The organism is Hoyosella altamirensis (genome assembly GCF_014191505.1).
Taxonomy (GTDB): Bacteria; Actinomycetota; Actinomycetes; order Mycobacteriales; family Mycobacteriaceae; genus Hoyosella; species Hoyosella altamirensis.
Window position 1 is genome coordinate 57,672 of the sequence record NZ_JACHWS010000003.1, and the last position, 115,343, is coordinate 173,014.

The following is a 115,343-nucleotide window of genomic DNA, read 5'->3' on the forward strand; positions in this document are numbered from 1 at the left end:
CTCACGGCGGCGCGGCGTCGGGTTGAGTCGCTGCCGGGCAGCATTTCTCGCGATTCGCGCGGAATGGCGGTGCTCGACCGGATCTACGCCCGATTGGGCGACACTCTGGAACGGCTTCCACAAGCAGAGCGAACTAGCCCACGTGTGGATGAGGTTCACTGGATGATCGAAGAACTTCGGGTCAGCTTGTTCGCGCAAACTGTCGGAACGGCGTACGCCATCTCTGAGCAGCGGGTAGCAAACGCAATCGACGCTCTCGCGGCCCGGTAATTCCGATTAATAGCCGAGACTGTACCAGGTACGGGGCGGCAGCGGCTGCGGGTTCAAACTGACGGCGCTCCCGAATGAGCTACTCGACTGTTGCGTGTAGATCGCCATGCCTGAGGGCGGCAGCGGCTGCGGATTAAGTGCGGTTGCCGCACCGGCCGCTCCTAGCATTAAGGCTGCCCCTGCAATAACGACGGTCAGGACGGCTTGTGTACGGCTCATGGCTGCTCCTATTAGAGGAAGGTGATGCACCTATACTCCGCAAATATCGTGCCGAAAAGCAGCCACCCCAGGGGTGAAGTCTTGCCACCTTGCCGCAGGGGTCAACCCTGCGGCGTTTTTTGTTTCTCGCGGTGCTCTCGAAGGTCTTCTATTTCTTTCTCGAAGTCATCAGCGGAGCTGAATGACCGATAAACCGAGGCGAAGCGCAGATAGGCCACTTCGTCGAGGTCGCGCAGCGGCCCGAGGATTGCCAGCCCGATTTCATGACTGGGTACCTCGGCTGCTCCTGACGCACGGACGGTGTCTTCGACCTGCTGTGCAAGCTTGTTCAGAGCATCATCGTCCACCTGTCGGCCCTGGCATGCGGAGCGCACCCCACGAACGACCTTCTCCCGACTAAATGGTTCGGTGACACCGCTGCGCTTCAGTACCGCCAGCACGGCAGTCTCGACCGTCGTGAACCGACGGCCACATTCAGTGCAGGATCGCCGGCGGCGAATTGCTTGTCCCTCGTCTGCTTCCCGCGAGTCGACTACGCGCGAACTCGCGGATTTGCAGAATGGACAACGCATATCTTCTCCTCGCTCACACCCAGCTTCGCGGTTTACGAACTGGGTACCGCTCGGGGTCGGTGGCCGAAACGCTTCCCCTATCCTCCCCGCCGGAGGGTCGAGCCGCCAACCACCCACTTCTTTAGCACTGTAGGACAGATAGATAAATTCGGGCCTCGCTGCCCGCTCCGAGTGCTTTCCTTTCCGAAAGTATGCGCTCGGGCGCGTCGCCGCAAGTGCGGTCAAATCGGGCAGGCGCAGCAGCGCATCATCACCGTCGTGCTCGGGCAGTGCACTCATTGTGCGGGCTCCGCCGCACATTCCCCGCTGCACGGAACGATGGGGGCAAGGAGAGATTGTCCAGGCGACACCATGGAGTTCCTCAGGCCGTTGAGATCGCGGATGCTCGCTACCGATACCTCCATTGGCATTGCGGGGGCCACGCGTCGAGCGACGTCACTCAGGGACTCGCCTTGATTCACTGTCACGACGCCGACACTCCCGGGTACAGCGTCTGGAAGACCACCGGTGGAAGGAGAGAAAACCAGGCCCCACAACGGAACCGCACACATTGCGGCGACTACGGCCGCGAACATGAGCCTCAGCACGAGCGTGTCTTCGCGTGATTGCGGACGTGACCGCCCGCGTCTCGCTGGCGCACAGCCAGGACGGCCATGCACCTCACGGTAACGCGGCCCGGGACGGCTCGGGCGCCGCCACGTCTCCCGCTGCGTTCTGCGGCGGCGGGGCACAGATCCTTCGCGACGGCTGCCCCAGTCCACTGTCTGGTCGCGATCGAGTTGGAGGTTCGAAGCTCTCACCCCGCTACGCGCGCGGCTGACGCTGGAAAACCCCGACCGCATGCATGGGGCCGGAGAACTGTAGCGGGCGCTGAGGTTTCCCGTGTTGTCAGCGGGAGCAAACCGGACGCTCATAACAACCTCCACTCGATTCGGGCCCACCCACGCGGACCACAGGTTGTGCTCTCGACGATGCCCGGTTAATCGAACATGCGTTTGGCTCGATCGCACGTTCGATTGATATCACGCGACTCTGACAAGTTTTGCTCGAACTACCGAAACAGTCGAACAGGTGTTTGGAAAATCGTTGAGTGTTGACTAAGGTCAACACCAGTCACACGTGGCACTGTCAGCGGTGGACTGACGGCCAGGAGGAGTCATCAACATGAGCGCTCGCCGGAGCACACGGACACCAGAGCCTGAGGCGGAGAACGCACTTCAGCCGTTGACCGCGCGGCAGCGCGAGGTCCTCACTGTCATACGTGCATCCGTGATGGAGCGTGGTTATCCCCCAAGTGTGCGCGAGATCGGGGAAGCGGTCGGGCTGACCTCAACCTCGTCGGTGACGCATCAACTCCGGGCGCTCGAGCGCAAAGGCTACCTGCGGCGAGATCCGCATCGTCCCCGTGCCGTAGATGTGCGAGGGTCCGACGACGACAGTTCCTCGAGCAGCAGCACTCAGGCGTTCGGAAGCGGCGGACGCGCCTCGCACGAGGTTGGCAGCTTTGGCGGCCACACAGTAACCCCGGTGTACGTCCCTGTGGTGGGACGAATCGCTGCAGGCGGGCCGATTCTGGCAGAGCAGCAGATTGATGATGTGTTTCCCCTCCCCTCCGAACTGGTGGGCCAGGGTTCCCATTTTCTGCTGAAGGTCGTCGGCGAGTCCATGATCGAAGCGGCTATCTGCGATGGTGACTGGGTGGTTGTGCGTCAGCAGGAAGACGCGGTGAACGGCGACATTGTCGCGGCCATGATCGACGGCGAAGCGACGGTCAAGACTTTCAAACGAACGAAAGATCACGTATGGCTGCTGCCGCAGAACCCGATCTTCGAGCCGATAGCGGGCGATGATGCAACGGTGCTCGGCAAGGTCGTGTCCGTGATCCGAAAGCTCTGAGTACGAGCTACTTTCGCCTCCACCAAAGAACTGTCGCACCAGCAATCAGCACGGAGACAAACAGCCCCACCCCCACTGCCGCGACGCGCGCACCGAAACTGTCCAGCGCGTCGTCGTCTGGCGGTGGCTCTGCCACGGTGCCTGCACCCGCTGGGTCTGAGGGCGGCGGCACCGCCACGTCATCAGCGGGTTCCGGCGCAGCGGCACGCTGCGCAACTTGCGACCACACATAGTCCTCAACGCCACGAAGGATCTGGATCGGCGGCAGTGGTTCATTCGCAGCCGGCGGACGTTCGGGATCGCCGGTAATGGGAAAGCCTAACTCCGACGCGGTGAGCAGATCCCCGTCAGCGGTAAAGGCGATCGCCTCCCCTTGTGGTTCATTCGGGATCGGCAGGACGACAGGGTCTCGAGTGAGTGCCTCGAGCAGGTCGCCGTCTTCGTCCGCGTAAAAGTAGATGTCGGTGTACGTTCGCACGGCTGCGATCGTGCCTTCGGCATTCACCGCGCCGCCAGTGGCAAGGACTGAGCCGAATTGTCCGATTGGGCCACCCGGGGTTTCTGTCATCGGAAACGTCAGTTCCCCCGCCTTCACGAGGTCAATTGGCCCAGGTGAGGGGAGGTCGTCAACAGATGTGCCACCTTCTGGTACGTACACCTCTCCGACACCGACGCCTTTCGTCACGATGATCGCCATCCCCGCGCGGTCAAGCAGGATGGTTTCTGCGTCACGGGCACGGTCGGGGTACCGCAAGCGATGGAGCACCGCGCTGCCATCGTTGCGGTTCATGCTGATCAGGGCGATTGTTTCGCGCGCCGCACGGTTGTCTCCGACATCCGCTATCCACAGGTTGTCGCCTCGCACGGTCAAGTCTTCGGGGTCAAACGGATTCAGCTCGTTGCGCAGCCATCTCGTCACCGTACAGTCGCCAGCGAGCACGTTCGCGAGCTCGGCCACGGCAACGCTGCTACCCCCGTCCGGGATGGCGTACACCACCCCGTCAGCCACGATGAGGCCCGAGAGCTCCTCGAGTTCACGATCGACGGGCACGCAAAGCGGTTCCGCACCCGGCGGGCTGTCGGTTTCCTGCGCCCCCGCCGGTGAGGCGAGGAGACTCCCCACGATCGCAGCAGCAATACCGGCGCCCACAATGCGTGAGCGCCGGTAGCTGGGCCGGTCGGGATCATGGCGCATCCGCTAGAGTGCGAACTCCTGCAGGCTCGCCGCGAGTGAGTACGGTACGTGCGCTCGAATCCGGGTGCCTTCAGCCTCGTGCGTTTCGCCGGTCACCGTTCCTTCTGTGTGGATTCGGGCGACGAGCTCTCCACGTGCGTATGGCACTTCGACGAGCACCTCTACATCTTTGCGAGCGAGCCTGTCAGCGAGCTGCTCCCGCAACGCGGTTAGCCCTGCACCAGAATGCGCAGAGACGAATACCGCCTCAGGCAGTGCCCGTCGTAGCTGCGCAAGCGCCATCGGGTCCGCGGCATCTGTCTTGTTAATCACCAGCAGCTCAGGAGGAGGGGGCGTGCCCTGCTCTTCGACAACCTCATTGATCACTTCGCGTACGGCCTTGATCTGCCCGAGCGGGAACTCATCAGAGCCATCGACGACGTGCATCAGTACGTCGGCGTCCGTCACTTCCTCAAGTGTCGACCTGAAGGCTTCGACGAGCTGGGTAGGAAGGTGCCGCACAAAACCGACGGTGTCAGTCAGCACATACTCTCGCCCGTCCTCCAGCGATGCGCGCCTGGTAGTCGGATCGAGTGTCGCGAACAGCGCGTTCTGAACCAGAACTCCCGCGCCGGTCAATGCGTTGAGCAGGCTCGATTTGCCGGCGTTCGTGTATCCGACAATCGCTACCGACGGAACTTGGTTGCGCTGACGACGCGCGCGTTTGGTATCCCGTGCACTCTTCATCGCCCTGATCTCTCGCTTGAGCTTCGCCATGCGCTCTCGGATCCGGCGACGGTCGGTTTCGATCTTCGTTTCACCCGGTCCGCGCAAACCTACGCCGCCGTTACTGCCGGCGCGCCCGCCAGCCTGCCGCGAAAGCGCCTCGCCCCAGCCGCGCAGCCTCGGCAGCATGTATTCCATCTGCGCAAGCGTCACCTGAGCTTTGCCTTCACGTGAAGTCGCGTGCTGAGCGAAGATATCGAGAATCAGAGCCGTACGGTCGATCACCTTGACCTTGACGATCTTCTCCAGCGCCGTGAGCTGCGCAGGGGTGAGCTCACCATCGCAGATCACGGTATCGGCGCCGGTCGAGAGCACGATCTCCCTGAGTTCCGCGGCTTTGCCCGAGCCCAGGTAGGTCGCCGCGTCCGGCTTGTCACGTCGCTGGATGACGCCGTCGAGAACGGCGGAACCCGCTGTTTCCGCGAGTGCTGCCAGTTCCCGAAGACTTGCTTCAGCCTGGGCCGATGTGCCTTGCGTCCATACTCCAGCGAGCACGACTTTTTCGAGCCGTAGCTGCCGATATTCGACTTCTGTGATGTCGGTGAGCTCGGTGGACAGACCCGCAACGCGCCGCAGCGACGAGCGGTCTTCGAGTTGGAGCTCACCAACGGAGACGCCGGTGCGGGCGTCGTTCGTTTGTCCCCCAGATTCCGCGAGCGGATCACCGTTGAGTTCGATCGCGCCGTCGTCCGGCGTGAAACCGTTATGTCCTAATGAATTCGTTGATTGCCGCAAACGCGCGGTCACCTTCCCCAGGTTCTGATGCGACTTTTTCAGTCCTTGTCACCTATGATACGGGGGTTCGTGACAATGGGCGATCGAGTTTCGCTCTAGGTTGCCTGTGCGGCGACGGCACCGACTTCTTTCTTCTCAGCTATCCCCATGGCATCCCACCACTGACCTGCGATTTCTCCTGTTGCGACAAGAACCGAGGGTCCCCTCAGAAACGATGACACGGCAGTTATCGTGACTGTTACTTCGCCGCCCGGGATCCGCACCACGACACTTCCGGTGGATTCTCCGGCCGCAGCGAGCGCAGCAGCCGCAGCAGCCACGGTGCCGGTTCCGCATGAGCGTGTTTCACCAACACCACGCTCATTTACCCGCATTTCGACAACTCCGTTCCGCAATGCGGTCAGGATTTCAATATTGACTCCGCGTGGAAAGAACGATTTGTCGAACACCGGGTCCGAGATATCCAGCTGCTCGAGCGATTCTGTGGTCAATGTGTCGTCGACACAGGCGAGATGTGGATTTCCCACGTCGATTCCCAGTCCCGTGAAGGTACGTCCGCTGAGGGTCGCTTCGGTCTGCCCGAGCGACGTAACGGGACCCATCTCGACTGTCACTTCACCCAGGTAGGCGCCCGCTTGATGCACAATGACGGGGCGCGCGCCCGCGCGGCTGCCAACCGTGAATTCTGTCCTTGTTTCGAGGCCTGAAGTGCGGAGATAGTGCGCAAAGACGCGCACACCATTCCCGCACATTTCAGCGATCGACCCGTCAGCGTTTCTGTAGTCCATGAACCAGTCATCCGGCGCCACCCCAGCGGGGAGTTGACTCAGCACGCGCTTCTCAGCAAGGTCACCCGCACGGGCGACCCTGAGGACGCCGTCCGCTCCCAGACCCCGCTGACGGTCGCAGAGCGCGGCTGTGCGACCGACTGTCAGGTCAAGACGAACATCAGTGTCGCGCAAGATGATGAAATCGTTCTCGGTTCCGTGTCCCTTACTGAAGGGAACTGCGTCCGCGAAATCACGCATCGTCATACCGCATAGGGTACTGATTCGCCTCTTGATGGCATAGGACGAGGTTCACGCCCGCTAGTCCTTGGGGCCACCAGCAACGTAGATGACCTGACCGGACACGAAGCCTGCGCCTTCACTCACGAGGAAGGAAGCAGTGTGCGCGATGTCATCGGGCACACCAACGCGGCCGACCGGGATTTCCTTCGCGGAGAGTTTCTTGAACTCGTCGAAGTCCATTCCCACCCGCGCCGCGGTCGCCGCTGTCATTTCTGTCGCGATGAAACCTGGGGCAATGGCGTTCGCGGTCACACCGAACTTGCCGAGTTCAATCGCGAGAGTTTTCGTGAATCCCTGCATTCCTGCTTTCGCCGCGGAATAGTTCGCCTGGCCACGGTTACCGAGTGCTGACGTACTCGACAGGTTAACCACCCGGCCGAAACCCGCGTCGACCATGTGCTTCTGTGCGGCCTTGGTCATAAGGAACGCGCCGCGCAGGTGGACACTCATCACAGCGTCCCAGTCGCTCACGGTCATTTTGAAAAGGAGATTGTCGCGAAGGATCCCCGCATTGTTGACGAGGACTGTCGGCGAACCCAATTCGGCGGCGATCCGCTCCACGGCCTGTTGCACCGCTACTTCGTCGGATACGTCAGCGCCGACGGCGATCGCGCGGCCGCCACCGCTCGTGATCGCTGTGACCGTCGATTCACATGATTTTTCATCCAGGTCAACCACCGCCACCGCGAGACCATCTTTCGCCAGTCGCTGAGCGACGGCAGAACCGATGCCGCGCGCCGCGCCTGTGACAATTGCTACCCGTGCTTCCGCAGCGGCCATGTATCACTCCTCCTCGTTGAAACGATCCGGTTAGAAACCTAGTGCACCCACAGGATTTTCCACCGAGCCGGGCGCGCCCGAAACTCAGGGGACGGAGCTTGCGGGGCAGGTGAGGGCACAATGGCCCTATGACGAATCAGGGCGACTCCGGTTCCCCCCTGGGTGACCCGTGGAAGCGGCAGCTCGATGCGCTGGGCGGCTTCATCAGGATGCAGCGCCAGCTCGCGCATCTGTCGCTGCGTGAAATGGCGGAGCTGACGAGCGTATCCAACGCCTACCTCAGTCAGGTCGAACGCGGCATGCACCAGCCATCCCTGAAAGTTCTGCAGTCAATAGCACAAGCGCTGAAGATTCCTGCGAGAGAACTACTCAATCAGGCGGGTCTTTCCCCAACAGAGGGTGCCGCGACAGATCCGGGACCTGAGCAGGACGCCCCTTGCTATCCCGACACTGAATCTGCGATAAAGGCGGATCGCCGCCTCAGTCAGGCACAACGGCAAGCGCTGCTCGGTGTATACCGCAGCTTCCTCGACGAGGACTAGCCAACGAACGAGTGGACCGAACCTCACGTGAGGTTCGGTCCACTGTTCTGGCGAACTCTAGTCAGGCGCTCTTCTTGCTTGCGACGGTGGCGATTTTCGCCTCGGCGGCCCGGGTCGCAGCGGGGACGAACGCCGCGGACGATTCGACGATTCGAGTTGCGAATTCGAGCTGGCCGGCGATTACCTTCTGTGCGAACACGTTTGTGTTTTCGGCGATTTCGGCTACCGAAGGCAACTGCTTCGTGAACTCACTGACCGCAGGGATCTCGCGGAAACCGGCTGACTTACCGAATTCACTGAGCTGGGTGGTGAGCTTCTGAGCCGACTGAGCCCAGCTGTCTACGGCTTTGACGGAGAGGTCCTGAGCCTGGCGCACAGACTCCAGCGCCTGGTCCTGCATCTTCTTGCTGAATTCGAGTACGTCGTTGATCACGGTTGCCTCCGGGTGAGCGTGCTGCGTGACGGGATCTCCGCCACGAGCGTTAACTATACTTAACGCTCGTGTGCTTTGCCAAACGGACGGCTATCGTCAGACCAGTCGCTCCCCCGTCTTCGCGGAGAACGTATGGACCTCGTCCGGACGGATCCGTAACCGGATCCGCTCTCCCTTCGCGGGGGGCATCCGGGGATCTACCCGGGCGATCACTTCGCCATCTTCAGGCTGGCTTCCGTCCGTCTCGACGAGCGTGCCGTAGCAAAAAGCCTCAGAACCCAGCTCTTCCACAAGGTTCACCGACACTTCAAACGCACCGGTTCCCGCTTCAGCGGGCTCGAAAGATTCGGGCCGGAACCCGACGGTCACTGAATCGCTTCCTTCGGCGGTGACCGCCGCACGCACCTGCGGTGTCAGAGGGAGCAGTTCTGAACCAAGGCGGACGCCCTCGCTCGTCAGCGGGAGCGTTTTCAGGTTCATCGCCGGTGAACCGATGAACCCCGCGACAAAAGCGTTCCGCGGGGTCTCGTACAGCGCCCGCGGGGTGTCACATTGCTGCAGTACACCGTCCTTCAAGACGGCGACCCGGTCTCCCATCGTCATCGCTTCCACTTGATCATGGGTGACATATACGGTGGTGACACCAAGCCTGCGCTGCAACGCGGCTATTTGGGTTCGCGTCGAAACACGAAGCTTCGCATCCAGATTCGACAGCGGCTCGTCCATCAGGAAGACCTTGGGTTCGCGGACGATTGCGCGCCCCATGGCGACTCGCTGCCGCTGCCCGCCTGACAGTGCCTTTGGCTTTCGCTCCAGGAACTGTTCAAGGTCCAGGAGCTTTGCGGCCTCAGCTACCCGGCGGCGAATCTCCGCCTTCGGCGCCTTCGCGATCTTCAAGGCAAATCCCATATTGTCGGCGACCGACATGTGCGGGTAAAGCGCATAATTCTGGAACACCATCGCGATATCCCGTTCCTTCGGAGCGAGATGCGTGACGTCCCGATCTCCGATGAGGATTGAGCCTGACGACGCTTCCTCGAGACCCGCAAGCATCCGCAGCGTGGTCGATTTACCACAGCCCGATGGGCCGACAAGAACAAGGAACTCCCCGTCTGCGATGTCGAGGTTGAGCTCATTGACCGACGGTGTCTCCGCGCCGGGGTAAAAACAGGTTGTCTGGTTGTAGGTAACTGCAGCCATGGCTGGGTCCTTACTCGAATCAGAGGGTGTCGCTCACGGCGGTGAGTCCGCCGTCGAGGTACTGAACAGGGATGGGGTCAGTGAGTTCCCCGATGAAGGCATCGTTCTCGGTGTCGCGGAATCCGATGAGCGACCATTGATCGTCATTCCGGACAAGCCGCGCCGCGTACAGACTCGGGTGCGGGAACGGTCGCGCGCGTCCGATATCGAAGGGGCCCGTGATGCTGTCAGCGGCGACGGCCCAGATCGAGCCTCCCGGCCGTGGATCCCGAAGCCGCGGAGCGAGTTCTGGTGGGTTGCAGCAAAAGATCAGCAGGGGCTGTCCGTCGATGACGGCGACCTGCGGCACCTCCATCTGGCCAAACCCGTCGGGTTTGCTGAGCGGCGGCTGCGGCTCCCAGTTCAGCAGATCCGCGCTGCGTGCGTGCCCGATCACGCCGCGTTCCTCGGGCTCACCCTCGTTCGCCCGTGCGGTGATGAGCATGTGCCATCCGTCGCCGTCTGGATCTGCGAACACCCACGGGTCACGCCACGCCTCATCAAACCACGTTGTGCCGTCGTACTTTTCGTACCACCGCGGATCTGCCTCGAGTAGCGGAACGTCACCGTAACGAGTCCACGTGATCAAGTCGTCCGACGTCGCAAGACCTATCCGCTGCACGAGACCGCTCTCCGCCCGGCTGACGCCCGTGTAATACATGTGCCATTTGCCGCCCGGGGCCTGCATGACCGAGCCGGTCCATGTCGCCATGTCGTCCCAGGCAGGAGAGTCCGCGGCGACCAGCGCATCTGGCTTCAAGGTCCACTGACGAAGATCAGGCGACACAGCGTGACCAACGCTCGCACGCAGGTGCCGGCGATCCGGGTCGATGAGTGCGCGCGAAGCGCGGAGGAAGAATGCATGGTGCTGGGCACCGTCGTGGGCATACCAGCTGTCCCACACCCAATGGTCAGGAAGACGGAGCATGATCAGCCTTTCATTCCGGTCGAGGCAATCGAGTTGACGAATGCACGCTGGAAACAGAGGAACAGCAGCAGGACTGGCAGCGTGATGATCGAGGTGTAGGCCATGATCTCGCCCCATGCGGTGTCGAGCTGGAAGAAGTACTGCATACCGACCATGACGGGTCGAAGTTCTTCTTGCTGCGCGACCATCAGTGGCCATAGGTAGGCGTTCCAGGCACCTGGCGAACTGACGAAGGTCAAGATCGCCGCGGTCGCGAAGACCGGGCCAGACAGCGGCACAATGAGCTTCCAGTAAATCTGGAACCAGCTGGCGCCGTCTACGCGCGCTGCTTCGTCCAGTTCCCGCGGGATTGATTTGAAGTATTGCGCGAACAGGAAGATGAAGAACGCGTTCGCGACGAACGGAAGAATCTGGACGTGGTAGGTATTCAGCCATCCTTGACTGTAGGTCGGCATCAGCCCGTTGAACTCCACTGAAGGCAGCTGTGCAACCCAGTAGACGAGCGGAATCGCTACAGTCTCGAACGGGACGATCAGGGTCGCAATAATGATCGCGAATATGATTTTCTGACCCCGCCATTTCATCCGTGAGAGCGCAAACCCGCACATGCTGTTCACGATCAGTCCCAGCCCGACAATCGCGGTCGTGATGAAGACAGAGTTGAACAGGAATCGCAGCACGGGCACTCGGTCGAAGACACCGACGAAGTTGGCGAACGACAACTCCCCTATGGGCAGGAATGCACGTGGAGAACGCAGGTCGGCGAATATCGCGGAGTCGGTCTTGAATGCGGAGACAAACATGAACACGATCGGGAACAAGAAGAACAGCGCAAGCACAACCATGGGTATGTAACGCGGCCAGGTTCTGCGGATCGGACGTTTGTCGTCGGTGTCAGGCTTGATTGCGGTAGCCATGATCAGTCCTCATCTCGGGTCATGTAACGCTGGATCAGCGAAACCGCGAGAACCAGCAAGAAGAAGATCAGTGAAATCGCAGCGCCGTAGCCCATTTCCTGCTCGCGATAGCCTTTGCGCACCGCATAAAAAACGAGGGTGCTCGTGGAGTCGAGCGGACCGCCTTGCGTCATCACATCGATCTGAACGAAAAGAGCGAACGCTGCGATTGTGATCGTCACGAGGACGAACACCATTGTCGGCTTCAGTCCGGGCATGGTCACGTAGCGAAAACGTTGCCACCTGTTTGTGCCATCGAGTTCAGCTGCCTCATAGAGGTACTGAGGAATTGTCTGAAGCCCCGCGAGCCAGATGACCATGTGAAAACCGACACCCTGCCAGACAGAGAGGACCATGATCGCCGGCATCGCCGTCGCGGGGTTGCTGAGCCACGCGGTCCCTTCAACCGCCCCCGCGGTGATAGTGCTGATCATCGAGTTGATCAGCCCGTCCTCCTGGTACATGAAGCGCCACAAGATCGACACCACTACCATGGACGTCACGACTGGGATGAAGTAGATCGTCCGGAAGATGTTGCGGCCCTTAATCTTCTGATTTACAAGGAGGGCAAGAATCAATCCGAGCCCAGCCTGCACGGGCACAACTACCGCCGCGAAATAGAACGTGTTGAACAAGGATGCACGGAAGACGTCATCCTCGAACAGTGCTCGAACGAAGTTGTCCAGTCCGAGAAACCGAGGCGGATTCGGCGAGATCAGCCGCATGTTCGTGAAGGCCATCGCGAAAGCGAGAATGACCGGGATGATCAGGAACAGCGACAGCAAAAACATCGCCGGGGCGGCGAGCCCCATCGCCGAACGCTGGTCCTCACCTCGGACTCGCCAGGGGCGTCGCGGCGCTGGACTGCCGTTGGCAGAAGTCGCAGGAGTGCCTGAAGCAGGCGGGATGTGTGTAGTAGCCATGTCAGAATCCGTAACCGTCGTTGGACCTGATGTTGGTGTCGATGTCGCGGACCGCCCGGTTTAAGACGGCTTCCACATCGGCGCCATGCATGATGTCCTTCAGAGTCTTCTCAAAAACACTCGAAATCACTTGGTACGCAGGTGTTTGCGGCCGAACCATCGCGAACTCACGCGAGAGATCAACGGCCGGCCTCAACTGTCCGTCCTCACTGAACTGAGGTGTCAGCTCCGTCGCTGCCTGCGTCGCGGGGATCACGCCCAACTCTTCGCTGAACCGCGCTAAGTATTGCGGCTGGAGGGTGAACTCGAGATACTCGAACGCGCCCGCAGGGTCCTCGCATGAGGTTGACACGCCCCACTGCCAGCTCGCACCACCGATCACTGGCCCAGCGCCGAAGTCCGGCGGCGGAAGCTGGAGCATGTCGTCGCCCCACTCTTCGTACGCCTTCAGCGCTTCCCAGCTTCCTTGCCAGCTCAGAGCGACCGAACCGTCGAAAAACTCAGGCCGCGCTGGGTTTCCCTCCCGACTGACGAGTCCACGCGTGAACAGGCTCTGAAACCACTCACCGAAAGCAACTGCCTCCGGGCCGTTCAGTGCACCTTCGGCGGTGAGGTAGGTGTCGCGATCAATCTGATCCCCACCGAAGCTCTGCAGAAACGGAGAGTAGGCGTAAGACCACCATTCGCCATCAGCGATGCCGGTTCCCAGATCGAGCGGATACCGGAACTCGCCACCTGCCGCGATAGTTTCGAGGGCCGCGTCGAACTCTTCTCCGGACCAGGGCTCCTCGATGCTGGGAATGCGGATTCCGTACCGTTCAAGGACCGACTGCCGCGCATGGATGCCGAGGGCGACATCGTAATAGCCGACCGAATATGTCTCGTCCTGGTATTCACCGAGCGTGGACGGGAGCATCTGATCCAGTGTCTCCTGGCTTATTTCAAGCGGGCGCAACAATTCGGCCCAAGCCCAGTTCGGCACGATCGGCCCGTCGATGTCGACGATGCACGGAAGATCTCCGGTCAGTGCTGCTGCGGTGATTGCGTCTCCGTATACCAGCTGCGGGAACGCTTCCTGCCGGACAAAATACTGATCCTGAGACGCGTTGAAGGCATCGATCACCTCGCTGATTGTCGCGAGTTCCTCAGGATTTCCGGCAGCGTGATTCCACATCACAATTTCTGTCCGGCTGTCGGGGATGTTCGCTGACGAACAACCTGCGAGCAGCAGAGCTGCTGTCGTGAGCGCGGCTGTGAAGGCTTGTCGTGGTCGTGATCTGACCGTCGAGTGGCGTCGCCGGTAACGCTGACGCATCGCGGTTCCTTCCCCACCCTGAGGTCCCCAGGGTGATGTGTCGTCGTGTTGTGTCCGCGAAGCGCTAGCTGTGCGGCGGAGCGATGGAATGGCGCCGGACTAGTGGGCACGGCATCAAATGAGCTTGTGGCTCAATCGGTTTCGTTGAGGAGAGGGTCGCAAGCAGCGTCTCTACGGCCCACACTCCCATGTGGTAGTGCGGCAGCGCGGCGGTGGTGAGACCGGGTGAAAGCGCGTCAGATATCAACTGTTGATCGTCGTAGCCGGCGACGGAGAGATCTTCGGGGATCTTCAGGCCCCGTTCGGCTGCCGCGCGGTACGCGCCCATCGCCATCCGGTCGTTGTAGCAGAAGACGGCGGTGGGCGGGTCTGTCGAGTCGAGTAGTCGAAGCACAGCTCTATAGCCACCATGCGCGTTTGGCTCATCTTCTTCGATGAGCGCCGGATCCTCAGGACGTGCGTTCTCGCGGAGCGACTCTCGATACGCCTGTAAACGCAGGCCTTTAGCAATCGGTTCGTCCCGGTCGGTGATATGCCCAATGCGGTGATGACCAGCGGCGATCAGCTCCCCCATGACTGCGGTTGCCCCACCCGCCTCATCGGGAACCACATAGGACACGGCATCGTTCTGAGGCTTCGCGTCGAGGACGACGCGGGGGGTGCTGGCCAGTTCGGCCGGTACCTCCACCACCTGGTGGTACATGGTGGCGACTATCGCGCCGTCGATCTGACGCTGGACGAGCGCTTGCGCAGCCAGGTGCTGCTCGGCCGCACTCTGCCCAGTGTTGATCATCAGAAGCAGATAGCCCGCTTTATGCGCGGCATCGTGCGCACCCTGGATCATCTGTCCCGCGAATGGCGTGGTCGCGATCTCGTCACTGATGAAACCGATCATCTGGGTGCGCTGGGTGCGAAGGCCCCGGGCCACCGTGTTGGGCCGGTAGCCCAGCTCGTTCGCAGCAGCCCGGATCCGTTCTCGGGTTTCCGGTGCTACGCGTGCCCCCTCGACGTCATTGAGCACAAAAGAAACAGTGGCCGCCGAGACACCAGCGCGTTCTGCAACGTCCTTGATGCGAGGCTTCGCGGCCATCCAAACTCCTTGGTTAATCGTTTTGGCAAACCGATTAACCAAGTATGTGATGGGGCTCACGAAAAGTCAATAGAGCATGAGAAGCCAGTTTTATTTCGCCCGCCTAGCAGCGACAAGCATGGTCCCGGGGTCGTGGCTGTCGCTTGGAGGTGGGCAAACGGCATACGACCTTGACTACTTAGCCGCGAATTGCTCGCAGGGCCGTTCCGAGCATGTCTGCATCTGCACCATCGATCCACTGGATGCGATGATCGCGCTTGAACCAGGATCGTTGCCGCCGCACATATCGTCTGGTGCCCTGCAGGGTGAGATCTTGGGCCTGCTGCAGGCTGTACTCACCATCGAGTGCCGCAAGCGTCTGGGCGTAGCCGATGGCCCGGGAGGCCGTGACGCCGTCTCTCAGACCCGCGCCGATGAGGCCTTTCACTTCCTCTACCAGCCCTCCGCGGAACATTGCCTCGGTCCGCCGGGCGATTCGCTCATCGAGTTCTTCAGTGTCGCGATCCACCCCGAGAATGATTGTTCCCCATTGTGGTTCACCAATTTGAGGGGCCGACGCTGCGAAAGGCCGGCCAGTGATTTCAATAACCTCGAGTGCCCGCACAGTGCGCCGGGGATCTGTGGGAAGAATCGTTGTCGCCGCCTCCGGATCGATTCGCGCAAGCTCGGCGTGCAGCGTGCGTACGCCTACTTCCTCAAGGCGTGCTTCCCATTTCGCGCGCACAGCTGGATCCGTCGCTGGAAACTGCCAGTCATCGATGAGCGCCTGGATGTACATCATCGAGCCACCCACGATTATTGGCGTGATGTCACGGCTGACCAGAAGTTCGACGTCGTTCGCAGCAGCAGCTTTGTAGTTCGCGACCGTCGCGAGTTCCGTGACATGGAGCGTATCGATCTGATGGTGCGGGATGCCTCTGCGTTCTGCCACTGTCAGCTTTGCGGTGCCGATATCCATACCGCAGTACTGCTGCATGGCGTCGATGTTCACGACCTCGCCGCCAACGCGCTCGGCAAGGTCAAGTCCCAGTGCTGACTTTCCCGAAGCGGTGGGACCGATGATCGCGACAGGCCGGATCATGGCAGCCACATCCCAACGTGGTAGCCGACGCCATAGGGCGCCGAGTCAAAACGGTGCATCACCCTCCCCGGCTTCGTCCCGGTGAACAACGCCGCAAGAACCTGCCATGCTGCTCGGGCTGAAACTCCAAGATCACAACAAAGTCGCACGTCAAGAGTCGCGAGTGTGCCGGTCGCGCCAGAGTCGAGAGCCTCCGAAAGGGTGCGTTCAAAATCTTCTGCCCTGGGATCAAAGGCACCTGGGGCGCGATCAGTGAGCGTTGTTGCGCCATCAGCCACGATCAGTGCGCCGACCCGCTCGGGTACCGCGTCGATTTGCCGGCGAAGCTGCTCACCCCGGGAGAGCGCGGATTCGGCCGGGGTGTCTGGCTGGAGGTACTCCATATCGCACCGCAGCGCGGGAGCACTCTGCCCTCTCACCCAGCCGGCAATCAGTGCAGGCAGCGGCATGTCAGCGTCGATGGCCCTATCGGATTCAGGGCCAAGTGACACCGTCACATCAACCCCGAAACCGCGAAACGTTCCCGACTCGTTCGACGCGTTCCTCAACGCCGAAGTGTCGGTGCCCACTGCGATCCATCGGTCACAAGTTTCCGCGAGCGCAGCAGCGACATCAAGCACCGCACGCCGTAGATCCGCCGTTTCTGACGCGGCCTCGTTCGCCAGTTCGGGGACCAGCAACGGCGGGCCTGGAATGAATGCGGCAGCGGTAAACACAACTGCAAACGGTACCCGCGACGATCACGTCCCCGCCGGTCGCATAGGTGTCTGAACGGCCACAATGCCGCCGCATTCGAACACTCCCGCAGGTTTTCATAGCTATATCGGCGTTCTCGCGGTTGAATGGAGCGTGTGCCGAGATTCAGGTGCGGCACCCGCACGCAGCTTGGGCAGGTTCGCCTGTGCGAGCACGGCAGCCGTGACGCGCGGCAGAGATGAGGAACGATGACCGACAGCACGCCACCACAGCCCGCCAGCCCGGCTTCCGCCCCGAAGTCCGTAAGCCCCCCTCACCCTGGGACCGCAGCGGCCGCCCATCATGTGCCGCCCGTCCACCCCGTCGCCCATCCCTCCAGTGATCCGCACAAGTTCGGTCGTATCGACGACGACGGCACCGTCTGGCTGATCACAGCTGACGGCGACCGCGAGATCGGTTCATGGCACGCCGGGGACCGTGAGGAAGGCCTCGCCCACTTTTCGCGGAGATTCGACGATCTCGTCACAGAAGTTGAACTCCTCGAAGCACGTCTTCACACCGGCGCTGGGGAACCGAGGAAGACCCGCGAAGCGGCTCAGCATCTTGCGGAAGCCCTTACGACGGCAGCAGTCATAGGGGACGTCGCTGCATTGTCTGAGCGGATCCAGGCTGTCATCAGCGGAGCGGACGACGTCGCGGCACAGGCTCGCCAAGCGAAAGAAGCCGAACGCGCGAGGCAGATTGAACGCAAGGAAGCTTTGTGCGCGGAAGCCGAGGAGATCGCCGCCAACTCTACCCAGTGGAAGGCCGCGGGTGACCGGCTCCGCCACATCTTCGACGAGTGGAAGACCATTCGCGGAGTGGACCGAAAAACCGATGACGGCCTTTGGAAACGCTTCTCCAAGGCCCGTGACGCCTTCAACCGCCGCAGGGGTTCGCATTTCGCTGAACTCGATCGGGAACGCGCCGCGGCGAAGTCACGCAAAGAGGCTCTCGTCGCACGGGCTGAGGAACTCGCCAGTTCGACGGATTGGGGCCCCACCGCTGGAGCCTTCCGCGACTTGATGGCGGAATGGAAAGCGAGCGGGCGGGCGCCGAAGGACACCGACGATGCGCTCTGGAAGCGCTTCAAGGGCGCACAGGACACGTTCTTCGCCGCGCGAAACGCCGCTGCGTCGGAGCGTGATGCGGAGTACCTCGAAAACGCCGCTGCGAAGGAGAAGCTGCTCAACGAAGCTGAGAGCCTCGACCCGTCTAAGGATCTCGAAGCTGCGCGCGCCGAGCTTCGAGGCTTTCAGGAGCGATGGGAAGCGATCGGACGGGTTCCGCGCGAACGCGTCCAGGAACTAGAGGGACGTTTCCGCGCGATAGAGACCCGCATTCGTGACGCAGTCGACTCGCAGTGGCGGCGCAGTGATCCAGAAGCCGAAGCGCGCGCCGCGCAGTTCCGTGAACGAGTACATCAGTTTGAGGAGCAAGCCGCCAAAGCAGACGCCGCGGGCCGCCCTAAGGATGCGGAAAAAGCGCGAGCGCAGGCACGGCAGTGGGCTGAGTGGGCGGCAGCTGCCGAGGGTGCGCTGTCCTCACGGTGACAACGGCAAGCCAGTTTAACGCGACCGGCTGTCCGGAATCGGGCTATGGCTGAGAGCGATTGTCAGCCAGGTGAGGAAAAGCAGGATCATCGCGATCAGTCCGACCACGAGGCCAGCGCCGGGGCCTCCACCCGCTTCGAGCGGAGCCAGCGTCTGGCGTGACCAGATCGCCAGCACGCCGAGGAATGAACCAACGAAACATCCGCCTGCTGCGATGAGGGAGAAAACCCAGCGCCGCGTCACTAGTGCCAGAACCGCGAACCCCACTCCGAACACGGCTGCGAACCATCCAAACAGCTGCGACGTGATCTTGATTGATTCATCGTTGGCTGCTTCGGAGCTGACGAGGACGTCCCATCCATTCGCTGTTCCGGCGTGTGGGAGGGTGAACGACAGCAGAAGCGCCAGGACCAGGGCTGCAGCGAAAACCGCGCCCTTGCCTGGGTCAATCTCACCTGCAACGCGACGTTCCGCGGCCGCAAACTCGCGACGGAACGCGTCTGTCGGATCCGGGATACGGGGCTCGTTCGACGACATATTTCAGCAGCATCCTGACGTGTGAGGTACGGGGGCGGGCGCACCGAGCCGGGGCATTCCCAGTCCGACACCGGAAGAGACAGTACCCAGGTCGCCCGAGTCAACCGGAGCGGTTTTCGGCGTGATGCCCTTCTCGACCGCGTCGCCTGCGCGCGTGCGGCGGTGTGTGAGCACCTGACCATCTGCGATGAGGTGGTGCGGCGCCGCCGACGTTATCACTGTGGTCACGACATCACCCGGGCGGATGTTTCCATCGAGGTCTCCGTGCGGCTGAAAGTGGACGAGTCTGCCGTCGCGTGCGCGCCCGCTCATTCGGTGGGTGGCGGCATCCTTGCGGCCCTCGCCGACCGCCACGAGCAGTTCAGCTTTCGTGCCAACGAGGCTTTCGTTTTCCTGCAGGCTGATTTTTTCCTGGAGTGCGATCAGGCGCTCATACCGCTCCTGCACGACCTTCTTGGGAATCTGCTCTTCCATCTCGGCCGCAGGAGTCCCTGGGCGCTTCGAGTACTGGAACGTGAAGGCGCTAGAGAAGCGTGCTTTACGCACAACATCCAGAGTGTGCTCGAAATCTTCTTCTGTTTCACCGGGGAAACCGACGATGATGTCGGTTGTGATAGCCGCGTGCGGCATAGCCGCGCGTACCCGGTCAATGATGCCGAGGAACCGTTCCTTGCGATACGAGCGGCGCATCGAACGCAGAATCCGATCGGATCCTGACTGCAGCGGCATGTGGAGTTGGGGACACACGTTCGGCGTCTCGGCCATCGCGGCAATCACGTCATCGGTGAATTCCGCTGGATGCGGTGACGTGAACCGGACCCGCTCAAGACCCTCGATGCCCCCGCAGGCGCGCAATAGCTGAGCGAACGCCCCGCGATCGCGCGGGATCGAAGGGTCAGCGAACGACCTTCCGTAGGAATTGACGTTCTGGCCAAGCAGCGTCACTTCCAGGACGCCCTCTGATACGAGAGCCTGAACCTCAGCAAGGACATCGCCGGGCCGCCGGTCTACTTCCTTGCCGCGCAGCGCAGGGACGATGCAGAACGTGCACGTGTTGTTGCAGCCCACCGAGATCGACACCCAGCCCGCGTAGGCAGAGTCCCGCTTCGCCGGGAGCGCGGAGGGGAACACCTCGAGAGCATCGAGGATCTCAACCTCAGCCTGTTCGTTGTGACGCGCCCGTTCGAGCAGCGCCGGCAGCGAACCGAGATTGTGTGTGCCGAAAACAACATCAACCCAGGGCGCCTTCTTGACGACGACGTCGCGATCTTTCTGCGCCAGGCACCCCCCGACCGCTATCTGCATGTCTGGGTTGGCGTCTTTGAAGGGACGAAGATGCCCGAGGTTGCCGTACAGCTTGTTGTCGGCGTTCTCGCGCACCGCGCAGGTATTGAAGACCACGAGGTCAGCCGCATCTTCTGCGTGCGCCTTGACGTAACCCGCGTCTTCCAGGAGGCCCGCAAGCCGTTCGGAGTCGTGCACGTTCATCTGACAGCCGTAGGTGCGGATCTGGAAGGTTTTCGAACCATGGTGGGTACTGCTCACGGCTCCCGAGTCTACCGGTGACGCGGGGCCACTACTTCCGCGGAGATTCATCAGCGAGGACTCCGAGGAGTTCCCCGACGAGTCGTTCGTGCTCCAGTTCGTGACGAAGTGGCTTGTCAGGGTTGATGACGTAGTTGTTGCGCCGCCCTACCCGGGTTCGCGTGACATATCCCTCACTGATGAGGTCCGAGAGGATGCTTTGCGTCGCCCTCTCAGTAATCCCGACGGCTTGAGCGATGTCGCGCATGCGCATCCCGGAGTCACGAGCGATGCAGACGAGGACATGCGCGTGGTTGGTCAGGAACGTCCAATGTCGTGACTCGTCCGCCATCCGTACCTCCCCGTTGCTCTGCTCTGAAACTAACGCATTCGGGAGCCGAGATGACAAATCATGACTTGCGATCTATATTACCGGAAGTTGTATTCAGGTATTAGAAGACAGGGAATGATTGTGCCGATCGACGTGCTCTCTGCCAACCTCGCGTCTCCAGCGCTCGGCTTTTTCGCCCTTGGCGTCATAGCGACACGCATGAAGTCCGACCTCTCCTTCCCCGAGCAGGCAGCCAAGGCACTGTCGATCTACCTATTGATCGCGATTGGTTTCAAAGGCGGTGTGAAACTCCGCGCTGAGGGGTTCACCAGCGAACTCATGCTCGGCGTGACCGCTGGACTTTTCCTCGCCATCACGCTTCCCCTCATCGCATACGCCATATTGAGGTGGTTCACACCGGTTTCCACGATCGACGCTGCAGCAGTTGCGGCCCACTATGGCTCCGTCAGTGTCGTCACCTTCGTCGCCGCGACTGCCTTCCTCAGCGCAATGGGCGAATCGAGCGAGGGTTTCATGATCACCCTGCTCGCGATCATGGAAGTCCCCGCCATTCTGATCGGGATCTACCTCGCACGCCGCGGCGGCGCCAGTACGGGCAACCACCGGTTCATCGATAGCCTCACGCACGGACCCGTCATCCTCCTTATCGGCGCAGCAGCTGTCGGGTGTGCCACGGGAGAGGCCGGAATGGCTCAGCTCGAGGGGTTCCTAGTGACGCCTTTCCTCGGCGTGCTCGCACTGTTTCTCCTGGACATGGGAATTGTTGCCGCGCGCCGGATCGGGGAACTGAAAAAAGCGGGATTGCGGCTACTCGCCTTCGGGATGATCATGCCGCTGATCGGCGGCTCGCTCGGAGTCCTCACCGGGACCGCAATCGGACTCACGGTAGGCGGCGTGACACTCCTTGGCGTCCTGGCGGCGAGCGCCTCTTACGTCGCGGCCCCGGCAGCGATACGCGAGGCTGTACCCGACGCCAACCCCGCACTCTCACTCGGACTCGCGCTCGGAGTCACCTTCCCCTTCAATCTCATTGTCGGTATCCCCCTGATTTACACCGCTGCACAGCTTCTTGCGTGACGAACTGCGTAACAGTTCGCGTCACCGGGTTGTTACGCAATCCGGACACCAGCGCGGGCTGAAAGTCGGCTAGCTGCGATAAGTTTATGACTTGAGACACACCTCGGTTCAGAACGTCTTTGCTGACTGACTGCCAAGGTGTGTGGGCCGAATCGGAGAGGAAAGACCTATGAGCAATCCGCACCGTAGAGGCGGACGTTTCGGGGGCAGGGCAGCGGCAGCAATTCTCGCTGCCGGAGCGCTCACGATGGCGGGCTGTGCAGCAGACGGAACCGGAGACCTCACACTGGCCACTGGCTCCACCGGCGGTACCTACTATCCGCTCGGTGGCGAGATCGCAAGCGTGTGGAGCAGCGAACTCGACGACGTCAGTGTCACAGCCACCGTCGGCGGCGCCTCCGTCGAAAACCTAAGGGCGCTTGATCAGGGCGAAGTCGAGCTCATCATGTCCGTCAACGCGACTGCTGCAGAGGCGCTTGACGGGGTCGGCGATTTCGCCGACCAGCCGCTGTCCAGCCCGGAGAACATTCGTGCGCTCGGAAACATCTACCCCGAGATTCTCCAGATCGTGACAACAGAAGCCAGTGGCATTACGTCGATCGAAGATTTGCGCGACCGCCGAGTCGAGATGGGCCCAGCGGGAAGCGCTACCTACACGATGGCGGAATCGGTCCTTCGTGCCTACGGGATTGACCCCGCCACCGATCTGGCAGCAACGCTGGACAGCAGCTTTGGTGACGCCGCAACGAACGTCGGTGATGGCGTCGTCGACGCTGCATTCGGAATCCTCGCCGCGCCCACTGGCAGCATCGAGCAACTGGCAACCACCCACGATGTCGTGATGCTGGATATCAGCGGACCTGAGTTGGAGGCCGTCCTCGCGGAAAACGAACTGCTCAGCGCCCATGAGATCCCAGCAGGCACATATTCCGGTGTCGACGAACCAAACGCCACGATCACCTCGTGGGCAACGTTGTACACCACAGCTGATCTTGACGAAGAAACCGCATACGAACTTGTCCGAGTGATGTACGAGCATGGCGACCGGGTCCAGCACTCAGCCGCTCGCGACATGGTTCTCGAAACCGCGGTCGATGGCCTCGGCCCGGTGGAACTGCACCCCGGCGCGCTGCGCTACTACGAGGAACAGGGCGTCGAAATTCCGTGACGCTGCTATCCCTGTCACACTTCACGAGCCAGCGGGGCGCCCGGTCTTTCCGGGCGCCCCGCTTGGCGCGAGTGACGCAGACTCCCGCGGTGATTTCGCTGCTTCTGGCGATCAGCACCACCGGGGTCGTAACCGCATGCACATCGGGACCGGACCAATTGCAGTTTCAGGTGGTGAGCGCCGCAGACGGGTCCGTACTTTTCACACACCCGATGGAGCCTGGCGGCATCATCACGATGGACCACGTGCATTCTGTCCATAAACGTCCGGTCCGCGAGCTCTTCTCCGTCAATACCGAGGGAGCACTCACGATGGAAGAAATGATCTTCGACCGGATGGGCGCTAACCTGCCTTTCGGGCCCGAGACGATTAACGGGGTCACCACGACGTTCCTCGAGGAAGATGGTCATTACCGGGTACTGCACCACAGCCGTCCCCTTGGCACGGTGCAGATGCTCGTCGGCGGGCCCAGCGTGGACCACACCCTCACCATGCCGGACGGGTCCACTGTCCGGATGCTCGAACTGACCCGCCCGCGCGCACGTGTTGAACTGCGCACGAGCCAGTCAGAATAGATACCTGATCTGACGAGAGGCGAGGCAATGGCAACCACACCGGCGGGCGGCGCCACCGCTTCACCAGCGAGTGTGAAAGACCTCGAAAAGGACCTTCTCGAGCTCGAAGAACACAGCTTTGTGGAAAAGCGCGAAGCCACCCGCGTGGACAGGCGAGCCGTATGGCGCTGGCTCGTATTCTTCATCGCGCTTGGCTTCGCGCTTTTCCACATCATCACATCACCGGTATTCGAAGGCTCACTGCCCTCTCGCCAGCAAGGACCTTTCCACCTCTCGCTCGCTCTCTGCCTGATCTTCCTGCTGTATCCGGTCAAACCACGGAATTCCAGGAGGCAGCGGTACTTCGGGTGGTTCCTTACAGCATCCGGTTTGATTGCGCTCGCTGCGATTGCAGCGCAGGGCATCGCCGGGTGGCATGTGGTGCTGCCCGCGCTGGGAGTGCTGTTGCTCGTGCAGGCGGCGCGCTATGTGCCGCTGCGAGCGTGGGGGATTCCCTTCGCGGATCTGATCCTCGCCGGGCTCAGTGTCTTCACTGGCTACTACGTTTTCACCAACTACGAAACGATTATCCGGACCGCCGGAATTTTGAACCCCACAAACATAGCTGTCGGCACGGTAGCCCTACTGCTCATCCTCGTCGCAGCGCAACGGGTCCTGGGGAGCGCTCTCGTCATCCTTGCGACGCTGATGCTGGCCTACGCCTACTACGGCCCGATGTTGCCGGGCTTCCTGCGCCACCCTGGATACAGCGTCGACCGTATCGTGAATACGTCCTTCTTCACCGATGAGGCAGTGTTCGGAACTCCCATCCGGGTGTCCGCTACCGTCATCTTCCTGTTCCTCATCTTCGCGGCGATGCTGCAGCGCACAGGGATGGAGCGCTTTTTCACCGACGGTGCGTTAGGTGCAACAGGGTGGTCGACTGGTGGCACAGCGAAGGTTGGTGTCGCGACCAGCGCTTTCTCGGGGACGATCACTGGCTCGTCGGTGGCGAACACCGTCAGCAACGGCGCCTTCACAATCCCGATGATGAAGAAGTCCGGTTACAAGCCCAACTATGCGGGTGCGGTTGAAGCGGCCTCGTCGACTGGTGGCCAGATCGCGCCGCCCATCATGGGTGCGGGCGCCTTCATCATGATGGAAATCACGCGGATCCCCTACTCGGAGATTCTGAAAGCGGCGATCATTCCTGCGGTTTTGTTCTTTACCGCTCAGTTTGTGGTGATCCACTTTGACTCGAAACGCCTCGGTATCGGTGGAATACCTAAAGCTCTGCTGCCCAGTGTCCGGCAGTTGATGGCCGCGAAAGGGTACTTGCTGATCCCGATCGTGGCGATCTTCATGCTTCTCTCGATGGGATTCAGTCCTGGTTTCGCAGCTATGGCGTCGATCGGCATTGCAATTGGCATCAACATTCTGATCCAGGTCTTCGCACCTGCCGTCGTCGCGGTTGCTCCCGCGCATGGGGAGATGAATCCGCCGCCCCCGCCGACATCCAGCCGGCTAGCTGGCAGCGCGCAACTCCTCGGGTTCTTCGGTCTCGCGGTGGGTGTCGCGTGGCTCGGGTTCCAGGCGGTTGCCGCAATCGCGCCAGACATGTCGCGTTTGAACAGAATGACGGTTGTCGCATTGTCTTTGGGCGTGCTCGTCGCGCTGACGGTTCAGATCACGGCGAGGCGGAAAGGTTACGAGATCGATCCGGACCTGAACGCACCGCTGAAGACCGTCGCCCTCCGGACCGGTCAAGTTCTTGTGCCTTTCTTCGTCACGTTCCTGGCGTTGTGGCTTGTGAAGACGCTTGTCGAGGCGATGCTTCCTGGCGTTGGGCGGGCCTGGACGATCGTCATACTCGCGTTTGCGTATGCAGCGGTGACCACACCGCTTGTTGCGCTGTTCGCGAGATGGCGCAACGAATCAGAGGACAAACTTTCGCTCGCGACGTTCGCTGAGGGGCTTGTCAGCGCGACGCGGATCGCGCTGCCCATTGTGGTCGCGTGCGCGACCGCAGGGATTCTCGCGGGAATGATCACGTTGACTGGGCTTGGCCATAAGCTTGCTGATGGGCTCATCAGTCTCGGTGGCGGGCATCTCATTCCGGTTCTCGCGCTGTCGATGCTTGCGTGTTTAATTCTCGGCATCGGTTTGCCGACGACAGCGAACTATGTCGTCACTGCGACGCTCGCAGCACCTGCAATCATCGTTCTTCTGCAGGGTGACCTGTCTGAGCCCACGATGGCGATCATCTTGTCCGCGCATTTGTTCGTCTATTACTTCGGTGTGATGGCGGACATCACGCCGCCTGTGTGTCTAGCAGCGTACGCAGCGTGTGGTGTTTCCGGCGGTGACCCGATTCGCACTGGCGGCAATGCTGTTCGTATCGCTGTTTCTGGTTTCGTGGTGCCCTTCATGTTTGTGATAAGCCCCGAGTTGCTTCTGCAGAATGTGACGTGGATTCAGGGCATCCAGGCCGCGGCGACGTCTCTTGCTGGTGTGTTCTTCCTCGGAATCGCAGTGGTGGGGTTCTTCCGAACGAAGATCAGCTGGGCTGAGCGCATCGCTCTGGCTGTTTCAGGCGTACTGCTGTTGCATTTCAGCTGGACCGCTGACCTGGCTGGGCTCGCAATTGGTCTCACAATCACCGTAATTCACTATCGGCGAGGGAAGGCGCGGGAAGCAGCGCCTGCAAACAGAGAGCTGAGTGATGTCCCGACTTCAGAAGTCTGACGAAGTCGCTTCCGGGTCGGGAAGTTCGATATCGGCCCCGGAACGTTCGGCGATGACCTGCTTGACCACGCTGTAGGCGAGCCCCGGCGCATAGCCGCGGCGTGACAGCATGCCGATGAGTTTCCGCGTTGCGCGCTCCTGCTCCGCGCGATCGGACCAATTGATCGTGTTTGCGCGCTCGAGACGCTGGGCGGCGAGAGCGTATGCGCGGGAGCGTTCAGCATCGTCCGTGATCGTAGATAAGGCCTGATCGACATGCGCGTCGTCGACGCCTTTGCGGCGCAGCTCGACGGCGAGCGCTCGTCGGCCGCGCCCGGCGTGGGTGTGGCGGGAACGTACCCACGTTTCCGCGAACTCCGCATCATCAATAAGACTGACAGCGGTGAGTCGATCGAGGACCGATTCGCTGATGTGTTCGGGAATTCCTTTGCGCGCGAGCTTTTCACGCAGCTCGACGCGAGTGTGTGACCGCGCGCCGAGCCATCGTAGGCACAAGCTTCGAGCGTGTGCCTGCCATTCCTCCGGGGAACGCTGCTTCTCAGCGCTCTCCGGAGTTTCCTCTTGGTTTCCACCGCTGCTCATTGGGCAAAACTCGACTGGCTAGAACTCGACGGGGGTGGATTCTGCTTCCTCGCTGACTACCGCACCGATACCCAGCTTTTCGAGGATCTTCTTTTCGACCTCGTTGGCGATATCCGGATTCTCGATGAGGTATCGGCGTGCATTTTCTTTGCCCTGTCCAAGCTGGTCGCCATCGTAGGTGAACCACGAGCCTGACTTCCGGATAAAGCCCTGATCGACGCCCATGTCGATGAGCGATCCTTCACGGCTGATGCCCTTGCCGTAAAGGATGTCGAACTCTGCCTGCTTAAACGGCGGTGAGACCTTGTTCTTCACAACTTTGACCCTGGTGCGGTTACCGACAGCGTCGCCACCGTCCTTGAGTGTTTCGATCCGGCGCACATCGAGTCGAACGGAAGCGTAGAACTTGAGCGCCTTACCGCCGGTGGTGGTTTCGGGAGAGTTGTGAACCATCACTCCATCAACGAAATAGTTGTGGTTGCCCTCAACTTCGATGTCGAACCGGTTCATTGACCGTGTTTTCGGCTTGATGTGGACGTCGAGGACCTGGGCCGGCACGAGCCGCTGGGTCACTTCAACGAACTCGGGCGCGAGGGTGTTCTGTCCCCGGAATCGCGGCAGCAGCTTATAGTCCATGCTCGGAGCTATATACGGCGCAACGATCTCCTGGAACTGCGCGCTCGCCTGAGTGGAGAAGGTCAGAACAGCAACCTCCCTTGCGCCCGCGGTGCGCAAGCGAACATCGAGCCCATAGGTGTCGCGCAGATAGTCGCGTACCCGGCAACGAGAGCCTTCGCTCATCGCCTCGACGCAGATTTCGATCCGGCCGCTTCCTCCACGTGTGCGCCGCTGCTTCCCCTCCGAGCGGACACTAAATGATCCGTCGTCCATGTACCACACCGCCAACGCCAGGGGCGTAAGAGCCTTGAGGTACTCCTCTGAAAAGAACTTCTTTCCATCGCCCAGATACACGGCCCGATGCAGTTCGGCGAGTTCAGGAAGTGGCGCTAAGTCGACGAACTTCGCTCCCGTTGAGCCCACTCGAGTTGAGTGCCCAATGTTGCCGAGCAGTTCTGTTTTCCAGTCAAGGTACTCATGCTGTTTCTCGCCATGTCCCATTCGGAATCTGACGCCATTTCTGCCACGCCGGTTCGGTGAAAGACTGCCATCTCCCATGAGGGCGCCAAGAACCACCTGGAACTGCTGTTCACTTAAGCGGTGCGGTTCAGTCACCATCACGCAGTCACCGGTAATCACATCGCCGGCTTCCGACCAGCCACCGGGAGTGCGGATGAGGTGGTTGGGGGTAGCAGCGAACTGCGAGCGTCCATTGCCTCCGGACTTCTCGACCGTGAACTGCAGGAATTGCTCGGCAGGGCCGTTGTTGAACCAGTTCACTACGCGGCGAGGCACAATACTGTCGCTATCCGGGTCGTAAGAGAGAACCTCGACGTCCATCTTATTGTTGACGATCTTGCCGATCTTCTCGGTCGACCCGTCAGCAAGCACGACCCTCGTGTTGTATGCGAAGCACCCGAACATGACTCCGATCTTCTCGCGCAACTGATTGATGAAGATCGCGGTAGTACCAGAACTGCTGAGGGCTGACGTCATCTTCCGCAGAGCCTGGCTCATCAGACGAGCCTGTAGGCCAACGTGGCTATCGCCCATTTCACCTTCGATCTCCGCACGCGGCACAAGAGCCGCCACCGAGTCGATAACGATGATGTCGAGCGCGCCGGAACGTGTCAGCATGTCCGCGATCTCAAGCGCCTGCTCCCCCGTGTCGGGCTGCGAAACGAGTAAGGCATCAGTGTCGACACCCAGTGCTTTCGCGTACTCCGGATCAAGCGCGTGCTCGGCGTCGATGAATGCTGCTATGCCCCCGGCTCGCTGCGCGTTGGCGACAGCATGGAGCGCCACCGTGGTCTTGCCAGAAGATTCCGGGCCGTAGATCTCAATGACTCGGCCTCTTGGCAACCCTCCAATACCCAGCGCCACGTCCAGCGCGACTGATCCCGTAGGTATTGTTGAGATAGGTGGCCTGACCTCATCACCAAGGCGCATGACCGAACCTTTACCGAAGTTCTTGTCGATCTGCGCGAGCGCGAGTTCAAGTGCCTTTTCCCGATCGTATGCCGGTGCCATCGTTGCTGCTCTCCTCTTCCCGCGCTGACTCCGCAGACTCAGCGCCACGTTCCGTTCCCGGAGTTACCGCTACAGTACGACCGAGCACTGACAATTTTTGTCTCCCGCGCCCGCATTGTGGATAACACGTACTAAGCACGCATCCTGTGGACAGTCAGCACGCTTACACGAACATGACTATACCGAACACCTGTTCGAATAGGTACACAACACGCCCGGATTCGTCCTCACCAGCGGTCGCGCGGGATGTCGAAATCGTCACACAACGCCCACCACACATCGCGCAGGCTTTTGCCTTGGTGAAGCGCTACCGACGCCGTCACACCGCCCATGGCGATAAGAACGTGGTCGCGCAACACAGAATCACCAAGCACTGGACCGAACTCGGCTCGAACACGATCGTGAAACTCCGTGAGACGCACTCCACCACCGTAGCGCTCTTCCGCGCACCCTCATTGCCCACGCCGAGTAGCCACCACATGGTGAATTAGGACGAGAACTGGCCTGAACAATCTCTAGTTTGGGCTGCATGACCACCTCGCACGAACCACCCCGGGAAATGCCAGCACCCTTCCGCATCAACGTTCGGCAGGACCAGATCGACGATCTCAATGATCGCCTCGCGCGCACACGCTGGCCTGATGACCTGCCCGGCGCTGGCTGGAAGTACGGTGTACCTGGGTGGTATCTCAAGGAACTCGCGGACTACTGGCGCAGCTCGTACGACTGGCGGACGCACGAAGCTCAACTGAACGAACACCCCCAGTACCTCGCAGAGATCGATGGCCAGCAGATCCATTTCATGCACATCAGATCTCCCGAATCCGATGCGCTGCCGCTGCTGCTGATACACGGATGGCCGAGCTCGATCGTCGACTTCTCAGCCATGATCAGTCCGCTGACCAGCCCGCGTACACACGCCGCCGCTCCCTCGGACGCGTTTCACCTGGTCATTCCGTCGCTGCCGGGGTTCGGATTCTCCGGTCCGACCCGAAACAAGGGCGAGGCAACGACCAGCAACTACGCCACGGTTCTCAAGAAGTTGATGAAGCAGCTGGGGTATGACCGCTACGGCGCGCATGGCGGTGACCTCGGCTCGCTTGTAGCCCCTGAGTTGGGCCGGATAGATACCCGACACGTAGTCGGCGTGCACATGAACGGGCCACTCACGGTGCCGGCTTGGGACGCTGACCCTGCGATGTTCCCTGAGGAGGAACAAGAACCACTGGCACAACTCATGTCGTGGGCAGAAGGTGAGGGCTCCGGGTACGCAGCCATTCAGGGTGACCGCCCACAGAACATCGCTTACGGACTTGTCGATTCCCCGGCCGCGCAACTGGCGTGGATCACCGAACATTTCAAGAATCTGACCGACCCTGCTAAGGAACTGCCCGAGGATGCCGTGGACAAGGATCAGTTGCTCACCAATGTCAGCATCTACTGGTTCACCGCCACTGCCGGCTCGTCCGCGCGGATCTACAAGGAGTCAACAGATTGGGGCGAGTCGAAAGAGAGTTCTGGCGTGCCCACCGGAGCCGCCATCTTCCCGGGAGACGTGACACTCCGCAGCATTCTTGAGCGCGAGAACAACGTGGTGCACTGGTCGCGATTTGAGCGTGGCGGACATTTTGCGGCGATGGAGGTTCCTGACCTGCTGACGGAAGACATCCAGACATTCTTCCGGCCGCTCCGCTGATGAGCCCGCTCAGCTAGGCAGCCCGGTCAGCCAACAGGCGATGGCACACGCCAACGACATCGGTGACGCCCTCGACCGAGGCGGCAGCCTTGCGTGCCGCTTTTGCGTATGACGGATCGGAACTGACCTGTTTGATCGCGTGAGCCAGTTCTCGAGGATCTGGCACGCCGTCCCGGCCGGGCCACACCGCAACCCCCGCACCTATGCGAATGACACGGTTCGCGAGCTCGCGCTGGTCTCCGCCCCCTGGGACCAGAACGAGTGGGCGGCCCGCCAGCAAACCGCGCGCGATGATGCCATGCCCAGCGCCACACACCAGCACTTCAGCCTGCGTGAGCAGGATATCTTGCCGTCCCACGCCCGCTGATACCCAGCGGGGCAGGTCAGGCGGCGCACCTCCGAGCATCGCAGCGGCAACGCGAAATTCAGGCACCTCTTCAGGGGTTTCTGCATTTCGCAGGCCTGCGACTACGCCTTCCAGGACGCCCGCCGCTCCACCCTGTGACGCCGTAGACGGCGACACCATAATCACCGGCTTGTCCCCTGCGGGCAAGGGAAGCTCCTCGGTAGCTGGTTCCCAGATCAACGGCCCAACAACGAATGCATTGTCTGGCCAGTCCGGTCTGGGCAATTCGAGAGAGGGCAGCGTTGCCAGCACCCTGCCCAGCGGTCCAGGGTCGCGTGCTGGCAACCCAATAGATGCTCGCACCTGCGCGCGCTGGCGCCGGCCCCTGCGCAAATCCCGATTCACGAACGCCCGCAGAGTGATATCCCGAACCCGTCCCGTCAGCCCGCGACCTGGCTCCAGCCCACTCCCGATTGGCGGCAGGCCGCGCGATGGCAGATAGAGCGGATGGGGCGAGAGCTCCACCCACGGGATCCCAAGGCGCTCGGCAGCAAAAGCTCCAGCTACGGTAATCACGTCCGACACAACGAGGTCCGGCATCAGCCGGTTCAGATCGGGCAGCATCGCGGTGGACATCGCCGCGGCTCGCTCATTAATTCTGCGGCCCGCATCGTCGTCCTTGACTCCTGTCGGCAAGGTCAGCCCTGCAAGCTCCACTGCTTCGAGCCCTGCATTCTCTGCATGCTCGAGCCAGCGCCGCCCGGTGATCAGGACTGCGTGATCACCTGCCTTTTCGAAGGCACGGCACAAAGCCATCGCGGGGAACGCGTGACCAGGATCTGGTCCTGCGATGACGGCGATCCGCATAGTGCCTTCCGGGTAGATCTGCGAGGTGCTACGAAGCTCAGTAGCGGCCGATGACGTCGTTCTGCTTGTCGCCGTTGGAGAATGCCTTGTACAAGAAGTACACGATTGCCGCGACAACCGCGATCGTGGCAATAGTAGAGAGCGTCGAGAAGAACGCACCTATGAGCCAGCCGAGAATCGCGAGTCCAACCCAGATGACCACGATCGCGCCGATAATTTTGAGAACCATTTCTCCTCCGGTGTGTCAGCCTCACAATCTGCGTTTGCGAGGTCCTGGTTCTAGCCTTCCACCGGTAGTCACCTCATGTCAGCCCTGAAGCGCGAAGATCAGGGGAAGTTCGGGGAGCACCCCGAGTCGCTGGGCGCACCGCGAGTGGAGACGCGTACTGCTGGGAGAGACCGCGAAGTTCCTGCAAAGCTGAGGTCAGGCCGGCGACGCGGTCCGTGACTGACAGCAAATCGTCGCGTTGCTGATCGAGACCTGAGAGCACACCCTCACGCGACATCCCCAGGGCGGCGTCCGTCATGCGAGCGGCAGTGGCTGTGAGGTCTTCGACTTCTGCCACGCCACGGTTTATGTGCGCGGTCAGGTTCCGGATGGGTTCCGCGAGGTCCGCGGCAGCGCCGGTCCTATCACCCGTCGCGTGCAAGCGTGTTCTCGCATACTCCATGCCCACGGTGTCGCGCGCGGCGGTCTCCAGAGCATCGCCAGCAGCCATTGTCGCGCGCAGAATTTCATCTGCCTCGCCACTCGGTATCGCATTCGAGCGGTTCAGCACCAGAACCAAGCGGTACAGACTCTGTTCAGCGGCGCTCATCCGTGTCATCGCCGAGTGAACAGCCGAGGCATGGTGCGGCTCGAATCTCCGAGCTGGCCGACGTGGCGGCAAGGGGCGCGCACGGTACTCGCGGAACTTTTGCCACGCGACCACCGCCGGAACTGCGGCAAGGACGGTCACACCCCCGCCGGCCACAATGGTCCATTCGGGGGCGGAGCTAAGCGCCAATGTGCCAGTCCCCGCGGCGGAGAACACCGTCAGCCCTCCGAACCGCGCCGTTCGGCGGCGAGCGCGACGCGTCTTGCGGAGCAATTTCTCGCGCGGGTCAGTCCACTTGCGGGCCGCGTCCGTGACGCGGCCCTGCAGTTCGGACCACACTCTGCGAGCGTCCCCACCCATGGCCATCGGGGAAAGCCTTGTCGCGCGTCAGCTCGCGGGGTTCTGCTCGGACTCGCCCTGAGGCTGAGCTGGCTTCTGCGCAGGAGCGACCTGTGGCTGCTCGGGCTGCTGCGCGCCCGTACCGATCTGTCCGCCCTTCATCGACGCGCGGATCTGCTCGAGTCGGCTGTGGCCTGCCATCTGGACGGTTGCCTGCTGGACCTCCATCATGCGGCCCTGCACCGAGTTCTTGGCCAGCTCGGAGGAACCGAGAGCGTTCGCGTAGCGACGTTCGATCTTGTCCCGTACCGCGTCCAGGCTGGGGGTATTTGTCGGTGCGGCAAGTTCCGTCATCGACCGCAGCGAGTTGCTGACTTGCTCCTGCATCTTGGCCTGTTCGAGCTGGCTGAGGAGCTTAGTCCGCTCGGCGATCTTCTGCTGGAGCATCATTGCGTTCTGCTCGACAGCACGCTTCGCCTGCTTCGCTGCCTCCATCGACTGATCATGGAGGGCCTTAAGGTCCTCGATGTTTGCCTCAGCCGTGACGAGTTGCGCAGCGAATGCCTCAGCAGCATTCTCATACTCCTGCGCCTTCCCGGCATCACCCTGTCCGATAGCCTTTTCGGACATCTGCAGCGCCTGACGGGTACTCGCCTGCAGCTTCTCGACCTCGGCGATCTGTCGGTTCAGCCGCATCTCGAGCTGGCGCTGGTTGCCGATAACGGCCGCAGCCTGCTGCGAGAGCGCTTGATGCTGCCGCTGTGCCTCTTCAATCGCTTGCTGAATCTGGATCTTGGGATCGGCGTTTTCGTCGATGGAGGCATTCATCTTGGCTTTCATGTAGTTCCACCATTTGACAAAAGGATTCGCCATCTCCCCTACCTCCGTGTCGCTTTGTCGTCGCGGTTCTCGCAACTCTATGTCGGCCCAATATCAGCCGCAGTGTCAGCACTGCTGGCCAGATAAAGTACCCTGCCGCTCAATTGCCTTGTGGCATGTCAACGCAGACCCGAAGGTCTTCCTCTGAATCTATCCGCTAATTGGGCACGGCGCATCAGGGATCGCCCTGAAGGGTGATACGGAAAACAAGCTTATGTTCAGGCCGCAACGAGCGCACCGGCGGGTGCCTTCTCGGGCGTCTGCGTGTCCGCCATGCCCTCCGTACCTGCTTCTTGCGGGATGACCATGCGCGATCGGCTTCTGTCACCGCCGTCAGCAGCGCTGCTCCCACTGGCGCGCCCCTGGGACGCACCGACGGGATCACCTGACCGCGTAGCCACCCCATCGGCGAGTAGCGAACTCACGTCGAACAGCACATCAGCGAGTTCAACGTCGAGCGCGTCACAGATCGACGCTAGGAGTTCGCTCGACGCCTCTTTTCTTCCGCGCTCCACTTCCGAGAGATAACCAAGGCTCACTCGCGCCAGGCTCGATACCTCGCGCAGCGTCCGGCTCTGAGACACACGGACGCGCCGCAAGCTGTCGCCTAGTGCCTCACGTAGCAGCAGCGCCATGTCGCTCCTCCATCCAGTCCTTGCACACACAGCCTGGAGCACTCACGCCAGACTGCGCGCTTCTTGCCATACAACGTCCCGGAATCGCTGATGGTTCCCAGCGAGCACTTCCGGATCATTCGCGGCGCTTGGTACTGACTCTAGACGCGTTCCTCACTCAGTTCGATAAGGACCTCACCAAACGCCCGTGCAACTGCCATGAGCCGTACATTCCAGCGATCCCCCTGCAGGGCAAGTTTCTTCGAGCGTGATACCCCAGGTCCACTAACCCCTACATACACTGTTCCCGGCAGCACACCCTCCTGAGGGTCCGGGCCAGCCACGCCTGTGAGCGACAATCCCCAGGTGGCGTCCAGTTTCTTACGGATGTTTCCTGCCATTAGTTCGGCAGTACCTGCTGATACAGCGCCTTCCGCATCAAGTATTTCCTGTGGCACGTCGGCAAGGATGTGCTTCGCGTCGGTCGAGTATACGACCACCCCACCACGCAGCGCGTCGCTTACCCCTGGGATTCCGGCGAGCGCAGCACTAGCCAGACCTGCGGTCAGTGATTCAGCGCACGCAATTGTCTCGTGCCTTCGCAGCAGCGCAGCTACCAGCAGATCGGCGCCAGTGCTCTCGGCGAGGATGTCGTACGCGATCATCGATGTGCATGCTTTCTGCTGTGCCGCCGGAGTTGAAGGGCCTGTACGACGTAATCCAGGCCGGTAACCACGGTGATGATGACAGCGAGCCCCATGAGCGTCATGCTGATCGGCGATACCCAGTCGGGCAAGGGGAACAGATAGAAGCCGATCGCAATCGTCTGCACGAGCGTCTTGAGCTTGCCGCCCCGGCTCGCGGGGATCACGCCGTGGCGAATTACCCAAAAGCGCAGCACGGTAATCCCGAGTTCACGGAAGAGAATGATCCCAGTAATCCACCAGCTGAGATCTCCGAGAATGGACAAACCGACAAGCGCACCGCCCATCAGCGCCTTGTCGGCAATCGGGTCTGCAATCTTGCCGAAGTCGGTGACCAAGCCATACTTTCGGGCCACTTGCCCGTCAATCCGGTCGGTCACGGCAGCAATGACGAAGAGCAGCGCCGCCGTCACGCGCCAGACTGTCGATTGGCCGCTGTCGATCAGTAACGCTACGAGGAAGAGCGGAACTATCAAGATGCGGATCATTGTCAGAACGTTGGCGGCATTCAGCACCGGCACAGCACCGTGCTCCGCAGGTGGATGCGGCAGGCTGTGTGTGCCGCCGCCCACGCGCGAATTACCCGGCTGTGCGGAAGATCCTGAATCGTCACTGATTGCCACATGCTCAGCGTATCTGGCAGCTTTCCCGCTAGTCTTGCCGACATGGAAAATCACGGTCGCAGGGAGCCTGAGGTGTCTCGATATCCGGAGTTCATCGTGCGCCGCGCCCGTACCGCAGACGTACCCAAGATCAAGCGCCTTATCGACATTTACGCACCCAAGATTCTCCTGGAAAAGAACCTGGTCACCCTCTACGAATCAGTGCAGGAGTTTTGGGTCGCCGAACGTGAAGACGCCATCATTTCTTGTGGGGCGCTGCACGTACTCTGGTCCGACCTCGGGGAAGTGCGCACCGTCGCGGTCGATCCGGCGCACAAAGGTTGCGGTTCCGGGCGTGCCGTCGTGTCCCAGCTCATCGAGACCGCCCGCGACCTCGGCCTGCAGCGTGTCTTTGTACTGACGTTTGAAGTGAAGTTCTTCTCCCAACTGGGCTTCACCGAGATCGATGGAACCCCGGTCACGTCCGAAGTATTCACAGAAATGCGCAGGTCTTACGACACAGGTGTCGCCGAGTTTCTCGACCTCAGTTACGTCAAGCCCAATACGCTAGGCAACACGCGCATGTTGCGGGAACTCTGAGCGGAGGCGAAACCTATATGCGGATGTTTGCAGTGGAATACACCTACTCGAGAGAGGACGCGGATGCCCGGCTGGCCGCTCGTCCTGACCACCGCTCATGGCTGTCAGGGCTCGTTTCAACAGGTGTCGTTGTGTCCGCTGGGGCTTTCGCAGACGGCACGGGCGCGCTCATCCTCGTCGCCGCCGACAAGATCGGTGACGTTGATGCGCTGCGCAAACTGCTCGCCGATGATCCTTTCGCGACCGGTGGTTTCATCCATGGCGTTCAGATCCGCGAGTGGTCCCCTGTGCTGGGCGCACTGTCCGACTGAACCTCCCGGAGGCGCCGTTCCAGGAAGGCCCGCACGGCTGAGTTCTTGACGGCACGAAGCGCTTCTTCATAACTGCGTACCGCGTCAGTGTTCCGCCCCGCGCGACGGCAAAGATCGGCCCGCGCCGCGTGGAATATGTGTGACCGCGCCAGTCGCGTGTCTGCGGCGAGCGTGTCGAGCTCCTCAAGACCAGCGGTGTAGCCATCTCGAAACCCCAGGGCGATGGCGCGGTTCAGCCGTACCACGGGGGAATCCTGGTGATAGAGCAGCTGATCGTACGCCGCGACGATTGTCGCCCAGTCGGTCTGACTGAACGACGGAGCCATCGTGTGCGCACAAGCGATCACCGCTTGAAGGAGGTAGGGGCCGTGGCCGCGAACTGCAGCAGATCTGAGGTGCGCTAGCCCCGCCTGGGCCTTCATTTTGTCCCAGGAGTCCCGATCCTGATCCTCAATCGGAATGACACTCCCCGCAGAATCCATCCGGGCGGCCCGGCGGCTGTCCTGGAGAAGCAATAGGGCGAGCAGCGCTTCGGCTTCGCTGTCCTCCGGCGTCACGGCATGAACGAGCCGCGCGAGCCGAATACTCTCACGGCACAGGTCAGCCCGGATTACGGCGTCGCCCGCTGCAGGTGCGTAACCCTCGGTGAATGTCAGGTAAATGCATGACAGGACGGAGGGCAGTCGCTCGGCAAAGAGCTCACGTGGCGGAACCCTCAATGGGATTCCAGCATTCCGGATCTTTGCTTTCGCCCGGCTGAGACGCTGTGCGACTGTCGCCTCTGCATCGAGGACGAGCCGTGCGATTTCTTCCGCTGACAGGCCGAAAACGAGGCGGAGTGTCAGCGCTATCCTGGCTGGTCGTGCAAGGGCCGGATGACAGCACGTGAAGAGCAACTGGAGTTCGTGGTCTTCCGCGGACTCCGGCCCGGCCCCAGCCGCCTCAGCCGCAGCGGTCAGCTGCGCCAATTGTTCCCGTTGTGGCCGCTTCGACTCGCGTCGCACCCGATCGATAGCCCGATTCCGCGCGGCAGTCGTGATCCAGGCGCCGGGGCGCTCGGGGATACCCTCATCAGCCCAGGACCGCAAGGCATCCACGAACGCCTCCTGCACCGCGTCTTCAGCAAGGTCAAGACTGTGCGTAATCGCCGCGACAGTCGCGAGTGCCCGGCCGCTCTCTGCCCGAAACACCGACTCGATCAGACTCTGCACCACACCTGCCTCAGAATGAGACGACCTTTCGCATCTCAATTCCGCCCCGCGGACCCGTTGGTACGCGGGCCGCGAGGGCGCGGGCCTCTTCCTCGTCGCACTTGAAAAGGTAGATCCCATTCACGACTTCGGCTGACTCGATGTAGGGACCGTCACTGAGCAGCAATTTCCCGTCCCGCACGCGGATCGTGGTCGCGGCGGACGACGGGTAAAGTGCACCGCCGCCGCGGAGCCATTCACGTGCTGCGCTGCCGAACTTCTCGTGTTCGGCGACGCCACTGTCCCACGCGCTGGTGCCGGGATCTGGTGTATCGCTCGCGGGTTCTCTGATGAGTGCGACCCAGTTTTCGCTGTAGCTGTTGTCCGAGAGCGTCCATTCCGCCATCGGCCACATCTCGATCGCTCCATCCATCGCAGCAGGGATTCGGCGCGCGATTTCGATTGCATCATCGAGATTTTCGGCAGCCAAGACGTAGAGGCCACCCACCACTTCGGCGGATTCGGTGAACGGGCCGTCCGTGATCATGCCGCCTGGCTTCCTGTGCATCCCCTCGTTCACGGAATGCAGCGCGACCCCCCAGACCACGGAGTCTCCGGCCCACCGATCAAACTCCTCGTATCCAGCTACCGCAGCCTCGAATTCGGGCGTACCGGGAACCTCGTTCTCGTTCTCGGCACCGATAAGCAGGGCAAAGTAATGCATGATGATCTCCCTCGTCGGTCTTCCTGTCACTATGGCGACGAACGAACGGACCGCGTTTTCGACAACTTTGCCATACGACTTCACGGGAGATCAGCTGAGTTCGCGGACCTTCTCGTGCCGAGTTTTGATGAGGCTCGCGATGGTCACGATGGCAAGCACCGACACGATGAAAATCATCGATACGCCTGTGGTCACTTCCGGGACATGGACGGGCTCACCGCTGTTGATGAACGGGAGTTCGTTCTCGTGGAGAGCATGCAGAACGAGCTTGACGCCGATGAAACCTAGGATGATCGACAGACCGTGGGAAAGGTAAACCAGACGTTCAAGCAAGCCACCGATGAGGAAGTACAACTGGCGCAGGCCGAGTAGCGCAAAGGCGTTTGCGGTGAACACGATGTACGGCTCGCGCGTGAGGCCGTAGATAGCGGGGATCGAATCGAGTGCGAAAAGCAGATCCGTGAAGCCGATGACGACCAGCGCGAGCGCCAGCGGTGTGAAGAGCCGTTTACCATCAACTTTGGTGACCAGCTTGTCGCCGTCGTACTCCTCCGTTGTCGGGAGGAACCGCCGCGAGAATCGGATGATCTTCGAGTCTCGTTGTTCAGTGACCTCTTCCTCGTGGCCAGCATCCTTCATCAGCTTGTATGCAGTGAACAGCAGAAACGCGCCGAAGATGTAGAACACCCAGCTGAAGTTGTTGATCGCCGCGGCACCGACAGCGATAAAACCGGCACGCATAACTAGTGCCATCGCAATACCGATGAGCAGTACCTTCTGCTGATATTCGCGCGGAATCGAGAACGTCGCCATGATGATCACGAAGACAAACAGGTTGTCCACCGACAGCGCCTTTTCGGTGATGTAGCCCGCGAAGTATTCGCCACCGTACTGGGTACCCCATATTCCCATCACGATGAACCCGAAGATCACAGCTAGCGTGATGTAGAACGCCGACCAGAACCCCGACTCCCGCAGCGACGGAGCGTGCGGTGTCTTCACGTGAGCGTAGAAGTCGAAGACAAAGAACCCGATGATGGCAACGATGGTTGCTGCCCATACCCACAATGGAACATTCACTTCCGAAACCTCCGGTTCACACGACTGAACTCCGGAGGTCTCTCCCGCCAGCTGCCGTAGCGCTTGACGGAATTCCGCCAGCTAGGCAACTAACCGATGGCGCCGGACCTTGCGGTCGTGATGACGACACCAACGCGTGAGGGATACTCCCCTTCGGTGGGTCCATTGAACCATCCCCGGCGAGATTGTGCTCGCCGGGGATGAACATTTACCCCTGTGATGTTTCTCCTACGTCCCCGCCACCGTTCAGGGCTGCCAGTACGGAGTCGAGCTCGTCCGGCTTGATGAGAACCTCGCGGGCCTTCGAACCTTCACTCGGACCGACGATCCCCCGTGTTTCCATCAGGTCCATCAGGCGCCCAGCCTTGGCAAAGCCGACCCGAAGCTTGCGCTGGAGCATCGAGGTGGACCCGAACTGACTGCTGACAACAAGTTCGACTGCCTGCAATAGATGGTCGAGGTCATCACCAATGTCGGAATCGATATCCTTCTTGTCCCCAGGTTTCGCGGTGGTGACACCCTCCTGGTACTCGGGTTCCGCCTGCGTCTTCGAGAAGTCGACTATCCCGTGAATTTCCTCGTCGGTGACGAACGCCCCCTGTAAGCGAACAGGCTTACCGGCACCCATCGGCAGGAACAGTCCGTCACCCATGCCGATGAGCTTCTCGGCGCCAGGCTGATCGAGGATGACCCGCGAGTCCGTGAGTGACGATGTCGCGAATGCCAGGCGCGACGGCACGTTCGTCTTGATAAGGCCGGTGACAACGTCCACTGACGGACGCTGGGTTGCGAGCACGAGGTGGATACCTGCCGCGCGGGCTTTCTGGGTGATCCGGACGATGGCGTCCTCCACGTCTCGCGGCGCCGTCATCATCAGGTCCGCCAGCTCGTCGACGATAGCGAGAATGTACGGATAAGGGCGGTATTCTCGTTCACTCCCGAGGGGCGTCGTAATATCGCCCGACCGCACTTTGGCATTGAAATCGTCGATATGACGCACCCTGCTCGCCTGCATATCCTGGTACCGCTGTTCCATCTCCTCGACCAGCCAAGCGAGCGCCGCAGCGGCCTTCTTCGGCTGCGTGATGATCGGCGTAATCAGGTGCGGGATGCCCTCGTAGGGCGTGAGCTCGACCATTTTCGGGTCGATAAGGATCATGCGCACTTCATCCGGCGTCGCTCGGGCGAGAAGCGAGACGAGCATGGAGTTGACGAAACTCGACTTACCCGAACCGGTGGAACCAGCGACGAGCAGGTGCGGCATTTTCGACAAGTTCGCCGAAACGAACTCACCTTCGATGTCCTTGCCCAGGCCGATGACGAGCGGGTGGTGGTCCTTGCGCGTTGACGGCGCAGCCAGCACATCGGCCAGACGCACCATCTCGCGGTCAGTATTCGGCACCTCGATGCCCACAGCCGACTTGCCAGGTATCGGAGCGAGCAACCGCACATTGTCGGTCGCGACTGCATACGCGATATTTCGCGCAAGCTGCGTGATCTTCTCGACCTTCACACCCGGGCCAAGCTCAACTTCGTAGCGGGTGACGGTCGGACCGCGCGTGTATCCCGTCACCGCGGCATCGATCTTGAACTGCTCGAGCACGCCGGTGATCGCCTCGATCATCGCGTCATTCGCGGTGCTGCGCAGCTTGGGCGGGTCACCCTTGGTCAACAGCTTTCCGGGTGGCAGCTTGTAGTTGCCTTCGGGCTTCCGGTCGACGATTTTGCCGAAACCCTTGTTTTTGCCCGAGTCCTTGGGCGCCGGTTCAGCCTCGCCTTCAGCTGAAGTCTTCATCGGGATCGGCAACCGCAGTGGACGGCGCTTCGGCTCCGGCATCGGAGGTTCGTCGGTCGCCGGTAGCGGCTCTGGAGTGACGTCGTCCAGAGTTGGCTGACTGCCACCGCTGGCGGCAGACTTGCCCGACGCACCCGACGACTGGCGCCTGCGGGATGGCCGGCGCAAACGCTCAACCGGCGCTTCGTCGTCGAGGGTGATCTGATCAGCCCCCTGCTGCAGATCGTGAACAGGGAACATGCGCTCCCGGGCCCGGGCGAGCAGTGCCGGCAGTTCCCGCACGGTTGTTCCTGTCAACAGCAAGACACCGAACACCACAGCGAACACGAGTAGCGGGGTCGCGAGCCACACGGTCAGGCCTTCACTGAGCGGGCCGCCCGCGATGAATCCGAAGAAGCCACCCGCGTTTCTCCGAGCGACGGCTTCGTCGGGGGCACCTGACAAGACGTGCCATAGCCCCAGAACTCCTGCTCCGAGCATTACCGCCCCAAGGACCAGCCGCGGCCGGACGTCGGGCTTCGGCTCAGTGCGCATCACCGTGACACCAATGACGAGGAGAACGAGAGGCAGGAGAGCTGCTGGCGAACCGAAGGCTGATCGCAGGCCCGTGTTGACCCACTCCCCTACCGGGCCGCCGGCGGATACCCAGACACTCGCGGCGATGATCAGCCCCATCGCGATAAGCGCTAGGCCTGCGCCGTCGCGACGGTGTCCGGTGTCGATATCGCCTGCACGTCCCACTGTTCGCGCGGTCGCGCCAACGCCGCGGGCGATCATCGTCCAGCCCGATCCGATTCCGCGACCAACTACGCGGACTGCTGACATACCGCCACCTCCACGCGGCCGGCTGTTCTTGCGCCGGGGTGCTCTGCCCCGCGAGGCAGGCTTGCGGGGTGACTGACGTGCCGATCTCTGGGTCGATGTCCCTGAAGTGGACTTACGGGCAGGGCTGCGTGACGCACGCGATGACGACCCGCGTGGAGCGGATTGTGTGCGCGTGGTGCGTGTCTGAGTCCTGGCTGGCATGGGTGTCAGGTTAGTCGCAATGACACCATCCTGACCATACGCATCAGTTGTCACAACCAAGTCGTAATCCTGGCTGTGGCAGGGATCACCGCTACCAGGAGGGCGAGTGCCTACGAGCGATCACCGTGGTAGCCGCCCACGCCTTCGTCGTCGACGCCTGCCCACAAAGACTCGTCGTAGGGCGTGTCAGGAACGGGAATCTTCTCCTGCTTTGCGGCCGCGGACGCGGAAACTGGCGCCGGTCGCGACTGCTCGAAATCGTCGACATCGATACTCAGGCGCTCCAGGTCAGTTACGAGCCGGCGGACACTTGGCGCGTCCCCGTACTTCATCATCAGCGTCCTCACGGACTGACGTAACTGCCCGATGCCCCTGCGCAGTTCAGACGTCTCGGTAGTCATCTCAGCACCTCCATGTCCGCTCAACACTGAGCGCGCATTCTCCCGGCCCGATCGCGGGCGTTAGTTCGAATCTGCTCCTTCCCCCACTATGTGTCAAGCGTCATACTTTGAGTGGTTTAATCAGACATCAATTCGGTATCGGTCTCTGGCTGACGCTTAGCGGGTAATCGTCGGGCGTCCAAGAGACATCCACGCTGCCGCGACGGAGCGGTGGACGGCACAGGAGCGGACTTTCATATGCGTCAAGGCTCGTACCTTCGCTTCCAGAAGTACTTCACGGTCTGCTGGCAATGACGAGCAGCGCGAGCGAACCCGAACACGTCGTGCAGCGCATCGCGACGGTGGCGTGGCTGGCCATCGGCCTTGGCCTCGCCGTGCAGATACTGATCGTGGTGACGAAACTGTTCTTCGGCAGCGGCCTCCCAGGGGTGGGATTCCTCGCGAATCTCGCCCAGGGAGTTACCTGGTCGGTAGTTGTCTGCGTGGGTATCGCAGTGGGCACCGTAATCATGCGTGCCTCAGTGACAATCGCCGGTGTCCTCGGATTCGTTTGCGCACCCCTGGCTCTGGGCCTTGCCCGGGGCGCGCAACGAGGCGTGAATGAGCTAATAGGTGAACCTGTCGGCACGGTGACTGCGTCTCTCGCGCTGATCGCGCTCCTCAAAGCGTTTCAATATGGACTGCTCGGTTTCCTGCTCGCTCGTCTGGTGCGGCGACACGTCGAACGTGCCCGGCCTTACCTGATACTCGGCACAATCTCGGGCGTCGTTTTCGGTGGCATCATCGTCACAGCGACTGCGCTGGGCGCCACCTCGAGTGGAGCGGAACCGACGATGCCCGACCTCGCCGGACTGACGGTGAACGAGTTGTTGTTCCCCATCGGCTGCGCGATGGTGGTGTTCACCGCTCAGTCCGTCGCGAGGTTCGCACGGCCCGCTAGCTGAGGTGATGGACTTCCTGCAGTCCGTACACCGGCGTCGGAAGGCCCTCGTAGCGCGCTTTGAGCTGCAGCGCCAGATAGAGCGAATAATGCCGCGACTGGTGCAGATTGCCGCCGTGGAACCAGAGCGCTTCCTGCTGAGTGGGCTTCCACATGTTGCGCTGCTCGCCCTCCCACGGGCCCGGGTCCTTCGTCGTGTCCGAGCCAAGCCCCCAGCACTTGCCGACCTTGTCGGCGACGTCCCGTCCTATCAGGTCCGAAGCCCACCCATTCATCGAGCCGTATCCCGTCGCGTAGACAACGACGTCGGCTTCGAGTTCGGTTCCATCTTCGAGAATCACACTGTTCTCTGTCAGCTCGCGAACGTTACCGTGTGCGAGTTTGATCTCGCCGTCCGCAACGAGCTCCGAAGCGCCAACATCGATGTAGTAGCCCGAACCTCTTCGTAGGTACTTCATGAACAGACCGGAACCGTCGTCACCCCAGTCATGCTTGAAGCCGGCTTTCTCCAGACGATCGTAAAAGTCCGAGTCGCGCTCCCGGATCTTGTCGTAAACCGGAATCTGAAACTCGTGCATGATGCGGTACGGAATTGACGCGAAGGTCAGATCGGCTTTCTGGGTCGTCATGCCTTCTGCCAGGGCCCGCTCCGAGTACAGATCGCCGAGGCCGATTTCCATCAGCGAATCAGACTTCACGATGTGTGTCGACGAGCGCTGCACCATCGTCACATCGACGTCCGATTCCCACAGCGCAGCGCAAATGTCGTGTGCTGAGTTGTTGGCTCCGATGACGACCGCGCGTTTGCCCGCGTACTTGTCCGGACCTGGATGCTGACTCGAATGATGTTGGTCGCCCTGGAACTTTTCCTGCCCGGGGAATGTAGGGACGTTCGGTTTCCCTGACATCCCTGTCGCGAGAACCAGCTGTTTAGGCCGGAGGACGAGATCCTCGCCATCGCGGTTGACGTGTACCGTCCATTCCTTCGTCACCTCGTTGAAGGCCGCTGATGTGCACGTCGTCGAACTCCAGTACGGCACCTCCATGACTCGTGTGTACATCTCGAGCCAGTCACCGATCTTGTCTTTCGGCGTGAAGACCGGCCAGTTCTCCGGGAAGGGCATGTAAGGGAGGTGGTCGTACCAGACCGGATCGTGCAGGCACAGCGACTTGTACCGCTTTCGCCACTGGTCGCCCGGACGCTCATGTTTGTCTAGGACAATGGCTGGCACGCCGAGTTGCCGCATTCGGGCGCCGAGGGCGATGCCCCCTTGTCCTCCACCGATGATCAGGACGTACGGCTGGGCCGTGTAGCCCAGTTCCTTCTCCTCGATCGCGCGTTGTTCCGACCAGGTCACGCGATTCTTATTAGCGCCGTGCACTACTCCTTTTGGTCGACGCTTTCCTTTGCCTTCCTCATAGCCTTTAAGTTCCTGCGCCGCGGTCAGGAGCGTCCAGGCACCTTCTTCTTTTAGGCGCAAATGTCCAATGCCGCGCCCAGTAGCGGTCTCGAAACTGATCCAGGCGCTGACCACCCCGTCGGCTTCGGCCGGAGTGTCGGTTGTCCGGAAGTTCGATGGGCTGGCGGCATCAAGCTGGCTGGTGAGCATGTCCGTCACGCCCTCCCGCCCCTCCACCGTTTTAATATTCCAGGTGAAGGCAACGAGGTCGCGCCAGAAGCTGTCAGTGGCGAACATTCCTGCGGCCCTGCCGATGTCGCGAGCAGCGAGTGCCGCTTCGAATTCGATGAGCCACGTGTCGACGCGGTCCTGCGGGCTGAGGTCAAGTTCCGGCCATACGGCGCCGCGAGAGATGAGTTCGGTCATCATGACTCCTTCTTCGTGAATGAGCTTGTGACCTAGAGCACACTCCTTCCCTGCACTGGGGACAAGGGTTGCGGAGGGTTGCATGGTTTGAGCCGGCGTGAGGCGCGGGGGTTAACGCGAAGCTGGCACGGCGGTGCTGGAACGCACGATAAAGTCGGTCTCCACGACCACGCTCTGGGGGGCCATCGGTCTCTCGCCAGCGGCTAGATGTTCGAGCAGAATCTCCGCCGCTTGGCTCCCCTGCCGGGCGGGAAACTGAGCGATCGTGGTCAGGCCGACGGCTTCGCCGATCGGATTGCCGTCAATGCCGATGACAGAGAGGTCGCCCGGCACGGTGAATCCGAGGTCGCGGGCCGCGAGGATTGCACCCACCGCCATCGCGTCGGACGAACAGAAGAGCGCTGTTGGGCGGGGGCCCGGCCCTGCGAGAAGAGTCTTCACTTTTCTGTACCCATCCGCGACGGTGTAGTCGGCATTAAGGTCCCAGCGTGGACTGATCTCACACTCCGCATCACGCAAGGCTGCGTAAAACCCCTCGCGACGGTCTGTCGACATGGGGAAATAGTCGGGGCCCGTTTCGGCGGTGCCACCGAGGTGCGCGATCTGACGATGCCCGAGTCCGATCAGATGCTCCGTAGCGAAGCGCGCAACAGCGTGTTCATCGAGGTGGATACTCGGCACCCCGGGCACCAGACCCCCGATTTCTACGATCGGTTTACCCACATCAAGCAGTTGCTTGAGTTCTGATTCGTCTAGACGCAGCGAAGCGGCAACAACAGCGTCGAGCCGTTTGCGCAGCAGGTAGTCGGCAAGAACACGCTGGCGCTGTCCTTGCCGGTCAAAACTGTACAGCGACAAGTCGTAGCCCTCGCTCATGAGCGCCGACGTGATGCCCTCGAGCAATTCGGAGAAGAACCAACTATTGATAAACGGCACGATGACTCCCACCGTGCGACTGCGGCCGGAAGCCAGGCTTGACGCGGCATAGGACATGACGTAGCCGAGATCTTTCGCTGCTGAGAGAACGCGCTCCCGCGCGGCGGGCGATACGTGGCCCCGACCGCTGAGCGCGCGGGAGGCTGTCGCCGTGGAAACTCCGGCGCGCTCCGCGACTTCTTTGATCCCAGCCACTGTCCGCCTTCAGTCACTTGTCATGTGCGCTTCACCCATACCGTATGGCCCGGCCGCAGCGAGCCGTGCCGGACACTGTCCGAAGCACTACTGAGCAGGACATTCGGTGTCGGCAGGCACACATCGGTGTCGCCAGTATTCACCATAACCAGGACGTCACCATTGGCGAACGCAAGGCACGCCGTATCCAGGTATTCGGGGAGCCACTCCAGCGACCCATGGCCGAGCCCATAGTTACGCCGGAGCCTAAGAGCCTCGGTGTACATCGCAAGCACCGATTCCGGATCGTTTCGTTGCACGTCGCGCGCAAACGACTCCCACCCTGCCGGCTGAGGCAGCCACGCAGCACCGCTTTCACTGAAACCCGCTGCAGCAGCGCGGCTCTCCCAAGGCAGGGGCACCCGGCTTCCATCGCGGCCTAACCGCTGGCCATCTGTGCGGGCATAGGTCGGATCCTGTCTGCATGAATGCGGCATCAGAGTGTGGTCCGGGAGCCCTAGTTCCTCCCCTTGGTACAAGTACACACCGCCAGGAAGTCCGAGCATCAATAGCGACGCTGCACGTGCAAGGGTCTGGCCACGGGCCAGGTCGGGCTGCGGATCGTCAGGGCCGAGTCCATCTCCGGGACGATCTGGCCGCTCGGTGATCCCGAACCGAGTGACGTGGCGCTGCACGTCATGGTTGGAGAGCACCCACGTCGTCGGCGCACCGACCGCATCGAACGCACGCAGCGAATCCTCGATTACAGTGCGGAATCTGGTTGCGTCCCAGGGGCAATTGAGGAACGCAAAATTGAAGGTCTGGTGCATCTCATCGGGTCGCACCCAGTCGGATAGGCGTGGCAGCGGATCGATGCTCGCCTCGGCGCATAACACCCGGTCATCACCGTACTCAGCCAGGATCTGGCGCCATCTCCGGTAAATGTCGTGCAACGCGGGCTGACCAAACATCGGTGCTAGGTGCCCCGGATGATCGTCAGTACCGACGCCGTCAGGCCGGCCGTGCCAGTCAGGCAGGTCCTGCTTCTTGACGAGTGAATGCGCGACGTCGACCCGGAACCCCGCGACTCCGCGGTCGAGCCAGAATCGCAGAATGCGCTCGAACTCGCCATGCACCGCAGCGTTATCCCAGTTGAAGTCGGGCTGAGATGAGTCGAACAGATGGAGGTACCACTGTCCCGGCGAGTCATCCACCTCAACGACTCTCGTCCAGGCGGATCCACCGAAGTGGGACTGCCAGTTATTCGGTGGTTCAGCGCCTTCCGGCCCCTTGCCGTCACGGAAAATGAACATGTCCCGCTCCCGGCTGCCGGGGCCTGCGGCCAGTGCCTTCTGGAACAGGGGGTGCTCGTCGGAACAGTGGTTCGGTACGAGGTCGATGATCACCCGGATGCCGAGAGCAGTCGCACGTTCGACCAGGTGGTCGAACGTGGCCAGTGACCCGTACATCGGGGCGACATCGCAGTAGTTGCTGACATCGTATCCGCCGTCGCGCTGCGGTGAGGGGTAGAACGGCGACAGCCACACGGCATCGATATCCATCTCGGCAAGCTGTCCGAGCTCGGCGGTGATGCCTGCAAGATCACCGTTGCCGTCACCGTCGAGGTCACGGAACGAGCGCGGATAGATCTGATAGATCACCGAGGAGCGCCACCACCTCGCCGCATCATCCGGCGAGTCGGCGGGGTGTACCGCGAGGAGCGGACCCGATGAGTCGCTAGTGGTCGTCGCATCAGAGTCACATGCAATACGAGTCGCAGTCATGCCTCACATCGTACGGAATATGGAAGCGCTTGCATATACCTTGAGCATGTCTTCTACTTTTTTCTGTCGCAGTCTAGACACATTCTCTGCAATCGCTTACCGTTGTGATTCACTTCACCTCTGACCTTCTGCGCGCATCCGATCACACGGAGAATTCGAATGAACAGACGTACCCGCCTCACAACAGGCGTGGCTGCGACCCTGGCGACGACGCTGCTCGCGTCGTGTGCCTCCGGCGAAGGACAGGGCGAGGCTGTACAGCAGTTCCTCGGCCAGTCCGGCGGCCCGATCACCATCTGGGCCGGCGAAGAAGCGATCGCCGGTCTCACCGAGATCGCAAACGAGTACGAGGCGGACACCGGCATTCCGGTGCGCTTTGTCCAGCGCGACGCCAGCCCACAGACGATGAGTGAATTCATCACCCAATCACCAATGGGGCAGGGTCCTGACCTTCTCATGTCTCCGCACGACAATCTGGGCCAACTCGTCGCCAACGGCCTGCTCATGCCCATCGAACTCGGGGAACAGAGCGAGGATTTCCTTGACGTCGCGATGCAAGCGGTCGCGTATGAAGGCGTCGTCTACGGCGTGCCCTTCGCTGTGGAGAACGTCGCGGTCCTCCGCAACAACGAACTCACCACGCACACCCCCGAGACCTTCGACGATCTCATTGCTGACGGCCAGGCCCTGGTCGAAGCAGGCCAAGCAGATTTCCCAATTTCAATCCCACAAGACCCAAGCCTGGGAGATCCCTACCACCTCTACCCGCTCCAAACATCTTTCGGAGCACCCGTTTTCGGCATGGATGAAGACGGCTCGTACACCACCGAACTGGCCATGGGCGGAGAATCCGGCGAGGCGTTCGCTGAATATCTCGCCGGTCTTGGCGCGGCCGGTGTCCTCAATACGTCGCTCACACCGGATATCGGAAAGGATGCGTTCGTCTCTGGACGCGCGCCCTACATCATTTCCGGCCCGTGGAACCTCAATGATTTCCAGGACGCCGACATGGACCTCACGCTGTTGCCGGTGCCGACAGCTGGCGGACAGACCGCTCAGCCGTTCGTGGGCGTACAGGCAGTCTTCATGAACGCAAATTCTGGAAATTCGTTGCCCGCCAATGACTTCCTCGTCAACTATCTCACGCGGCTCGACACCCAGCTCGCCATTTTCGACTCCGTCGGACGCCCACCTGCCCTCAACGACGCAATCGACGCGATCGCAGACAGGCCGCTGCTGACTGCCTACGCCGAACTCGCGGAAGCGGGCGCACCCATGCCCGCGATCCCGGAAATGCGCTCCGTGTGGACGTTCTGGGGCACCACACAGAACGGCATCGTCGAAGGCCAGGGTGAACCCGCCCTGCTCTGGCGCCGCATGATCGCGAACATCGAGAACTAAGGACCCCCATGACCTCGCAGATCACAGCTTCCCTGGAACCCGGGACTCCGGCACCGCGGCCCGAAAGCACACCGTCCAGGAAGAGAACTTCACACAGCCACGGGTTCAGCGGTGGCTTCGTCGTCAAGCTCGTACTGATGGCGCTGATCAACGCGTTCGGGCTGTACGGCATCCTCGCGTCGTGGGCGGTGGGCAACAACGGAATCCTCTGGTTCCTCGTCGCCGCCCTCGCCGTCGTCAACATCGTTTACTTCGCACCCACGCGGAAACTTCTTCCGGCCAAGTACCTCGCCCCTGGTCTGATCTTCCTGCTCATTTTCCAGGTTTTCGTGGTGATATACACGGCTGGCGTGGCGTTCACCAACTACGGCGACGGTCACAACTCTTCGAAAGAAGATGCGATACGCGCTCTGGTGCAACAGCATGAGCGGCGTGTTGACGGGACCCCTCAGTTCCCGATTTCCGTGGTCCAGAGTGAGGGCGGCGAACTCGGCTTCGCCACCGCCGGATCTGGTGAAACGGTGCTGGTGGGCACTGGTAACGCCGCTTTCCAGCCCGTTGCGGGTGCCGAAACGGGCGCCAATGGGTTCCCCGTTTCGGTGCCTGGCTACGAGGTGCTCGGTTTCCCGGACGTGATCGCGCGGCAGGACTCGATCAGTGAGCTCCGCATTCCGATGGACGGTGACAGCTTCCTTCGCACCAACGACGGACGGGTTGCGTTCGTCTACGAGCAGGGACTTGTCTACAACGAGGCCACAGACACGATGACGGCGGCCGACGGGACCGTCTACACCGCGACCGAAACGGGAAACTTTGTTTCCGCCGATGGCGAGGTGCTCTCTCCAGGCTGGACGGCGAACGTCGGATTCGCCAACTTCGGTGCGATCTTCGACAAGGACGTGCTGGGCGGACCGTTCCTCTCCGTCACCTTGTGGACCTTTGCCTTCGCACTACTGTCGGTGGCCACGACTTTCTTCCTCGGCCTCTTCATCGCGATGCTCTTCAATGACGCGTCGATGCGCGGGAGAAGCGTCTACCGGGCGGTCATCATTCTCCCCTACGCATTCCCGGGGTTCTTGTCGATCCTGATCTGGGCCGGACTGCTCAACCGGGACTTCGGATTCATCAACGACGTCGTGCTCGGCGGTGCGGCTATACCTTGGCTAAACGATCCCTGGCTAGCCAAGCTCAGCCTGGTGCTGGTGAATTTATGGCTGGGATTCCCGTACATGTTTCTGATCGCGACGGGTGCGCTGCAGTCGATACCCGCGGAGCTCTACGAGTCCGCGCGCATGGACGGCGCCGGCAGGTGGCGCGCATTCAAGTTCGTCACGCTACCGCTGCTACTGGTTGCTGTCGGCCCCATGCTGATCGCCTGCTTCGCGATGAACTTCAACAACTTCAACCTCATTTACCTGCTGACTTCTGGCGGCCCGCGGGACCTGGATTCGACTACCGGGGTGGGCTCGACGGACATCCTCATCACGTTCGTCTACAAGCTCGCGTTTGAGACCGGCGCGAATCAGTACGGGCTCGCGAGCGCGGTTTCCATCCTCATCTTCATCATGGTCGCGGTGGTCTCCGCGATTGCGTTCCGCCGCAGCAAAGCACTCGAGGAGATCAGCTGACATGTCCACCACTACACCTACCGAATCACAAGTTGTTTACAACAAGCGACCTGCCTGGGAAACCTTCCGCCGCAGCGGATGGCGTCACGCAGTTGCGGCAGTCATCGTCGTCTACGCTGTCTTCCCGCTGCTATACGCGTTCTCAGCCTCAGTCGGAGACGCCGGTACGCTGCTCGGCTCCAACCAGCTCTTCGCCACCTTCTCCCTCGAGAACTTCCGCGAACTGTTCTCCGACCCCCAGAACCCATTCCTGCGCTGGTTCGCGAACTCACTGATCGTCGCCTCCACTACCGCGATCGGCGCGGTCATGATGGGCGCAGCCGCCGCATACGCGTTCTCACGGTTCCGGTTCAAGGGCCGTAAGACCGGTCTGATGAGCCTTCTCATCATTCAGATGTTTCCGCAGCTCCTGGCATTCGTAGCGATCTTCCTGCTCCTCGCCACGCTGTCTGACATCTACCCGTTTCTCGGCCTCAACTCGCTCCTCGGCCTGATCATGGTGTACCTCGGCGGGGCGCTCGGTGCGAACACGTTCCTCATGTACGGCGTCTTCAACACCGTTCCCCGTGAACTAGATGAAGCCGCACGCATGGATGGCGCGACACACGCACAGATCTACTGGACGATCATCCTCCGGCTGATCAAACCAATCCTTGTGGTGGTCGGCCTGCTGTCCTTCATCGCGGCGTTTTCCGACTTCCTGATGGCGCGCATCATCCTTCAAGACCCCGATCGCTGGACCGTCGCAGTTGGCCTCTACCAGTTCGTATCGGTCGAGTTCGGTGAAAAATGGGGCGTCTTCACCGCAGGCGCAGTGGTGTCGGCGCTACCCGTAGTCCTGCTCTTCCTGTTCCTGCAGCGCTTCATCGTGTCGGGCCTCACCGGCGGCGCCGTCAAAGGCTGACTCAAACCACACCAGAGATTGGAATCCACATGGCACCTATCGTTTTCGACAACACGACCCGCTTGTATGCGGGGTCCGAGCAGCCCGCGGTCGACCGACTCAACCTCCATATCGAGGACGGGGAGTTCCTCGTGCTGGTCGGCCCGTCCGGGTGCGGTAAATCGACCTCGCTGCGAATGCTCGCAGGGCTTGAGGAAGTCAACGCCGGACGAATCCTCGTCGGTGGCCGCGACGTCACTCACACCGATCCGAAAGACCGCGACATCGCGATGGTCTTCCAGAACTATGCGCTCTACCCGCATATGTCTGTCGGGGAAAACATGGGCTTCGCCCTCAAACTGGCGAAGGCACCAAAGGCGGAGATCGCAAAGCGGGTCGAGGAGGCCGCTGCACTTCTCGACTTGAAGGACTACCTCGACCGCAAGCCGAAAGCGCTCTCAGGTGGTCAGCGTCAGCGCGTCGCGATGGGACGGGCAATAGTGCGTGATCCGCAGGTCTTCCTCATGGACGAGCCCCTCTCGAACCTCGATGCCAAACTGCGCGTGCAGACCCGCACCCAGATCGCGCAACTGCAGCGCCGCCTCGGTACGACCACCGTTTATGTCACCCACGACCAAGTCGAGGCGATGACGATGGGTGACCGTGTTGCCGTCCTGAAAGGTGGTGTGCTGCAACAGTGCGCCCCTCCGCGTGAGCTCTACCGGTCCCCCGCCAACGTTTTCGTTGCCGGCTTCATGGGCTCGCCCGCGATGAACCTGATGACGCTGCCGCTGAGTGACCGCGGCGTAATGCTCGGAGAGCAGATCGTTCCGGTTCCCCGCACCGCCCTCGCGGGCGTCGATGGCACCGAGATCACGTTCGGAATTCGCCCGGAACATGTTGAGCTCAGCGACAGCGCGGCCGGTTTGCCGCTCGAGGTGGATGTGGTCGAAGAACTCGGTTCCGAAGCCTTCATTTTCGGCCGTAGCTACATCAACGGGGCACAGCAACAGCTCGTGGCACGCGTGGACTGGCGCAATCCGCCGAGCAAGGGCGAGGTCATTCACGTCCGGATTGACGAGTCACACGCCCACATGTTCGACAGCGCTGGCGACGGCGCACGCATCACCGTCTAAGCACAAGATTGGAGCAGCATGGAGAACTGGTGGAAATCCGCCGTTGTCTACCAGGTGTATATCCGCAGCTTCGCCGATGGCAACGGCGACGGGATCGGCGACCTGCCTGGCCTGCGGGAAAAGCTTCCCTACCTGTCATCCCTGGGCATCGACGCCATCTGGATCACGCCCTGGTATACCTCGCCGATGGTGGACGCCGGGTACGACGTCGCAGATTTTCGCGACATCGATCCGTCATACGGAACCTTGCGTGACGCAGAAGCCCTGATCGGCGAAGCGCACGCGCTCGGCATCAAGGTGATCATCGATATCGTCCCCAACCACACGTCATCTGACCACACGTGGTTTCAAGCGGCGTTGCGTGACGAACCAAACGCGAAGCAGCGCTATATCTTCCGGCGCGGGCGGGGAGCCGACGGAAGCAGCCCGCCCAATGACTGGACCAGCGCATTTGGCGGACCGGCCTGGACGCGATTGCCGAACGGCGAGTGGTACCTCCACATGTTCGCGCCCGAACAGCCTGACCTCAACTGGGAAAATCCAGAGGTCCGGCAAGAGTTCGAAGACATCCTTGCCTTCTGGTTTGCCCGCGGCATCGACGGTTTCCGGATCGACGTCGCGCATGGCCTCGTCAAAAACCCCGAGCTCCCCGACGCGGGACCGCGCCCGGAAGACTGGCGGACTCAGCCGCATCCTGCGCGCGACCAGGACGCGGTTCACGACATATATCGCAGCTGGCGCAAGGTAGCGGAAACGTTCGCCCCAGAACGGATCTTCGTCGCGGAAGCAGTCGTCCCCACCAACGAGCGACTCGCCCGCTACCTCCGGCCGGGCGAACTTCACACCGCGTTCCAGTTCGACTTCACACGAGCGCCGTGGCGGGCTGACTCATTGCGGCACGTGATCGACGATGCCGTCTCCCAGGCTGCGACGGTCGGAGCGCCAGCGACGTGGGTGTTATCCAGCCACGACATTCCACGGCCAGTCACTCGCTATGCCCGCTCGCAGCCGGAGTTCGACGTGCAGCCCGAGTGGGATCGGGCACGGTGGTCAGCGGAAGAACCGGACCTCGAACTTGGGAAGCGGCGCGCACGCGCCGCCGCACTGCTTCAACTCGCCCTTCCCGGTACGGCCTACATCTACCAGGGCGATGAGCTCGGTTTAGATGAGGTGGAGAACCTTCCCCCTGCGGCCCGGAACGACCCGACGTGGGCACAGTCCGGCTACACAGATGTGGGCCGTGACGGGTGCCGCGTCCCGCTGCCCTGGTCTGGAACATCACCACCATTTGGATTTTCACCCGAGGCATCCCCCGCTGACCCCTGGCTGCCGCAACCGGAACACTGGGAGTCGCGGACAGTGCTGGACCAGCAGAATGACAATGCGTCCTCTGTATGGCTGTATCGATCTGCGATCCACCTTCGGACGGCGCTCTTTCCAGCCGAGACCGAACTAGAGTGGCTCCCGTTCGCCGGTCACGTGCTCGCGTTCCAGCGGGGTGACTCGCAGTGCTGGGTGAACTTGGGTGACGAGCCGATAGAGCTGCCTGCCGGGTGGGAAGTCGTCCTGGAATCGTCACGGACTCATGGCGACAGATTGCCCTCTGATACCGCTGTGTGGATGACGCGGTCACCCTTTTAAGGATCGCCTCTCAAGCGCCCACTGCACCATTGCCCCGGTGCATCGGGAAGTGGGACCATTGGGATGCCGGGGCCACCCCTCGACGCTCGATTGCTCAGCAAGGAAGTGACGGAAATGGCATGGCGAATCAAGGCGAATTACTACGAAGGATGTAACTGTGCGCTGGGATGCCCGTGCAATATGAATGGCTTCCCCTCGCACGGCTACTGCGAAGGCGTGGTGGGGTTCAAGATCAAAGAAGGTGATCGCGAAGGAACCGACCTCGCGGGAGCGAAAGTCGCGAGTGCGGTGAAGTGGCCCGGAGCCATCCACGAAGGCAACGGCACGATGGTGCTTTTCATCGACGCCACCGAAGAACAGCGCGAAGCACTCATTCCCATTCTCACCGCCGAGGATCCGGGACTGCCCTGGGAAATACTCGCCGCCACAGTGAGCGAGGTTCACGGACCTTTCTTCGAGACAATCGATATCGATGACAACGCCATGGACTCGCAGCTACGAGTGGGTGACAAGTTGTCCATGAACATGGAGAGCTTCCGGGATCCTGTGAGCGGCGCAAAGCACGTCCCTCACATGATCCTCAAAGACGGGTTCATCTTCCAGGATGGGGCGATTGGAACAACATCGGTTCTGACGCTCAACGCTGACGGAGTGACCTTCGACCACGCGGGCAACAACGCGTACTACTCCGAAGTGGAGTGGTCCAGCGACAACCGGATGGCCCCTGTGATAACGCCGCAGCCCTGAAATCACCCCGGAAACCACACCAGATGACCGAGGTTCACAAGGCCGCCAGAACCGATACTCCGCGCATGGCGTACAGCGTCCTCGAGCGCAGAGCAACTGTCACGATCGTCGGGATGCTGCTCGTGCTCGCGGGCGCCGCGTGGTGGTGGACCGTCCGTACCGCGCACGACATGCAGTCGATGGTTCAGGGCCTCGCTTCGATAGGCGCGCCCATGTCTTTCGACATGGGCGTCCTCATCTTTCTGGTCATGTGGACCACAATGATGGTCGCGATGATGTTCCCCACCATCGCACCGATCGTCCTGCTCCATCGCCTCGTGATGCGGCGCCAGAATCGCGGTAGCGCCCCCACAACGGCATTCGTACTGGGGTATCTCGTTGTGTGGACCGCTGCCGGGCTCGTTCCGCTGGCGCTGCTCCTCGCGTTCCGCAATGTCGCGCACGACGCGGGGTGGGTGACGGTCGCTGCGGGTGGTGTGCTGATAGTTGCGGGCGCGTACCAATTCACGCCATGGAAACAGAAATGCCTGCGAGCGTGTCGTACCCCGTTGTCTTTCCTGGCGACGCACGACTTCGGTAACGGCCTGCGGGGAACATTCCGGACTGGCGCGGCACATGGCCTTTACTGCCTCGGGTGCTGCTGGGCTCTCATGTCAGTTCTTCTGGTTGTCGGCCTGATGAACCTGGCCTGGATGGCGGTCCTCGCAGCCGTATTCCTGGCTGAAAAGCACTCGAGCCGGGGCGTTCTGCTTACCCGCATAGTCGGAACCGCGGTAGTCGCCCTCGGAATCGCGATCATCGTCCATCCCCCCGTCCTGGAATCCGTCGCGCCCACACCTGGCGTGACGGAGCCGATGCCGGGCATGTGACGCTACGAGGTCAACTGGTTACTCCTCGCCTTGCTCCGTGAAGCCGACCGCTGTTACGTCGTGGGGAAGGCTTGTACGCGTGGCACGCAAAAAGGCGTAGGGCGTGTGCTGCCCGAAGTTGGATACTCGCGAGGTGTAGACGTCCGCGAACTTCTCGACCTGACGGGCGAAGAGGCTCTTGTCGTTTCCCGCGCGCATCAGCGGGCCCCACGTCGGGTTTCCAAGGGCCCCTGCCGCTTGTGCGAGTGGGGCGATCTGCTGGTCGAGTTCCCGGATAGCGTCATAGAGGGAACTTATTGTTGCGTCTGCCTCCCGCGCCGGTTCAGCGCTCGCCGCAGCACGCGAGCGGGCGAGGCGCGCATGAGACAATTCGTCCTCAAGGCTTTCCTTGACGACCATGAGTTTGCGCAGCTGCATCTCGTCGTCAGCGAACCTCGCAGCGTCCGCTATCTCTGCTTCGAGTTCGCTCATAATCAGCGCGGTACGCCAACGCAGAACCGATTTCGAGACATGGACGTCACCGAATAGGTGATCGCCAACGTAGAGAATCTGGGCACCGTCGAGTTCGAGGCTCTGTTCCACTAGTCGTGCGCATCCGCCGTAGTAGACGCCTCCCGGTTCCATCAAGCCCTGGTGGGGCTCGAGAAGGTTCCGTTCCGGGTCGACGACGCGGAAGACGGGAGGGCTTTCCGAAAAGAAGCGAGGTTTAGCCGCCGCGACGACCACGATGTCGAACAGATCACGCCAGTTCCCACTCGGGACATGCCTATCGAATGCATAGCTCATCATTGCCCGGGTGTAGGTCCACTCGCTGTTCGTGATGAGGAGGAGCCTTTTACCCGCGAGACGCTGGTCCATCAGTGTCTCCGCGATGGCGGGATCGAAATCACAGAATCGATCGGGGTCAGCGGTGATCTCCGCTTTGAGTTCACCCATCGTATGGGACAGATCCAGCGCCGACGAGACAACCTTGAACAATTCGTCGTAACCGACCGGCCCTTTAATGAGGCCAGCGTCGAGAAGGTCGACAAGCTGCGCGTACAACGCTGCCTCGGACATGGAGAAGAGTGTGTTGAGGAAGCGGAAACGCGGTTCAGATAAGTCGATGAACACGCCGTTGTATGCGCGCCTCAGTTCATTGAAATTCAGCTTTTTGGTGCCGTGCTGTGCCTGGATGACGTAGCCAAACCGCGTGGCCTTGACGAGGTTCCCAAGATCCAGGTCGAGCACGAGCCCCTGCAGATACCGATCGGGCTCGAAAACAAGATCCTGGACCGGGTAGCCGCGCTTTGCGAGTACCCGGCGCGCGTGCTCGAACGCCGCACCTTCCCACTCTGCTGTGCGGTAGTGAAGCAACGTGTAATCCATGTCGTACCCGATCGCCTCGACCGAGCGCAGGTTCAGTGTCCGGTTCGCGTACACACGACGAGCAGGTTCTGTCACGTCTCGAAAGCCTACTGGGCGCGCGTGGGTTCGCTTTCATTTTCATGACCCCAGCACTCGACGCCCTTCAGCTCCGGCATTTCAGAGACGGTGAACGTGGGATTAATGCCCTGCTTGCGCTGAGCGACGTAGTGATCGAGCAGCCGGAACGTGATCACCGCGAGCGGTGCGATGGCAAGCAAGTTGATCAGGACCATGACGCCCATTGTGAGGTTCGCCATCTCCCATACAAGGTCGAGCGCCGCGATCGAACCGAGGAACGCGCAGCCGATAATCGCGAGACGGAACCACATCAGCGCTCGCGGCGATCTCGTCAAGAACTCGAGATTCGCATACCCGATGTAGTAATTCCCGAGCAGTGAACTGAAAGCGAGGATGAAGATGACGACAGTCAGGAAGTGGATTGCCCAGTCACCGAACTGCACCGACAACGCGTGCTGAGTCAGCGTAGCGCCCTCTCGCTCACCGAAATCAGGTTCCGCGAGGAGGATGATGAACGCCGTCATGCTGCAAATCAGCATGGTGTCGAAGTAGACGCCGAGTGACTGAACCAGCCCTTGCTTAGCCGGGTGGGAAACCGCTGCCGTCGCGCTTACGTTGGGAATGGAGCCCATTCCCGCCTCGTTCGAGTAGAGACCACGCTGCATGCCATGCAGAAGCGCGGCGCCCAGACCACCCGCAACGACTTCCCGGAAACCGAACGCGTTCTCGATGATCAGCCACACCATGCCGGGGACCTCGGGAATGTTGAGCGCGACGACAACAAGCCCGAGACCTACATAGGACAGGGCGAGCACGGGCACCAATACCTGAGTGACGTGGGCGATGCGGCGTACACCGCCGAAGATAACCAGAGCTAGCAGTGCCGCGACCGCCACTCCAATGCCCGCGAGAAAAAGCGGTTCGGTGTTTCCCACTGAGTTCGAGATCGAGTCAGCAATCGTGTTCGCCTGCACAGTGTTGAAAACGAGGCCGTAAGTGATGATCGTCACGACTGCGAATAGCACTGCTGGCCAGCGCTTTCCAAGTCCTCGGGAGATGTAGTACGCAGGCCCGCCACGATAGCTATCGCGGTCTTTGAACTTATACAACTGCCCGAGCGTGGACTCAACGAATGAGGTGGCCGCGCCGATCAACGCAAGCATCCACATCCAGAACACCGCGCCCGGACCGCCGAGGGTGATAGCGATGGCGACGCCAGCCACGTTGCCTGTGCCTACGCGCGCGGCAGCAGAAATCGTGAACGCCTGGAATGACGAGAGGCCTTTGCGGCCATTCTCCATCACCAGGGAGGGTTCTTTGATGACGCGCACCATCTCGCCGAACAGGCGAATCTGGGCGCCTTTCGACCAGATTGTGTAGACGATGCCCGAGAGCACCAGAATCGTCAGCGGGAGGTACCAATACCACTCGTTGACGGTCGTAATGACGTCAATTGTTCGTTCCACTGCGCTACCTGCCAAAAGTGTGATGTCTGAGCGATTATCAGGTCACGTTATCGCGGTTTATGCCCAGCGGCAGCGGATCTGGGTGATCAGTCAACGCCACAGCAAGCGCGGCCCAGCGTCGCTGGACCGCGCTCCACCGAGGGTCAGCTCATCGAAATATCTTCGGCGAACATTCCATCGCCCTGATCCGTCCAGGTGATGGTGCCGTTCTCGAATTCGCTTTCCCAACCTCCGTCGGTTTCGTCCTCGTCACTCGTGGGGAATCCGAGCTCCCCCTCCGGACCGCCACTCTCGGTGTAGACGCGCAGAATCTCACCTTGGACAAGGTGCGCACCCGTCTCCTCGCTCCAATAGATGGTGCCATTCTCGAACTCGGCTGCTGTACCGTCGCCGATCGTCTGTGGCTCACCGGTCAGGGCTCCAAGTTCAGGACCCAGTTCCGCGTACTTCTCGGCGAGTTCGCCTTCCAGGACGACTTCCGTGCCATCGGCGGCCATGACCGACTCAGATTCCGTTTCAGCACCTTCGCCGCCCTCGGCGTCCTGCTGCGTCTCATCCTCGGCGCCCTCAGTGGTTTCTTCGTCACCACCAAGCGTGTCGGTGACCGTGCCCGCACCATCCTGAAGTTCGTCCGTGACTGTTGCGCCGTCGTCGCCACACGCTGAAATCACGAGCGCAGCAGCGAACGCGGCAGCCAGACCAGCCATGCGAGTGGACTTCAACTGCATAGAGCAGCCTCCTCTTTTCTCTATGGACTCACCATCATTTGCGGCCGTCAGCTTGCGGCCACCACATAGGGGACCACATACGCACACAAATTTCTCCAGATAACACGAATATCACTGCGGGCGATTGATTTAAAATGGACAATACTGTCAATTCGCCAGTTTCGAATATTTGTCAGGGAATCTCACAAATTCCCAGAGCCCAGTCCGAATAGTTAGTTCGGTTAAGCATTCGGCAGTTCCAGCAGGCCTGCATCGCGATCCGCTCGCATCCCTGGCGTGCTAGATCACGATGTGACATCCACCATGCCTTTAAAAACGAGAACGATAATATCAAGCCACCAAATCATGGGGCTAACCTGGGATTTTACCGTCACGTCTAACATGGTCGGCGCATAGCCTTCGTTATACGCCCGTTATGAAGCCAGCCACATAGTGTAGAAACCAGCGCGGCACAACCGCGAGACTTTTCAGCGTTATGAAACTTCCTGCAATTTTCGCCGCATCCGCAATCGTCACCGTTGGCGCCGCCGCCACCATCCATCACGCATCCAGCGCAGAAACGTCAGCCCCAGCGGCCGACGTCGCCGCAGCCGAAGCTCTCACTGAAGACGCTGGCCACAACAGCGAGGCCGGTCTCGCGGCCGCTGCCGAGCACGACGCTCCTCCGCTTCCAGCACCCGTTCCCGCAGAATTCGCCGAGTGGATTATCAAAGCGAGTGGTGAGTGCGAAGGCGTCACTCCCGGCCAGATCGCCGCGCAACTGTTTGCGGAATCAACCTTTCGCGTAGATGCAGTCAGTTACGCGAATGCACAGGGCCCTGCCCAGTTCACGCCCGAGACATGGGAGGCGTGGGGCACCGACGCCGATGGCGATGGGGTCAAGGACCCCTTCAGCATCCCCGACTCTGTGACGGCGCAGGCGAAATACATGTGCCACAACCTTGAAAGCGTCGAGCAGGCAATCCACGATGGGAAAGCCGAGGGCGACGCTGTGGATCTAGCACTCGCGTCCTACAACGCCGGATTTGGCGCCATCCTCCGGTTCGGCGGGATGCCCAGCGGGGGCGACTACACCACCCAGACACAGCCCTACGTCGAAAAGATCCGGGACCTCGAGCAGGCATTCAACGCGTACTTCGAAGCCAGGGTCTAATCCGCTACTATTTCGTAAGAATTACCAGAAGCTCGCGAGATCCCGCGCGGTTTCTTCCAACGCGCTGCGAATTGCACGCACCGCAGGATGCCGCGCGCTCGAAGCCCGGATGGCGGTGAAGATTGTGCGCCTTGGATCGCCTTCAAGCCCGAGCAGCCGGGCGTGCGGCTCCCTGCCGACCCACACGAGATCGGGAAGAAACGCGACCGCGTTCCCGGACTCCACGAGCCGGACGTGCGCCTGCAAGTCGGCAGTTTCAAAGCGGACGTCTGGTTCAAATCCCGCCTGCCTGCATGCTTGCTCGGCCCAATGGCGGGACGCGGAACCACTTGGCTCCATCACCCACGGCAGTTCACTTGCGGCATCGAGTCCGCTGACGGCGCTGAAGTCCGCGGCGGCACCGTCGACCGGCGGCAGCGCGAGCCGAATCGCATCCCCCGTAAGCAACTGACGATCAAGGCCTGCGTAGTGCGGCGCGGCGTGCCCCGGGTACTGCTCCGCAACAACGAGATCGAAATCCCTGGCCCAGGTTTCGTGCAGTGCCGTTTCAGGCTCGTGCTGCACCATTTCGATGCGGACTTTCGCATGACGTTCACGGAGCAATTGAAGGGCCTGCGGAATAAGTGCAAGCGCCGCTGTCTGAAACACCGCCAGCCGCACGGTGCCAGTGACCGTCACGCTCGAAGCTGCCAGTGCCGCCTCGGCGCGCTCCAGGCAGTCAAGAAGTTCGGTGGCGTGGTCGACAAGAAGAACAGCCTGAGGAGTCAGCTGCAGGCGCCGACCAGATTTGCGCAACAGCACGACACCGGCCTCACGCTCCAAGATCGAAAGCTGCTGTGACACCGAGGAAGGACTGTAACTCATGGCAGCTGCGACCTCGGAGATCGTTCCGCGAATGCTGAGTTCCCTCAACAAGCTCAGACGGTGAACATCGAGCATGCGTCGCTCCATTCTTTCGGTTTTACCGCACAATACTCTTCGGAAAACGTCGCTATACCTGAAGGGATGACCGGGGTCATACTCAGAAGACAACGACTGACGCACCCTCAAGGAGGTCCTGCTGGTGAGCACGATCAAGGACAACAGCGCAGCGGTTCTCCCACAGGACCTCACTGACGAAGCTATTCAACTCGTTCGCCATTGGCTCACGGAGGGCGCGAAATATCCCGTTGACCGGTCCGCCGAGCAACTCGCCGGGGTCCTTAACGACCCGAACGGCCTCGACTTCACCGTCGGGTTCGTTGACGGTGTCATCCGCCCCGAAGATCCACGCGTCGCGGCGGCGAACCTCAAAGCTCTCGCACCGAAGGTTCCCGCCTTCTTGCCGTGGTACATGAAGCTCGCGGTTACGCTCGGCGGCATACTTGCCGTTCTCGCGCCGAAGCTCGTGATTCCAGTAACGCGGAAAGTTCTGCGGCACATGGTCGGTCACCTGATCGTCGACGCCACCGACGCCAAACTCGGCAAAACGATCGAGAAGATCAAGCGGGACGGGATCCATCTCAACATCAACCTTCTTGGTGAGGCCATTCTCGGTGAGTCAGAGGCCGCCCGTCGTCTCGACGGAACACGTCGGCTCCTTGCCCGAGATGACGTCGACTATGTGTCGATCAAGGTGTCCTCCACCGTTGCGCCGCACAACCATTGGGCCTTCGACGAGGCCGTCACTCATGTTGTCGAAAATCTGACTCCCCTCTACCGCCAAGCCGCGAACGCGTCCCCTAAGCGCAAGTTCATCAACTTGGACATGGAGGAATACAAAGATCTCGACCTGACGATCGCGGTCTTCACCGAACTTCTCGACAAGCCCGAGTTTCGCGACCTCGAGGCGGGAATCGTCCTGCAGGCCTATCTGCCCGACGCGCTTGCGGCCATGATCCACCTCCAGCAGTGGGCATCTGACCGCGTCGCCACGGGGGGCGCTCCCATCAAGGTCCGCGTCGTCAAGGGCGCGAACCTTCCCATGGAAATTGCTGACGCGGAACTGCACGGCTGGCCGCTCGCGACCTGGCACACCAAACGCCAGTCCGATACGTCATACAAGGCTGTGCTCAACTATGCGCTGCGTCCCGAACACACTCGCAACGTTCGCATCGGAGTTGCCGGGCACAACCTCTTCGACGTTGCGCTCGCCTGGCTGCTCGCGCAGGCCCGTGGAGTCACCGACGGCATCGAGTTCGAAATGCTGCTCGGCATGGCGACAGGTCAGGCGGAGGCAGTGCGGAAAGACGTCGGTTCCCTCCTGCTCTACACCCCAGTGGTCCACCCTCGCGAGTTCGACGTCGCGATCGCTTACCTGATCCGCCGCCTCGAAGAGGGCGCGTCTAAAGAGAACTTCATGTCCGCCGTATTCGAGCTCGACAAGAATGAAGCACTGTTCGAGCGGGAGAAGCAGCGCTTCATCGCATCCGTCAACGAGCTGACCGACGACATCCCTGAAACGCACCGAATTCAGGATCGTCGCCAGCCTCAGGCACCTGGACTGCGTGAAGGCTTCAAGAACACCCCTGACACCGACCCGGACCTGCCTGGAAACCGGGCCTGGGGCCGCGACATCGCAGAAAGAATGCAGACTTCCCAGCTCGGTATCGAGACCTCCGACAAGAACTGGGTAAGTTCAGCTGAAGAGCTCGACACCATCATGTCCCGCGGCGTCTCGGCTGCTGAACAATGGCAGTCGCTCGGAGCGAATGAACGCGCCGAAATCCTGCACCGCGCGGGTGACGTTCTCGAGTCGAAGCGCGCAGACCTCCTTGAAGTCATGGGCGCAGAGTGCGGCAAGACGATCGATCAGGGCGACCCTGAGGTGTCTGAAGCGATCGATTTCGCCCACTACTATGCCGAGCGGGGCCGCGACCTCGAACACGTCGACGGCGCCCAGTTCGTGCCATCGAAGCTGACAGTTGTGACGCCGCCGTGGAATTTCCCCACAGCCATTCCAGCGGGATCCACGTTGTCCGCCCTCGCCTCCGGATCCGCCGTAGTCATCAAGCCAGCACATCAGGCGAAGCGCACCGGTGCCGTGATGGTCGAAGCGCTCTGGGAAGCGGGCGTGCCACGCGACGTGCTGCAGTATGTACAGCTGGGTGAGCGCGAACTAGGTGCTCAGTTCGTGTCGCACCCCTCAGTGGATCGGCTGATCCTCACCGGCGCATACGACACCGCGAAGCTGTTCCGCTCCTTCCGGCATGACCTACCCTTGCTGGCGGAGACCTCCGGAAAGAACGCGATCATCGTGACACCGTCCGCTGATTACGACCTCGCCGCGAAAGACGTCGCCTACTCGGCCTTCGGGCATGCTGGACAGAAGTGCTCAGCCGCCTCGCTGGTCATTCTTGTGGGGTCTGTCGCGACCTCGCAGCGTTTCCGGAACCAGCTGCTCGACGCGGTGCGCTCGCTCAAAGTCGGCTCTCCGTGGGACCTCCAAACACAGGTCGGGCCAGTTATCGAACCCGCACAAGGGAAACTGCTTCGCGGTCTGACCACACTGGGCGAGGGCGAGTCGTGGGTCATTGAGCCCAAACAACTCGATGAATCGGGCAAGGTCTGGCGCCCCGGTATTCGGGAGGGCGTTAAGCGCGGGTCCGAGTACCACATGACGGAGTACTTCGGCCCCATCCTTGGCATAATGACGGCGCCTTCTCTGGAAGAAGCCGTGAACTTCGTGAACGATATCGAGTACGGCCTCACCTCTGGCCTCCATTCGCTGGACCGCGACGAGATCGCCTACTGGCTCAGCACCGTTGAGGCCGGCAACTTGTACATCAACCGTGGCATCACGGGAGCGATCGTTCAGCGTCAACCGTTCGGCGGATGGAAAAAGTCCGCCATTGGGCCCGGGACGAAAGCGGGTGGACCGAACTATCTGATCGGCATGGGCACGTGGCACGACAGTCCCGTCATCACAACTGGGGACCTCGGCGATACGCAGGCCGCACTACTGTCAGCCGTGCGGAACGCCCTGTCGGCAGAAGCCGTGGACTGGCTGCGGGACGCGCTGTCGACCGACGCCGCGATCTGGAACGCTGAGTTCGGACGAGCGCAGGACAAGACCGGATTGCAGTGCGAACGCAACCTGCTGCGTTACCGGCCGGTTCCCGTCACCGTCCGGTACGAGGCCGCGAGCTCCGGCCACGGTGCCGCAGAACTTGTGCGTGTTGTAGCCGCGGGGCTGCAGGCCGCCTCAGTGGTAACCGTAAGCAGTTCGTCAGCCCTGCCTGAGCAGGTGAAGCTGGCTCTCACCGCGCGCGGTGTCACTGTCGAGGTCGAGGACAATGACCAGTGGGCTTCGCACGTTGCACGCCTGGCCGCACGGACGGGACCACATTCCGGTGCCCGGATCCGCCTCATCGGTGGCGACTACCAGGCCACTGCAGACGCCGCCGGTGGTAAACCTGACGTCGCGATCTATGCGTCACCCGTTGTGGCAGCGGGGCGCGTTGAGCTTTTGCCGTTCGTGCACGAGCAAGCCGTGTCGATCACCGCCCATCGCTACGGGACACCAAATCATCTGACCGACGGGTTGATCTAACGAGCCGCGCCTCGCGATCTGCTTACTGTCAAAAGCGGTACACATCTCCCCCGAACCAGTGAGACTAGAGGGAAACCTGCGGCGTCTGTGGTGACGCTGCAGGTTTCCACGTCCACCGCGTAAACGGGATTGGAGTGTCATGGCTTCAGACGGCGCCACCCAGACAGCACGCACATCGGTCGCCAGCGAACGGCAAGACGTCGGCTTCGCGCCAGCAGTTCCTCAGCAGCCGGTCTCACCAAGACGGTTGTGGACTGGGCGGATCCTCGGGCCGGTGCTTGCCTTGCTGGCGTATTTTCTGATTCCGGCACACGAAGACCTGTCGACTGCAGGACGGACGGCTGCCGCAGTCGCAGTGCTCATGGCGGTCTGGTGGATGACCGAGGCTATCCCTCTCGCCGCAACAGCGCTGATTCCGATCGCCGCGTTCCCGGTCCTCGACGTCATCGCTATCGGCGACGCGACAGCACCCTATGCGTCACCGACGATCTTCCTTTTCATGGGTGGTTTCATGATCGCCCTCGCGATGCAGAAGTGGAACCTGCATAAGCGGATAGCGCTGCACACCGTGCGCATCGTGGGAACGCACCCCCGTCAGGTAGTGCTCGGGATGATGATCGCGACTGCGTTCCTCAGCATGTGGGTCAGCAACACCGCGACCACTCTGATGATGCTGCCGATCGCGATCAGTGTGCTCGCTCTCGTCACCAGCGGGACAGATGCGGCCGAGGACAAGAACATCCGGAACTTCGCGGTGTGCTTGATGCTGGCGATCGCGTACGCGGCCTCCGTCGGAGGCCTCGCAACGATCATCGGCAGCCCGCCCAACGCCATCATGGTCGGGTTCGTCGACGAAAACTACGGCATCACCATCAGCTTCGCCGACTGGATGAAAATCGGTGTACCGATCGGGGCGGTCTTCCTGATCATCGTGTGGGTGCTCCTGACCTACGTCATCTACCCCACCAAACTGAAACAGATCATCGGTGGAAAAGAGATGATCCACAAGGAAATCCACGAACTCGGGAAGATGTCACACGGCGAGTGGAATGTCCTCATCGTGTTCGCGGTGACAGCCCTGCTCTGGGTTTTCCGGGACCTCATCGCCGACTTCGACGCACTGACTTCCGTCTTGCCATTTATGGCGAACCTGTCCGATGCCGGTATTGCGATTGCTGCGGCTATCGTACTTTTCCTGTTGCCCGCGTCGACCAACGGCAAGAACGGTAACGCCGATAGCGAAGGGGGCACCAAACTGCACGGCACCCTCGACTGGCGGACGGTCCAGAACGGTCTGCCGTGGGGCGTGCTCCTCCTCTTTGGCGGCGGCCTGAGCCTCGCCGGTGCCGTGCAAGAAACCGGCCTCGACGAGTACATCGGCACTCAGGTCGGCGGTCTCGGCGCGTTGCCGATCGTGCTGCTAGTGGCGGGTACCTGCGGAATCGTGCTGCTGCTTACTGAACTGACATCGAATACCGCGACCGCAGCGACCTTCCTGCCGGTGCTCGGCGGTGTCGCACTGGGCCTGGGCATGGATCCGATGCTTCTGCTGCTGCCCGCAGTTCTGGCCGCATCGTGCGCGTTCATGCTCCCCGTCGCCACCCCGCCGAACGCGATCGTCTTCGGTTCTGGCCAGGTCACGATCGGCCAGATGATCCGCGCGGGAGTCTGGCTGAACATTGTAGGAATCGTGCTGATCACGATCGCGGTGTTCGCGCTCGGATCCTGGGCGATGGGGATCTCACTGTAACCCGGGGGTCAGTCGAGGTTGAAGAAAGTGGCGAGTTCTGTTTCGGCCGCTGTCACGAGTTCCGCGAGACCAGGAATATCGGGCAGCTCGATCGAGAGAGTACCGGTGCCGCCATCGCTCAGTGTGGTGGGCCGCGGCCAGCTCGCATCAGGCACCATGGGTGGACAGATACCACCAGGCACGGTAGCCAGTTCGAAATGCCACCACTCGTTTTCGTAGGTGCGGCACAGCCCGTACCTGGCGCCATTGCGCTCGAGCCAGCGCGCCCCTTCGACCGGGCCAACATCGATCGCGTGGCCACTGACGTGAGCTGATTCATCGGGGGGAAGGACCCACCTGCGGGCAGCGTCAGGGCTGCCGTGAGCGCGAACGCCGTTCTCCCACAACTGCTGCTGCTCAGCGTGCGAGCGTTTGCCGGACGTGATCCACAGCGGTACACCTTCTCGGCTGGCGTCCGCTTGGGCCGCGAGAAACGCGCGCGCGAGGACCGGGTCAAGGCCTGCCGTGCCGCTATTCGATGTGAGTCGCACGGACACTGGGGCGACGTGGTGATTTTGTCCCGTGAGAGCGAGGACTCCCAGAGCGAACAACATCAGCGTTAGCCCCGCAGCAGCCGTTCGGCGAAAGTTTCCGCCATTGATCATGGGAATAGTCATCTGCACCCTCACCTTTTACTGAGCAGGGCCATGTCGACTAGCTCAGAGTCGATGGCGCTATGCGGGTAGGTCTGTTCACGCTATGACACCACCCCAGGTACTGGAAGGAGCGCGCTATGAAGAAAATCCGCAGCGACTTGTGGGAAACCGAACCGGAATATCCTGCACCAGGATTGAGCACCCACGCTTATTTGTGGACACCTCCAGAAGGCAACATCCTGTTCTACAACACCACGCACGCGCACGAACTTGATCACATTGCGCAACTCGGCGGTGTCCGCCACCATTACCTCAGCCACCAAGACGAGATCGCCCCCTCACTTCGCATCATCAAGGAACGTTTCGGCTCGCAACTGCATATTCATCGCGCAGAAGCACACCTCGCCGCTGAGAAGGCACCCGTCGACGATCCGTTCTCTGATCGGCATACGGTCGATTCCATCCTCGAAATCATTCCGACGCCCGGGCATACACCTGGCAGCACCTGCTATTTAGCTAAGGGCGCCGAAGGCACCTACCTGTTCACGGGCGACACGATCTACCGCGGGGCCGATGGACGCTGGTTCGCGGGGTACATCAAAGGCTTCAGCGATGCGGTTGCGCTGGCTCAAACGCTCTCGGTTCTCGCCTCGCTCGCTCCGGACGTTGTCGTGTCAAGCGCTTTCGCCGGAGACTCCGGGGTGACAGAGCTCGGGGACGCACAATGGGCCGACATCGCCCGCGGCGTACAAGAGCGCCTGGTTAACCACACTCGCAGATCTGAAGAATCGTGAAAGATTTACCCTCCTGAGGAGGGATAATCCTTCACGATCCGCCGGCGGCACAGCGCAGCGCCGTATGGATCTCCGACAAGACGCGGTTTGGCTCATTGTTGAGGTGATGCCAGGAGAAGCGCAGAACTCGCCAGCCCGCGTTCACCAGAACGTTCTGCCGTTCCATGTCAGCCCGGAATCGGTGCGCATCGCGGTGCCACGCCCAGCCGTCCACTTCGATGGCGAGACGCTCCCTGACGAACGCGACGTCAATTTCGTAGCCGCAGCTCCAGAGATGCGACTGCCAGCCGGTAACTCCGGCACGGTTCAGCAGCTGATGCAGTATTCGTTCAGCCGCCGATGAGCCGCCCTGTTCCGCGACGTCGAGCAGGTGTCGTGCGGCCGCTGCCCCTGCCCTGCCGGGATTTCGCTCATGAACTGCGCGCAGAATCGACAGCGACGTGTGTTTCTGAAGCGCGCGGTCCAGGAAGACTGATCCCTCGCGCAGTTCTACCGCTGTTTCGAGAATCGTGAGTGGAATATCTGTTACGCCGAGTCGGCGCACTTGGGAAACATCGAGTCGATGCAGATCCCGGTACCGAACAGCAGACTCAGGCCGCTTCACCCGCCGGTCCCGCGGCACCGTGACCGAAGGCTTCGGCGGCGGGTTCGTGAGGAGACCGTGCCACCATGCTGCACTCAGGCCGCTTGCGACTGCTCCCGGTCCCGCACCATAGACAGCAGCACGCAAGACCACGGCCGCGCTGTGCGAATGATCCGCACGCTGGTACACGCCCCAGCCGAGGCGCCTGAATTCCTGCCTGCGGACCTGCCCATCAATGGCTTTCGGCGTCATCCCCGCAGTCAGCATCTGCTGGCGCGTGACAACCCCATCTTGCCTGGCACACAAAGCTCTCACTTCTCGCGGTAACACGAGAAATGTAGACGCAAACGACGCGGGGATCGGTTCCCCTCCATGATCGTGAAGGATTTTCCCTTCTGAGGAGGGAAAATCCTTCACGATCCTTAATACTGGTTGATCGCGGTGGTGAGGAGCACGGCCGAGTCATCGAGCGCGTCAAGGCTGTGGCGAGCATGTGGAAGGACGAGAAAGTCCCCTTCGCTGAGCTCAGCCGCCACGCCCTCGGTCTGCAATTGAACCCGGCCCTTGATGACGTAAAGCGTCGCCTCTCCCGGGTTCTCATGCTCGCTCAGTTCTTCGCCCGCGGTGAGAGCGATGACCATCTGGCGGAGCGTGTGCCCACTGCCCCCGTGCAGGATCTCGGTGTTGCGGCCGTGCGGGGCTTCCGCGGCGCGCGAGATCAGTTCCTGCGCGAGTTCTCGAAGCGATGCGGTCTCCACCGTGAACTCCCATCGGCTATAGCCAGGCGTGCTGCTGTCTTCCAGATCACAGATTAGCGGAACCAACCGACTTGCGAGCGCGTCTTAACTCCCAGTGCAGGTGAATAGGGGGGTTCCGGGTTCCCTGTGCTCGGTCGCTGCTGGGATGGCGGAAGCCCGTCACTATGACTCGCTGCCCGCCGTCCCAGTGGTCACTTCGTGAAATGAGAGAAAGCGCACTCTAGATAAACGATTACGTGAACCAGCGGGCCGGGCAACTGCGTTCGTCCTGACGTCATGACCAGCAATTGCGTGCGATCAGATCGAGGCAAAAAGTCGACGCGGCAGCGGCCCAGGTCGATCGATTGACGATTCCGCAAAGTTTTACCTTCCTTGACGGCACCGCGAGTTCAAAACCACATGTCAAGGCGGCTTCTGCACTTCCAGATGACAAATGCAACGCCATACCGTGGGGGAATTCACACTCTTCGCAATGAGAAGCAGACCACAGCGAGATTCGATATCTGTTCGTAATCTGTTCGAGACAGATTGGAGTTGTTTTCGAGAATGCAACTCTCAACGCCAAACCCTAAGAACTGGGCGCGAGCATTACCACTGACCAATCAGGACTGCCGGGCCACCGAAAGTCCAAGCGCGGCCAATGGAACAAGGAGAGAACCAAACCTCATGGCTACCACTCTGAAGCGAACCGCACGCACGGCAATGATCACCGGAATCCTTTCGGCTACCGCACTCATTCCCGCGATGCACGCGTCTGCAGATCCGGTCACAGTACCGGGCGTCGGTACCTTCGACGTTCCTCCCCAGGCTGCCGCCCAGTTCACTGGGAATACCGCCGTTGACATCGCAGCACCCGCGGTTTCACAGGGCCAGGCAATTGCCGATTCCGCTCTCAGCAAGGTCGGGGCGCCGTACTCGTGGGGCGCAGCTGGCCCCGACTCGTTCGACTGCTCGGGCCTCGTCCACTGGGCACACGCACAGGCGGGGAAATCCGTGCCCCGCACCAGCCATGACCAAGCATCGGGCGGCAGCCCCGTGAACATCAACGACCTGCAGCCCGGCGATGTCGTTCTCATGTACAGCGGAGCGTCACACGCCGCTATCTATATCGGCGGCGGACAGGTTGTACACGCACTCAACTCGTCGGCCCCCGTCAAGGTCGATAGCCTCGGCGACTTCCCCTTCCACAGCGCGCGCCGCTACCACTGACACGGCGAGTTCGAAAGCGTCGCTGAATTCAGTAACCCCCTGTCATTATTTATGGCAGGGGGTTACTGATTGCGTTCAAATTGCGTTTTCATCACGGAATTATCAAAACAGAGAGTTGAAAAGTGGATTCGTTAGTTAGCCATAGCAAACTAACGTACCAATTGGGACAATTGAGGCAGGTCATCAGTAGATGGCTGATCAGGGGACATCGTCCGAGTGGCGAAGGGATGTGCCTGCCATGTCAATCAACATCGGCGCCGACATATCAGTGGCAATCGCTACGATGCTGAGCTTACTTTTCGGCTTCCCGCCGCCGAAGAAGCGTCACCATCGTCGTCATCACCGTCCGAAGAAGCACTGGTAGATCGAGCAACGCGAAAGTCACGGCATACGCTGCGCCTGGATTGGATCCGGCGCAGCGCTCGTCTGCATCTCGCACTCAGCACCTTGATAGCAGGTCCGTCGAAAGCCCCTACATGCCAGCAAATCACGGTAGATTTGTGACTACCATCACATTGGGAGGCACTGTGGACGGATTAGGTATCGACCTGGGGACCGCTAACACCGTTGTGGGGAGCCCGTCGGATGGAATCATCCTGAATGAGCCGTCCGTGATGCTCGTGAAAGCGAAGGATCCATATCGCGCAATGCTCGTCGGCGCGGACGCGCGAGAGTTGGTGGGGCGCACACCTGCTGGGCTCAGCACGGTGCGCCCGATGCGCGACGGTGTCATCGTCGATCTCGATTCCGCACGTGCCTTCCTCAAGGCGATCATCAGGAAGGTTGTCCCCCCGTGGCAGCTCGCGCTTCGCCCGAAAGGAGTCATCGCCGTCCCTGCGGGTGCCACGCCGCTGGAACGCCGCGCGCTGCTGGAAGTGGGCCAGGAAGCGGGACTTCGGAAGGTGGCACTGGTTCCTGAACCGGTTGCGGGTGCTCTCGGCGCGGGAATCAACCCGCTTGAGCCGCGCGTGCACCTGGTAGTCGACATCGGCGGCGGCACAGCGGAAATGACGGCCTTCTGCTACGGCGGTATTCTCGCCCACCAAAGCTGCAAACTCGCCGGTGACGAGCTGACAAGCGCCCTTTACCATTATCTTCGCGCTGAACACGGAGTGGTCGTGGGCGAACTGACCGCCGAGAACGCGAAGATTCACATGCACGACGCTGGCGAACAGTCACTCATTCTCGAAGGCCGCGACGCGTCCACCGGGCGCGTTCGCCTCGTTACACTCAGCACAGACGAAGTGGCGGAAGCGCTGCGTCCGACCACCACCGAGATCGTGCATGCACTCGCCGCGTGCCAGGAGGAGCTGCCCGCTCAGGCAGTGTGCGATGTGCTCGCTGAAGGGCTCATCGTCATGGGGGGCGGTGCACTGCTCGGCGGGCTCACCCAATTGCTCGAGGAAGCCTCCGGCTTTCCTGTCAAGGTCGCTGACCATCCGCTGACGTGTGTTGCTGAAGGTGCTACACGTTGCTTGTCCCAGCCGGAGGTACTTTCCGCGTTCGCGGCGTGATCGCCATCATGGCAGCCCTGGCGGGTCGGAGGTGTGCCGGTTCTCGGCGTAGAACTGCAGGAGGTCCTTGACGACCGGGCCCGAGGCTGCTGACCCGAACCCGCCACCGCGCACGAATGCGGTAACCACTATTTCTGGCTCCTCGTAGGGCGCAACGGCTGAGAACCAGGCGTTTGTCCCACCACCTGGAGCAGATGGATCTTCGGCGGTCCCCGTCTTCGCGGCGGAGCTGATCGGCAGGTCCGCCAACTGTCCGGCAGTGCCGCCCGTGACCGCGGCCCGCATGCCGGCACGGACCGGGCCCAAATTGTCTGCGAACGCGAGCCGCTGAGGCGCGGGAACAGGTAGACGGATGTACTCGTCAGTCCCGTACGCATCGGCGATCCTTGGTGTCACCATCGCTCCGGTAGAGATACCGGCTGTCCATCTCGCGACCTGCATCGGCGTGACGCTGACCGTGCCTTGCCCGATCCCCATCAGCACTGTCGATCCTCCATACCAGGTGCCACCGATGCGGGCGACCGTCTCCGGCGTCCCCAGAAACCCGCTTATCTCGCCCGGAAGATCGATACCGGACCGCTCCCCCACGCCAAGAGCCTTGGCAACCTCGGCCATTCGGTCAGGGCCTAGCATCACCCCGAGCCGGTAGAAGTACACATTGTCGGACCACTGGAGAGCTTGCACCAAGTTGTGTGGGCCCATTGGCTGCCAGTTGCGGAACGTGTGTCCGCCGTAAACGTAGGCTGCGCCCGTCGGCATGACGTACGCGGGCGAGAGAGCCTGATAGTGAGCGTTCGCGGCAGCGACGACAATCTTGAATGTCGAGCCTGGAGGACCGGCGATCTGCGTGACTTTGTTCAGCATCGGATGGCCCGGAGCGTCCGCGAGAGACTGAATCGCGCCGAGATCGGCGGGAGGGCTATACACGTTGTTGTCGAAGCCCGGCACACTCGCCATCGCAAGCACAGCCCCGGTTCGGGCATCCATGACCTGTACTGCGCCCAGGTCGCCCCCATTGGTGCGGATCGCGTCGGTGAGCGACTGCGTCGCCAGACGCTGCATCTCGAGATCTATGTGCAACCGCAGATCATGCCCATGCACGGGGTCAATACGCTCAGCTGGAGCAACGGGAAGGCCAGCAGGGTCGACAAAAATGCACTGCCTGCCATCGACGCCACGCAGAACCGCATCGTACTGGCGCTCAATACCCGCAGCACCTACTACCGCTCCAAGCGCGAGTTCAGGCCAGCGCTCCAAGTCATCGGTGCCACCAATCCGCACGAAACCCAGAATCTGCCCGAGGATCTCACCATGCGGATATACACGGTCACCCGACGGTATGACTAACACACCGGGCAATCCTGCGTCGATGATCTCCTGGGCCTGGTCGGCGCCAACAGCCCCCGCACTCGCGCTGAGTTCCTCACCGCGCGCGCTGATCATCTCAGTGAGTTCGTCTGGCGGCGTCTCCACTAGTGCCGCCAAGTCATCGACATCATCTGCACTGAACATCCCCGGCACTACCTGAACCTGATACTCGTGAGAATTCGTCGCGAGCGGTGCGCCGTTCCGGTCGAGAATCAGGCCGCGTTCGGCAGGTATCCGGATGCAGCGCGTCATCTGCTCGTCACTGAGGGCCAGCAACTCGTCCCCACGGTTGTTCTGGAGTTCCCAGATGAAGCCCGACATCACGATCAGCAGTGCGCTGACCAGAAGCGCCCCTGCGCGCGCGCCGCGCGGTTGAGGATGCGCCCTGCCTGGCGGGATCCACAGCGGCCGTCGCACCCCGTCACGTCGCACGGCAAGAACAAGACCGATCGCGGCCAGGTGCACCGTCATCACAGTTCCGCCGTAGCTGAACAACGGAATCGGCAGTCCAGTGTGTGGCAGCAGTGACAGATTGGCCGCGACGGAGACCAGACCGTGCACGCCAAAGAGCACCGCCACCCCGGAGGCGATCAGGGCGCCCTGCGGCGTCCGCGCCACACGCGCCGCGAGAGCGCAGCGCCACACCACGATCAGGAGCGCAATAATGACCGCTAGACCCGCCAGCAGGCCCCACGCGTAGACGAGACTGACAAAGGCAAGGTCGTGTTCGCGCTCTGGGACGTAGCTGGCGCGCAGCGGGTAGAGCGGATCCGAAGCAAGACCGAAGAGACCGCCTGCGCCAATGGCAATTTCGGCTTGCACAGCCGCCCACCCCGAACCTGCTGGATCGTGGTCGCCGCTCAGGAAAACCTGAATCCGCTCCAACTGGTAGGGCCGCAGTGCAAGAACCGCGAGCGGCACTGCAGCTATCGCGATGCCAAATAACGGCAGCAGAGGGAGCAGCGGAACGCGACCGAGAATCAGAAGCATCACCGATGTCGCACCCAATACAAGCGCCGTGGAAAGGTCTGGCTGCAGAGCCACCAGCCCAATTGGTACACACGCGACGCCCAGCGCAATGATCAACCGCCATGGCCGATAGCCGCGTCCGAGGACAGTAGCGATCGCGAGCACAACGGCGAGTTTTGCCAGATCAGCGGGCTGCATGCTGATCGGCCCGATTTCGAGCCACCGCTGGGCGCCCTTCACTGAGACCCCCACGATTGGTACTGCAAGCAGCAAAGCAACCGCTGCCCCGTACAAACTCCAGGAGAGCAGGGTCAGATCGGCGAGCTTGATTCGCGAAAGCGCAAACACGAGAACGAATCCGACGACAGCGAAAACCGCATGCCGGAGTGCCGTGGAGTCCATCCCGAGCGTGAGGAGATTGAGAAGCCCGAACAGCACCAGTACCGCCGCGCTGCCCACTAGCAGCGGATCAGATGCGTTCTTTCGCTCTCCTTGATGCATCGCCAGCGCCTTTCAGCACGAGCCACCGTCAGCGGGCACGAGCAGCGGCGCGGAGGCCACGCGATCTGGAGCATAGGTAACGGCTGTAAGCGCGACTGCAGGACTGTCGGGCAGCATGACCTGGCTGAGACCGTAAACCTGCCGAGAATTGGGCGGCACCGGCATCGCGACACCCGGATGTTCCACTATCTCGCCAGAGCACCGGTCGGCAACATGCAATATCCAGCTGCTCAAGCTGACATCCGAATCGGGCTCGAACCGTAAATCCACACGCACAGAACAGGTCTGGGCCTGCTGGCAACCGCCATCCGCAAATGACGCCGTAACCTGCTCAACTGATCCACCTGCAGGAGGTGCCAGCTCAGGAATCGGCCCCGGCGGCAGACCACCGCCGCGGTCGAATGGTGGTGAAACCGGCTCTAGCTGCTGGGCGGGCGGATCCGGGTTCATAACCGTGTCCCACGTCGCGCGAAGGTCAGATACGACCCGAGGAATCAGGAGAAGACCCGCTACGAGAACCGCAGCGACCAGCAGGGTCAACAGAACGAATCGGCGCGAAGGGAGTCGTATCGTCCGATGCCACACTTTTCCGGTGCGGGACCGCCGTCCCCGCGGCGCAAGTACCGCGGCAGGCTGAGGGGACGCTGACTGCGAATGACCCTGCGCCGCACGCACCACTGCCGCGAGTTCCGAGCGCAATCGCGTCTCATCAGCGACACGCAATTCGCTCTCCACGAACGTCACGAGACACCGACTGGCCTCTCCTGTGTCGCCTCCGGTCCGCACCGCGGCGGCGACGACGTCTGTGAGCGCGGACGCTCGGCGAGTGCGGCTCAGGATCGAGCAAGCAAGTTGGAGTGCGGCAATATCAAGCTCGCATTTCTGTGCGGGCTTCATGGTGCCCGCATCTGTCGTCGCCACAGTGCCGTTGATCGGAGCTCGAATGGGAGCGGGGCTACCGGCGTAGGCCCCGGACCGCTGCGCGGCAGGCAAGACGGTGGTTCTGGGTGAGGGTTCATCGCGGCTGCGCCGTGACAACTGCGTGCCGGAAAAGTCGAGGGTGCCATCCGCGGCAATCCGAACCGCTCTTTCCGGCAGCGCAGCGGGCGCCTGCGCGTGGAGTCGCTCACGATTCGCGCGCTCGACGTGGCTGATCAGGTCATCAAGCAAAAGGGCAGCTTGCTGCGGAGTCAGAAGTGCGACCGCCAGGAAGCGCTCCAGCCGCATTGACCGCGGCCGGGCTTGAGTTCCTTCCGTCTCGGCTGCAATCGTCGGATCCCCGCCCACAACAACCCCCTGTAAGACGAATGTGACCTACGTCATACTTCCACGCTAGCCCAGAAACGATCATGGCGGTAGGGAGACGGAATAGATGGGGCCTCAATGATTTCGGCGGCGCTCCAGTTGTCTGGCACCACGAACCCACGGCCACGTCATCAGCGCCCAGATAGCAACAATGAGTGATCCAGCGACAACGATGTACCACGGCCACGGCCCAAACGCATCCAGCAGCGACGGGGTACTGGGCTTCGCGTTCAGGAAACCGTAGTTGGTGCCCGCGAGAGAATTGAACGTCATCGTCACCACCGCCCAGGTCAGCGTCACGGCGACGACGGTGCGGAAGCTTCCCCAGTCTGGTCGCATCCCAACTCCCCAGGTCAGGTATATCGCAGCCCAGACAACAACGAGGTGAATAGCCCAGAAAGCCAAGAAGTGCGGGTGCGGAAAATCCGGGCTTTCAAGCGCGGGGGTCACTAATGCCTGAGTACTCAGCACAAGGCACCAGTAGTAGGTCAGCGCGTAAGCCCACTGTCGCCGCGACCACAATGCGTACGCCGCGATCACGGTGGCAAGGTCAGTCAGACGCAGAGGTACTGATTGATCAATCGCAGGGGGAAGAAAGAGCACGCTCATCATGACGACGTAAAGCACGAAAACCGTGAGCCCGAAGCCTCGGCTGAAAAGCGAACTCTTTTCGCCCCGTTCACGACGTCCAATCCAGACGGACAGCACGGCCCCGAGTGCAAAGATTCCCAGCACAAACCAGTGAGAAGGACCGTATGCGGTGAAGTCGTTCGGTGCCCCGTCACCCACATTTACACCTTAGTGCCTGCGCCATTCCCCTGAATCCTCAAACCGGGTTTTATACGGTGGTGGAGACGATTGTTTTTCCACAGCGGTTCGAGAAAAGTCGGTGGGTGCATTGCGCGCAGCTCGAAACTTGATGGCGTTGGCCGCGGTTGCAGTTGTCCTGGCTAGTTGCGCGTCACCGGACGATTCGGAGTCCTCAACACAGCCCGGTCCTGGCGGAGACCAGCCAAGCGAAGTGGACTTTGCGAAACAGCCTGAACTCGCCTGGACAGCGGCCATCACCGACATTCAGCCGGGTGAACGTTTCCTCTCCCCGCACCGCATGGCAGCGATGTACGAAGTGGCCGACGCGTATGAAGTCGATGGCACCGTGATCGCGGCGGTCAGAGAAGGGCCTTCCGTTCGCCTCGTTGGTCTCGACGGAGAGGACGGTGCACTCCGGTGGAATGTAGCGCTTGACCTGGAGATTCCCGAGCAGCCGCAGCACGCATCTGATGACCCGACCCTCCTCGTCCCGGTACCTCAAGAAACGACTGGAATCACCGAGGTTACGTGCGCTGCAGCCTCCCTCGACGGCGCCCTGCCCTGCGTGATCTCCGTATTTGACACCGAAGCGCAGACAAGATCAGCGAGCATCCACTACTTCACACTCAGTGAGGGCAATGTGGTTGCAACTGTTACTGCTGATCATGCCGATGCTGTGCGCGTCGTCGATGACACGATCCTCACTGCTGGCTGGGCCCCAGAGCGCGAGGACCAGAACATCAGCGGCACCATCACCATCGCACGGGGGACGGTGGCCGATCCGGCGGCTGACTGGATCCGGGAATACCCCATTGCAGGAATCTGCTTCGGCTCCGGTGACGGCTTCACTTTGGGAGCTTTCGGTGATTTCGTGCACTTCAGTAGCGTCAGCACCGTATTCGTCGATGCCGATACGGGCGAGCCAGTAGTAGACGGTGAGTTGAGCAGCATAAGCGAGTTATCTGGCGATCGTTTCATGGGGACGCGGTGTGAACCATCTCAGTTGTCGCCGCAGCAGTCACCCGACCGGATCGCAATCGTCGGAGATGGAACAGGTCAGCTGCTGCATGAACATCCCGGACTGCATTCGTGGAATGAGCCACGTATCAGAACTGCATCCGATGCGCCGTACATCGCTAGCTACTCAGTGTTCGATACCGGTACAGGTGAGGAGACATGGCGCCTCCCCGCGGGCGATACCAGTCAGGTCGTAGCGGTGACTGGCGAGACGCTCATCGCGTTCCAAGACTCGGTCGACGAACGGCAAACCGTGGGCTACGACCTGCATACCGGCGATGAGCGATGGCGTGTTCATGGCGACGACTTCTATCAGTACGAAGGGGCAGACGGTGCTCGCGTCCTTGGGCGCGGTGGCGCGGACATGAACATGGTCAGCGCTTTTGATGCGGCAACCGGTGCAATCGTCTGGTCACTCGAAGTGCCGGACGGAGCGAATCTCCGGATCGTTTCTGATGGATTGCTTGTAGCGACTCACGAGGAGATCCGCTACTACACATTCGGATGAGGCGGCACGAGCTAAGCGGAACGGCTCAAGTATGTGAGCACCGCCTTCACGCGCCGGTGCTGATTATCGTCTTCCATTCGCAGATTGAGCTTGGTGAAGATATTGCGGATGTGCTTTTCCACTGCCCCATCACTAATGACGAGGAGCCGGCCAATCGACCGGTTAGACCGCCCTTCGGCCATAAGCGCGAGCACTTCCCGCTCACGGGTGGTCAGCGCTGCCACAGGATCATCTTTGCGTCGCCGAACCATTAACTGTGCCACCACCTCTGGGTCGAAGACAGTGCCTCCTGAAGCAACCCGCTGAAGCGACTCCAGGAAGTCCTCGACGTCCATTACCCGATCCTTCAGCAAGTACCCGACGCCGCCACGAGTGTCAGCGAGCAGATCGTCGGCATAGGAAACCTCGACGTACTGCGACAGGATCATGATTGGGGTGCCGGAGACCTGAGCCCGCGCACGTACGGACGCTTGCAAGCCCTCATCGGTGAACGATGGCGGCATACGGACGTCAACAATCGACACGTCCGGCTTATAGGTGGTGACAGCGTCGACGAAGCTCTCACCGTCGCCGGCCTCGGCGACCACATCGTGGCCGAACTCCTGCAGCAAACTCACCAGTCCTGCGCGGATCAGGACCGCATCGTCGGCGACTACAACTCGCACGGCACCTCCGCCACTATCACTGTGGGCCCGCCGGGCGGAGAGTCGACCACCAACTCCCCTTCCACAGCGCGCACCCGGTCGACGAGGCCGGCGAGGCCATGGCCCTTGGCGATGTGCGCGCCGCCGAATCCGTTATCGCTCACCGATATAAGGACGCTGCCGCCGTGTTGTGAAAGTGACACGGCGGCTCGGGTCGCTCCCGAGTGCTTCGCGATGTTCGTCAAGCATTCAGCAGCCACGAAATACACGGCGTTCTCCACCGCCGGAGGGTAGCGGCGCTCCGTCTCGACCGCCAGATCCACGGGCACGATCGAACGTGCCGCGAGTGAAGCGAGCGCGGCGGGCAGCCCACGATCAGTCAGGATCGGCGGCGCAATTCCCCGCGACAGGTTTCGCAGTTCGCCGAGAGTATCGCGGGTTTCCACGATTGCCTCACTGATGGTCGCATGCGCTGCCTCCGGGTCTGTCGCGAGTTGCCGCTGCGCTTTGGACAACTCCATCCCCAGGCGCACAAGGCGTTGCTGTGGGCCATCATGAAGGTCTCGTTCAAGGCGACGCAGGGCGCTCGCCTCCGCGGAAGTGGCAGCGGCCCGGGACTCTGACAGGTCGCTGATCCGGCCCTGCAGCTCCCCGTACGTCGTCAACAGCACTCTGCCCAGTTGCGCTTGTGCATGTGCACAACCGCGCACAACAAACGGGAGGGTCACCGCGAAAAGAAGACCGAGCGCGAAATTCAAAGGTTCGGCCAGCCAGTGGCCGCCGGAGATACCTAATGCGCTCGCCGGGCCCATCGCGATATCCGGGTCGCTGAAGTCGACCATCCACGACCAGAACGGGTATGTCAGGCCGAACAGTGCAACAAACCACCACACAGTTGCTAGCACGAATGTCGCCGTCGCAACGGGGAAAATCACGATGCACCAGACGACATCGAACCACGACTGGGTACAAGTCAGTGGCCGCAAGACGCGGAGCAACGGAGAGCTGTGCTGCTTGCGCTCCTTGTATTGCGGCTCCGGCAACGAGAGCCCGAGCAGGCCGGTGGATCCTCTTCGACCTACCGTCGCGAACCCTCGCGCCACGACAAGCGTGAAAACCAGGATCGGTATCCCCACCCAGATGATGAGCGTTCCGGCTCCAAGGGACAGTCCAGTAACCATCACAACAAAGCTCGCGACGGCCAGCGGGAAAGACACCAGCAAAAATGCGCTATCGCGGAGCGTCTGGCGCAGGATCGTGTTCATGACTCCATGATTGTGTCGCACGCAGGCCATTTCGATCCGGCAGACGGGCGTCTTCGATGTGGGGTTAGCCCTACCTCGCCGCGCTCCGGCCAGTCGCTACCCGCCGCCGACTTCCATGATCGTCGGAATGATCATTGGGCGCCGCCGGTACTTCTCCGCGACCCAGCGTCCTACTGTCCGGCGCACCCCCTGAGCGATGCGATGGGCGTCGGTGACCCCTTCGGCCTCTAGGCGGGCGAGTTCTGCTTCGACCAGTTCGACCGCATTCTTCAACGCGGCCGGATCGTCGGAGAATCCACGACCCGCGACCTCCGGTGTGCTCACCGCCTTTCCGGTGTTCACATCAATCGCGACGGTTATCGCAATGAATCCGCCCTCACCGAGAATCAGCCGGTCAGACAGCGTTGACTCACCGACGTCGCCGACGGATAACCCGTCGACGTAGACATGACCGACCGGGAATCGACCGGCGATCCGGGCCACGCCATCAACCATGTCGACGACGACACCATCCTCAGCGAGCATGATCTGGTCGGTAGGCACGCCTGTAGCCTCGGCAAGCGCGGCGTTCGCCCGGAGGTGCCGCCATTCTCCATGAACAGGCATCACATTCGAGGGTCTGACGGCGTTGTAGATGAACAACAGCTCGCCCGCGGAGGCATGGCCGGACACGTGGATCTTTGCGTGCGCTTGTGTCACCACTGTCGCGCCTCGCTTCGCGAGACCGTTGACGACGGCAAAGACGGAGTTCTCGTTACCAGGGATCAGGGACGACGCAAGGACGACGAGATCGTTGGCGCGAATGTTGATCTGGTTGTGTTCGCCCCGCGCCATCCGGGAGAGTGCCGAGAGTGGTTCCCCCTGCGAGCCCGTGGACACAAGCACGAGCTTGTCGTCTGGAAGCTTCGACGCGGTATCCATGTCAACTTCCACACCGTCCGGCATAGACAAATAGCCGAGGTCCTGCGCAATTTTCATGTTCCGCACCATGGAACGGCCGACGAACGTGACCTTGCGGCCATAGCGGTGCGCGACGTCAACGACCTGCTGGATGCGGTGGACGTGGCTCGCGAATGACGCCACGATGACTCGCTGTTTCGCCTTCCCGATCACCGTGTCTAGCGCGGTACCAATCTGCCGTTCGGGCATTACGAAGCCCGGGACTTCAGCGTTCGTGGAATCGACGAGCAGGATATCGACGCCTTCATCACCGAGCCGCGAGAAGCCCGCGAGGTCAGTGAGTCGCCCATCGAGGGGCAACTGATCGAGTTTGATGTCACCAGTGTGGAGCGCAAGGCCTGCGGGCGTGCGAACCGCGATCGCAAGCGCGTCCGGAATAGAATGATTGACAGCAAAGAACTCGAGGTCAAACGGCCCGTAGCTCGAGTGTTCGCCCTCTGTTACCTCGGTCAGATTGGGTTTCAGCCGGTGTTCACGCGCTTTCGCCGACACCAGCGCCAGCGTGAAGCGTGACCCAACAACTGGGAGGTCCGGCCGCAGCCGCAAAAGGAAGGGCACGGCACCGATGTGATCCTCATGTCCATGCGTCAGCACAACCGCCACCACATCGTTGATGCGGTCTTCGATTGGCCGGAAGTCCGGGAGAATAAGGTCCACGCCGGGCTGCTGGTCCTCCGGGAACAGCACGCCACAATCGATGATCAGCAGCTTCCCTGCGTGTTCAAAGACTGTCATGTTGCGGCCGATTTCACTGATTCCGCCGAGCGCGTAGATCCGTAGACCGTCGCGGGGCGCGTCAGGCGGCAAACCAAGTTTGGCGGTTGGATCGAAAACAGGTGCCGCAGACTTCGCGGATGCTTGTGACACGGACGTCCCCTTCTTCGGAACTGCTGGCGGCTGCGGTGGTCCCGCGGACCTCGTCACTCGGCGTCCGCGCTCCACACGTGACTCGCTCACTGCAATACCCCGGCCGCTCGCATCTCGGCGGCCAGCGCCTGTACTTGTTCGTGGGTGGGACCGACCTGCGGTAGTCGCGGGTCGCCCGCCTCGATATTGAGCAAACGCAATCCAGACTTTGATGCAGATACCCCACCGAGCGCAGCGATGGCACGGAACAGCGGGAACATCGACGCGTTCAGCCGGCGAGCGCGGGCGTAGTCGCCGATGTTCGCCGCGTCGAGCATTTTGCGCAGTCGGCCAGCGACGAAATGCCCAGCGACACTGACGAATCCCACAGCCCCCACGGAAAGCCACGGGAGGTTCAGCGGATCGTCACCGGAATAGTACTCAAGGCCAGTTGTCGCGATGATCTCCGCACCGAGGTTCAGATCACCCTTCGCATCTTTGACGGCGATGATTCGCGGATGCTCTGACAGCGCGAACAAGGTGTCGCGGGCGATCGGCACGATCGAACGCGGCGGGATGTCATAAAGCATCACGGGAAGGTCCGTTGCGTCCGCGACCGCGCGGAAATGCGCGAGCAGACCAGTCTGCGGGGGACGCGAATAGTAAGGCGTGACGACGAGAAGGCCATGAGCACCGGCTTGCGCGGAAGCCCGCGCGAGTTCAATGCTGTGCGACGTGTCGTAACTTCCAGCGCCTGCGATAACGCGTGCACGGCCACCCACGGCATCGACGACGGCGCGCAGCAGAGTCGACTTCTCGTCATCGGTGGTGGTTGGCGACTCACCGGTGGTGCCACCGAGAACGAGTCCGTCACATCCCTCACTGACGAGATGGTCAGCGAGCTTCACGCCCGCGTCTATGTCCAGCTTGCCGTCGGGCGTGAAGGGCGTGACCATCGCGGTCACAACGGTGCCAAACGCGCGCGCCGCGTTCGACGACGGAACACCAGTGGTCATGGTGCTTACGCTACCTTTCAGCTTGCCAGATACCGAATAACCGTGGCCGGGCAGACGGCACGAGATCAGGAAACTTCTTCTAGTGTCACTTATCCTTCGGTGACAAAGGGGCTCGTTGCAACTTCGCTCCCGTCGGACAGCGTGCCGATATCGAAATCCCCGAAGATATTAGGGGCAATCTTCTGGAGCTGCCGCAGGCATTCGATCGCCAGTTCGCGGATTTCCACGTCTGCGTGTTCGGTGGCTCGCATGCCGATGAAGTGGCGCCAGGCACGATAGTTCCCCGTCACCACGATGCGGGTCTCAGTCGCGTTAGGGAGAACTGATCGTGCGGCCTGGCGTGCCTGTTTCCGCCGGAGCAGAGCATTGGGCATCTCCGCAAACTTCTGCTGCAGAGCCTCCAGCAGCTCTACGTAGGCCTCGCGAGTTACCTCTGCGGCCTTGCTCAGTAGTGCTTCGAGTTCGGGGTCGCCTGCGATTGCCGGGGGCGCGACGATATTCGCGTCGTCTTCATGCACGAATCGCTGCGACAACTGGGAATAGGAGAAATGCCGGTGCCGAATCAGCTCATGGGTGCACGACCGCGAGATACCTGTGATGTAAAACGTAGCTGAGCCGTGCTCCAATACCGACAGGTGCCCCACCTCGAGGATGTGGCGAAGATAACCGAGATTGGTCGCGGTTCGTGGATTGGGCTTGTCCCAGCTCTGATAGCAGGCGCGCCCAGCGAACTCCGCCAGCGCCTCCCCACCGTCAGCGTCCGTTTCCCACGGAACGTCGCTGGGCGCGAAGAATTCTGTCTTCGCGACTAGCTGCACCTTGAGCGGCACGATCTCCGGCACCGATATCCTCCTACACGTGACTTCACTCGCGGATGCGTGAAGCACATTGATTATCTCTCACAGCGCGACGAGTCAGGAGTTCGGGCACATGCCAGTTAGTGGATCCATCGAGTTCGACGTCAAAGCACCACCGGAGAAAGTCATGGAGGCGATCGCTGACGTGGAGTCGCTGCCACTGTGGTCCTCTTCGCACCGGAAGGTCGAAGTGAAGTCACGTCATGACGATGGCCGTCCAGCTCAGGTGTGGATGGCGATCTCCACCATGGGAGTCAGCGACGAGCAACTCGTTGAGTATTCATTCGGGGATAACAACGTCAGCTGGGAACTGGTCGAGCCTAGTGGCCAGCAGAAGGCTCAGTCAGGCGCTTACGTGCTGACGCCGTCCGCAAAGGGCACGTCGGTAAAGTTCGATCTCACGGTAGATCTCAAGATCCCGATGCCAGGTTTCCTTGTCAAGCGAGGCCAAAAGATGGCCTTGGAGACCGCATCTAAAGGCCTGAAGAAGTTCATCGAGGAAGGCAAGTAGCCCACATCAATACAGATGACGCCAAACTGACATCATACTTTCCTTGACTGATGTCAGTTATGGCGTCACTGTGGTGTCATGGATCTTTCCCGGTACACCGATCGCTTCCGCGACGACTTGCTTTCTGCTGCTTCTCTCGGTGATGACCGAGCCAAAGAGGTGGCGGCGGCGCTTGCCAAAGCGGCAGAGCCGTCCCTGCGGCTCATCTTGATGACCGCTCTCAGCGACCTCGCCAAAGAGGTCTCCGACGAAGTCGACGACCGCACAGTCGAGGTGCGCTTGGCAGGTGACAGTATTGACGTCGTTGTGATTCACGACGCCGACGCTGAATCCCCCGAACCTCCCTACGACCCCATCGCAGACTTCGAGCAGGCCCTCGACGACCTCGGGGGCAACATCTCGCGCGTAACGCTGCGGTTGATGGACAACATCAAGGCACGTGCTGAGGAAGCCGCCAATGCCAATGGCGTGTCGCTGAACTCGTGGGTTTCACAGGCTGTCCGTGGCGCGCTGCGCGACCAGGGCAAGTGGTCCTGGGAGCCTCCGCACTCCCGGCCACGCACACCAGCACCGGAGCCCGAGACTGGCACAGGCACAGGCTCAGGCACCAGTGAAGCGCCGGAGTCAGGCGGCACTGCCCGGCCGGAGTGACGGGTCATTCGAGGAGCGTCACCGCAAGCGTCGCGCCAAGTTCGTAGCATTGCTCTCTCAGTGACGCGTCAGGCTGGCCCTGGAATTCGAGTGGCTTCGCAACCAATTTCAGCGCCAGCCCCGCGGTGATCTTCTCGACGGATTTCACCGCACCAACCGTGTCTTGATTCCCATGCACCCACAGGCCGAACGGGCGCCCCGCCACTGCGTCGAGCGCGGGATAATAGACGGAATCGAAGAAATGCTTGAGCGCCCCGGACATATATCCGAAGTTCGCGGTGGTTCCGAATAGGTAGCCGTCCGCGTCAAGAAAATCGCTGACGGTCGCGCCGAGAGCCGGAACTGACCGCACGTCGACACCCTCGATCTCGGGATCGCGCGCACCCTCGAGAACCGCCTCCAGCAGCTCCCGCGTGCCGGGAGAAGGCGTGTGGTGCACGACCAGCAGGGTGGGGCTCACAACGTCACTCCTTTAATTCGAGCCTTTCGAGTTCGACTGCACGGCCCATCGCTGCACGTGCCCGCTTCCGGTCACCCGCGATGTCATACGCGCGCGCGACGCGGTACCAGCACCGCCAGTCGTCCGGCTTCGCATCGAGTTCCGCTCTGACGGAGACAAACAGTTCATCCGCTGCATCACGCTTGACCCGCCCCGACGGCATCCTCGGCAAGTCCGAGATGTCGAGTTCCAGGCCCTCGGCACCGATGCGCTGCGCGAGCCGTGAGTGCTGAAAGCCTGCGCGCAGTGTCGTATACCCGACGTACGCGCCCAGGAACGGCAGGACCAGGATCGCGACGCCCATTGTGGTTGCTGCCGCGTTCCCGTTAGTGATCAGGAGCATGCCCTGACGGCCCATCAGCACGAGATAGAAGCCGAGGGCGATGAAGATGAAGACGATCGCGAGTTTTGTTTTCACAGGTCCATGAGGGGGTCGATACCAATGGTCAGTCCTGAACGATGCGCGACACCACGGACTCCGAGCAGCACACCTGGAGCGAACGACGTTCGATCGATCGAGTCATGCCGGATCGTCAGCGTCTCCCCTTGCGTGCCGAACAGGACCTCCTGGTGGGCGACGAGGCCAGCAAGCCGGATCGAATGCACATGAACCCCGGAAACTGACGCTCCCCGCGCGCCATAGAGTGCGGTCGAGGTGGCATCCGGCATGGGCGGGCAGCCCGCATTGTCGCGTGCGCTGCCGATGAGATCCGCGGTACGTGCCGCCGTCCCCGACGGCGCGTCCGCCTTGTTGGGATGATGCAGTTCGACGATCTCCGCCGAATCAAAAAACCTCGCGGCCTGCTCAGCGAATTTCATGCACAGCACCGCGCCGATCGCGAAGTTCGGCGCGATGAGCACTCCCACTTCCGGCTGGCGCGCGAGCCATCCCCGGACCTGTTCGAGACGTGCCTCATCGAATCCTGTCGTCCCCACAACAGCGTGTATGCCGTTCCCGATGAGAAACTCGAGGTTTTCCATAACCACATCGGGGTGCGTGAAGTCGACGACAACCTGCGCACCGTTATCCGTGAGATCGGAAAGAGAATCATCCCGGTCCACTGCCGCGACGAGCGTCAGATCTGAAGCCGCCTCGACAGCTTCGCAGATCGCGGTACCGACCTTGCCTTTCGCACCCAGGACACCCACTCGGATTGTGCCCGTCTCAGTCATCGTGCTCCTCACTCATGGAACTGGCCCGGTCAATTGACGCGGGCAGTCCGGCAGATTCTCTTCAACTGCGCGGGAAGTGCCTCAACTTCACCGTACGGTCCGACAACAGCGGCACCAAACGGACGCCGGAGGAGGTCATTCGCAACGGCGCGAACATCCTCCGCAGACACCGCGCTGATCCTGCCAACAGTATCGGCGACGGAGAGGTGGTTGCCGTAGCTGAGTTCGCTGCGGCCAATGCGGTGCATACGTGACGACGAGTCCTCGAGCCCCAGCACGAGCTGGCCCCGCAGATTACCCTTTGCGCGGCGGCACTCGGCCTCACTGATGCCATGCTCGGCGACCTCACGTAGCGTCTCCGTGACAAGAGTGATGACGTCACCGAGGCATTCTGGCTGGCACCCTGCGTAGACCGAGAACGCGCCCGCGTCAGCGAAGGTATCGACGCCCGAGTACACCGAGTACGCAAGACCACGCTTTTCACGAATCTCCTGGAAAAGCCTGGAACTCATGCCGCCGCCAACGGCAGTGTTTAGTACCGACAGCGCCCAACGGCGTGGATCATGGCGGCCGAACGCGCGTACACCCAGAGAGACGTGTGCCTGTTCGCTATCCCTGTCAAGCAGCGCGATCCGCGGGGCGTGGCGGACCGCCAACTTACCCTCCCGGCGAGGCACCGGCGCGGCATCTGACCTGAGTGCGTCACCAAAGAACGAGCGCACCAGGTCAACCACGGGTTCGTGGCGGAGGTTCCCTGCAGCCGCGATCACCATGCGATCCGGCCGATAACGGCGTGTATGGAAGCCGTGCAACTGTCGTCGCGTCATGGCTTCAACTGATTCCGATGACCCGATCACGGGACGGCCGATCGGATGGTTCGCGAAAAGTGCGGAGAGAAAAGCGTCACCAAGCAGATCTTCAGGGTCATCGTCGCGCATCGCGATCTCTTCAAGCACGACACTGCGCTCGATCTCAACGTCCTCGCTCCTGCAGCGGCCGCGCAGAACGACGTCGGAGACCAGGTCCAGTGCTAGTGGAAGATCGTCGTCAATCACATGCGCATAGAAGCAGGTGTGCTCGCGGGCGGTGAAAGCGTTGAACTCTCCACCCACCGCATCCACTGCTTCGGCGATATCGAGCGCAGATCTCGTCGGGGTGGCCTTGAACAACAAATGTTCAAGGAAATGCGCCGCCCCGGCGTGGTCAGGGTGCTCGTCGCGTGACCCGACCCCGACCCATAGGCCAACAGATACTGACCGCACGCCGGGGATGTGCTGGGTCACTACCCTTAGTCCCTCAGGCAGCAGCGAACGCTGTACTGGACCGGGTTCTCCCTCTGCGACGAGCAGGCGGCCAGGACCCTCACTGGAATCCTGGGCCGCCTGCGCGCAGTAACTGTTATTCAGCTGCCCGGAACTATTCGTTCGAGGCTGGCTCGCTGGCAACTGATTCGTTCTGACCATCAGTGCTGGATTCTGCTGTCTCTCCGGTCTCGGACTCCTCATCGAGAGGTACGAGACTGATCTTCCCGCGGTTGTCGATGTCAGTGATCTCGACGCGCAGCTTGCTGCCGACGCTCACCACATCTTCCACCTTAGCGATCCGCTTTCCGCCACCGAGCTTGGAGATGTGCACGAGCCCATCGCGGCCGGGGAGCAGGGAGACAAACGCCCCGAAAGCGGTGGTCTTGACGACCGTGCCCAGGAAGCGATCACCGACCTGCGGCTGCTGCGGGTTAGCGATTTGGTTGATTCGGTCGATCGCAGCCTGAGCCGACGGGCCGTCGGTGGCCCCGACGAAAATAGTTCCGTCGTCCTCAATTGAAATCGACGCACCGGTTTCCTCGGTGATCTGGTTGATGACCTTGCCCTTCGGGCCAATCACTTCACCGATCTTGTCAACGGGGACCTTGATCGTCGTGATTCGCGGCGCATACGGACTCATGTCGTCGGGGCGGTCGATCGCCTCAGCCATCACATCGAGAATCGTGAGGCGTGCGTCGCGCGCCTGGCTGAGAGCACCAGCGAGAACCGTCGACGGAATACCATCGAGCTTCGTGTCAAGCTGCAGTGCGGTCACGAAGTCCTTGGTTCCCGCTACCTTGAAGTCCATGTCGCCGAAGGCATCCTCCGCGCCGAGGATGTCAGTCAGAGCAACGTAGCGGCGCTCTGTCTTCCCGTCCGCGGTCTCGGCGTCCTCGGACACCAGACCCATCGCGATACCTGCGACCGGTGCTTTCAGCGGCACGCCAGCGTTGAGCATTGACAACGTAGCGGCACACACCGAACCCATCGACGTCGAACCATTGGATCCGAGTGCCTCGGAGACCTGACGAATCGCGTAGGGGAACTCCTCCACGCTCGGCAGCACAGGCACGAGTGCCCGCTCCGCAAGCGCACCGTGACCGATTTCGCGGCGCTTCGGCGTGCCCACGCGGCCAGTCTCACCGGTCGAGTAAGGCGGGAAGTTGTAGTGGTGCATGTAACGCTTCGACTTTTCCGGGCCAAGCGAGTCGATCTGCTGCGCCATCTTCACCATGTCCAGCGTGGTGACGCCGAGAATCTGGGTTTCACCACGCTCGAACAGCGCACTGCCGTGTGCCCGCGGGATAATGGCGACCTCTGCGGCAAGTGAGCGAATGTCGGTGATGCCGCGGCCGTCGATGCGGAAGTGATCAGTGATGATGCGGCGACGCACCTGCTTCTTCGTCAGCGACCGGAAAGCAGCACCAAGCTCCTTCTCGCGTCCCTCGAACTTCCCGGCGAGCTGGTCGAGCACCTCGGCCTTGATCTCGTCGAGACGCTCTTCACGCTCATGCTTCCCCGCGATCGTCAGGGCCTGGACTAGCGGCTCGGTGGCGATATCCGAGACAGCCGCGTACACGTCCTCCTGGTAGGGCGGGAACAGCGGGAAATCAGCGGTCTCCTTGGCTGCACCGCGTGCCAGTGCCTGCTGAGCTTCGCACAGCTTGGCAATGAACGGCTTGGCTGCTTCGAGGCCTTCCGCAACGACATCTTCAGTCGGTGCCTGCGCGCCTGCGTCAATCAGTTTGATCACATCGTCGGTGGCTTCGGCCTCCACCATCATGATGGCGACGTCAGCATTGTCCCCGGAGCCTGAAACGATGCGGCCCGCCACGACCATGTCGAACACGGCGTCTTCGAGCTGCTTCACGGTCGGGAATGCAACCCACTGCCCTTCGATCAGCGCAACGCGCACGCCACCGATCGGCCCCGAGAACGGGAGGCCCGAAAGCTGAGTAGACGCGGAAGCCGCGTTGATGGCCACAACGTCGTACATGTGCTCAGGGTCGAGGCTCATGACCGTGATGACGACCTGGACCTCGTTACGCACACCTTCGACGAATGTGGGGCGCAGCGGCCGGTCGATAAGACGGCAGGTGAGGATCGCGTCCGTTGAGGGGCGTCCTTCGCGGCGGAAAAATGAACCGGGGATGCGGCCCGCCGCGTACATACGCTCTTCGACGTCGACCGTCAGCGGAAAGAAGTCGAAGTGCTCCTTCGGCTGCTTCGACACGGTGGTGGCCGACAGCAGCATTGTCTCTTCGTCGAGGTACGCGACGACAGCTCCAGCGGCTTGCTGGGCGAGGTGGCCGGTTTCGAAGCGAATCGTTCGCTTGCCGAATCGGCCGTTATCGAGCACTACCGAGCTTTCGAAGATGCGCGGTTCGTGATCGGTGTTGTCAGTCATTCAGTATTTCTCACTCTCGAATTTTCTTCTGTACCGCATGCGCGGTATTTGGGTTCTGGCGCAGCTGTTCCAGTACAGCGCGCACATCGCCCAGCCAGACAAGAGAGCACAGACTGCGTGCTGCGCACGGGCGTCCGTGCTGCTCACCTCCGCTACCGCGGCCTTCGATCGAAGCGGCCGGAGGACGTCATCCGGCGGCCACTACCGAGGACCGACGCGAGGAGGCAACTCTGCCCAGCAGAGCGTCGTTCACTCCATGAATGAACCTCCAGAAGACTACCAGTCAACGCCGACACATAATGGTCAAGACGCCACACGGACTGACGAATACATCAACGGGCCCGGTCACCGCCCTAGCGGGCAGCGACCGGGCCCGTCACATCCGACAAGGATGGAAGAGAAACCGGATCAGCGGCGCAGGCCGAGGCGCTCGATCAGCGAGCGGTACCGCTGGATGTCGACCTGCTGCAAGTACTTGAGCAGGCGACGGCGACGGCCGACGAGCAGCAGCAGGCCACGACGCGAGTGGTGGTCGTGCTTGTGCTCTTTGAGGTGCTCGGTGAGGCCAACGATGCGCGTCGTGAGAAGCGCGACCTGTGCCTCGGGGGATCCGGTGTCGCTCTCGTGGAGTCCATACTCCTTGAGAACGTCCTTCTTTGTCTGGGTATCCAGTGCCACGGATAATCTCCTGAATCACGTCCGCGCGATGATTATGAACCCGCAGTGAAATGCCGGTCTAACAGCATTTCCGCGCACGTTCATCGGCACAGCCACCGCGAACCGCAGCCGTACCAGCGGTCAATCGTAACAGAACCGTGCCGCCGGCTCGTACCCAGGAATTCTTGCGCCTTCGCACCACCAGCGCTGAACAGGGATTGCGTCAGTCCGGTCCCATACCAGGAGGCGGCAGTGGATGATGGACTGTGAAGCCGACCGACTTAGTTAGGTGACCCCCAGATGCCCCAGTTCCGGCCCGATAACGCAATTATGTATATCGACGCGGGATACCTGTGGCTCACGCTGCAAGAACTGACGGGTAAAGCCAATCGTCAGCAACTCGGGATCGACCAGGTCGCGCTGATCCGGCTGATCGGCGAACTCGCTCAGCGGCACCATCCCGAGGTACGCGTATTGCGCCAGATGTGGTACGACGCGGAGCCGGACAGCGGGGCTCCGATTATGCACCATCAGCTCATTCGCGACACTCCCGGCGCATGCTTACGCACTGGCACTCTCTATTTCGTCGATGGCTTCCCCCGCCAGAAGGGCGTCGATACCCGACTGGTTGCGGACGTGGTCACAGCAGCAATAAAAGGGGCTGCGGCTGAGATCATTGTTTTTGCCGGTGATGCGGATCTGATTCCTGCGCTCGAGGCGGCCGCCAGCGAGGGTGTCCGCACCGGCCTGTGGTACCTCGATGGCGGGGACACCGTATCGCGCCGGCTCAAGGGTGCAGCCGATCATGTGCTCGCACTCGACCCGCAGATATTTCTCGACCTCCAGTACCGTGGACGCCCCGCTGAGGGTCCCGCGATCGACTTCTCCCTCGGTGAGCATCACATCGCGGACGACGCCGCGGCGGCTCCGCCTGCAGCTACCGATTCACGGACCGTGCAGGCCGCTCCTGCTGCTGCGGGCGACGCCGGTCATCCCGCGGTATCAGCCCGCACAGCAGAACCAGCCCAGGAGAAAGAATCAGCTGAGGCGAAGGCCGCAGCAGAAGCAAAGCCTCCTGCACAGCAATCAGCCGGCCCAGACACCGATCCTGAGCCAGCGGGAGAAACTGTGTCCAGCCCGATTCCCTCGCCTGTAGCGATGCCACGATTTATCCCGAGGAAACGCGCCGTCAAAGAGACAGACTTGATTCCGCTATCCGTGCTCAGTCGCGTTGGCGCCCAGTTGGTCGTGGACACCCAGGGCGAACCCCGCCGGATTGGTGAGCGGTACGCGCAGCGCTGGTGGGATACGTCATCCAAGGAGCAGCGCGCACGCATCGTGCAGTTCCTCGCGGGTACACCGCAGGTGCCCCAGCGAGTGGACTCGGATCTCTTGCACCTAGCGTGCGCCGCGATGAGCGTTGAGTTCGTCGCGGAAGATGCCCGGTTCGCATTGCGCGACGGGTTTCTCGCCGAGATGAAGATGAGAGTCAGACAGCCCTGAGTACTTCCTCTGTCTGCGCTACATCGCCGCCCATCGCCTCGATGAGTTCGTCGACGGACCCGAAGCGCCGCATCCCCCGCAGCCGCTGGACGAAATCCACGGCCGCGTGCTGGCCGTATAGGTCAGCATCCACCCCAAGGACATAAGCTTCCACCGTTCGCGCGGTACCCGAAAAAGTGGGATTCGTCCCGACAGATATCGCGGCCATGCACCGCTCCCCTGGGTCTATCGTGCCTTTGACCGCGCCGGGGCCGATCACGGTAAACCAGCCCGCGTATACACCGTCCGCGGGGATCCCGGTGTACATAGGCGGTGCGACATTGGCAGTCGGATATCCAAGAGACTTTCCGCGGCCATCCCCGCGAACGATGACCCCTTCGATCCGGTGCGGACGGCCGAGAGCCTCCGTGGCGGCGTCCATATCCCCTGCATCCACGCACGCGCGAATATAGGTGGACGAGAAGGTGACCTCGTGTTCGGCAAGCAAGCCGACACCATGCACGTTGAACCCGAAGCGACTGCCAAGGAGGCGCAGCGTGTCAACATCTCCGGCTGCTTTGCGCCCGAACGTGAAGTTGTCGCCTACGACAACTTCTGCGACGTGAAGTCGCTCAACCAGAATCTCGTGCACGAAGGCTTCCGGGGAGAGACGCGACAGCTCGACGGTGAACGGCATGACGCAAAAGACGTCGATGCCTAGTTCTTCAACCAGTTCAGCGCGGCGCGTCAGTGTTGTGAGCTGGGCCGGATGTGAACCCGGGCGTACGACCTCTGAGGGGTGGGGATCAAACGTCATCAGCACGCTGGGGACCCCGAGGCGCCGGGCCTCCTCGACCGCCTTCTTGATCAGCCTGGCGTGCCCCCTGTGAACTCCGTCGAAGACGCCGATTGTGAGCACACATCGGCCCCAGTCCGCCGGAATCGAAGCGAGGCCTCGCCACCGTTGTCCGCCCTGAGCATCTGAAGACCACTTCTGCTGCACGGTGAAAAGCCTACGACGGCACAGCCACACAAGCACACGCGGACCATCACACAGCGTCTGAGCCTCGGGGCTGGAGTAAGCCGCGACGCGTGAAGCAGCGAGAATCTAGACAATTCCGAGACAACGGAGTATAAATTTCGGCATGACGAACTTTCCGCTTCGTTCGCCGAAAGTCAGGGTTTGGAGAACGCTCATTGCGGCACTAGCCACGATGGGAACTGCAGCGGCAGTGGCATGCAGCGCACCCGCCGCGAGTGATGCTGACGACGAGCGCCCGCTCGTATTGACTACGTTCACGGTGCTTGCGGACATGGGCCAGAATGTGGCGGGAGAGCATCTCCGCGTGGAATCCATCACGAAGCCCGGCGCTGAGATCCACGGCTACGAACCGACTCCGTCGGACATGCGCACGGCGGAGAACGCGGCACTGATTCTCGACAACGGCCTTGGCCTCGAAAGCTGGTTCGAGAGATTCGTCACGACGGTGCGGGCACCCCACGTTGTCGTCACCGAAGGAATAGAACCAATCGCGATCCGGGGCGGCGAATACGAGGGGCAAGCCAATCCGCACGCCTGGATGTCACCCACAGACGCGCAGGTTTACGTGGACAACATCGCGCAGGCATTCGCAGACCTCGACCCCGCAAACAGCGAAGACTTCTACCGCAACGCTGAGTCCTACAAGGCCGAGATTGCCGCCATTGGCGAGGACCTCGTCTCTGCGCTTACGGAACTGCCCGATGGCCAGCGCGCACTAGTCACCTGTGAAGGCGCATTCAGTTACCTCACGCGGGACACCGGCTTGCAGGAGGGCTATCTCTGGGCGGTGAACCAGGAGCAGGAAGGCACCCCGCGCCAGGTCGCGGACCTCGTGAACTTCGTCCGCTCAAACCACGTCCCTGCAGTGTTCTGCGAGTCGACCGTTTCCGATCGCGCCCAGCGGCAGGTCGCTCGCGAGACCGGCGCAGAGTTCGGCGGCGTCCTCTTCGTCGACTCGCTGTCCGGACCGGACGGGCCGGTCCCCACCTACCTTGACCTGCTTCGTCACAGTGCCGACGTAATCGTGGAAGGACTGACGGGATCATGACCTCTGCCCAGCATGCACAGACGCTCCCCTCTCCCGCCATCGAGGTCCGCTATCTGACGGTCGCCTATCGTTCGCTCGTCGCACTGCAATCAGCGTCGCTCACGGTGCCCTGGGGACAGGTATACGGACTGATCGGCACTAACGGTTCCGGCAAATCGACCCTCTTCAAGTCGGTCATGGGCATTCTGCGACCACAAGGCGGAACGGTCCTGATCAACGGCGGCAGAGCCGCGATTGCGCGGCGCCGCAGCATGATCAGCTACGTCCCGCAAAGCGAAGATGTCGACTGGTCGTTCCCTCTCAGTGTCCGCGAGGTGGTGATGATGGGCCGCTACGGCGCACAGAATTGGCTCCGCACTCCGCGCCGCAAAGACCGACTTGCTGTAGGCGACGCGCTCGAGCAAGTTGGGATGGCCGCCTTTGCTGATCGGCAGATCGGCCAGCTATCAGGCGGGCAGCGTAAACGCGTCTTCGTCGCCCGTGCACTGGCCCAAGGGGCTTCCATTGTGCTGCTCGACGAGCCGTTCACCGGAGTCGACAAAACCAGTGAGGCCACGATCTCCTTCCTGCTGCGCGGGCTGGCTGCCGAGGGAAAGACAATCCTGGTTTCCACGCACGACCTGCATTCGCTGCCCGGGCTTTGCGACGCGGCTGCGCTCATCAACAAGACTGTCCTCGTGCACGGCACGCCCGCGGAAGTGCTGAAGCCTGAGAACCTCGCACTCGCTTTCGGAGCCAACCCGTTCGCGGACCACCGAGGCGCCGCGACAGGTGGCGCAACGTTCGTCCACGCACCGCTGGCAGGCTGACAATGTCCGTGCTGGACCTGATCCTCGACCCCCTGAACTTCGAGTTCATGCGGCGCGCCGTCATCGTCGCCACGGTCGCCTCCATAGTGTGTGCGCTGCTCAGCTGCTGGCTGATCCTCATTGGGTGGTCGCTTATGGGTGACGCGATCTCCCATGCGGTTCTTCCCGGGGTCGCGCTCGCCTACCTTTTCGGTGCACCTTTCGCGCTCGGAGCTCTTGTGTTTGCTCTGGCCGCAGTCGCCATGATCGGCACCATCCGGCGAACAAGCAGGGTAAAAGAGGATGCCGCGATGGGGATCGTCTTCACCGCCCTGTTTGCGCTAGGACTGGTTCTGATTTCGCGCAACCCCGCGCAGGTCGACCTGATGCACATCCTGTTCGGCAACCTGCTCGGCATTCCCTCTGCTGATCTGTGGCAAGTAGTCATCCTCGGCGCAATCGCCGCAATCGTGCTGATAGCGAAGCGACGTGACCTCACGCTTTATGCGTTTGACAAGACCCATGCGCAGGCGATCGGGATCTCGGCCGGCAAGCTGGGTGCACTTCTCCTCGGCCTGCTCGCGGTCACGATCGTCGTGGCGCTGCAAGCCGTCGGCGTCATCCTCGTGGTGGCGCTACTCATCACGCCAGGTGCTACCGCCTACTTGCTCACCAGCCGCTTCAACAGGATGCTTGTTCTCGCCCCCATCATCGCTGTGGTGTGCTCATTCGCAGGGATCTACTCCTCCTACTATTACGACGCGTCCACTGGCGGGATGATCGTGCTGGCACAGTCCACTGCATTCGCCCTCGCGTACCTGTTCAGCCCCAGCCAGGGGCTCGTCACTGGCCTCTTCACTCATCGGCGCACCACGCCGAACACGCCGCGCGATCTCGCGCCCGTGACCCAAACGGCCGGGCGCGCCGGACCGGAAGGCTGACCCGGCTTGCCCGGCCAGAGAATGACGCGGTGAGTTGGATTGCCTAAGCTCGAAAGCGTGCCCCATGAGAGAACGCAGATCGCGAAGCCGGGCGCGACTGATGGCGCTGCTTCGTCAGCGCTGCCATCGCTCACCCCCGTCGCGCAGGACTACCTCAAGACAATCTGGTCGTTCTGCGAGTGGTCCGATGAGCGGGTCAGCACCAAGATGCTCGCGGAAAAGATTGGAGTCTCCGCTTCGACTGTCTCCGAGGCGATCAAGAAGCTCGCCGAACAGGGCCTCGTGGACCACGCTCGGTACGGTTCGATCGCGCTCACCGAAAAAGGCAAGGCAGCCGCATTGTCCATGGTCCGGCGCCACAGGCTGATCGAAACCTATCTCGTTCGGGAACTCGGCTACAGCTGGGATGAAGTGCACGATGAAGCCGAAGTACTCGAACATGCCGTGTCCGAGCGCCTCATCGCCAGGATCGACGCAAAACTGGGCCACCCGAAGCGCGACCCGCACGGTGACCCGATCCCCACCGCAGACGGGTCCGTACCGGCACCCGACGCGCGCCCGCTGAGTGACTACGTCAACGGCGAAAGCGGCCGGGTCGCACGCATCTCCGATGACGACCCGCAGATGCTCCGCTACTTCGATTCAGTGGGCATCAACCTGGACAGTCATATCGAAATCGTCGAGCGGAGAGACTACGCGGGGACCGTCGCTGTCCGAATCGACCGCGCCGACACGACACTCGAACTCGGGAGCATCGCTACCAACGCCATTTGGCTGACCATCACGCAGCGCGGAGCAGCACAGAAGTCGGAGGCAGCGACAACCTAGCGCCTAGGCCAGGCCCGACGGCCGGATCACAAAAACCGGGCTCGCACGGCGTCCCCGTTCCTCAAGCAGCGCAAGCGCCTGTCCGGACTGCGCAACCGCGGCGTAAACGCCACCAATTCCAGCCGGCTCAAGCCACCTTCCATGGCGCAGCACACCTGCTTCGCTGTCCGAGATGCGGCGCACAGGGAACAATCGGGATGCCGCCGAGTCAAGCGACAGGCTCAATTTTGGGACCTCCGCGAGCTCGTCGAGAGTGAGGGCATCCGCTAGCGACAAGTCACCCACGGTCGTGCGCCGCAGCCGGGTGAGGTGCCCGCCGACTCCCAAAGCGGCTCCAAGATCACGTGCGAGCGCCCGAATGTACGTTCCGCTCGAACAATCCACCGTCACGTCAAGGTCCAGGTAGCGTCCCTCACGACGGTCTCTATGGACGGCGAACCGGCTGACGGTGACTTCGCGCGCCGCAAGGTCGACATCCTCACCGGATCGAACGATGTCATAGGCGCGCCTGCCAGCTACTTTGATCGCGCTCACCGCAGACGGAACCTGTTTGATCGTTCCCGTCAGGGCCTCGACAGCCGGGCCGTATTCGGCGGCTGTGATCATGCTTGCGTCCGCGGAGCTGGTCACCTCGCCCTCGGCGTCATCAGTACTCGTAGAGGATCCAAGTCGAATGGTCGCTTCATACGATTTCGTGCTGAGGCTCAAAAGTCCGAGCAGTTTCGTCGCGCGGTTGACGCCCAGAACGAGTACACCGGTCGCCATCGGGTCGAGAGTGCCTGCGTGGCCTACCTTACGGGTCTTGAAGATGCGCCGGCACCGGCCTACAACATCATGACTGGTAAGGCCGCCTGGTTTGTCGATGACGACCACGCCACCTAACGCATCCACAAGTTCACTCATGTGGCACCACGATAGAGGCGACGACGAGGTCCCCGTCGACGAGCCACTGTCCGCGGAGCTCCGTGAGTGGAGCCCCCGAAACCACGGTGCCATCAATCAGAATCGTGGACGTAAAGCCACCTGACCTTCCAGTGTCGTCCACACTGAAGGTGATGTGAGCGTCCTCAAAACCCAGCCAGCGCCTCGTTATCGGGAACCACGCTTTGTATGTAGTTTCCTTTGCGCAGAAAAGCAGCTTGTCGAAGTGAACGTCCGGGCCGTGCTCACGTGCGGCTGATGCCAGCCAGTCGCGCTCCGCGGCGATGCTCACACTCGGCAGCACACCCGAAGGCAATGCGCTGTGGGGTTCCGCATCAATCCCCACGGACCGGACATCGGAAAGCAAACCGACCACCGCGCTTCGATATCCCGTGCAGTGAGTCATGCTTCCGATTACTCCTTCCGGCCATGTGGGTGCCCCCCGCTCCCCCTTCAGAATCGGCATCCTGTCACCCCCGGGCACGCCCAACTGCACCATCGCACGGCGAGCAAGGTGACGGACCGTGAAGAACTCACGTTGCCTGGTGGGAACCGCGCGAGCCACAGCCGCCCGCTCCGCAGACGGAACGAAGGCACTGTCATGATCGGCGAACGCCTCAGCTGTCACCAGCGGAGCGGAAACGATTCGGTCGATCACAAGCTCTCCTCACGCCGGAAGCTCGCCGGCAACATCAATGGTGGTGGCGGGTTCTCTGGTGCGGGCAGAATCTGCCGGAGGATCGGCTTCGGCATGCCCCTCCGCTTCCACTCTGGCGGGTACCCGACCGAAACCTCTTCAAAGCGAACACCATCGTAGAACGTCCTCCGCGGGATGTGCAGATGCCCGTACACGGCGCACAGCGCGTTGTACCGCACGTGCCAATCAGCGGTGAGATCAGTTCCGCACCACAACGCGAACTCGGGGTACATGAGCATCTTGGTGGCCGCACGAACGAGGGGCCAATGGTTGATGAGCACAGTCGGCAGTTCTGGATCGAGTTCGTCGAGACGGGACTGCGTATACGCAACGCGCGCCTGGCACCAAGCGTCGCGAGTCAAGTACGGCTCGGAGCTGAGGAGGAACTCGTCAGTGGCCATCACACCACGGTCCCGTGCGACGCTCAGCGCTTCACTGCGGCTCGATGTTCCCTCAGGCCGCCACGTGTAGTCGTATAGCAAGAACATCGGGACAACGGCGACAGGACCTCCCTCTCCCTCCCACATGGGGTAGGGATCCTCGGGTGTGAGAACGCCCAGTTCCCGGCACATCCGAACCAGGTAGTTGTAGCGTGCGACGCCTTTCAACTGGCTAGGGTCGCGGGCGGTAGTCCAGAGTTCGTGGTTGCCCGGCACCCAGATCACGCGGGCGAACCGCTGCCGGATCCTGGCAAGGGCATTGCGGATGTCGTCAGTGCGCTCGGCAACATCACCTGCGACGATGATCCAGTCGTCCTTGGACTCCGGCTGAATTTCATCCAGCACGTGCCCATTGCCGCGATGGCCCACATGAATGTCGCTCACCGCGAAAACCTTCGCCACTCCGCGTCCTCCTCGTCGACGGTGCCGAATCCTATGCGGACCCTAGCGTTTCTCAACACGACGTACTGACAACCCATTCCTCACGCGCACCGGCGTCAGCGCGCTCCCCGCTCCGCACCCGCTATCGCCCAGCGCGCCGACCGCGTACGCCATACCACCGCTCCGGCCCGTAACAGAACGAACGCAGCGAGACCTGACCAGATCCCGTGGAGGCCCCACTCGAACACCAATGACAGCCAGATCAGCGGCAGGAAACCGGCAAGAGCGGCGAGCAACGTCGACGTCCGCAGGAATGCGGCATCCCCGCTGCCCAGCAGGACCCCGTCGAGCGCGAAAACCACCCCCGCGACTGGGATCATGATCACGAAGAACCACCAGATCTCCCCGATGTGGCCCAGTACACCCGGGTCTGCTGTGAATATTCCCGGAACTATCGTGCTCCCAGCTGCGAAAGCGCCCGCAAGGCCCACAGCAAAAACAATCGACCAACGCATGATCCGCCATGCCGCTGCTTTCGCAGCGACGACCACCCCAGATCCAAGCAGCGCACCAATAATCGCTTGTGCCGCGATAGCGAGTGAATCGAGAGTCAGGGCAACAAAGTTCCACAAGTGGAGTACAACCTGGTGAGCGCCCACAGCGCCCGCCCCGAATCGAGACGCCACCGCGGCGGCGGAGAGAAAGCACGCCTGAAAAGCAAGGCTGCGCAGAATCAGGTCCCTCCCGAGGATGATCTGGGCACGAATAACGCCCACATCTGGCCGGATTGGCGTTTGTGCCGGCGCCGCACGCCGCTCCGCAGCGAGCGCACCGATAAAGAACACCGCGGTGACCGACTGGCCAACTACGTTCGCAACTGCGGACCCGGGCAGCCCCAATGCCGGAAAACCGGCGAGGCCGTGGACGAGCACTGGGCAAAGCACGGCTGATGTGGCTAGGCCGGCGACGACGAACCGCAACGGCCGCATCGTATCGTGGACGCCTCGTAGCCAGCCATTGCCGGCCATGGCGATCAGAATGAGTGGTGCCCCGAAAATCCCTATGCGCAGCCAGCTTTCTGCTGCCGCCGCAATGTCAGCATCCCCGGTGAGGACGCTAAGAACCGGGCTGGCCACCGCGAACACCAGTGCCACTACCGCCATACCTGCCGCGATCCCGAGCCAGGTCGCTTGTATGCCTTCCCGAACGGCGGCAGCACGGTTGCCAGCACCGTGATAGCGCGATGCGCGCGCCGTCGTGCCGTACGTAAGGAACGTCAGCTGTGTGGTGACCTGTGCGAGTACGAGACCCCCGATCGCGAGTCCAGCAAGTGCAAGACCACCGAGTCTGCCGACAACCGCAAAGTCATACAGCAGGTAGAGCGGTTCCGCGGCGAGTACCGGCAACGCAGGTAACGCAAGGCGCAACACCGCCCGAGGTGTTGGGGGGTGAGCCTCAGGCGTTTTATCCGAGTTCACGGACGATAGCGGCGACGATGTGCTCAGCCGTGTCGTCCTCAGCGGTGAAGCCCGCTGAGCGCGCGTGCCCGCCACCTCCGAGGGCCTTCGCGACCTTGGCGACATCCACCGACTGCTTAGACCTCAGGGACACCGACCATCGGCCTGGACTAAGTTGTTTGAGGACTGCGGCAACTTCAGCCTCGCCCGTGGTGCGGACAATATCAACGACCGTCTCACGCTCATCCTCGGGCAACCCGGCCATGTCCTGAACCCGGACCACCGTGTACACCAGTCCCTGGCCATCCGCCGCGTCTGGAACGAGCTGCGCTTCGCCGAGCACCGCGGAGAGCATGGCGAGCCGACCAAACGGATGTGTATCCAGCAGCGCACGCGTGATTGCGGGTGCATCGATACCGGTTCCGAACAGACGGGCCGCGAGAAGGTGCGCCTCAGGACCGCACCAGCGAAATGAACCAGTGTCGGTCACGAGTCCCGCGTACAGGCAATGCGCGACATCGGCGTCGATCGTCTCCCCTAAGCAGTCATAGAGACGCGCGATGAGCATGCTGGTCGAATCCGCAGACGGATCGACATAGTTGATCGACCCGTACCTCGTATTCGACCGGTGGTGATCGATGACGATGGAAGTCCGCGCACCACTCATCCGGTCAGCAAGAATGCCCAGCCGGTCGGCGCTTCCGGAGTCGACGGCGACGACGACGTCGGCTTCAGCCGCGACGGCATCGGGGCTGACGAGGAGTTCCGAATGCGGCAATTCGGCGAAAACTTCAGGAAGCCCGAGCGGCTCACCGAACGAAACTTGCACGGGGACACCCCATCGCTTCAGCGCTATGGCAACCGCGAGCCCACTGCCGAGCGTGTCGGCGTCCGGAAAAACGTGGCAGAGAACCGTTGCAGTGCGCGCGCTGCGGAGCTCCTCGGCGATCCGCTCGAGCGCCTGCTGGTTGTCTGCTTCGGGGTGTGCGCCGCTACTGGCCATCACCGCTGCCACTAGTTCTGCCGATCGTCAGAGGACACGTCCACAGGTCCCTCTTCCTCTTCCTCATCATGGGTGCGATAAGGATCGGGATCGCCCGCATAGGTCGCATTTTCCCGCACCTTCGCGACTTCCTCATCGGCGGCACGCGCCTTGGCTAGTAACTCCTCCATATGACGGGCAGCGTCAGGGACGGAATCCAGCTCGAATGCCAAGGTGGGTGTGAACCGCACGCCGGTACCGGCCCCGACCCGGGTACGTAGCTGACCGCGAACTTTCTCGAGTGCGATCGCTGCGCCTTCAAGGTCCGGTTCAGTATCTAGCCGTGGCCCGCGCACCGTGTAGAACACAGTCGCATCACGCAGGTCGTTCGTCACGCGCGCATCAGTGATGGTGACAAACTCAAGACGCGGGTCTTTCACTTCATGCTCGATGGCGGTGGCGACAATGGCCATGATCCGCTTCGCGAGGCGGCGCGCACGGGGTGGGTCAGCCATGGTGACCATCCTTCCTTACTCGATCGGAACTCTGACATATCCATGAGGCACCATGCTTTAGGCCTGCACCGTTCGCGGGATCAGTCCTCCGGTCCGAGGATACGGCGTCGGACTGACAACAGTTCCAGCTCAGGTTTGGCCGCGACGTGACGTTCACACCGGTCCAGCACTTCGTGCACGTGGCCGATCTCGCCGCTCACGGCCGCAATACCGAAAATGGCACGGCGCAGCCGGTTGGCATCGCCGACCTCGCTCGCGGCGACCGCGAACTTCTTCAGCTCAGCGAGAATAGGCTTCACCTGAGAGCGCTTTTCCTTCAGCGAACGGATATCGCCGAAGAGCACGTCAATTTCCAGTGCGCCGACGTACATGACTCCCCTTTTGGCGTGACCTGAGGTGCGTGAGGGGGCACCTGAATGGTGCCCCCTCACATTGCACATCAGTCGCGCGGCTTCTCGCGCATCTCGTAGACCTCGATGACGTCGTCGACCTTGATGTCTGAGTACGAGAGGGTGAGACCACACTCGAAGCCCTCGCGGACCTCAGTGACGTCGTCTTTCTCTCGACGCAGGGTTTGGATCGACATCGTCTCAGCGACGACTGCGTTGTCTCGAAGGAGCCTCGCCTTGGCGTTGCGGCGCACGACACCTGACTGGACCATGCAGCCCGCGATGAGACCGATCTTGGACGACTTGAAGATCGCACGGATCTCCGCGCGCCCAAGCTCAACCTCTTCGTAGATCGGCTTGAGCATGCCCTTGAGAGCCTTCTCGATCTCGTCGATCGCCTGGTAGATCACCGAGTAGTACCGGATCTCCACGCCTTCGCGGTTAGCAAGCTCGGTAGCTTTACCCTCAGCCCGGACATTGAACCCGATGATGATGGCGTTCGATGCCGATGCGAGGTTGACGTTGGTCTCGGTCACGCCACCGACACCGCGGTCGATCACGCGAAGTTCGACCTCATCACCAACGTCGATGCCCAGAAGCGCCTCTTCGAGGGCCTCCACCGTTCCGGAGTTATCGCCCTTGAGGATGAGGTTCAGCTGATGAGTTTCCTTCAGTGCTGAATCGAGATCCTCGAGACTGATCCGTTTCCGGCTCTTCGCCGCCAGCGCATTGCGCTTGCGTGCGTTGCGCCGGTCAGCGATCTGCCGGGCGATTCGATCCTCGTCCACAACGAGGAGGTTGTCGCCCGCACCAGGCACAGACGTAAAGCCAATGACCTGGACGGGACGCGAAGGCAGCGCCTCGTTAACGTCGTGACCGTTCTCGTCGAGCATTCGCCGCACGCGGCCATATGCATCGCCAGCGACGATCGAGTCGCCAACACGCAACGTGCCGCGCTGGATGAGGACTGTCGCAACAGGTCCGCGGCCACGGTCGAGGTGGGCTTCGATCGCGACACCCTGTGCGGGCATGTCCGGGTTGGCCCGCAGATCCAGTGTGGCATCTGCGGTCAGGAGGACCGCTTCGAGCAGCGCGTCGATGTTGAGACCCTGCTTCGCCGAAATCTCGACGAACATGGTTTCGCCACCGTATTCCTCGGCAACAAGACCGTACTCGGTCAGCTGCTGACGAATCTTGTCCGCGTTAGCTCCCTCGACATCGATCTTGTTCACCGCGACCACGATCGGGACATCAGCGGCCTGCGCGTGGTTCACCGCTTCAACGGTCTGCGGCATCACACCGTCATCCGCCGCGACCACGAGGATTGCCACATCCGTCGCCTTGGCACCACGGGCACGCATCGCGGTGAACGCTTCGTGACCCGGGGTGTCAATAAAGGTGATGAGACGCTTGACACCTTCAAGATCGGACTCGACCTGGTAGGCACCGATGTGCTGAGTGATGCCACCGGCTTCACCTTCACGCACATTCGTCTTACGGATCGTGTCAAGCAGTCGCGTCTTACCGTGATCGACGTGACCCATGACGGTCACCACCGGCGGCCGCTGCTCGAGATCTTCTTCCTCGCCATCGTCCTCCCCATAGGAAAGATCGAAGGACTCGAGGAGTTCCCGGTCCTCGTCCTCAGGACTGACGACCTGAACGTTGTAGTTCATCTCGCCACCGAGGAGCTCGAGAATCTCGTCGCTCACCGACTGTGTTGCCGTCACCATCTCGCCGAGATGGAATAGCGCTTGCACCAAGGCTGACGGGTTCGCATCGATCTTCTCAGCGAAGTCAGCAAGTGACGCGCCACGTGCTAGCCGCACCGTCTCGCCGTTGCCCCGTGGCAAACGAACGCCGCCGACGCTGGGCGCCTGCATTGAATCGTATTCCTGGCGCTTCTGACGCTTCGACTTCCGTCCCCGGCGCGGAGCACCACCTGGACGGCCGAATGCACCTGCGGCACCGCCGCGGCCACGGCCACCCCCACCGGGGCGACCGCGGAAACCGCCCGGCGCGCCACCGGGGGCACCTCCTGGGGCGCCGCCGCCACCTGGAGCACCGGCACCCGCGGCAGGAGCGCCGCGGAATCCACCGCGACCGCCACCACCGCCGCCGCCGCCGGGACCGCCACCTGGGCGCCCCGGCCGCGCACCGGCGGCTCCACCACCTGGGCGAGGTGCCCGTGAAGGCATCTGTCCCGGAGTTGGACGCGACGGCATTGAGCCGGGACTAGGGCGTGACGGCATCTGGCCTGGAGATGGACGTGGTCCGCCCTGACCTGCTGGAGGACGACCGGTTCCGCCGGGAGCTGGCCGCCCACCGCCTGGCGCGGGACGCGCGTTCGGGCGTGACGGCATCTGGCCAGGAGTTGGCCGTGGTCCGCCCTGACCTGCTGGAGGACGACCGGTTCCGCCGGCGGGCGGCCGGGGTGCGGGCCGGCCTGCGCTCGGCGCGGGCCGCGGCGGAGGTGCGTCACTAGGAGCGCTGAACGGATTGTTCCCAACGCGCGGTGCGCGCTGGCCGCCCGGTTTAGGTGCGCCCGGTCGCGGGGCACCTGGTGCGGGAGCACCTGGCGCAGCGTCACTGGGGGCACTCGGCGCGCTGGCTGCTGGAGCCTCAGGCGCGGCGGGTGCTGAACTGGCTGCGGCGGGACGAGGCTGTCCTGGCTTGGGCCCACCGGCACTGTCGCCTGGCTTCGGCCCACTTGGTGCCGGTTTCCCGGCATCTAGTGGCGCTGCAGGCTGCACAGGTGCGGCTGCCGCAGGTGCCTCAGGGGCTGCCTTCGGCGCTGCCGCAGGTCCGGGCTTGGGACCAGGTTTGGCGGCTTCCTCACCGCTGGGCTTCGGAGCAGGCCTGGCACCGCCGGGTTTAGCCGGTTTGCCGGGCGTCTTTGCAGGCGCAGCAGATTCTTTGGGTGACGCAGCCTGAGTCGAGTACGCCTCACGCAGCCGACGGGCAACGGGGGCTTCGACGGTTGACGAGGCGGACTTGACGAACTCGCCTTGTTCTTTGAGTTTGGCCAGAAGTTCTTTACTTGTGACCGTATGTCCTGATGTGCTGAGCTCTTTCGCTAGCTCGTGCACGCGGATCTTGCCTGGCACTACTCTCCTCACTAGTGAGGCCGAGCGGTGTCAGGTTCCGCACGACCTCGGGTTATCGCGGATGGTTACTCATCGCGGGTACTTCATGGTCTGCTCATAAGTGCTCGTGCCTACCCTTCTCGCAGGTCATGCTTCATGATTCGCGCGCGCTCCAGCCGTTACAGCTGAGCTGACAGTTCAGCAGCCTAGCTGAGATGCCCGCCGCAAGTCTCCTCACTGACATGAGCGCCGCTCGCCAAAATGATGCTAGCGAGCGCTGCCACGTCAGTCTCACCCGACACTCGAAGTGCTCGACCAAACGCTCGTCGCTTCTCCGCCTTAGCCAGACACCTCGGGTCGAGGTGCAACCATGCACCCCGGCCTGGCATCCGCCGGTGCGGATCGGGAAGAACAGTGATGCGAGATGAATCGCCCCGCTGCGCCACGACCCTTAGCAGATCAGCGGCTAACGCTCGGCGCCGACACCCCACGCAAGTCCGGACCGGTGCTGCCGGTCGCGGGTACGTTTCGGAAATCGAGCGGATACTCACGTTGAACCACCCAACACTCTACCGCGAATTCAGATTGCGCGTTAACCGCCCTGGTGGCGGCACGCCATGCGTCGCTTTGAGCTGCGACGGCGTGGCGCGTTCCTGCGAACCGCCGCGCGTCAGCTATCTATTGGATTCGCCAGCAACGGAGTCACTAGCGTCGCTTCGAATGTCGATACGCCACCCGGTCAGGCGCGCCGCGAGGCGCGCGTTCTGACCTTCCTTGCCGATCGCGAGCGAGAGCTGGAAATCGGGCACAACCACCCGGGCTGCCCGCGCGGCGAGATCGACGATGGAAACGGAGACCACACGCGATGGCGACAGCGCGTTTGCGACAAACTTCGCCGGATCGTCGTCATAGTCGATGATGTCGATCTTCTCACCGGCCAGTTCGCTCATCACGTTGCGCACCCGCTGCCCCATCGGTCCGATGCATGCACCCTTCGCGTTCAGGCCGGGCACGTGCGAGCGAACCGCGATCTTTGACCGATGCCCTGCCTCGCGCGCTACCGCGACAATCTCCACTGAGCCGTCTGCGATCTCCGGGACTTCCAGTGCGAACAGCTTCCGGACGAGGTTTGGATGAGTTCGTGACAGCGATATCTGAGTACCGCGCGGGGTGCGTGAGACGCCTACGACATAGCACTTCAGGCGGACGCCGTGCTCATAACTCTCGCCTGGAACTTGCTCCGCGGACGGCAGTACGCCCTCGGTCTTGCTGATGTCGCTGCCGATCCGCACGATAACGAGCCCTCGGGCGTTCGCGCGTGTATCCCGCTGGACAACGCCGCCGACGATCTCGCCCTCATGAGTGGCGACCTCTCCGTACGTCCTATCATTCTCAGCGTCGCGGAGACGCTGCAAGATGACTTGCCGGGCCGTGGTGGCCGCGATGCGGCCGAAACCCTCAGGCGTATCGTCCCACTCTGCAACGAGGTTCCCCTCCTCGTCGTACTCACACGCAATAACGCTGACGATTCCTGTCTTACGGTCGATATCGATCCGCGCGTGCGGCTGGTGGCCCGCCGTGTGCCGATATGCCGTCAGCAACGCCGTCTGGATGGCTTCAATGACGGTGTCAACGGGGATGCCCTTGTCATCCTCGATCGCGCGCAGGGCCGAGATATCGATGTTCACTTGTTTCGCTCCTTATGTCCGCCGCCAGCTCCACCCGCACCCTGCACCCCTTGTGCGAGTTGAACCTCCCGTGGATCTGGCTCCGAGAACTCTACCTGCACGACGGCTTTCCCAATCTCCGCCAGTGCCACCACTCGGACCTGCGGACCTGGTTTACCAGGCACGACAATTTCAACGCTCTGCGGGTCCGGCTCAGGAATGAGAGCACCGACACGGCCGCGAACCGCTTTGCCGTTAACCGTCATCTGCACTTTCCGGCCCCTGGCGCGGCGCCAGTGGCGTGGCGCCGTCAGCGGACGATCAACCCCAGGCGAGGTGACTTCCAATACGTACGGCGCCTCTCCAAAGGTGTTAGCCGCATCGAGGACCTCGGAAATCTCGCGGCTCAACGTCGCCAGCGCATCAATATCCGGCCTCGAATCCGCGTCCACGACCACCGAGATCATGCTGCGTTTCCCTGCGGGAGCGACACGAACCTCTTCGAGGTCAAGTCCGCGCCGCTCCACATGGGGAGCCACAATTCCGACCACGTCTTCCCGGGACGGCACCGGCATGTATGCACCCTTCGCCTCGATGTTGATGTTTCGCGCGTTCCAGCGTCACGTGAGCATCCTCGCACCCCGTGGCCACCTAGCTTAACGCGCCAGTGATGGCAGGATGATCGTGTGCACGACGCAGAGGAGTTCCCCGGCCTGTCTCGCCGAGCTGTTTTCCAGGTCACAGCATTACTCCTGGCGGGCGCCGTCATCCCCGGTTGCGCCACCGAGATCAGCGAGCCCGAGCCAGACCCCCTCATCGCGCAGCGTGAACTCGCCTTGCGCGACGCTCGCGCGGCAGCGGCGCAGGATTTTTCTGACACCGAGTGGGCCGCCGCCGTCGCTGACCAGCGTGCGGCACACGCGACTGCTCTCGATACGGAAATCCGTCGGCTTGCGCGGCCCAGCACCGATACCGCTGAAACTGAATCCGGCGACGGCGAGCCCGATGGCGGAGCCGCGCCCGTCAGCACCACCGAACTTGAGGCGTACCTGGAGGACAGCTCCCGTTCGGCGCGCGATGCAGTGTCGGCCCTTATTGGCTACAGGGCTGGGCTGCTGAGTTCAGTAAGCGCGAATTGTGCGACATATTTCGCTCTTGCCACTGAGCAGTCTCCGCCCGCTGCGTCAGTGCCGGATGCCCTCGCCATCGCCGGCGATCCAGGGTTGGATTCGCTGCGCACGGCACTCGAACGCGAGCACGCGGCAGTATTCAGCTACGGGGTTGTGGCTGCGTTCAGCCTTTCCGAGCGGCGCGAGTTCACTGCGGCCGGGGCCGAGGAGCACCGCGCACGTCGCGACGCTGTGTCGGGGCTGCTTGCTCGCGCTGGCGGCGAGATACCGTTGGCTGCCCCTGCTTACGAGCTCCCCGTGAATGTGGACTCACCAGTGACCGCGGCGGAACTGGCGGTCTTTGCGGAGCAGGAGTGCGCGGCAGCCTGGCGTGCCGTGACTGAACGGGCTGACAACGGCGATTTGCGGGAGTTCAGCGTTGGCGCGCTCACCGAGTGCGCGCTGCGCACCGCACGGTGGCGCGGTGTGCTCGGTGCCGCGCCCATTCCGGATCCCTTTCCTGGCGAGCTGGTCTAGTAGCTTCCAGCGTGCCTACGTGACGAGTGCAATGGCGAAACCATCCCATCCCTTGGATCCCACTGTCTGAATCGCGGTAGCCGTGAGCCGCGGATGTCGCCCGATCGCTTCGAGACCGCGTCGCACTCCTATCGCGGCCGCGTCAGCAGAGTCCGGATTGAGGATGGCACCGTGCCACACCGCGTTGTCCAGTATCAAAACCGCACCTGGCCGCGCGAGTTCGACAGCGGCATCGATGTAGGCCGGAATGTTCTCTTTATCGGCGTCGATAAAGATGAGATCGAACGGTTCCGCACCAGAGCTCCTGAGATCGGCCAGCGTGTCGAGCGCTGGACCCACCCTGATTTCAGCTCGATCAATGAGTCCAGCTGCTGTGATGCTCTCGGCAGCCACCTCCGCGTGGCGCGCTTCCAGTTCGAGCGAGACAACGGTGCCACCCGGCTGAATACCGCTGGCCAGCCAAATCGTGCTGTAGCCGCCCAGGGTCCCAATCTCTAGCACCCGTCGGGCGTGCGTCATCTGCACGAGAAGCTCCAGGAGCTTGCCGTGGTTCGGCATCACCTCGATGCGGGGCATCCCCGCGTCGTCAGCGCGCTCGATGGCCGCACGGCGGCTGCTCGCTTCCGGAACCAGTGTTTCGGTCAGGAACTCCTCGACAGCGTCGAAGTCCGTCTGCGTACCCGGAGGATGATCGTTAATCGCCATAGCCCGATCATGCCTCAAGACAGTTTTGTCAGCTCCGAAACGACTTCCGCAGCGGTCACTTCTCTGCTCTCACCGGTGATGCGATCCCGGATCTCGACCAGGCCGTTCGCCCAGCCCCGCCCCACGACGGCGACCCGCGGAATGCCAAGCAGCTCGGCGTCCTTGAACTTCACCCCCGGGGAGGCTTTCCGGTCATCGAGGATGACGCGCACGCCCGCCGCATCGAGAGCTGCAGCGATCTCCTCGGCGCCGCTCCACGCTGCTTCATCCTTATTCGCGATCACGATGTGCACATCTGCTGGTGCCGCTTCGCGCGGCCACCGCAGCCCCTTCTCATCGTGCATTTGCTCCGCGATGACGGCTACCAGCCGCGAAACCCCAATTCCGTAGGACCCCATGGTCACCCGTGCGGGCTTGCCGTTCTCGGCGAGGACGTCGAGTTCAAAAGCATTCGCGTACTTGCGCCCGAGCTGGAAGATGTGGCCGATCTCGATTCCCCGCGCGGAAACCAAAGTGCCCTTGCCGTCCGGGGAGGTGTCACCGTCACGTACTTCGGCCGCCTCGATCGTGCCATCTGCTTCGAAGTCCCGGCCGGCAACGAGATCGACAACGTGCTTCCCGTCTTCGTCCGCGCCCGTGATCCAGCGGGTGCCCGCGACAACTCGAGGATCCACCAAGAACCGGACTTTGTTGGCGATCAGCGCTTGTGGGCCGATATAACCCTTGACGAGGAACGGGTATTTGGAGAAGTCGTCGAGGATCTCGAACTCGGCAGGCGAAATCGCCGCCTCGAGACGCTTCAGATCGACTTCACGGTCGCCCGGGACTCCCACCGCGAGCAATTCCCACTCGCCGCCTGGCTGCCGCACCCTCACAAGGATGTTCTTCAGTGTGTCCGCTGCGGTCACCGGCCTGCCGAGCCGCTCCGAGACCTCCGGTACACCGTTCGCCCAGTCCACGAGTGTTGCGATTGTCGGCGTTCCGGGAGTATCGAACACCTTCGCTGCGGGCAGACCGTCGATTGGATGCGGGGGCGGCGGTGTTGTTGTCACGGCCTCCACATTCGCGGCATAGCCGGATTCTGGGCAGCGCACGAAGGTATCCTCACCGAATTCACTCTCAGCGAGGAACTCTTCAGAGGCGCTGCCGCCCATCGCGCCGGAGGTTGCCGCCACGATGACGTACTTCAGCCCCAGCCGATCGAATATCCGCTGATACGCAACGCGATGCTTCCGGTAGGACTCAGCGAGACCCTCATCGGTGACATCAAAGGAGTATGAGTCCTTCATGATGAACTCGCGGCCACGGAGAATGCCGGCCCTGGGGCGCTCTTCGTCACGGAATTTTGTTTGGACCTGGTAAAGGATGACCGGCAGATCCTTGTACGAGGAGTACTCCCCCTTGACTGTCAGCGCGAAGATTTCCTCGTGTGTAGGGCCAAGCAAGTAATCGGCCTTCTTACGGTCTTTCAGCCTGAACAGTCCGCCCCCGTATTCGGTCCACCGGTTTGTTGCCTCGTACGGTTCCCGCGGCAACAGTGCGGGCAGGGAGATCTCCTGGCCCCCCATCGCGTCCATCTCTTCCCGCACGACACGCTCGACTTCCCGCAGTACGCGCAATCCGAGCGGCAGCCACGAGTAGATCCCTGGTGCTACGCGGCGGATGTAGCCCGCGCGCACAAGCAGTTTGTGGCTGGGCACCTCAGCGTCGGCAGGGTCGTCGCGGAGCGTGCGGAGGAAGAGGTGAGACAAACGGGTGATCACGAGGAGCCAGACTATCGCGTTTCTCTGACAAAACACGAAAAGGAATAACCGATAAGGTGAGTGCCCGTGCTTATCCTGCTTCCGCCGTCCGAGACGAAGGCCACCGGTGGCGAAGGCCCACCGCTGCGCCTTGATCAGTTGTTCCTGCCTTCGCTGACCAAGGTTCGTGAAACGATTCTCGACGCTCTGGTCACGGTTTCCGCATCACCGAATGAGGCAGCAGCCGCTCTGAAGCTCGGGCCGAAGCAGCTGGGCGAAATCGAGCACAATAGTGTGCTGCGAAAGGCGCCCACAATGGCCGCGATCGAGCGCTACACCGGGGTGCTGTACGACGCTCTCGATGTAGGTTCCATGACTCTCTCGCAGCGTGGACGGGCGAGCGAACGGCTCGCGATCGGATCTGCGCTCTTCGGCATTGTGGCAGCTGACGACCCGATTCCCTACTACCGCCTGTCGGCAGGGTCCAGGCTTCCCGGTCTCACCTCACTGAGGTCGCTGTGGCGTCCACTTCTCGGTGACGCGATCCAGCGCGAAGACTCACGCCTCATCGTCGACCTGCGTTCGGGCGGCTATACAGCGCTCGGGCCGGTCGAATCCGCGATCACCGCGACAGTGCTGACCGAACGGCCGGACGGAACACGCTCAGTCGTCAGTCACTTCAACAAACATCACAAGGGCTTGCTGGCGCGCGCGCTTGCGATAACTCGATCGGAGCCACGAACAATCCACGCGGTCGCACGAGTCGCGGCGCGGGCGGGTCTCAAGGTAGAAATCGCTGGTGACCGGGAGCTAGTCGTTCTCACGAGTTGAGCTCAAAGGCTGGTTGATTCGTTCTGAGCTGAGCCCTGCGCGGCACGGCCCTGGGCGACCTCCGCAGGTGTGAACCGCATCCAGATCGCAACAACCACAGTCAGGAGCAACGCAATAACTGAGCTGATCACTAAGGCAAAGAGATAGCCCTCGCCCAGAGCGACAAGCTGCACCTCGTTCATCGCGCTCGCAGGCCCGGTGGACCCGCCGAGCGACAGAGTGCGTGCCGTTGCCAGCGCACCAACTGCACCCAGGCCCAGCGCGCCACCCAGCGTCTGCGCGACGAGCGCAATCGCCGTCAACGGGCCAATCTCCGAGGACCTGACACCAGCGACAGCGCAGAGCGTGAGCGGGACAACGCTCATCCCGACACCGGCGCCCACCATCACGATTGGCACGAACAGGTCAGGGAAGTAGGACGAATGCTGATCCATTGTCGACGCGTAGGCCAGGCCCGCTGCAACGAGGAGGCCCCCCGTCGCGACCAGCCAGCGCGGCTGGATGCGCATCGCCAGCTTGGACGCCACTTGCGCTGTGAGGCCAAGCGCGAACGCGAAGGGCACGAAAGAGAGACCCGCTTCGAGCGGACTGAACAGCAGCACATCCTGGACGAACAGGGCGACGAACACAGCCATACACATGGTGATGGCACCGGCCAGCATGATCGCCACGAATGTGGCGACCCGGTCCCGGTTACGGAACAGAATGAATGGCAATAGCGGATTCTCTGCCGTGCGCTCCACTGCCAGGAAGGCCGTCAGCAGCAGTACACCAAGCACGAGGGCGAGGATCACCGGCGCGGAGTTCCACCCGCTCTCCGCGCCGTGCTGCAGGCCGTAGACCAGCGCCGTGCAGCCGGTAGTCGCGAGAATGGCTCCTGGCACGTCGAGGCTGCGGCGCGGACCCTGAGATTCTGGAAGCGACGTTCGGGCCATGAAGAGGATGAAAGCGCCAACTGGCAGGTTGACCAAGAAGATCCACCGCCACGAGATTTCGGTCA

At 61.7% G+C, this 115,343-nt stretch carries 108 protein-coding genes and 1 pseudogene (2 of these 109 cut by a window edge); 36 read left to right on the forward strand and 73 right to left on the reverse strand.

The window, feature by feature from the left end; genetic code table 11:
* On the forward strand, window positions 1–270 hold the 3' end of the coding sequence (gene hrpA, locus FHU29_RS14340) for an ATP-dependent RNA helicase HrpA (RefSeq protein WP_064440413.1). The gene continues 3,687 nt to the left of window position 1, outside the view; the window shows 270 of its 3,957 coding nt (coding positions 3,688–3,957); its start codon lies beyond the left edge, outside the window; it ends in the stop codon at window positions 268–270.
* Window positions 271–276: 6 nt separating this feature from the next.
* On the opposite strand, the gene FHU29_RS14345 is transcribed toward hrpA, so the two are convergent.
* Together FHU29_RS14345 and nrdR are read right to left on the reverse strand one after the other, a co-directional pair.
* Window positions 277–489 carry a hypothetical protein gene (locus tag FHU29_RS14345; protein WP_157095108.1) on the reverse strand — a complete coding sequence of 71 codons (213 nt, stop codon included), beginning with the start codon at window positions 487–489 and terminating at the stop codon, window positions 277–279.
* 101 nt (window positions 490–590) lie between these two features.
* Window positions 591–1,061 (reverse strand): transcriptional regulator NrdR, encoded by a 471-nt coding sequence (gene nrdR, locus FHU29_RS14350; protein ID WP_064440577.1) that lies wholly within the window; start codon window positions 1,059–1,061, stop codon window positions 591–593.
* Window positions 1,062–1,662: 601 nt separating this feature from the next.
* On the opposite strand from nrdR, the gene FHU29_RS23290 reads away from it, so the two are divergent.
* Together FHU29_RS23290 and lexA are read left to right on the forward strand one after the other, a co-directional pair.
* On the forward strand, window positions 1,663–1,881 hold the full coding sequence (locus FHU29_RS23290; protein WP_260152730.1) for a hypothetical protein: 219 nt from the start codon (window positions 1,663–1,665) through the stop codon (window positions 1,879–1,881).
* Window positions 1,882–2,225: 344 nt separating this feature from the next.
* Window positions 2,226–2,957 (forward strand): transcriptional repressor LexA, encoded by a 732-nt coding sequence (gene lexA / locus FHU29_RS14360; RefSeq protein ID WP_064440414.1) that lies wholly within the window; start codon window positions 2,226–2,228, stop codon window positions 2,955–2,957.
* Window positions 2,958–2,964: 7 nt separating this feature from the next.
* On the opposite strand, the gene FHU29_RS14365 is transcribed toward lexA, so the two are convergent.
* From FHU29_RS14365 to FHU29_RS14380, 4 genes are all read right to left on the reverse strand, one after another.
* Complete coding sequence (locus FHU29_RS14365) at window positions 2,965–4,152, reverse strand: hypothetical protein (protein WP_064440415.1); 1,188 nt, start codon at window positions 4,150–4,152, stop codon at window positions 2,965–2,967.
* 3 nt (window positions 4,153–4,155) lie between these two features.
* On the reverse strand, window positions 4,156–5,595 hold the full coding sequence (hflX, locus tag FHU29_RS14370) for a GTPase HflX (RefSeq protein WP_064440578.1): 1,440 nt from the start codon (window positions 5,593–5,595) through the stop codon (window positions 4,156–4,158).
* Window positions 5,596–5,747: 152 nt separating this feature from the next.
* Window positions 5,748–6,686, reverse strand: coding sequence for a diaminopimelate epimerase (gene dapF, locus FHU29_RS14375; RefSeq protein ID WP_083962324.1), 939 nt, complete (start codon window positions 6,684–6,686; stop codon window positions 5,748–5,750).
* A gap of 54 nt (window positions 6,687–6,740) precedes the next feature.
* Window positions 6,741–7,502 (reverse strand): SDR family oxidoreductase, encoded by a 762-nt coding sequence (locus tag FHU29_RS14380; protein WP_064440416.1) that lies wholly within the window; start codon window positions 7,500–7,502, stop codon window positions 6,741–6,743.
* A 128-nt stretch (window positions 7,503–7,630) separates the two neighbouring features.
* Between FHU29_RS14380 and FHU29_RS14385 the strand changes: the two genes are divergently transcribed.
* Window positions 7,631–8,044, forward strand: coding sequence for a helix-turn-helix domain-containing protein (locus tag FHU29_RS14385; protein WP_064440417.1), 414 nt, complete (start codon window positions 7,631–7,633; stop codon window positions 8,042–8,044).
* 61 nt (window positions 8,045–8,105) lie between these two features.
* On the opposite strand, the gene FHU29_RS14390 is transcribed toward FHU29_RS14385, so the two are convergent.
* From FHU29_RS14390 to FHU29_RS14430, 9 genes are all read right to left on the reverse strand, one after another.
* Window positions 8,106–8,477: a hypothetical protein gene (locus FHU29_RS14390; RefSeq protein WP_083962325.1), complete on the reverse strand. Its 372-nt coding sequence runs from the start codon at window positions 8,475–8,477 to the stop codon at window positions 8,106–8,108.
* Window positions 8,478–8,573: 96 nt separating this feature from the next.
* Window positions 8,574–9,677 (reverse strand): ABC transporter ATP-binding protein, encoded by a 1,104-nt coding sequence (locus FHU29_RS14395; RefSeq protein WP_064440418.1) that lies wholly within the window; start codon window positions 9,675–9,677, stop codon window positions 8,574–8,576.
* Window positions 9,678–9,696: 19 nt separating this feature from the next.
* Window positions 9,697–10,644 carry a glycoside hydrolase family protein gene (locus FHU29_RS14400; protein ID WP_064440419.1) on the reverse strand — a complete coding sequence of 316 codons (948 nt, stop codon included), beginning with the start codon at window positions 10,642–10,644 and terminating at the stop codon, window positions 9,697–9,699.
* Between the two features lie 2 nt (window positions 10,645–10,646).
* Window positions 10,647–11,561, reverse strand: coding sequence for a carbohydrate ABC transporter permease (locus tag FHU29_RS14405; protein ID WP_064440420.1), 915 nt, complete (start codon window positions 11,559–11,561; stop codon window positions 10,647–10,649).
* Between the two features lie 2 nt (window positions 11,562–11,563).
* The gene (locus tag FHU29_RS14410) at window positions 11,564–12,523 is read right to left on the reverse strand and encodes a carbohydrate ABC transporter permease (protein WP_083962326.1); all 960 of its coding nucleotides are present in this window, start codon (window positions 12,521–12,523) and stop codon (window positions 11,564–11,566) included.
* A 1-nt stretch (window position 12,524) separates the two neighbouring features.
* A complete protein-coding gene (locus tag FHU29_RS14415; protein ID WP_064440422.1) occupies window positions 12,525–13,838 on the reverse strand; it encodes an extracellular solute-binding protein in 1,314 nt (437 codons plus the stop codon).
* A 64-nt stretch (window positions 13,839–13,902) separates the two neighbouring features.
* Window positions 13,903–14,928, reverse strand: coding sequence for a LacI family DNA-binding transcriptional regulator (locus FHU29_RS14420; protein ID WP_064440423.1), 1,026 nt, complete (start codon window positions 14,926–14,928; stop codon window positions 13,903–13,905).
* Window positions 14,929–15,106: 178 nt separating this feature from the next.
* On the reverse strand, window positions 15,107–16,009 hold the full coding sequence (gene miaA, locus FHU29_RS14425; protein WP_064440424.1) for a tRNA (adenosine(37)-N6)-dimethylallyltransferase MiaA: 903 nt from the start codon (window positions 16,007–16,009) through the stop codon (window positions 15,107–15,109).
* On the reverse strand, window positions 16,006–16,725 hold the full coding sequence (locus tag FHU29_RS14430) for a class III extradiol ring-cleavage dioxygenase family protein (protein ID WP_064440425.1): 720 nt from the start codon (window positions 16,723–16,725) through the stop codon (window positions 16,006–16,008). Before FHU29_RS14430 ends, miaA begins: the two co-directional genes overlap by 4 nt.
* A 228-nt stretch (window positions 16,726–16,953) precedes the next feature.
* Here FHU29_RS14430 and FHU29_RS14435 point away from each other — a divergent pair, with 228 nt between their 5' ends.
* Window positions 16,954–18,297 (forward strand): DUF349 domain-containing protein, encoded by a 1,344-nt coding sequence (locus FHU29_RS14435; protein ID WP_064440426.1) that lies wholly within the window; start codon window positions 16,954–16,956, stop codon window positions 18,295–18,297.
* 15 nt (window positions 18,298–18,312) lie between these two features.
* Here FHU29_RS14435 and FHU29_RS14440 read toward each other — a convergent pair whose 3' ends face one another.
* Genes FHU29_RS14440 through FHU29_RS14450 form a run of 3 tightly spaced genes read right to left on the reverse strand, consistent with a single transcriptional unit; the run spans window position 18,313 to window position 20,710 of the window.
* Window positions 18,313–18,834 (reverse strand): Rv2732c family membrane protein, encoded by a 522-nt coding sequence (locus tag FHU29_RS14440; RefSeq protein ID WP_064440427.1) that lies wholly within the window; start codon window positions 18,832–18,834, stop codon window positions 18,313–18,315.
* Between the two features lie 3 nt (window positions 18,835–18,837).
* Entirely contained in the window at window positions 18,838–20,379 is a 1,542-nt protein-coding gene (gene miaB / locus FHU29_RS14445) for a tRNA (N6-isopentenyl adenosine(37)-C2)-methylthiotransferase MiaB (protein ID WP_064440428.1), read from the reverse strand.
* Window positions 20,380–20,410: 31 nt separating this feature from the next.
* A complete protein-coding gene (locus FHU29_RS14450) occupies window positions 20,411–20,710 on the reverse strand; it encodes a helix-turn-helix transcriptional regulator (RefSeq protein WP_064440429.1) in 300 nt (99 codons plus the stop codon).
* Window positions 20,711–20,824: 114 nt separating this feature from the next.
* Here FHU29_RS14450 and FHU29_RS14455 point away from each other — a divergent pair, with 114 nt between their 5' ends.
* The 4 genes from FHU29_RS14455 (at window position 20,825) to FHU29_RS22905 (ending at window position 26,254) form a co-directional block, all read left to right on the forward strand.
* Window positions 20,825–21,787 (forward strand): sodium-dependent bicarbonate transport family permease, encoded by a 963-nt coding sequence (locus FHU29_RS14455; protein ID WP_064440430.1) that lies wholly within the window; start codon window positions 20,825–20,827, stop codon window positions 21,785–21,787.
* A 169-nt stretch (window positions 21,788–21,956) separates the two neighbouring features.
* Complete coding sequence (locus FHU29_RS14460) at window positions 21,957–22,955, forward strand: TAXI family TRAP transporter solute-binding subunit (protein WP_064440431.1); 999 nt, start codon at window positions 21,957–21,959, stop codon at window positions 22,953–22,955.
* Between the two features lie 89 nt (window positions 22,956–23,044).
* A complete protein-coding gene (locus FHU29_RS14465) occupies window positions 23,045–23,530 on the forward strand; it encodes a DUF1850 domain-containing protein (RefSeq protein WP_198156531.1) in 486 nt (161 codons plus the stop codon).
* A 27-nt stretch (window positions 23,531–23,557) separates the two neighbouring features.
* A complete protein-coding gene (locus FHU29_RS22905) occupies window positions 23,558–26,254 on the forward strand; it encodes a TRAP transporter permease (protein WP_064440433.1) in 2,697 nt (898 codons plus the stop codon).
* Here FHU29_RS22905 and FHU29_RS14475 read toward each other — a convergent pair.
* The 3 genes from FHU29_RS14475 to FHU29_RS14485 form a co-directional block, all read right to left on the reverse strand.
* A complete protein-coding gene (locus tag FHU29_RS14475) occupies window positions 26,243–26,836 on the reverse strand; it encodes a regulatory protein RecX (RefSeq protein WP_064440434.1) in 594 nt (197 codons plus the stop codon). The genes FHU29_RS22905 and FHU29_RS14475 overlap by 12 nt on opposite strands.
* An 18-nt stretch (window positions 26,837–26,854) precedes the next feature.
* Window positions 26,855–28,984, reverse strand: a complete 2,130-nt coding sequence (recA, locus tag FHU29_RS14480; RefSeq protein WP_064440435.1) for an intein-containing recombinase RecA — start codon at window positions 28,982–28,984, stop codon at window positions 26,855–26,857.
* 227 nt (window positions 28,985–29,211) lie between these two features.
* Window positions 29,212–29,406, reverse strand: coding sequence for a DUF3046 domain-containing protein (locus tag FHU29_RS14485; protein ID WP_064440436.1), 195 nt, complete (start codon window positions 29,404–29,406; stop codon window positions 29,212–29,214).
* 107 nt (window positions 29,407–29,513) lie between these two features.
* On the opposite strand from FHU29_RS14485, the gene FHU29_RS14490 reads away from it, so the two are divergent.
* Window positions 29,514–30,680: an epoxide hydrolase family protein gene (locus tag FHU29_RS14490; protein ID WP_232322968.1), complete on the forward strand. Its 1,167-nt coding sequence runs from the start codon at window positions 29,514–29,516 to the stop codon at window positions 30,678–30,680.
* 13 nt (window positions 30,681–30,693) lie between these two features.
* Here the strand turns inward: FHU29_RS14490 and FHU29_RS14495 are convergent, their stop codons facing one another.
* The 7 genes from FHU29_RS14495 to pgsA all read right to left on the reverse strand — a co-directional run bounded on the left by FHU29_RS14495 (window position 30,694) and on the right by pgsA (window position 35,819).
* Window positions 30,694–31,893 carry a glycosyltransferase gene (locus FHU29_RS14495; protein WP_064440437.1) on the reverse strand — a complete coding sequence of 400 codons (1,200 nt, stop codon included), beginning with the start codon at window positions 31,891–31,893 and terminating at the stop codon, window positions 30,694–30,696.
* 37 nt (window positions 31,894–31,930) lie between these two features.
* Entirely contained in the window at window positions 31,931–32,122 is a 192-nt protein-coding gene (locus FHU29_RS14500; RefSeq protein ID WP_064440438.1) for a hypothetical protein, read from the reverse strand.
* 73 nt (window positions 32,123–32,195) lie between these two features.
* The gene (gene pspM / locus FHU29_RS14505) at window positions 32,196–33,077 is read right to left on the reverse strand and encodes a phage shock envelope stress response protein PspM (protein WP_157095110.1); all 882 of its coding nucleotides are present in this window, start codon (window positions 33,075–33,077) and stop codon (window positions 32,196–32,198) included.
* 21 nt (window positions 33,078–33,098) lie between these two features.
* Window positions 33,099–33,923, reverse strand: a complete 825-nt coding sequence (locus tag FHU29_RS14510; protein WP_064440440.1) for a PspA/IM30 family protein — start codon at window positions 33,921–33,923, stop codon at window positions 33,099–33,101.
* Between the two features lie 224 nt (window positions 33,924–34,147).
* Complete coding sequence (locus FHU29_RS14515) at window positions 34,148–34,564, reverse strand: helix-turn-helix domain-containing protein (protein ID WP_074390863.1); 417 nt, start codon at window positions 34,562–34,564, stop codon at window positions 34,148–34,150.
* 140 nt (window positions 34,565–34,704) lie between these two features.
* Entirely contained in the window at window positions 34,705–35,208 is a 504-nt protein-coding gene (locus FHU29_RS14520; RefSeq protein WP_064440441.1) for a CinA family protein, read from the reverse strand.
* Entirely contained in the window at window positions 35,205–35,819 is a 615-nt protein-coding gene (pgsA, locus tag FHU29_RS14525) for a CDP-diacylglycerol--glycerol-3-phosphate 3-phosphatidyltransferase (RefSeq protein ID WP_064440582.1), read from the reverse strand. The genes FHU29_RS14520 and pgsA overlap by 4 nt, the downstream gene beginning before the upstream one ends.
* Window positions 35,820–35,912: 93 nt before the next feature.
* Between pgsA and FHU29_RS14530 the strand changes: the two genes are divergently transcribed.
* A complete protein-coding gene (locus FHU29_RS14530; RefSeq protein ID WP_064440583.1) occupies window positions 35,913–36,449 on the forward strand; it encodes an amino-acid N-acetyltransferase in 537 nt (178 codons plus the stop codon).
* A 23-nt stretch (window positions 36,450–36,472) separates the two neighbouring features.
* Window positions 36,473–36,760 (forward strand): YciI family protein, encoded by a 288-nt coding sequence (locus tag FHU29_RS14535; RefSeq protein ID WP_423785879.1) that lies wholly within the window; start codon window positions 36,473–36,475, stop codon window positions 36,758–36,760.
* Here FHU29_RS14535 and FHU29_RS14540 read toward each other — a convergent pair.
* From FHU29_RS14540 to FHU29_RS14560, 5 genes are all read right to left on the reverse strand, one after another.
* A complete protein-coding gene (locus tag FHU29_RS14540) occupies window positions 36,715–37,974 on the reverse strand; it encodes an RNA polymerase sigma factor (RefSeq protein ID WP_064440443.1) in 1,260 nt (419 codons plus the stop codon). The two genes, FHU29_RS14535 and FHU29_RS14540, sit on opposite strands and share 46 nt — an antisense overlap.
* Before the next feature lie 7 nt (window positions 37,975–37,981).
* Window positions 37,982–38,674 (reverse strand): YciI family protein, encoded by a 693-nt coding sequence (locus FHU29_RS14545; protein WP_064440584.1) that lies wholly within the window; start codon window positions 38,672–38,674, stop codon window positions 37,982–37,984.
* A gap of 90 nt (window positions 38,675–38,764) precedes the next feature.
* The gene (locus tag FHU29_RS14550; RefSeq protein ID WP_064440444.1) at window positions 38,765–39,754 is read right to left on the reverse strand and encodes a TerC family protein; all 990 of its coding nucleotides are present in this window, start codon (window positions 39,752–39,754) and stop codon (window positions 38,765–38,767) included.
* A gap of 208 nt (window positions 39,755–39,962) precedes the next feature.
* Window positions 39,963–42,575 carry a DNA translocase FtsK gene (locus FHU29_RS14555; protein ID WP_232322969.1) on the reverse strand — a complete coding sequence of 871 codons (2,613 nt, stop codon included), beginning with the start codon at window positions 42,573–42,575 and terminating at the stop codon, window positions 39,963–39,965.
* 110 nt (window positions 42,576–42,685) lie between these two features.
* Window positions 42,686–42,976 carry a hypothetical protein gene (locus FHU29_RS14560; protein WP_064440445.1) on the reverse strand — a complete coding sequence of 97 codons (291 nt, stop codon included), beginning with the start codon at window positions 42,974–42,976 and terminating at the stop codon, window positions 42,686–42,688.
* A 290-nt stretch (window positions 42,977–43,266) separates the two neighbouring features.
* Here FHU29_RS14560 and FHU29_RS14565 point away from each other — a divergent pair, with 290 nt between their 5' ends.
* Complete coding sequence (locus tag FHU29_RS14565) at window positions 43,267–43,920, forward strand: hypothetical protein (protein ID WP_064440446.1); 654 nt, start codon at window positions 43,267–43,269, stop codon at window positions 43,918–43,920.
* Here FHU29_RS14565 and FHU29_RS14570 read toward each other — a convergent pair.
* From FHU29_RS14570 to FHU29_RS14580, 3 genes are all read right to left on the reverse strand, one after another.
* Entirely contained in the window at window positions 43,913–45,742 is a 1,830-nt protein-coding gene (locus tag FHU29_RS14570; RefSeq protein ID WP_064440447.1) for an NAD(P)/FAD-dependent oxidoreductase, read from the reverse strand. The two genes, FHU29_RS14565 and FHU29_RS14570, sit on opposite strands and share 8 nt — an antisense overlap.
* Before the next feature lie 111 nt (window positions 45,743–45,853).
* Window positions 45,854–46,873 carry a LacI family DNA-binding transcriptional regulator gene (locus FHU29_RS14575; RefSeq protein WP_064440448.1) on the reverse strand — a complete coding sequence of 340 codons (1,020 nt, stop codon included), beginning with the start codon at window positions 46,871–46,873 and terminating at the stop codon, window positions 45,854–45,856.
* A gap of 20 nt (window positions 46,874–46,893) precedes the next feature.
* Window positions 46,894–48,636, reverse strand: coding sequence for a glycoside hydrolase family 13 protein (locus FHU29_RS14580; RefSeq protein ID WP_064440449.1), 1,743 nt, complete (start codon window positions 48,634–48,636; stop codon window positions 46,894–46,896).
* Between the two features lie 159 nt (window positions 48,637–48,795).
* Here FHU29_RS14580 and FHU29_RS14585 point away from each other — a divergent pair, with 159 nt between their 5' ends.
* The 7 genes from FHU29_RS14585 to FHU29_RS14615 all read left to right on the forward strand — a co-directional run bounded on the left by FHU29_RS14585 (window position 48,796) and on the right by FHU29_RS14615 (window position 56,941).
* Window positions 48,796–50,037 carry a sugar ABC transporter substrate-binding protein gene (locus FHU29_RS14585; RefSeq protein WP_064440450.1) on the forward strand — a complete coding sequence of 414 codons (1,242 nt, stop codon included), beginning with the start codon at window positions 48,796–48,798 and terminating at the stop codon, window positions 50,035–50,037.
* A gap of 8 nt (window positions 50,038–50,045) precedes the next feature.
* A complete protein-coding gene (locus FHU29_RS14590; protein WP_064440451.1) occupies window positions 50,046–51,665 on the forward strand; it encodes an ABC transporter permease subunit in 1,620 nt (539 codons plus the stop codon).
* Window position 51,666: 1 nt separating this feature from the next.
* Entirely contained in the window at window positions 51,667–52,569 is a 903-nt protein-coding gene (locus tag FHU29_RS14595) for a sugar ABC transporter permease (RefSeq protein WP_064440452.1), read from the forward strand.
* A 29-nt stretch (window positions 52,570–52,598) separates the two neighbouring features.
* Complete coding sequence (locus FHU29_RS14600; RefSeq protein ID WP_064440453.1) at window positions 52,599–53,684, forward strand: ABC transporter ATP-binding protein; 1,086 nt, start codon at window positions 52,599–52,601, stop codon at window positions 53,682–53,684.
* Window positions 53,685–53,702: 18 nt separating this feature from the next.
* Entirely contained in the window at window positions 53,703–55,325 is a 1,623-nt protein-coding gene (locus FHU29_RS14605) for a glycoside hydrolase family 13 protein (protein ID WP_064440454.1), read from the forward strand.
* A gap of 63 nt (window positions 55,326–55,388) precedes the next feature.
* Window positions 55,389–56,072, forward strand: a complete 684-nt coding sequence (locus tag FHU29_RS14610; protein ID WP_083962327.1) for a DUF1326 domain-containing protein — start codon at window positions 55,389–55,391, stop codon at window positions 56,070–56,072.
* A 65-nt stretch (window positions 56,073–56,137) separates the two neighbouring features.
* The gene (locus tag FHU29_RS14615; protein ID WP_183377580.1) at window positions 56,138–56,941 is read left to right on the forward strand and encodes a DUF2182 domain-containing protein; all 804 of its coding nucleotides are present in this window, start codon (window positions 56,138–56,140) and stop codon (window positions 56,939–56,941) included.
* Between the two features lie 18 nt (window positions 56,942–56,959).
* Here the strand turns inward: FHU29_RS14615 and FHU29_RS14620 are convergent, their stop codons facing one another.
* From FHU29_RS14620 to FHU29_RS23300, 3 genes are all read right to left on the reverse strand, one after another.
* Window positions 56,960–58,384, reverse strand: coding sequence for an HAD-IG family 5'-nucleotidase (locus FHU29_RS14620; protein ID WP_064440457.1), 1,425 nt, complete (start codon window positions 58,382–58,384; stop codon window positions 56,960–56,962).
* An 11-nt stretch (window positions 58,385–58,395) separates the two neighbouring features.
* The gene (locus FHU29_RS14625) at window positions 58,396–59,832 is read right to left on the reverse strand and encodes an alanine/glycine:cation symporter family protein (protein ID WP_064440458.1); all 1,437 of its coding nucleotides are present in this window, start codon (window positions 59,830–59,832) and stop codon (window positions 58,396–58,398) included.
* A gap of 143 nt (window positions 59,833–59,975) precedes the next feature.
* On the reverse strand, window positions 59,976–60,560 hold the full coding sequence (locus tag FHU29_RS23300) for an LGFP repeat-containing protein (RefSeq protein WP_232322970.1): 585 nt from the start codon (window positions 60,558–60,560) through the stop codon (window positions 59,976–59,978).
* A gap of 475 nt (window positions 60,561–61,035) precedes the next feature.
* On the opposite strand from FHU29_RS23300, the gene FHU29_RS14635 reads away from it, so the two are divergent.
* Complete coding sequence (locus FHU29_RS14635) at window positions 61,036–61,713, forward strand: lytic transglycosylase domain-containing protein (protein ID WP_083962328.1); 678 nt, start codon at window positions 61,036–61,038, stop codon at window positions 61,711–61,713.
* Between the two features lie 21 nt (window positions 61,714–61,734).
* On the opposite strand, the gene FHU29_RS14640 is transcribed toward FHU29_RS14635, so the two are convergent.
* On the reverse strand, window positions 61,735–62,652 hold the full coding sequence (locus FHU29_RS14640) for a LysR family transcriptional regulator (RefSeq protein WP_064440459.1): 918 nt from the start codon (window positions 62,650–62,652) through the stop codon (window positions 61,735–61,737).
* A gap of 124 nt (window positions 62,653–62,776) precedes the next feature.
* On the opposite strand from FHU29_RS14640, the gene FHU29_RS14645 reads away from it, so the two are divergent.
* Together FHU29_RS14645 and FHU29_RS14650 are read left to right on the forward strand one after the other, a co-directional pair.
* Window positions 62,777–66,244 (forward strand): bifunctional proline dehydrogenase/L-glutamate gamma-semialdehyde dehydrogenase, encoded by a 3,468-nt coding sequence (locus FHU29_RS14645; RefSeq protein WP_064440460.1) that lies wholly within the window; start codon window positions 62,777–62,779, stop codon window positions 66,242–66,244.
* Window positions 66,245–66,383: 139 nt separating this feature from the next.
* The gene (locus FHU29_RS14650; RefSeq protein ID WP_064440461.1) at window positions 66,384–67,994 is read left to right on the forward strand and encodes an SLC13 family permease; all 1,611 of its coding nucleotides are present in this window, start codon (window positions 66,384–66,386) and stop codon (window positions 67,992–67,994) included.
* A gap of 140 nt (window positions 67,995–68,134) precedes the next feature.
* Here FHU29_RS14650 and FHU29_RS14655 read toward each other — a convergent pair.
* A pseudogene (locus FHU29_RS14655) lies at window positions 68,135–68,638 on the reverse strand (M15 family metallopeptidase); the annotation flags it as partial.
* A gap of 128 nt (window positions 68,639–68,766) precedes the next feature.
* Between FHU29_RS14655 and FHU29_RS14660 the strand changes: the two are divergent.
* On the forward strand, window positions 68,767–69,423 hold the full coding sequence (locus FHU29_RS14660) for an MBL fold metallo-hydrolase (RefSeq protein ID WP_064440462.1): 657 nt from the start codon (window positions 68,767–68,769) through the stop codon (window positions 69,421–69,423).
* A gap of 31 nt (window positions 69,424–69,454) precedes the next feature.
* Here the strand turns inward: FHU29_RS14660 and FHU29_RS14665 are convergent, their stop codons facing one another.
* Together FHU29_RS14665 and FHU29_RS14670 are read right to left on the reverse strand one after the other, a co-directional pair.
* On the reverse strand, window positions 69,455–70,258 hold the full coding sequence (locus FHU29_RS14665; protein ID WP_232322971.1) for a DUF559 domain-containing protein: 804 nt from the start codon (window positions 70,256–70,258) through the stop codon (window positions 69,455–69,457).
* A gap of 170 nt (window positions 70,259–70,428) precedes the next feature.
* The gene (locus tag FHU29_RS14670) at window positions 70,429–70,764 is read right to left on the reverse strand and encodes a cupin domain-containing protein (protein WP_064440463.1); all 336 of its coding nucleotides are present in this window, start codon (window positions 70,762–70,764) and stop codon (window positions 70,429–70,431) included.
* Between the two features lie 666 nt (window positions 70,765–71,430).
* Here FHU29_RS14670 and FHU29_RS14675 point away from each other — a divergent pair.
* Window positions 71,431–71,973: an NlpC/P60 family protein gene (locus FHU29_RS14675; RefSeq protein WP_064440464.1), complete on the forward strand. Its 543-nt coding sequence runs from the start codon at window positions 71,431–71,433 to the stop codon at window positions 71,971–71,973.
* 292 nt (window positions 71,974–72,265) lie between these two features.
* Here the strand turns inward: FHU29_RS14675 and FHU29_RS14680 are convergent, their stop codons facing one another.
* Window positions 72,266–72,412 (reverse strand): hypothetical protein, encoded by a 147-nt coding sequence (locus FHU29_RS14680; RefSeq protein ID WP_157095114.1) that lies wholly within the window; start codon window positions 72,410–72,412, stop codon window positions 72,266–72,268.
* An 88-nt stretch (window positions 72,413–72,500) separates the two neighbouring features.
* Between FHU29_RS14680 and mreB the strand changes: the two genes are divergently transcribed.
* Entirely contained in the window at window positions 72,501–73,487 is a 987-nt protein-coding gene (gene mreB, locus FHU29_RS14685) for a rod shape-determining protein (RefSeq protein WP_064440465.1), read from the forward strand.
* A gap of 6 nt (window positions 73,488–73,493) precedes the next feature.
* Here the strand turns inward: mreB and FHU29_RS14690 are convergent, their stop codons facing one another.
* The 3 genes from FHU29_RS14690 to FHU29_RS14700 all read right to left on the reverse strand — a co-directional run bounded on the left by FHU29_RS14690 (window position 73,494) and on the right by FHU29_RS14700 (window position 78,419).
* Window positions 73,494–76,325 (reverse strand): FtsW/RodA/SpoVE family cell cycle protein, encoded by a 2,832-nt coding sequence (locus FHU29_RS14690; protein WP_064440466.1) that lies wholly within the window; start codon window positions 76,323–76,325, stop codon window positions 73,494–73,496.
* A gap of 12 nt (window positions 76,326–76,337) precedes the next feature.
* Complete coding sequence (locus FHU29_RS14695) at window positions 76,338–77,612, reverse strand: hypothetical protein (RefSeq protein ID WP_157095116.1); 1,275 nt, start codon at window positions 77,610–77,612, stop codon at window positions 76,338–76,340.
* Between the two features lie 93 nt (window positions 77,613–77,705).
* Entirely contained in the window at window positions 77,706–78,419 is a 714-nt protein-coding gene (locus FHU29_RS14700) for a YwaF family protein (protein ID WP_064440468.1), read from the reverse strand.
* Window positions 78,420–78,651: 232 nt separating this feature from the next.
* Between FHU29_RS14700 and FHU29_RS23720 the strand changes: the two genes are divergently transcribed.
* On the forward strand, window positions 78,652–79,965 hold the full coding sequence (locus FHU29_RS23720; RefSeq protein ID WP_064440469.1) for an outer membrane protein assembly factor BamB family protein: 1,314 nt from the start codon (window positions 78,652–78,654) through the stop codon (window positions 79,963–79,965).
* Window positions 79,966–79,976: 11 nt separating this feature from the next.
* Here FHU29_RS23720 and FHU29_RS14710 read toward each other — a convergent pair whose 3' ends face one another.
* The 5 genes from FHU29_RS14710 to thyX form a co-directional block, all read right to left on the reverse strand.
* Window positions 79,977–80,630: a response regulator gene (locus FHU29_RS14710; protein ID WP_064440470.1), complete on the reverse strand. Its 654-nt coding sequence runs from the start codon at window positions 80,628–80,630 to the stop codon at window positions 79,977–79,979.
* Window positions 80,618–81,874 carry a sensor histidine kinase gene (locus FHU29_RS14715; protein WP_074390864.1) on the reverse strand — a complete coding sequence of 419 codons (1,257 nt, stop codon included), beginning with the start codon at window positions 81,872–81,874 and terminating at the stop codon, window positions 80,618–80,620. Before FHU29_RS14715 ends, FHU29_RS14710 begins: the two co-directional genes overlap by 13 nt.
* Window positions 81,875–81,970: 96 nt before the next feature.
* On the reverse strand, window positions 81,971–83,701 hold the full coding sequence (locus FHU29_RS14720) for a ribonuclease J (protein ID WP_064440589.1): 1,731 nt from the start codon (window positions 83,699–83,701) through the stop codon (window positions 81,971–81,973).
* An 86-nt stretch (window positions 83,702–83,787) separates the two neighbouring features.
* Window positions 83,788–84,696 (reverse strand): 4-hydroxy-tetrahydrodipicolinate synthase, encoded by a 909-nt coding sequence (gene dapA, locus FHU29_RS14725; protein WP_064440472.1) that lies wholly within the window; start codon window positions 84,694–84,696, stop codon window positions 83,788–83,790.
* 89 nt (window positions 84,697–84,785) lie between these two features.
* Entirely contained in the window at window positions 84,786–85,538 is a 753-nt protein-coding gene (gene thyX / locus FHU29_RS14730) for an FAD-dependent thymidylate synthase (protein ID WP_064440473.1), read from the reverse strand.
* An 88-nt stretch (window positions 85,539–85,626) separates the two neighbouring features.
* Between thyX and FHU29_RS14735 the strand changes: the two genes are divergently transcribed.
* On the forward strand, window positions 85,627–86,064 hold the full coding sequence (locus FHU29_RS14735) for an SRPBCC family protein (RefSeq protein ID WP_064440474.1): 438 nt from the start codon (window positions 85,627–85,629) through the stop codon (window positions 86,062–86,064).
* Window positions 86,065–86,142: 78 nt separating this feature from the next.
* Entirely contained in the window at window positions 86,143–86,715 is a 573-nt protein-coding gene (locus tag FHU29_RS14740) for a toxin-antitoxin system HicB family antitoxin (protein ID WP_064440475.1), read from the forward strand.
* Between the two features lie 4 nt (window positions 86,716–86,719).
* Here FHU29_RS14740 and FHU29_RS14745 read toward each other — a convergent pair whose 3' ends face one another.
* The 6 genes from FHU29_RS14745 to rpsO form a co-directional block, all read right to left on the reverse strand.
* A complete protein-coding gene (locus FHU29_RS14745) occupies window positions 86,720–87,175 on the reverse strand; it encodes a flavodoxin family protein (protein ID WP_064440476.1) in 456 nt (151 codons plus the stop codon).
* 4 nt (window positions 87,176–87,179) lie between these two features.
* Window positions 87,180–87,632: a hypothetical protein gene (locus FHU29_RS14750; RefSeq protein ID WP_064440477.1), complete on the reverse strand. Its 453-nt coding sequence runs from the start codon at window positions 87,630–87,632 to the stop codon at window positions 87,180–87,182.
* Window positions 87,629–88,387, reverse strand: coding sequence for a 4-hydroxy-tetrahydrodipicolinate reductase (dapB, locus tag FHU29_RS14755; protein WP_064440478.1), 759 nt, complete (start codon window positions 88,385–88,387; stop codon window positions 87,629–87,631). The genes FHU29_RS14750 and dapB overlap by 4 nt, the downstream gene beginning before the upstream one ends.
* Before the next feature lie 29 nt (window positions 88,388–88,416).
* Window positions 88,417–89,832 (reverse strand): M16 family metallopeptidase, encoded by a 1,416-nt coding sequence (locus FHU29_RS14760; RefSeq protein WP_423785887.1) that lies wholly within the window; start codon window positions 89,830–89,832, stop codon window positions 88,417–88,419.
* Entirely contained in the window at window positions 89,804–92,098 is a 2,295-nt protein-coding gene (locus FHU29_RS14765) for a polyribonucleotide nucleotidyltransferase (protein ID WP_064440479.1), read from the reverse strand. Before FHU29_RS14765 ends, FHU29_RS14760 begins: the two co-directional genes overlap by 29 nt.
* A 408-nt stretch (window positions 92,099–92,506) precedes the next feature.
* Complete coding sequence (gene rpsO, locus FHU29_RS14770; protein WP_064440480.1) at window positions 92,507–92,776, reverse strand: 30S ribosomal protein S15; 270 nt, start codon at window positions 92,774–92,776, stop codon at window positions 92,507–92,509.
* Window positions 92,777–93,055: 279 nt separating this feature from the next.
* Here rpsO and FHU29_RS14775 point away from each other — a divergent pair, with 279 nt between their 5' ends.
* Window positions 93,056–94,258 carry an NYN domain-containing protein gene (locus FHU29_RS14775; RefSeq protein WP_064440481.1) on the forward strand — a complete coding sequence of 401 codons (1,203 nt, stop codon included), beginning with the start codon at window positions 93,056–93,058 and terminating at the stop codon, window positions 94,256–94,258.
* On the opposite strand, the gene FHU29_RS14780 is transcribed toward FHU29_RS14775, so the two are convergent.
* Window positions 94,245–95,240: a bifunctional riboflavin kinase/FAD synthetase gene (locus FHU29_RS14780; RefSeq protein ID WP_064440591.1), complete on the reverse strand. Its 996-nt coding sequence runs from the start codon at window positions 95,238–95,240 to the stop codon at window positions 94,245–94,247. The two genes, FHU29_RS14775 and FHU29_RS14780, sit on opposite strands and share 14 nt — an antisense overlap.
* Window positions 95,241–95,382: 142 nt before the next feature.
* On the opposite strand from FHU29_RS14780, the gene FHU29_RS14785 reads away from it, so the two are divergent.
* From FHU29_RS14785 to FHU29_RS14800, 4 genes are all read left to right on the forward strand, one after another.
* Complete coding sequence (locus FHU29_RS14785; RefSeq protein ID WP_064440482.1) at window positions 95,383–96,327, forward strand: metal ABC transporter substrate-binding protein; 945 nt, start codon at window positions 95,383–95,385, stop codon at window positions 96,325–96,327.
* Window positions 96,324–97,136: a metal ABC transporter ATP-binding protein gene (locus tag FHU29_RS14790; RefSeq protein ID WP_064440483.1), complete on the forward strand. Its 813-nt coding sequence runs from the start codon at window positions 96,324–96,326 to the stop codon at window positions 97,134–97,136. Before FHU29_RS14785 ends, FHU29_RS14790 begins: the two co-directional genes overlap by 4 nt.
* A 2-nt stretch (window positions 97,137–97,138) precedes the next feature.
* Window positions 97,139–98,056: a metal ABC transporter permease gene (locus FHU29_RS14795; protein ID WP_064440484.1), complete on the forward strand. Its 918-nt coding sequence runs from the start codon at window positions 97,139–97,141 to the stop codon at window positions 98,054–98,056.
* A gap of 78 nt (window positions 98,057–98,134) precedes the next feature.
* Window positions 98,135–98,884: a metal-dependent transcriptional regulator gene (locus tag FHU29_RS14800; protein ID WP_064440592.1), complete on the forward strand. Its 750-nt coding sequence runs from the start codon at window positions 98,135–98,137 to the stop codon at window positions 98,882–98,884.
* Window positions 98,885–98,887: 3 nt separating this feature from the next.
* Here the strand turns inward: FHU29_RS14800 and truB are convergent, their stop codons facing one another.
* The 11 genes from truB to rimP form a co-directional block, all read right to left on the reverse strand.
* Window positions 98,888–99,787 (reverse strand): tRNA pseudouridine(55) synthase TruB, encoded by a 900-nt coding sequence (truB, locus tag FHU29_RS14805; RefSeq protein ID WP_064440485.1) that lies wholly within the window; start codon window positions 99,785–99,787, stop codon window positions 98,888–98,890.
* Complete coding sequence (locus FHU29_RS14810; RefSeq protein WP_064440486.1) at window positions 99,780–100,463, reverse strand: 4'-phosphopantetheinyl transferase family protein; 684 nt, start codon at window positions 100,461–100,463, stop codon at window positions 99,780–99,782. Before FHU29_RS14810 ends, truB begins: the two co-directional genes overlap by 8 nt.
* Entirely contained in the window at window positions 100,460–101,344 is an 885-nt protein-coding gene (locus FHU29_RS14815; protein ID WP_064440487.1) for a metallophosphoesterase family protein, read from the reverse strand. Before FHU29_RS14815 ends, FHU29_RS14810 begins: the two co-directional genes overlap by 4 nt.
* 95 nt (window positions 101,345–101,439) lie before the next feature.
* Complete coding sequence (locus FHU29_RS14820) at window positions 101,440–102,753, reverse strand: MATE family efflux transporter (protein WP_064440488.1); 1,314 nt, start codon at window positions 102,751–102,753, stop codon at window positions 101,440–101,442.
* 34 nt (window positions 102,754–102,787) lie between these two features.
* Window positions 102,788–103,783 carry a DHH family phosphoesterase gene (locus tag FHU29_RS14825; protein ID WP_064440593.1) on the reverse strand — a complete coding sequence of 332 codons (996 nt, stop codon included), beginning with the start codon at window positions 103,781–103,783 and terminating at the stop codon, window positions 102,788–102,790.
* Between the two features lie 11 nt (window positions 103,784–103,794).
* Window positions 103,795–104,277, reverse strand: a complete 483-nt coding sequence (gene rbfA / locus FHU29_RS14830) for a 30S ribosome-binding factor RbfA (protein ID WP_064440594.1) — start codon at window positions 104,275–104,277, stop codon at window positions 103,795–103,797.
* Between the two features lie 80 nt (window positions 104,278–104,357).
* Window positions 104,358–104,648 (reverse strand): DUF503 domain-containing protein, encoded by a 291-nt coding sequence (locus tag FHU29_RS14835; protein WP_064440489.1) that lies wholly within the window; start codon window positions 104,646–104,648, stop codon window positions 104,358–104,360.
* Window positions 104,649–104,716: 68 nt separating this feature from the next.
* The gene (infB, locus tag FHU29_RS14840) at window positions 104,717–107,773 is read right to left on the reverse strand and encodes a translation initiation factor IF-2 (protein WP_074390865.1); all 3,057 of its coding nucleotides are present in this window, start codon (window positions 107,771–107,773) and stop codon (window positions 104,717–104,719) included.
* Between the two features lie 185 nt (window positions 107,774–107,958).
* The gene (locus FHU29_RS14845; RefSeq protein ID WP_074390866.1) at window positions 107,959–108,303 is read right to left on the reverse strand and encodes a YlxR family protein; all 345 of its coding nucleotides are present in this window, start codon (window positions 108,301–108,303) and stop codon (window positions 107,959–107,961) included.
* Between the two features lie 123 nt (window positions 108,304–108,426).
* On the reverse strand, window positions 108,427–109,440 hold the full coding sequence (nusA, locus tag FHU29_RS14850; protein ID WP_064440492.1) for a transcription termination factor NusA: 1,014 nt from the start codon (window positions 109,438–109,440) through the stop codon (window positions 108,427–108,429).
* The gene (gene rimP, locus FHU29_RS14855) at window positions 109,437–109,994 is read right to left on the reverse strand and encodes a ribosome maturation factor RimP (RefSeq protein ID WP_064440493.1); all 558 of its coding nucleotides are present in this window, start codon (window positions 109,992–109,994) and stop codon (window positions 109,437–109,439) included. The genes nusA and rimP overlap by 4 nt, the downstream gene beginning before the upstream one ends.
* A 111-nt stretch (window positions 109,995–110,105) precedes the next feature.
* Here rimP and FHU29_RS23725 point away from each other — a divergent pair, with 111 nt between their 5' ends.
* Window positions 110,106–111,065, forward strand: coding sequence for a ferritin-like domain-containing protein (locus FHU29_RS23725; RefSeq protein WP_064440494.1), 960 nt, complete (start codon window positions 110,106–110,108; stop codon window positions 111,063–111,065).
* Window positions 111,066–111,080: 15 nt separating this feature from the next.
* Here the strand turns inward: FHU29_RS23725 and FHU29_RS14865 are convergent, their stop codons facing one another.
* Both FHU29_RS14865 and FHU29_RS14870 read right to left on the reverse strand, forming a co-directional pair.
* Window positions 111,081–111,770: an O-methyltransferase gene (locus FHU29_RS14865; protein WP_064440495.1), complete on the reverse strand. Its 690-nt coding sequence runs from the start codon at window positions 111,768–111,770 to the stop codon at window positions 111,081–111,083.
* 14 nt (window positions 111,771–111,784) lie between these two features.
* Window positions 111,785–113,533 carry a proline--tRNA ligase gene (locus FHU29_RS14870; RefSeq protein WP_064440496.1) on the reverse strand — a complete coding sequence of 583 codons (1,749 nt, stop codon included), beginning with the start codon at window positions 113,531–113,533 and terminating at the stop codon, window positions 111,785–111,787.
* Window positions 113,534–113,599: 66 nt separating this feature from the next.
* Here FHU29_RS14870 and yaaA point away from each other — a divergent pair, with 66 nt between their 5' ends.
* A complete protein-coding gene (gene yaaA / locus FHU29_RS14875) occupies window positions 113,600–114,343 on the forward strand; it encodes a peroxide stress protein YaaA (RefSeq protein WP_064440497.1) in 744 nt (247 codons plus the stop codon).
* Window positions 114,344–114,345: 2 nt separating this feature from the next.
* On the opposite strand, the gene FHU29_RS14880 is transcribed toward yaaA, so the two are convergent.
* Window positions 114,346–115,343, reverse strand: the 3' portion of a protein-coding gene (locus FHU29_RS14880; protein ID WP_157095134.1) for an MFS transporter. 478 nt of this gene lie beyond the right edge of the window; 998 of the gene's 1,476 nt are visible here — the last part of the coding sequence; its start codon lies off the right edge, out of view — the gene reads right to left on this strand; it ends in the stop codon at window positions 114,346–114,348.

What these genes read in the sequence shown, in the direction of transcription:
- FHU29_RS14345 (WP_157095108.1), bottom strand. Translation starts at nt 489, where the DNA reads ATGAGCCGTACACAAGCCGTCCTGACCGTCGTTATTGCAGGGGCAGCC.
- nrdR (WP_064440577.1), bottom strand. Translation starts at nt 1,061, where the DNA reads ATGCGTTGTCCATTCTGCAAATCCGCGAGTTCGCGCGTAGTCGACTCG.
- lexA (WP_064440414.1), top strand. Translation starts at nt 2,226, where the DNA reads ATGAGCGCTCGCCGGAGCACACGGACACCAGAGCCTGAGGCGGAGAAC.
- FHU29_RS14365 (WP_064440415.1), bottom strand. Translation starts at nt 4,152, where the DNA reads ATGCGCCATGATCCCGACCGGCCCAGCTACCGGCGCTCACGCATTGTG.
- dapF (WP_083962324.1), bottom strand. Translation starts at nt 6,686, where the DNA reads ATGACGATGCGTGATTTCGCGGACGCAGTTCCCTTCAGTAAGGGACAC.
- FHU29_RS14380 (WP_064440416.1), bottom strand. Translation starts at nt 7,502, where the DNA reads ATGGCCGCTGCGGAAGCACGGGTAGCAATTGTCACAGGCGCGGCGCGC.
- FHU29_RS14385 (WP_064440417.1), top strand. Translation starts at nt 7,631, where the DNA reads ATGACGAATCAGGGCGACTCCGGTTCCCCCCTGGGTGACCCGTGGAAG.
- FHU29_RS14395 (WP_064440418.1), bottom strand. Translation starts at nt 9,677, where the DNA reads ATGGCTGCAGTTACCTACAACCAGACAACCTGTTTTTACCCCGGCGCG.
- FHU29_RS14400 (WP_064440419.1), bottom strand. Translation starts at nt 10,644, where the DNA reads ATGCTCCGTCTTCCTGACCATTGGGTGTGGGACAGCTGGTATGCCCAC.
- FHU29_RS14405 (WP_064440420.1), bottom strand. Translation starts at nt 11,561, where the DNA reads ATGGCTACCGCAATCAAGCCTGACACCGACGACAAACGTCCGATCCGC.
- FHU29_RS14410 (WP_083962326.1), bottom strand. Translation starts at nt 12,523, where the DNA reads ATGGCTACTACACACATCCCGCCTGCTTCAGGCACTCCTGCGACTTCT.
- FHU29_RS14415 (WP_064440422.1), bottom strand. Translation starts at nt 13,838, where the DNA reads ATGCGTCAGCGTTACCGGCGACGCCACTCGACGGTCAGATCACGACCA.
- FHU29_RS14420 (WP_064440423.1), bottom strand. Translation starts at nt 14,928, where the DNA reads ATGGCCGCGAAGCCTCGCATCAAGGACGTTGCAGAACGCGCTGGTGTC.
- miaA (WP_064440424.1), bottom strand. Translation starts at nt 16,009, where the DNA reads ATGATCCGGCCTGTCGCGATCATCGGTCCCACCGCTTCGGGAAAGTCA.
- FHU29_RS14435 (WP_064440426.1), top strand. Translation starts at nt 16,954, where the DNA reads ATGACCGACAGCACGCCACCACAGCCCGCCAGCCCGGCTTCCGCCCCG.
- FHU29_RS14440 (WP_064440427.1), bottom strand. Translation starts at nt 18,834, where the DNA reads ATGTCGTCGAACGAGCCCCGTATCCCGGATCCGACAGACGCGTTCCGT.
- FHU29_RS14450 (WP_064440429.1), bottom strand. Translation starts at nt 20,710, where the DNA reads ATGGCGGACGAGTCACGACATTGGACGTTCCTGACCAACCACGCGCAT.
- FHU29_RS14455 (WP_064440430.1), top strand. Translation starts at nt 20,825, where the DNA reads ATGATTGTGCCGATCGACGTGCTCTCTGCCAACCTCGCGTCTCCAGCG.
- FHU29_RS14460 (WP_064440431.1), top strand. Translation starts at nt 21,957, where the DNA reads ATGAGCAATCCGCACCGTAGAGGCGGACGTTTCGGGGGCAGGGCAGCG.
- FHU29_RS22905 (WP_064440433.1), top strand. Translation starts at nt 23,558, where the DNA reads ATGGCAACCACACCGGCGGGCGGCGCCACCGCTTCACCAGCGAGTGTG.
- FHU29_RS14475 (WP_064440434.1), bottom strand. Translation starts at nt 26,836, where the DNA reads ATGAGCAGCGGTGGAAACCAAGAGGAAACTCCGGAGAGCGCTGAGAAG.
- recA (WP_064440435.1), bottom strand. Translation starts at nt 28,984, where the DNA reads ATGGCACCGGCATACGATCGGGAAAAGGCACTTGAACTCGCGCTCGCG.
- FHU29_RS14490 (WP_232322968.1), top strand. Translation starts at nt 29,514, where the DNA reads ATGACCACCTCGCACGAACCACCCCGGGAAATGCCAGCACCCTTCCGC.
- FHU29_RS14495 (WP_064440437.1), bottom strand. Translation starts at nt 31,893, where the DNA reads ATGCGGATCGCCGTCATCGCAGGACCAGATCCTGGTCACGCGTTCCCC.
- FHU29_RS14500 (WP_064440438.1), bottom strand. Translation starts at nt 32,122, where the DNA reads ATGGTTCTCAAAATTATCGGCGCGATCGTGGTCATCTGGGTTGGACTC.
- pspM (WP_157095110.1), bottom strand. Translation starts at nt 33,077, where the DNA reads ATGGCCATGGGTGGGGACGCTCGCAGAGTGTGGTCCGAACTGCAGGGC.
- FHU29_RS14510 (WP_064440440.1), bottom strand. Translation starts at nt 33,923, where the DNA reads ATGGCGAATCCTTTTGTCAAATGGTGGAACTACATGAAAGCCAAGATG.
- FHU29_RS14515 (WP_074390863.1), bottom strand. Translation starts at nt 34,564, where the DNA reads ATGGCGCTGCTGCTACGTGAGGCACTAGGCGACAGCTTGCGGCGCGTC.
- FHU29_RS14520 (WP_064440441.1), bottom strand. Translation starts at nt 35,208, where the DNA reads ATGATCGCGTACGACATCCTCGCCGAGAGCACTGGCGCCGATCTGCTG.
- FHU29_RS14530 (WP_064440583.1), top strand. Translation starts at nt 35,913, where the DNA reads ATGGAAAATCACGGTCGCAGGGAGCCTGAGGTGTCTCGATATCCGGAG.
- FHU29_RS14535 (WP_423785879.1), top strand. Translation starts at nt 36,473, where the DNA reads ATGTTTGCAGTGGAATACACCTACTCGAGAGAGGACGCGGATGCCCGG.
- FHU29_RS14545 (WP_064440584.1), bottom strand. Translation starts at nt 38,674, where the DNA reads ATGCATTACTTTGCCCTGCTTATCGGTGCCGAGAACGAGAACGAGGTT.
- FHU29_RS14555 (WP_232322969.1), bottom strand. Translation starts at nt 42,575, where the DNA reads ATGCCAGCCAGGACTCAGACACGCACCACGCGCACACAATCCGCTCCA.
- FHU29_RS14560 (WP_064440445.1), bottom strand. Translation starts at nt 42,976, where the DNA reads ATGACTACCGAGACGTCTGAACTGCGCAGGGGCATCGGGCAGTTACGT.
- FHU29_RS14565 (WP_064440446.1), top strand. Translation starts at nt 43,267, where the DNA reads ATGACGAGCAGCGCGAGCGAACCCGAACACGTCGTGCAGCGCATCGCG.
- FHU29_RS14570 (WP_064440447.1), bottom strand. Translation starts at nt 45,742, where the DNA reads ATGACCGAACTCATCTCTCGCGGCGCCGTATGGCCGGAACTTGACCTC.
- FHU29_RS14580 (WP_064440449.1), bottom strand. Translation starts at nt 48,636, where the DNA reads ATGACTGCGACTCGTATTGCATGTGACTCTGATGCGACGACCACTAGC.
- FHU29_RS14585 (WP_064440450.1), top strand. Translation starts at nt 48,796, where the DNA reads ATGAACAGACGTACCCGCCTCACAACAGGCGTGGCTGCGACCCTGGCG.
- FHU29_RS14590 (WP_064440451.1), top strand. Translation starts at nt 50,046, where the DNA reads ATGACCTCGCAGATCACAGCTTCCCTGGAACCCGGGACTCCGGCACCG.
- FHU29_RS14595 (WP_064440452.1), top strand. Translation starts at nt 51,667, where the DNA reads ATGTCCACCACTACACCTACCGAATCACAAGTTGTTTACAACAAGCGA.
- FHU29_RS14600 (WP_064440453.1), top strand. Translation starts at nt 52,599, where the DNA reads ATGGCACCTATCGTTTTCGACAACACGACCCGCTTGTATGCGGGGTCC.
- FHU29_RS14605 (WP_064440454.1), top strand. Translation starts at nt 53,703, where the DNA reads ATGGAGAACTGGTGGAAATCCGCCGTTGTCTACCAGGTGTATATCCGC.
- FHU29_RS14610 (WP_083962327.1), top strand. Translation starts at nt 55,389, where the DNA reads ATGCCGGGGCCACCCCTCGACGCTCGATTGCTCAGCAAGGAAGTGACG.
- FHU29_RS14615 (WP_183377580.1), top strand. Translation starts at nt 56,138, where the DNA reads ATGGCGTACAGCGTCCTCGAGCGCAGAGCAACTGTCACGATCGTCGGG.
- FHU29_RS23300 (WP_232322970.1), bottom strand. Translation starts at nt 60,560, where the DNA reads ATGCAGTTGAAGTCCACTCGCATGGCTGGTCTGGCTGCCGCGTTCGCT.
- FHU29_RS14635 (WP_083962328.1), top strand. Translation starts at nt 61,036, where the DNA reads ATGAAACTTCCTGCAATTTTCGCCGCATCCGCAATCGTCACCGTTGGC.
- FHU29_RS14640 (WP_064440459.1), bottom strand. Translation starts at nt 62,652, where the DNA reads ATGCTCGATGTTCACCGTCTGAGCTTGTTGAGGGAACTCAGCATTCGC.
- FHU29_RS14650 (WP_064440461.1), top strand. Translation starts at nt 66,384, where the DNA reads ATGGCTTCAGACGGCGCCACCCAGACAGCACGCACATCGGTCGCCAGC.
- FHU29_RS14660 (WP_064440462.1), top strand. Translation starts at nt 68,767, where the DNA reads ATGAAGAAAATCCGCAGCGACTTGTGGGAAACCGAACCGGAATATCCT.
- FHU29_RS14665 (WP_232322971.1), bottom strand. Translation starts at nt 70,258, where the DNA reads ATGACGCCGAAAGCCATTGATGGGCAGGTCCGCAGGCAGGAATTCAGG.
- FHU29_RS14675 (WP_064440464.1), top strand. Translation starts at nt 71,431, where the DNA reads ATGGCTACCACTCTGAAGCGAACCGCACGCACGGCAATGATCACCGGA.
- FHU29_RS14690 (WP_064440466.1), bottom strand. Translation starts at nt 76,325, where the DNA reads ATGCATCAAGGAGAGCGAAAGAACGCATCTGATCCGCTGCTAGTGGGC.
- FHU29_RS14715 (WP_074390864.1), bottom strand. Translation starts at nt 81,874, where the DNA reads ATGAACACGATCCTGCGCCAGACGCTCCGCGATAGCGCATTTTTGCTG.
- dapA (WP_064440472.1), bottom strand. Translation starts at nt 84,696, where the DNA reads ATGACCACTGGTGTTCCGTCGTCGAACGCGGCGCGCGCGTTTGGCACC.
- FHU29_RS14735 (WP_064440474.1), top strand. Translation starts at nt 85,627, where the DNA reads ATGCCAGTTAGTGGATCCATCGAGTTCGACGTCAAAGCACCACCGGAG.
- FHU29_RS14740 (WP_064440475.1), top strand. Translation starts at nt 86,143, where the DNA reads ATGGATCTTTCCCGGTACACCGATCGCTTCCGCGACGACTTGCTTTCT.
- dapB (WP_064440478.1), bottom strand. Translation starts at nt 88,387, where the DNA reads ATGACTGAGACGGGCACAATCCGAGTGGGTGTCCTGGGTGCGAAAGGC.
- FHU29_RS14765 (WP_064440479.1), bottom strand. Translation starts at nt 92,098, where the DNA reads ATGACTGACAACACCGATCACGAACCGCGCATCTTCGAAAGCTCGGTA.
- FHU29_RS14775 (WP_064440481.1), top strand. Translation starts at nt 93,056, where the DNA reads ATGCCCCAGTTCCGGCCCGATAACGCAATTATGTATATCGACGCGGGA.
- FHU29_RS14785 (WP_064440482.1), top strand. Translation starts at nt 95,383, where the DNA reads ATGACGAACTTTCCGCTTCGTTCGCCGAAAGTCAGGGTTTGGAGAACG.
- FHU29_RS14790 (WP_064440483.1), top strand. Translation starts at nt 96,324, where the DNA reads ATGACCTCTGCCCAGCATGCACAGACGCTCCCCTCTCCCGCCATCGAG.
- FHU29_RS14795 (WP_064440484.1), top strand. Translation starts at nt 97,139, where the DNA reads ATGTCCGTGCTGGACCTGATCCTCGACCCCCTGAACTTCGAGTTCATG.
- truB (WP_064440485.1), bottom strand. Translation starts at nt 99,787, where the DNA reads ATGAGTGAACTTGTGGATGCGTTAGGTGGCGTGGTCGTCATCGACAAA.
- FHU29_RS14825 (WP_064440593.1), bottom strand. Translation starts at nt 103,783, where the DNA reads ATGGCCAGTAGCGGCGCACACCCCGAAGCAGACAACCAGCAGGCGCTC.
- rbfA (WP_064440594.1), bottom strand. Translation starts at nt 104,277, where the DNA reads ATGGCTGACCCACCCCGTGCGCGCCGCCTCGCGAAGCGGATCATGGCC.
- FHU29_RS14835 (WP_064440489.1), bottom strand. Translation starts at nt 104,648, where the DNA reads ATGTACGTCGGCGCACTGGAAATTGACGTGCTCTTCGGCGATATCCGT.
- rimP (WP_064440493.1), bottom strand. Translation starts at nt 109,994, where the DNA reads ATGCCGGTGCCGTCCCGGGAAGACGTGGTCGGAATTGTGGCTCCCCAT.
- FHU29_RS14865 (WP_064440495.1), bottom strand. Translation starts at nt 111,770, where the DNA reads ATGGCGATTAACGATCATCCTCCGGGTACGCAGACGGACTTCGACGCT.